Here is a 96828-nt window from a genome sequence, read left to right as displayed (position 1 = left end):
CATCGCTGAATCCCGCTGACCCGGCGGGCTGTAAGCCGTTGTTCCGTGTCAGTGGGAGCGCATTATAGGGAGTAATTCCGAAGTGACAAGGGGAAATTTCAAAAAACTTTTCGTTCGCTCAACTTTCCATCACCAGGGTGATTTAACGCGCTATTTGCTGGTCATTTGCGCAATTTCCCGCGCAAATCTGCCCACCTGCTGCCAGTCGGTATACACCACTTCTTTAGTGACATCCGTTTCGCCGCCGGTCATCTTCATAATAAGGCGAATCATAAACCGATCGTACCAACGATAGCGTGGATAGCGGAGCGCGCCGGCAAACACCGCGCAGTGCTGCGGCTGCCACGGCGAGTTAAGCAGAAACTTGCGGGTGTAGCTGTTGGTCTGCGGCGTTCGTTTTTCTGGCTTACGCGCGACGAGGTTGACCGAGAAAAAGGCGCCCGGTAGCGCCTGCAGCGACTGAAGATGCGTTTTTACAAACCGTTCTAAGGCGGGATGAAAATGACCATAGCGGATTGATGCGCCGATGACGACACGATCGTATAAGGGCCACTCCACTTCATTGGTGCGGTTGAGATCGATCGTGTCCGCATCAATCCCCTGCTCTTTTAATTCAGATGCCAGATAGGAGGCGATTTCACGCGTCTGTCCGTCGCGGGTAGAAAAGAGAATCAAAGTTTTCACAGGCACTCCTGTTATTCGCGCCAGAAAGTCGGAGTAAATAGCACCAGCAAGGTGAACACTTCCAGACGACCAAACAGCATATTAGCAATCAAGATCCATTTTGCGACAGGGTTCATCGTCGCAAAGTTATCCGCCACCACGCCCAGCCCAGGGCCAAGGTTATTCAGCGTCGCAACGACCGAAGCAAAGGCCGAGAAATCATCCACGCCGGTGGCGATAATCGCCAGCATACTAATGATAAACACCAGCGCATAGGCGGAGAAGAATCCCCAGACGGCTTCCAGGATACGTTCCGGCAGCGCGCGGTTCCCCAGTTTAATACTATATACCGCGTTAGGATGTACCAGCCGTTTAAGCTCACGGTTACCCTGCTTGAAAAGCAGAAGAATACGGATAACCTTCAAACCACCGCCAGTCGACCCGGCACAGCCGCCGATAAAAGCCGAACAGAGGAGGAGGACCGGTAAAAATAGCGGCCAGCGCGCAATGCTGTCGGTCGTGAAGCCCGCCGTTGTCGCCATCGATACAACCTGAAAGAACGCCTGATTCACCGTCATGAGCGCCGAACTGTAGACGTCATGCAGCCACAGCACCAGGGTACATACCACCACCAGCGTGAGCTGCACGCCGATGAACATGCGGAATTCGGGATCGCGCCAGTACACTTTCAGGCTGCGCCCGCTGAGTAATGAAAAGTGCAGGCCGTAGTTACAGCCCGATATCAGCAAGAAAATCGCAATAATGGAGTTAATCGTTGGGCTATTAAAGTAGCCCACGCTGGCGTCATGGGTGGAGAATCCGCCAATCGCAATCGTCGAGAAGCTGTGCCCGATGGCGTCGAACGCCGGCATGCCGGCAAACCACAGCGCCAGCGCACAGGCCACCGTCAGTAAGACATAGATAAGCCACAGCGTTTTCGCCGTCTCAGCAATGCGCGGCCGCATCTTGTTATCTTTCAGCGGCCCGGGCATTTCCGCCCGATACAGCTGCATCCCCCCGACGCCCAGTATCGGCAGTATCGCTACCGCCAGCACGATGATCCCCATCCCGCCAAACCATTGCAGCATCTGACGATAGAAAAGAATGGCGTGGGGTAACGAATCTAACCCAACCAGCGTGGTTGCCCCGGTCGTTGTCAGACCCGAGAAGGATTCAAAGAAGGCATCCGTAATGCTCAGGTTGGGCTGTTCAGAGAAGATAAAGGGCAGCGAACCGACGCTTCCGAGCACCGTCCAGAACAGCACGACGATGAGAAACCCTTCGCGGGATTTCAGTTCACCCTTCTCACGACGGTTGGGCCACCACAGCAGCGAACCGATCGCCAGGGCAACAAAAAAGGTCTGGGTAAACGCCCGCCCCGCACCATCGCGATATATCAGGGCTATTAATCCCGGGAGGATCATTGTCCCCGAAAACAAAATGACCAGCAGTCCAACGATTCGGGTTATCGCGCGAAAATGCATCTCTGGCGCTTCCTTTGATATGCAAAAAAATCAGGTGGGGATTATTCGTCAATCTTCAGTAATTGCAACGAACCGCGACTAAAATCAGCCAGTTTTGCTGAAAATAGCGCCACTTCAGCCTGAGGAAGCGCCACGCGCAGCTGAACAGACGCTTGATATTCGCTTTCGACAATTTTCCCTGAGAACTGAGCCAACAGCGTTTCAATCCCGGCCAACTGCCCGTATTCACACTGCAAAGTATACGCGGTCAGCGGCGTCTTGCGCTGTGTTGTCAGCAGCGCAAGCGCCTGGTGCACACCGCCGCCGTACGCTTTGACCAGGCCGCCGGTGCCCAGCAGAATACCACCGTAGTAGCGCACGACGACAGCGGTTATCTCGCCGACGCCGCTACCCATCAGCTGCGCCAGCATCGGTTTACCCGCCGTCCCCGCCGGTTCGCCATCGTCGGAAAACCCCAGCTGCTGCGAGTCATTCGGAGGCCCGGCGACCCACGCCACGCAGTGGTGACGGGCATCCGGGTGATCCGCCCTGACTGACTCGACAAACGCCTTTGCCGCCGCTACGCCGTCGGTGTGCGCCAACAGCGTGATAAAGCGGCTCTTTTTGATCTCTTCCACAAAGGTGGCCGGCGCGGCCGGTATCAACCAGCTTTCCATTACGCCAGTTTCAGATCGCGCGTCATGTTTTCAATACTGTTTTCGTGGATCACGACGTTGTCTTCAATACGAATACCGCCAAACGGTTTCAGCGCTTCAATTTTCTGCCAGTTGAAGTGTTTGCTGAACTGCCCTTCGCGCCACGGCGCCAGCAGCGATTCAATAAAGTAGATTCCCGGTTCAATCGTCAATACCATCCGCGGCTGCAGTACGCGCGTGCAGCGCAGGTAAGGATATTTTGCCGGCGCGGCCAGATGGGTACCCGAATCATCCTGCATAAAACCCGCGACATCATGAACCTGCAGACCTAAAGGATGACCAATGCCGTGCGGCATAAACGGTCCGGTCAGGTCGTTTTCCACCATTGCTTCTTCGCTCATATCTTTGACTATCTGATGTTTGCGCAGCAGTTTGGCAATACGCTGATGGAACTGGACATGATAATCCACGTAGCTCACGCCCGCCTTCATGGTGCTAATCAGCGCCAGCTGTTCCTCATTAACGTCTTTAATCAGTTGAGCATAGTCACTATCGCCATGCGCCGCCCAGGTACGCGTCAGATCCGCCGCATAGCCGTTATATTCCGCGCCCGCATCAAGCAGGAAGCTGCGCAATTCCGCCGGCGCGCGATGATCCAGCTTCGTGTAATGCAGCACGGAGGCATGTTCGTTCAGCGCCACAATGTTGCTGTACGGTACATCGGTGTCGCGATGGCCGGTCGCGGTCAGATAGGCCTGGTTGATATCAAACTCGCTCATCCCGGAGAGGAACGCTTCATGAGCGGCCTGATGACCGTTAACCGCTGACTTCTGCGCTTCGCGCATGCAGGCCAGCTCATAGTCAGTTTTATAAGAGCGATAGTAGTGCAGATAATCGATCGCCCCTTTCGGGTTGATTTTATCCGCCGCGATATCTAACCCCAACGCACGTTCCGGCACCGGCCCGATATAGGCAATATTGCCGCGCGCGGCGGGCAGTTGGCTGCCGATACCATCCGCTTTCGGCAGGGCAATCACATCCACCTCTTCGGTCCAGAATGAGGTCGGCAGCGGTTCCACGTTATGCCAGTAGTCGACCGGCAGATAGAACCACAGTTTGGGTTTATTGACGCCGTCCACCAGCAGCCAGCAGTTAGGGACCTGCGTAACCGGCACCCAGGCTTTGAACTGGGGATTGACCTTGAACGGATACGGATGATCGTCAAGGAAGACGTTGACCAGTTCACCGGAGTGGATCAGCAGGGCATCCAGCTTAAAGCGGGCCAGAACATCGCGGGTGCGTTCTTGTAAGGTAACGATATGATTTTTATAGAGACCGGCAAGGGATTCCATCATTTATCCTTTGATTTTATGAGATCGTGATGCTTCGCATCTTAGCACAATGACCTCAAACGGGGTGATCTCTACCGGGTGTGATCCGACCAGCATTTATTTAAAGTCTTATTTGCAATTTCTTAACATAAAATCCACACTCCGTCTCATCTGGTATGACCAGATCATATTGCTGGATTCAGGAGACTGACATGCTCTACAAAGGCGACACCCTGTACCTCGACTGGCGGGAAGACGGCATTGCCGAACTGGTATTTGATGCCCCCGGCTCGGTCAACAAGCTCGATACCGCAACCGTAGCCAGCCTCGGTGAAGCGCTGGACGTACTCGAAAAACAAAAAGATCTGCAAGGGCTGCTGCTACGCTCCGAGAAAGCCGCTTTTATTGTCGGCGCGGATATCACCGAATTTCTTTCTCTGTTCCAGGTTCCCGAAGAACAGCTCAGCCAGTGGCTGCATTTCGCTAATAGCGTATTTAATCGCCTGGAAGATTTGCCGGTTCCGACCATCTCCGCCGTCAACGGCTATGCGTTGGGCGGCGGCTGCGAATGCGTGCTGGCGACCGATTATCGCCTGGCGACGCCGGATCTGCGCATTGGTCTGCCGGAAACGAAGCTGGGCATCATGCCGGGCTTTGGCGGCTCGGTGCGGATGCCGCGGATGCTTGGCGCGGACAGCGCGCTGGAAATCATTGCCGCCGGCAAAGACGTTGGCGCCGAACAGGCCTTAAAAATCGGCCTCGTCGATGGCGTGGTTAAGCATGAAAAACTGATCGATGGCGCGGTCGCGATTCTGCGTCAGGCTATTAAAGGCGACCTGGACTGGAAGGCGAAGCGCCAGCCGAAGCTGGAGCCGCTGCATCTGAGTAAAATTGAAGCCGCGATGAGTTTTACCATCGCCAAAGGCATGGTGGCGCAAACCGCCGGGAAGCACTACCCGGCCCCGATTACCGCCGTTAAAACCATCGAAGCCGCCGCCCGCTTTGGCCGCGAAGAAGCGCTGGATCTGGAAAATAAAAGTTTCGTTCCGCTGGCGCATACCAACGAGGCGCGTGCGCTGGTAGGTATCTTCCTTAACGATCAGTACGTCAAAACAAAAGCGAAGAAGCTGACGAAAGATATCGACACGCCAAAACACGCGGCCGTGCTGGGCGCGGGAATTATGGGCGGCGGCATTGCATACCAGTCAGCCTGGAAAGGCGTGCCGGTCGTCATGAAAGATATCAACGACAAATCGCTGACGCTGGGCATGACCGAAGCGGCCAAGCTGCTGAATAAACAGCTTGAGCGCGGCAAAATCGACGGTCTTAAGATGGCTGGCGTCATTTCTACTATTCAGCCAACCCTGGATTACGCCGGCTTTGAACGCGTGGACGTCGTGGTCGAAGCCGTTGTTGAGAATCCGAAAGTGAAAAAAGCGGTGCTGGCGGAAACGGAAGACAAAGTCCGCCCGGATACCGTGCTGGCTTCGAATACCTCCACCATTCCCATCAGCGAGTTGGCCAGCGTACTGAAGCGCCCGGAAAACTTCTGCGGTATGCACTTCTTTAACCCGGTGCACCGGATGCCGCTGGTCGAGATCGTTCGCGGCGAGAAAAGCTCGGACGAAACCATTGCGAAAGTGGTCGCCTGGGCCAGCAAAATGGGCAAAACGCCGATTGTGGTCAACGACTGCCCCGGTTTCTTTGTTAACCGCGTGCTGTTCCCCTACTTCGCCGGTTTCAGCCAGCTGCTGCGCGACGGCGCGGACTTCCGCAAAGTCGATAAAGTGATGGAGAAGCAGTTTGGCTGGCCGATGGGCCCGGCCTATCTGCTGGACGTCGTTGGCATTGATACCGCGCATCACGCGCAGGCGGTCATGGCGGCGGGCTTCCCGCAGCGGATGCAGAAAGATTATCGCGATGCGATCGATGCGCTGTTCGACGCTAACCGTTTCGGCCAGAAAAATGGCCTCGGCTTCTGGCGCTACAAAGAAGACAGTAAAGGTAAGCCGAAGAAGGAAGAGGATACCGCAGTCGATAGCCTGCTGGCGGAAGTCAGCCAGCCGAAGCGTGATTTCAGCGATGAAGAGATTATCGCCCGCATGATGATCCCCATGGTCAACGAAGTGGTGCGCTGTCTCGAAGAGGGCATTATCGCCACCCCGGCAGAAGCCGATATGGCGCTGGTTTATGGCCTGGGCTTCCCTCCGTTCCACGGCGGCGCGTTCCGCTGGCTGGATACGCTCGGTAGCGCAAAATATCTCGATATGGCCCAGCAGTATCAGCATCTCGGCCCGCTATACGACGTGCCGGAAGGATTGCGCAGCAAAGCGCGTCATAACGAACCGTACTATCCACCGGTTGAGCCTGCCCGTGCGCCAGGCGACCTGAAAAAGGCTTAAGGAGTCACAATGGAACAGGTTGTCATTGTCGATGCAGTTCGTACCCCGATGGGCCGTTCAAAGGGCGGCGCCTTTCGCCACGTGCGCGCAGAAGATCTCTCCGCGCACCTGATGCGTAGCCTGCTTTCACGCAACCCATCCCTTGAAGCCAGCACGATTGACGATATTTACTGGGGCTGCGTTCAGCAGACTCTGGAACAGGGCTTCAATATTGCCCGCAACGCGGCGCTGCTGGCGGAAATCCCGCATTCGGTACCCGCCACCACGGTCAATCGGCTGTGCGGTTCTTCCATGCAGGCGCTTCACGACGCGGCACGCATGATCATGACCGGCGACGCCAGCGTATGCCTGATTGGCGGCGTAGAGCATATGGGCCACGTCCCGATGAGCCACGGCGTAGATTTCCATCCGGGCCTGAGCCGTAACGTCGCCAAAGCCGCCGGAATGATGGGGCTGACGGCAGAAATGCTGGCGCGCCTGCACGGCATCAGCCGCGAGATGCAGGACCAGTTTGCGGCTCGCTCCCACGCCCGCGCCTGGGCCGCGACGCAATCCGGCGCATTCAAAGCGGAAATTGTCCCGACCGGCGGTCACGACGCCGACGGCGTGCTGAAGTCTTACAGCTACGACGAAGTGATTCGCCCGGAGACAACGGTTGAAGCGCTGGCCGCGCTTAGACCCGCTTTCGATCCGGTAACCGGAACCGTGACGGCGGGAACCTCATCCGCCCTCTCCGATGGCGCCGCAGCCATGCTGTTAATGAGCGAAAGCCGCGCCCGCGAACTGGGCCTGAAGCCCCGCGCTCGCGTGCGTTCGATGGCTGTCGTCGGCTGCGACCCGTCAATAATGGGCTATGGTCCGGTTCCCGCGTCAAAACTGGCGCTGAAAAAAGCCGGGCTCTCCACCAGCGATATCGATGTGTTCGAAATGAACGAAGCTTTTGCCGCGCAGATCCTGCCGTGCATTAAAGATCTGGGACTGATGGAACAGATCGACGAGAAGATCAACCTCAACGGCGGCGCGATCGCCCTGGGTCATCCGCTCGGCTGTTCCGGCGCGCGCATTAGCACCACATTGATCAATCAGATGGAGCGCAAAGACGCGCAGTTCGGCCTGGCGACGATGTGTATTGGTTTAGGTCAGGGTATCGCGACGGTATTCGAGCGGGTTTAATCAAAGAGTCATCTCAAAGCCATTGGTGCCAGAACAAGGCGGCAAGTGAATGAATCCCGATGAGCTTACATATAGTAAGTGATTCGGGTGAATGAATGCAGCCAACGCAGTTATGGTGACAATGGCGAAGAGAGAGGGTTTAGTTGCCGTTCTTCCCGCCTGTCAGGGGCGGGTTTTTTATTTCCGCTATTCGGTTATTATCACCGGATACGTCACGCTCATTAAGGATAATGAAGAGTCATGAAAATAATCCCCATCATTTTTTTGCTAACGACGTTCCCTGCCGCAGCGCTCGCCAGCGAACAGGATAACGCTCAGGCCTGCCTCTCATGGGGGATCGGTAAAATGGCGCAGGATCCGCAAAGCGAGCGGTTCAAGGATCTGACCGTCACCGATATCACTACCGAACGCTATGATGAGAAGATAGGCAGCCAGCATATCGCGACGCAGCTAGCCGCCACGCTGGAAAAAGAAGGGAACCCGGTAGGGAAAATGCTCTGTTTGCTGGAAAACGAGCGACCGCTGTACGTTTACTTCAGCGATGCCCGGTAACAACAGCATCCGGGCCAAAAGCCCGGATGCCGGCAGAGCGGCTATCAGATAAACGCAAAGGCATCGCCAAACAGGCGATCTTCGCGCGCGCCGCGCTCGTTGCAGAACAGGTCGCGGGCAATTTTCGCCATCTCGAAGCGGCCAGCGATATAGATATCATGCTCGCCCAGCGTACCGTAATCCTGCAGAACCGCCGTGAGTACGGTTCCGGTACGGCCACGCCACTCGGCGTCAGGCTGCTCAACAACGGGTTCGACGCGCAGGCCCGGATGCTGCAGGCTTAACGCTTCGAGCTCGGCCAGGTCATAGAGATGTTTCGCTTCGCGCCCGCCCCAGTAGATGGCGATATCGCGATTCGGATTGCGCGCCAGCGCGGTGAGCAGAATCGAACGCACGTAAGAGAAGCCCGTTCCCCCGGCGATTAAAATCAGAGGACGTTCTTCATCATCGCGCAGCCAGGCTTCGCCATGCGGCATATCGACCTCGATTTGACGCTCTTTCAGGATTCGATCCATCACCGCCATCGCATACAGGTTCAGTTCAGATGCACCGATATGCAGCTCGATAAACTCCTGTTCCGACGGCGTGGAGGCCATCGAGAATGGGCGCTTATCGCGTTCGTCCATCACGACCATCAGATACTGACCGGCACGGAAGGAAAACGCCGCTTCCGGCACTAATCGAACGCGATACACAGTATCGGTAATCGCCTCCACTGAGGTCACTTTACAGCTTAAGGTTGTCATGCGTCCCCTCTGTCGGGTCTATTGTGCAAAACAGCGGCGTAGCCCCGCTTACTGTTATTTGAAGATAGCCAGTTCATCCCAGATGGCGTCGACGCGCGCCGTCACCTCAGGATCTTTCTTGATCGGACGACCCCACTCGCGCTGGGTCTCTCCAGGCCATTTATTTGTGGCATCCAGCCCCATTTTTGAACCCAAACCGGAAACCGGTGAGGCAAAATCCAGATAATCAATTGGCGTATTTTCTACCAGTACCGTATCACGCGCCGGGTCCATACGGGTAGTAATCGCCCAAATCACATCATTCCAGTCGCGCGCGTTGACATCGTCATCGCAGACAATAACGAACTTGGTATACATGAACTGGCGGAGGAACGACCAGACGCCCATCATGACGCGTTTCGCGTGACCGGCGTACTGCTTCTTCATCGTGACGACCGCCAGGCGATAGGAACAGCCTTCAGGCGGCAAATAGAAATCCACGATTTCAGGAAACTGCTTTTGCAGAATGGGGACGAACACTTCGTTCAGCGCAACGCCCAGTACCGCCGGCTCATCCGGCGGGCGCCCGGTATAGGTCGAGTGATAGATGGCATCTTCACGCTGAGTAATGTGGGTAACGGTAAAGACCGGGAAGTTATCCACTTCATTGTAGTAGCCAGTATGGTCGCCATAGGGGCCTTCCGGCGCCATTTCTCCGGCTTCAATATACCCTTCCAGCACGATCTCCGCGCTGGCGGGCACCTCAAGATCGTTAGAGATGCACTTCACGACTTCGGTTTTGGTGCCGCGCAGTAGCCCGGCAAAAGCGTATTCGGAAAGAGTATCCGGAACCGGAGTCACCGCCCCGAGAATGGTTGCCGGATCGGCGCCCAGCGCGACGGAGACCGGGAAACGCTCGCCAGGACGCGCCGCGCACCACTCCTGGAAGTCCAGCGCGCCGCCGCGATGCGATAGCCAGCGCATAATCAGCTTGTTCTTGCCAATCAGCTGCTGGCGATAAATGCCCAGATTCTGCCGCTCTTTATGCGGGCCGCGGGTCACCGTCAGACCCCAGGTGATCAGCGGCGCGGCATCTTCCGGCCAGCAGGTCATGATCGGGATACGAGTCAAATCAACTTCATCACCCTGAATGATTTTTTGCTGGCACGGCGCTCCGCGCAGACGCTTAGTCGGCATATTCAGCACCTGTTTGAACTGCGGCAGCTTATCAAACAGATCGCGGAAGCCTTTTGGGGGTTCCGGCTCTTTCAGGAATGCCAGAAGCTTACCCACTTCCCGCAGAGAACTGACATCCTCCTGCCCCATCCCCAGCGCGACTCGCCGCGGCGTGCCGAAAAGATTACACAGCACCGGCATGGCGTAGCCCTTGGGATTTTCGAATAGCAGCGCCGGACCGCCAGCTCGCAAAGTGCGGTCGGCAATTTCGGTGATTTCCAGGTGAGGATCGACCGGCAGGGAGATCCGTTTCAATTCCCCCTGCTGCTCCAGTAATGTCAGAAATTCGCGTAGATCGTGGTATTTCATGGAGTTGTTATTGACCTCTATACAGGCGGGTGATTATACGGCGTTCGCCGGAGCTATGCTGTATTTTTGTTAAATTAGCGTGAAAGAACGCTGAAATTTAGTTTTCACCCGCAATGATTTCGCGATCGTACCGGGCTTTTGTTATGCTTGCAGCTAGTAGCATTGGAAAGAGTCATTATGCAAGCCTGGTACTTACTTTATTGCAAACGTGGGCAGCTTGAACGAGCCCAGGAACACCTTGAACGGCAGGCCGTCAATTGCCTGATGCCAACGATCGAGCTGGAAAAAATCGTCCGCGGTAAACGCACGACGGTCAGCGAGCCCCTGTTCCCAAATTATCTGTTTATCGAGTTCGACCCGGAAGTGATTCATACCACTACCATCAGCGCCACGCGCGGTGTGAACAGTTTTGTGCGTTTCGGCGCGCTGCCCGCTATCGTGCCATCTGCCGTCATTCATCAGCTTTCCATCTACAAACCGGAAGGTATCACCGATCCTGAAACGCCGCACGAAGGCGACAGCGTGCTGATTACCGATGGCGCTTTTGAGGGTCTGCAGGCTATTTTTACCGAACCGGACGGCGAAGCCCGCTCGATGCTGCTGCTGAATCTGCTTAACAAGCAGGTGCTCCAGAGCGTTAAAAATACTGACTTTTATAAAATCTGACGGCGCTTAAAAACCCACGCCAAAAAGTCTTCTGACGTTAGCATCAGTCACGTCTTCCAGCCATTGCGCCTCCTCCCCACGCCATTGCGCGATGCGGGTCAGAATATGCGGCAGGTAGGCGGGCTCATTGCGGCGAGAAGCGGGTTTTGGCAGCATATCTCGCGGCAACAGGTACGGCGCATCGGTCTCAATCAGCAGGCGCTCTGCCGGAATATCGACCAGCAGCTCTCGCAGCTCCAGCCCCCGACGCTCATCGCATACCCAGCCGGTGATACCAATAAATAAACCGTGCTCCACGCATTCGCGCATCTCTTCGCGGCTACCGGTAAAACAATGCACAACGGCCCCCGGGAGCTTATCAAGCCAGGGCACCAGCAGGGCCAGGAAGCGCTCGTGCGCATCGCGGCAGTGCAGAAATACCGGCATCGACAGCTCCGCGGCCAGCGCCAGCTGAGCGCTAAACGCCGCTTCTTGCTCCTGAGGCGTCGAAAAATTGCGGTTGAAATCCAGCCCGCACTCACCCACCGCAACGACTTCCGGCTCGCGAGCCAGCGCATAGACCGCTGCCGCCGCCGAGTCCGTCCAGCTGCGACTGTCGTGGGGATGAACGCCGGCCGTTGACCAGCACCCGGAATAACGGCGCGCCAGCTGCTGCGCCTGCGCGCTTTCATGCAGGTTGGTTCCCGTCAATAGCATCCCGCTGACGCCCGCCGCCCGGGCCCGGGAAACCACCTCGTCGCGATCGCGGGAAAACTGCGAACTGGTCAGATTTACGCCGATATCAAACATTATCGCTCCCATACGGCAACCGCCCTGACGGGCGGTTGAGCGTTATTCTTCTTTGCCCTGCGCCTCTTCGGCAGCGGCATCCTCATCACGCGTCAGGCGTTTACCGGTGTAGAACCGCGCGAAGAAGACCCCGACCTCAAACAGACAGTACATCGGAATCGCCAGCAGGGTTTGCGAGAACACGTCCGGCGGGGTCAGCAGCATCCCGACAACGAATGCGCCAACCAGTACGTAGGGGCGTTTCTTACGCAGGTCGTCCGGCGTGGTGACGCCCATCCAGCACAGCAGGACTATGGCCACCGGAACCTCGAATGAGACGCCAAAGGCGATAAACAGCGCCATCACAAAGTCGAGGTAGCTGCGAATATCGGTAGAGACCTGTACGCCTTCCGGCGCCGCGTGGGTCAGAAAACCAAACGCCAGCGGGAAAACGACGAAGTAGGCAAAGGCCATGCCGATATAGAACAGCAGCGTACTGGAGACCAGCAGCGGCATAACCAGCCGACGTTCATGCTTATACAGCGCTGGCGCCACAAAGGCCCAGACCTGATACAAAATGACCGGGACCGACAAAATTATCGATACCATAAAGGTCAGCTTGATCGGCGTGAAGAAAGGCGAGGCCACATCCGTGGCGATCATGGTCGCACCGACCGGCATCTGCCGAATCAGCGGCGCGGAAACCAGCTGATAGATATCGTTGGCGAAATAGACTAACGCCAGGAAAATCACCAGAATCGCAAGAATGCTGTTGATCAAGCGCTTGCGCAGCTCAATCAGATGCGTAATTAGCGGTTGAGTATCGTCTACGCCCATTTTTACTGTTTATCACTCGGTACAGGGGAGGAGGAATCGGAAGCCGACACGGCAGCTTTCACTTTCGCTGCCGGGATTTCACTCTGCGAAGCGGGGAGTTCTTCAGACACGGAGTCAGGCGCATGCTCTGGCGCACTGGCCTGATGTTCAGCCGTCGCTGGCGTCACGTCCTTGCGCTGCTCTTCACTCCCTTTTACGACCGGGTTGTGAATGGTATTGGCTTCATCGCTGGCTTTTTCAGGATCGTGGGCGGAGTAGGATCGCTTCATAGATTCAGCCGCTTCACGCAGTTCATCCATTGAAGCTTTTAGCTCGGGCGTCAGGTTGTCCAGGCTGGCCTTTTCCACCTTTTTAAGGCTTTCCTGAAACTCCTGCAGTTTTAATTCCTGGGTAATTTCATTTTGTACGGTAGCCGCAAGCGACCGCAGCGTGCGGATCCAGCTCACCACCGTCTTTACCGCTACCGGTAGTCGCTGTGGCCCCAGAACGATGAGGCCAATCACGAATACCAGCAGCAGCTCACTAAAACCGATATCGAACACGAATTACACCTGCTCTTTGTCGTGGCGTTTAGTCTCGTCTTTCTTTGCATCATCCGGCTTATCAGCAAGGGTCTTCGCCGCGAAATCTGCATCCGGCGCGGAGGATTTTTCCGGTTTCTCTTCGTCGCTCATGGCCTTTTTAAAGCCTTTGATCGACGCCCCTAAATCTGAACCGAGCGAGCTCAGCTTTTTTGTCCCAAAAAGCAGAACCACGATGACGACAACAATGAGTAACTGCCAAATACTGATACCACCCATACACATTCCCCTATGACAGATGATGAATTATTAGGACGCATTATACACATTATGCGCAGTGATAAAGGCGGCCGCCGTCAGTTCGTCTTTCGCCAGCCGATAAGCCAGGTTACGACCCCAGCGGCCATCAGCCAGCCTGGCATCATGCCCCACTCGGGACGATGAATGAATAGCAGCGTACCACTCAGTAATAAAACCGCGCCTATACCGAACAAATAGCGGGACTGACCCTGGCGCACGTGCCGCACCTGGATGTCGCGCACGATGGTATCGACGCTATTCTGCAACTGCTTGCTTTGCTGCAGGCTCTGGTAAACCAGCTCCGGTATTTCCGGCATTCTTTCGATCCAGAACGGCGCTTTTTCTTTAAACGCCCGCACCAGAGCCGGAATGCCCACCTGATCTTTGATCCACGACTCAAGGAACGGTTTCGCCGTTTTCCACAAGTCTAACTGAGGATAGAGCTGGCGACCTACACCTTCTACGTAAAGTAATGTCTTCTGCAGCAGAACCAGCTGCGGCTGCACTTCCATATTGAAACGTCGCGCCGTATTAAACAGGTTCAACAACACGTGGCCAAACGAGATTTCCGCCAGCGGTTTTTCAAAGATAGGCTCGCAGACGGTACGAATAGCAAACTCGAACTCTTCGACGTTGGTATCCGCGGGAACCCAGCCGGAATCAACGTGCAGCTCCGCAACTTTGCGATAATCGCGGTTGAAGAAGGCAATGAAGTTCTCCGCCAGATAGCGCTTATCTTCTTTGTTCAGCGAACCGACAATACCGCAGTCAATACCAATGTACTGCGGATCTTCCGGATGATGACGGCTGACAAAAATATTGCCCGGATGCATGTCGGCATGGAAGAAGCTGTCGCGGAAAACCTGCGTAAAGAAGACCTGCACGCCACGCTCGGCCAGCAGCTTCATGTTAGTCCCTTGCGCTTCCAGCGCGGCGACGTCGGACACCGGGATCCCGTAAATCCGCTCCATCACCATCATGCCTTCGCTACAGTAGTCCGAATAAACTTCCGGGACATAAAGCATTGGGCTCTCGTCGAAGTTGCGGCGAAGCTGGATAGCGTTAGCCGATTCACGCAGCAGGTTGAGCTCATCCAGCAGCGTTTTTTCATATTCGCGAACCACTTCCTGCGGGCGAAGGCGACGGCCGTCCGGTAACAGACGCGGCACCCAGCGGGCAAGACGGTAGATAAGCTTCATATCCGCTTTGATAACCGGCACGATATCCGGGCGGATCACCTTAATGACCACCTCTTTACCGTTCTCTTTCAGACGCGCGGTATGCACCTGGGCAATAGAAGCGGAAGCGAGCGGTTCAACAGAGAAGTCATCAAACCAGGCTTCTACCGGCAGGCCGCCCATGGCTTGCTCAATCTGCTTTTTGGCCTGCAGACCGTCAAAGGGCGCGACGCGATCCTGCAGCATGGCCAGCTGATCGGCAATGTGCGGCGGAAACAGGTCGCGACGGGTCGAGAGCATCTGACCAAACTTGATCCACACCGGCCCCAGTTCTTGTAATGCGAGGCGCAGTCGCTCGCCAAGAGGACGATCTTTATGGCGGTTGGGCATCCAGAACAGCATCCGCCGCCAGATTCGCAGCGGCAGCGTGATACGCATTTTGGGAATGAGCTCATCAAGCCCGTAGCTCAAAAAGGTGTGGACGATAAAATACAGGCGCCGTAATTCTCCTGGCGTCATTTGCCCTCCAGCGTGTCCAGCCGTTTTTCCAGCGCGGCCAGGGTTCGTTCTACCGCAGCGGTTTCCTCTGCAAACCAGGCCAGCTCCAGCGGCCCCGGCGCCAGGCGCCACTCTTCGGTAATCGCTTCCGCGACATAGCGCTGCTGGCGTTGAGCGCCATGCAGAAGAAAGCGAGCGCCGCCGCGGAATACTTTACTAAAGCCTTCCGCAACCACATCACCGGTATACGGGGCAAGCAGTTCAGCCGGATCGAACTCTGCCAGATCGCACAGCGTGACGGTATTTTGCACCACCTGCAGGTCGCCCTGCACTTCAAGATCGCCGCTACGAATCAGCGCGGTAAGCTGCTGGCGATTGCGCAATTGCGGAAGCACGCTAAGGCGGGTACGTACGGTGCAATCAGCCTCACCTTCCCACGCGCCCAGCACGTCCAGCTGACGTTCGCTAAAAACCAGCACCACAGGATCGGAAAGCTCTTGCAGCTCGATGCGCAGCACTTTCCCCAGCAGGCGCTGGCGCGCGGGTTTCAGCGCCCGATCGCGCCAGAGGAAGGTGTTAAGGACCGTCTCAAGACCGGCGGTGACCAGTGGTTTGAAAGGCATAGCGTCCCTCCTGTCAGAACTTATATCCGCGGTGTAGCGCAACGATACCTGCCGTCAGGTTGTAGTAGTCGACGCTTTCAAACCCTGCGTCCTGCATCATGCCTTTCAGCGTGTCCTGATCGGGATGCATTCGAATAGATTCAGCAAGATAACGATAGCTTTCGGCATCTTTAGCAACCAGCTCACCCACGCGCGGCAGGATATGGAAGGAATAGGCATCGTAGGCTTTACTGAGCGGCTCAATAATCGGTTTTGAGAATTCCAGCACCAGCAGGCGGCCGCCCGGCTTTAATACGCGATACATTGAGCGCAGCGCTTTTTCTTTGTCGGTCACGTTACGCAGACCGAAAGAAATCGTAATGCAATCAAAGGTGTTGTCTGCAAAAGGCAGCGCTTCAGCGTTTGCCTGGACGTATTCCACGTTGCCGACAATACCAATGTTACGCAGCTTTTCGCGGCCCATTTTCAGCATAGAGTCGTTGATGTCCGCCAGCATCACGCGGCCGGTTTCACCCACCAGGCGAGAGAATTTCGCCGTCAGATCGCCGGTACCACCAGCCAGATCCAATACGGTTTGCCCGCGGCGGACGCCGCTGCAGTCGATGGTGAAACGCTTCCACAAACGATGAATACCGAACGACATCAGGTCGTTCATTACGTCATATTTTGCGGCCACAGAATGAAATACATGCGCCACCATGTTAGCTTTCTGCTCTTTGGCGACAGTCTGAAAGCCAAAATGCGTCGTTTCTTGTGAATCCTCAACCATCTCAATGCCTGCTTGCTTATCAAGAAAATGTTCGTTGAGTGTAACAGGTTTAGCGCACTTCCCATACGCTTCAACGTGGCCGGGAGCCGCCCCCAAACATGGCAGTAGCCGTAGGATCGGATGAAATATCGTTATCTTCCGGCGGGTTACCCCCCTGCGCAAGGCGGTATTCTTCATCCTGGGCCGTCGCCTGTTCAACTAACTCAGGATTAATCTCACGCTTAACCTCCACGCCCAGCTCACGGAATGATTCCGCCTGTACCAGCAGGTTACCTCGTCCGGAGGCGAGCTTTTTCATCGCCTGGCGGTAGTTATCCTGAGCTTTATCCAGGCCCTGTCCGATGGCGGACATATCATCGACAAACAGGCGCATCTTGTCATACAGCCGCCCCGCTCTTTCGGCAATTTTCTGCGCGTTACGGCTCTGATGCTCATAGCGCCAGAGATTGGCGATAGTCCGCAGCGCCACCAGCAGCGTGGTTGGGCTCACCAGCATGATGTTGTTCTTCAGCGCTTCGCTAATGAGTTCTGGCTGACGATCGATAGCCAGCAGGAAGGCGGGCTCCACCGGGATAAACATCAGAACGTAGTCGAGCGAACGCAGCCCCGGCAGCTGCTGGTAGTCTTTACGCCCCAGCAGGCGCATATGGTTGCGTACCGAAGCGATATGCTCCTGCAGCGCCGCTTCACGGGTGTAATCATCTTCGGCGTTGAAATAGCGCTCATAGGCCACCAGGGTCATCTTGGCATCGATCACCACGTCTTTCCCCTGCGGTAAACGGACAATCACATCGGGCTGCATCCGCGCGCGGTTGTCCGTTTCGATGCTGACCTGGGTCTGATATTCATATCCTTCCCGCAGTCCGGACGCTTCCAGCACGCGGGTCAACACCACCTCGCCCCAGTTGCCCTGGGTTTTGTTATCGCCTTTGAGCGCGCGCGTCAGGTTTAGCGCCTCCTGGGCCATTTGCGCATTCAGCTGCTGAAGATTGCGGATTTCATGGGCCAGAGTATGGCGCTCCCGCGCTTCCTGACCAAAGCTATCCTGCACCTGCCGACGAAAGCCATCCAGCTGTTCGCGAAGCGGCGTCAGCAGGCCGTGCAGGCTCTGGCGATTCTGCTCATCCACCCGCCGGTTGCTGTGCTCAAAAATGCGATTTGCCAGATTCTCAAACTGTTCGCTAAGACGCTGCTCGCTGTTCACCATCTGGCGAATTTTGTCTTCCGCATGCAGCTGAGTGGATTCAAGTCGGGTGGTCACTTCGCGAAGATCGGCTTCCAGCGAGGCGTTGATATCGCGCAGGCTGCGCAGTTCGTTATTGAGCAGTTCACACTCTTCTCGCCAGTGTGACTCCTGCACCAGACGTTGGCGGGCCGCGCTCAGCTCAATATCCAGCTCGCGCCGCTCATCGATAAGATCGGCGCGAATTTGATCGGCGTGCGCTTTGGTCGCCAGCCAGCCGACAATCAGCCCGACGGCCAGCGCCACAACGGCACTAATAATAATTGAGATATCCACAACGCCCCCTGCGGCAACGACTTACGGCACAAAATAGAATTGTGCTGTACAAACGTCCAGTTTGAAAGGGTTTTCCTGCGAGGCGCTACGCAAAAAAGAAGGGCCGGAGAGTCCGACCCCTGGCAGAAGAAAGGGTAACTACAGCAGGCGGCGCGCCGCTTCCACGACAATTTTCACCGCGTGGCTTTCGGTTTGCTTCATGGTTTCCGCGTTCGGAATTTCCTGCTGGGTACGGTTGACGATAACTCCGGCAACCATCCCGGCGCGCAGGCCCTGGCTGGCGCACATCGTCAGCAGCGTGGCGGATTCCATTTCATAGTTCATCACGCCCATCGCCTGCCACTCTTCCATCGAGCCTTTAAAACGGCTAACAACGCGGCCGGAGAAGGTATCGTAACGTTCCTGGCCCGGATAGAAGGTGTCGGAAGAGGCGGTGACACCGATATGGGTGGTCGCGCCGATAGACTTCGCCGCTTCAACCAGCGCGGTAGTACATTCAAAGTCAGCCACCGCCGGGAACTCCATTGGCGCAAAGTGCAGGCTTGCGCCGTCCAGACGGACGGACGCGGTCGTCACCAGAACGTCGCCGACATTAATATGCGGCTGAATGGCGCCGGTGGTGCCGATGCGCAGGAAGGTACGGATGCCCAGCTGGGCCAGCTCTTCCACGGCGATAGAGGTCGATGGGCCGCCGATACCGGTAGAGCAGACAATCACTGCTTTACCATCCAGCTCAGCGCGCCAGGTGGTGAATTCACGGTGAGATGCCAGCTTAACCGGCTTATCCATCAGCGCGGCGATCTTTTCCACACGCTCCGGATCGCCAGGGACGATAGCCAGCGTAGCCCCTTGTAAATCGTTTTTGGTGAGGCCGAGATGAAAAACATCAGACTTGGACATAAAAAACTCCTCTGTGGGTCGAATTATCAGCAGAAGCAAAACGGTACTTTACAGAAGCTGTCGGCTCAATTTTGTGACCACAATCACCATGAATGAAATTCATTGCAATAACTTTCCATAAAATAGTGATATACATCACATTAACAAGCTAAATCGCAGAAGCCTGAACAAAAGATAGCCTGTTTCGGGCACTGTGTTTGATTAACGTCCTGTCCAGAGCAGCTATAGTTATTGATGCGCTAATAAATTGAGGGTACGGAGAATACCATGACGACAATTAAGCAAACCGGCTTTGCACCTGCAGCCACGCCGCACGCCTCAACTGCCGTTCACACATCAGATGAGAACATCGTCTCCGGGGAGACATCCATCCCTTCACAGGGAGACAACATGCCGGCGTTCCATGCTCGCCCGCGCGGCGTCGACGGTCCGCTGCCGGTCGTTATCGTGGTCCAGGAAATTTTCGGCGTGCATGAACATATCCGCGATATCTGCCGCCGTCTGGCAAAGGAGGGGTATCTGGCTATCGCACCGGAGCTCTACTTCCGCCAGGGCGATCCTAATGATTACAGCGACATCCCTTCTCTGTTCCAGGGACTGGTCAAAAAGGTGCCGGATTCTCAGGTGCTGGCCGACCTCGATCACGTGGCCAGTTGGGCCTACCGCCACGGCGGCGATGCCCATCGCTTGCTGATTACCGGCTTCTGCTGGGGCGGGCGTATTACCTGGCTGTACGCTGCACATAATCCGCAGTTAAAAGCCGCCGTCGCCTGGTACGGCAAGCTGGTCGGCGAGAAAACGCTGAATTCGCCGAAGCATCCGGTCGATATTGCCGTCGATCTTAACGCGCCGGTGTTAGGGCTTTATGGCGCGAAAGATGACAGCATCCCGCAGGACACGGTGGAAACGATGCGTCAGGCGCTGCGGGCGGCCAACGCCACGGCGGAAATCGTGGTTTACCCGCACGCCGACCACGCTTTTAATGCCGACTATCGCGCCAGCTATCATGAAGAGTCGGCAAAAGACGGCTGGCAGCGGATGCTGGCCTGGTTTGCGCAGTATGGCGGTAAGCGCGGTTAACGATCAGCTATTGCCGATATGGCGGCTCACCATCCCGGCAATAGTACCGTCCGCTATCCAGGAAGAGAGGCGGCGGCAAATAAATTCATAGTGCTGCGTCGCATTGCGCGGTACGCATATCGCCTGGTGTATCTGGCTAAAGCTGTCGGGCAGAACGCGAAACTGCGGATTCTCCTGCGCGGCTTTCTCCAGAGGCTGGCGAATACCGGCCACCCAATCGCCTTCGCCGTTGATAAACGCCTGAATAGCCTCCTGTGAGGTGGCGTACTGGCGCATCGTCGCATGCTGCAGCGTGCGAATCAGATACAGCTCGTAGGCCGCGCCTTTGCCCACGTTAATTACCACGCCTGCGCGGTCCATCTCCTGAACCGATTGAATCTGGCTCTCTTTTTTCACCATCAGCGAGCTTTCGATAGTGACGTAGGATGGCGTAAAGCGAAGCTTATCTTCCCGCGCCGGGTCGATAGCCAGAAAGGCGATATCCCATTGATCCTGCAGCGCCGCGTCCACTACCTGCCCGGCCGTCGGCCAGGTCACAAACCGCGCTTCGCGCTGGCTCTCTGCAGCCAGTTTCTTTGCCAGCTCGACGGTAATCCCCCCCGGAGACCCATCCGGCAGCAGTGTCGTAAGCACCGGATTACCCAGATTAATGGCAAAACACAAATACCCTTTTTGATCGTGGTGTTCAATCATCTTTCACCTCAGGAGAGTTATCACAGCTTCGGTTCAGGGAACGCTTAACTGTAGTCAAAGACATCCGTCCTGAGCAACAGCCGGGAGCGGGTGGACGTTATCCAGACGCTGCCGCTTCACGCCGAACAGTTCTTCACATTCGGTTTTGCCAGCGAAGAGAAGAAACCAAAAAAGGAGGCCGGGGCCTCCCACAAGTGTGATTTATATTACGCCTGGCGCAGGTTTTGCGCGGCCTTGACCATGTTGGCCAGCGCGGCGCGCGTTTCCGTCCAGCCGCGGGTTTTCAGGCCGCAGTCCGGGTTCACCCACAGGCGCTCTGCCGGGATACGCTGCGCGGCTTTTTCCAGCAGCCCTTCAATCCACTCCACGCTCGGCACGTTCGGGGAGTGAATGTCGTACACGCCCGGCCCGATTTCATTCGGGTAGTCGAACGCTTCGAACGACTCCAGCAGCTCCATATCAGAACGCGAGGTTTCGATGGTAATCACGTCCGCATCCAGCGCGGCGATGGAATCCATGATGTCGTTGAACTCGCAATAGCACATATGGGTGTGGATCTGCGTGTCGTCTTTCGCCACCGCGGCATTGATACGGAAAGCTTCCACCCCCCATGCCAGATACGCATCCCAGTCGCTACGCTTCAGCGGCAGGCCTTCCCGCAGGGCCGGTTCGTCGATCTGGATGATACCGATACCGGCGGCTTCCAGATCCGCCACTTCATCGCGCAGCGCGAGGGCTATCTGTTTCGCAATCGTTTCACGGCTGACGTCCTCACGCGGGAAGGACCAGCAAAGAATGGTCACCGGGCCGGTCAGCATGCCTTTTACCGGTTTGTCGGTCAGGGACTGAGCGTATTTTGCCCACTCGACGGTGATCGCCTCCGGGCGGCTGATATCGCCGATGACCACCGGCGGTTTGACGCAGCGGGAGCCGTAGCTCTGTACCCAGCCGTTCTGCGTGAAAATAAAGCCGTCCAGGTGTTCGCCGAAGTATTCCACCATATCGTTACGCTCGGCTTCACCGTGTACCAGCACGTCCAGCCCCAGTCGCTCCTGCTCAACGATCGCCTGCTTAATGTGTTCGGCGATGCCGGTGCGGTAGCGGTTAGCATCGAGATTGCCCTTTTTGAAGTCCAGGCGCAGGCCGCGGATCTCGGTGGTCTGGGGGAAGGAGCCGATGGTGGTGGTTGGCCAGGCCGGCAGCTTAAAGCGGGCGCGCTGCGCTTCGGCGCGAACTTCGTAGACGCTTTGACGCTGGCTGTCCTGAGCGGTAATGGCCGCCAGACGCTTCTCTACCGCAGCGTTGTGCACGCGGGTTGACTGGCGACGTGCCTGGATCGGCGCGCTCCAGTCAGCAATCGCCGCGGTGTCGCCGCTGTTCAGCGCATCGCGCAGCAGCGCCAGCTCCCGGCATTTTTGCAGGGCGAAGGCAAACCAGCTCTTCACTTCGGCATCGAGCCGCGTTTCCACGTTCAGATCGATCGGGCTGTGCAGCAGGGAGCAGGAAGAGGCTACCCACAGTTCACGTTTGCCGACGATATCTTTAACCTGCGCGTATTTCTCGCTCAGATCGGCGCGCCAGACGTTGCGGCCGTTGATCAGCCCCGCGGAGAGCAGCCAGTCGGCAGGCAGGCGCTTATGCAGTTCGGCGACATCGTCCTGGCCGTGGACCAGATCCACATGCAGGCCCTGTACCGGCAGTGCGGTAATGGTGTCGAGGTTATCGGTAATGCCTTCAAAGTAGGTAGTCAGCAGCAGCTTAAGCTGACCGCTAAGGGCCGCGTAAGCCGGTTTGAAGGCATCCAGCCACGCCTGCGGCAGCTCGAGCACCAGCGCCGGTTCATCAATCTGCACCCACTCAACGCCGCGTTTTGCCAGTTCAGTCAGCACCTGCTGGTAAACAGGCAGAATATCGTGCAGCAGGTTCAGGCGGTCGAACGGCTCGCCTTTCACCTTACCGAGCCACAGATAGGTGACTGGCCCAAGCAGGACGGGCTTCACTTTGTGGCCCAGCGCCAGCGCTTCGTCCACCTCATCCAACAGCTGGTTCCAGCTCAGTTTGAACTGCTGGCCCTTCACAAATTCCGGCACTATGTAGTGGTAGTTAGTGTTAAACCATTTGGTCATTTCCGCCGCCGCGGCCGGTTCGCCGGTCGGCGCGCGGCCGCGGCCTATGCGAAAAAGGGTATCGATATCAACGGAGCCGTCTTTGTTCTGATGACGAGCCGGCACGTTGCCAAGCCACAGGCTGGTGGTCAGAACATGGTCGTACCAGGCGAAATCGCCCACCGGTAGCAGGTCAATGCCCGCCTGCTTCTGCTGTTCCCAGTGGCGAGCGCGCAGTTCGCGGCCAACGGCCAGCAGTTCTTCGCGGCTGGTATTGCCCGCCCAGTAGCTTTCTTGCGCTTTCTTCAGCTCGCGGCGCAGGCCAATGCGAGGGAAACCGAGGGTGTGGTTAATAATTGTCATTTTTTGAGCCTCATAATTGCAATCCGAAAGATTTCGGATTTAGGGAAGGCGGCAAACTTGCTCATCCCCAGGAGCTTACTGAAGTAAGTGACGGGGGTGAGGAAGTGCAGCCAACGCTGCCATAAATTCGAAAGATAAAGGATTTAGACGTCCAGATGTTTACACATCCATAATTGGCAGTTACTGTATATTCCTCAAGCGCAAATTATTCATGCCGAAGTGAAGGACTTTCATGATCGAAATTAAACACCTGAAAACGCTCCAGGCGTTGCGGAATAGCGGCTCTCTGGCAGGCGCGGCGGCGGCCCTGCACCAGACCCAATCCGCCTTGTCCCACCAGTTCAGCGATCTGGAACAGCGCCTCGGCTTCCGTCTGTTTGTACGTAAAAGTCAGCCGCTGCGCTTTACGCCGCAGGGAGAGATCCTGCTGCAGCTGGCCAATCAGGTCCTGCCGCAAATCAGCCGCGCCCTGCAGGATTGCAATGAGCCGCAGCAAACCCGGCTGCGTATCGCCATCGAATGCCATAGCTGTATTCAGTGGCTCACGCCGGCGCTGGAGAGTTTCCGCGCCCGCTGGCCGCATGTGGAGGTGGACTTTCAGTCCGGGGTGATCTTCGACCCGCAGCCGGGCCTGCAGCAGGGCGAGCTGGATCTAGTGATGACCTCCGATATCCTGCCGCGCAGCGGACTGCACTATTCGCCAATGTTTGATTTCGAAGTACGCCTGGTGATGGCGCCGGATCATCCGCTGGCGACAAAGGCGCGCATCGCGCCCGAGGATTTAGCGACTGAAATGCTGCTGATTTATCCGGTCCAGCGCGCACGTCTGGATATCTGGCGTCACTTCCTGCAGCCTGCCGGGATTAGCCCGCAGCTGAAGAGCGTCGACAATACGCTGCTGTTAATTCAGATGGTGGCGGCGCGAATGGGCATCGCCGCCCTGCCGCACTGGGTCGTGGAAAGCTTTGAGCGCCAGGGCCTGGTGGTGACCAAAACCCTGGGCGAGGGACTGTGGAGCCGACTGTACGCCGCGGTGCGCGACGGCGAGCAGCGCCAGCCGGTTACCGAGGCGTTTATTCGCTCAGCGCGGAACCACGCTTGCGATCATTTACCGTTTGTGCGGAGTGCGGAGCGACCCAGCGTCGATGGACCCATAGCGAGGCCAGGATCACCAGAGCGCCAATAATAAAGCTCGGCCAGCGGGGCTGCGTCTGCCAGATGGCCAGGTTTACCAGCAGCCCGGCAGGCACGTGCATATTGTTCATGATGCCGAGCGTACCGGCATCCACCTGGGTGGCGCCGTAGTTCCACATAAAGTAACCAATCCCGGATGCCGCCACGCCAAGAAAGGCCAGGATGCCCCACTGTAGCGAAGTTTCCGGCATTTTCTGCGCGTTACCCAGCATCGACCAGGCAACCGCCGCCACCAGAAACGCCCCGATGTAGAACCAGGCGAAGGCGTTATGCTGCGGCATCGGACGCGTTTCCATCAGGCGCTTGTATCCCACCATGCCAATCGCGAAGCTGATGTTGGAGAGTTGAACCAGGGTCAAACCGGTCCAGAAATGGTTGGTCACCTGGTCATAACGGATGATGCCCGCGCCGATTACCGCCAGCAGCGCGCTGCAGGCGTAGCCCCAGCGCAGGCGACGGCGGCTCATCATATCGTAAATCAGCGTGATATAGAGCGGCGTCAGGACGGTAAACAGCAGAAGCTCCGATACCGTCAGGTACAGATAGGCCTGGAAACTCAGCATATACATAATACCGAGCTGCATCGCCCCCACCAGCATATACAGGCCGATGGTTGACAGGCTCTGCCCGCGGGTGCGCAGGAAGGGCAAAAACACCAGCGCCGCCAGGCCAACGCGCGCCAGCACCGCAAAATAGCTGTCGACGTGGCCTGCCAGGTATTCGCCATACAGGCTAAAGGAAAAGGCCCACAGAATGGTGGTGATAATCAGTAGCGCCACAATGAATGTCTCATAGAGTAAAGAACACGCATTGTAGCGGAGTGATAGGTTGACGACTGCTCATTAATTAAACAATCGTCAATCTTTTTTAGTCAAGATAGAGTTTACGCAGGTAGTGGGGAACGGCGTCATCGACGTTGCTGCCGATCACTTCCAGCTCAGGATGCAGGTCTTTCAGCCGCTGGTGCGCGTTGGCCATAATGCAGCCCTTGCCCGCCATTGACAGCATTTCCGCATCGTTCATACCGTCGCCGAAGGCGATACACTCTTTCAGGCTATAGCCGAGCATTTTCGCCACGGCCTCCAGCGCATGCCCTTTCGACACGCCGCCCGCCATTACTTCGAGGCAGGTAACGGTAGAGAAGCTCACGTTCACCCGATCGCCCCAGCGGGCGTTGATCGCCTGCTCCAGCGGCAGCAGATGCTCATGCTTATCGCAGGTGAAAAAGACTTTGCTGATCCCTTCAGGATCCAGCTCACCCGGCTCGTACAGCTTGTAGTTAAACACCGCCTCTTTGAAGAAGCGCATCTCTTCCGGACGATGGCGATTCATATACCACTCATCTTCGCGATAGACGTTGGTCACAATCGCCGGATCGTTACGCATCATTTCGAACAGGTCGGCGGCGATATCGCGGTCAAGGTTGTGGGCGAAGATCTGCTTCCCTTCGCTATCGTGTACGCGAGCGCCGTTCGAGGTGATCATATAGGATTTAATGCCGAGATTATCGCGAATTTGCCCAACATCGATGTAGTGGCGGCCGGTCGCGAACACGAAGTTGATACCGCGTGCGGTAAGCAGCTTCAGCGTCTCTTTGGCGTAGGGAGTTAAGCAGTGATCGGGAGAAAGCAGCGTGCCATCTAAATCAGACGCAACAACCTGGTACATAAAAATTTTAACCTCTAAGCAGGGCGACGAGCGTTTCGCCGGATTAAGTGTGTCGACCAAAAAAATCGACGATAGCGTTTAGCGCGACCGAGCGCATTGCGTCCTTTTCAAAAAGGATCTCATGGTATGCCCCTTCTATGACAAACGGCTTATCCCCTTCACAGGGATGACCGCCAGCGGCGCGAAGTTCACAGTAGCGATCGTGCATACGGTTATCGACCACCCGCTCTTCTTCCGCCTGGAGCAATAATGTTGGCGTGACGTCTTTCTCCGCACCGGCCAGCACCTCTTCGCCGGCGAGGATCCCCTCGCGCACCCAGTGGAACGTCGGCCCGCCGACCCGCAGCTGCGGCTCATCGGCGTAAAAGCGCAGGTTGCGGCGATAGCGTTGACGGCTGTGCGTCAGTACGTTAACCGCAAAGGGCAGCGCCCGCCAGCGGCCGGTACCGAGGGCATACTCTTCACGAATGCGCTGATGGCCCTCAGCCCAATCGAGAATATGGCGCACCATCCAGTCAGGCAGGCGCATAACGATGCCGAACATCGGCGCACAGAGCGCCATCGCGTCGCAATGCTGGTGGTAGCGCTGCAAAAATAGCGTCGCAATGGCGCCGCCCATGGAGTGGGCCAGTATAAACCGTTTCCGCCAGCGTCCGGGCGCCACCTGCTGCTGCCAGAACGCGGCGAGATCGTCGACGTAATCGCTGAAATTAACGACGTGCCCGCGGTGGGTATCTGAAAGCATGCGTCCGGAGCGCCCCTGGCCGCGATGATCGATAATCATCACGTCAAAACCGCTGCGGAAAAGATCGTAAGCCAGTTCGGCGTACTTAACGTAGCTTTCAATGCGACCCGGACAAATAACCACGACCCGGTCATGACTTTTGGCGCAGAAGCGAACAAAGCGCACCGGAACGTTATCCACGCCCGTAAATTCAGCCTCTTCCCGCTGACGCCAGAAATCGGTCAGTGGCCCCATGGTAAAGGCCGCAAACGCGTTTTCTCGTGTTTCCCAGTCCTTTTGCTGCAAAAACATCGGGCTTACACCCCTGATAACCGCTGAAAATCGTTTTTTTATCGTGCATCACACAATGCTTACACAATAGCGTATTGTGGCATAAAAACAGACAATCAGGGAGTTTCTCATGACGTTCGAGTGGTGGTTTGCCTATCTGCTGACATCTCTTATTCTCAGCCTGTCGCCGGGATCCGGGGCGATAAATACCATGACCACCTCAATCAACCACGGTTATCGCGGCGCGGCGGCTTCTATTGCCGGGCTACAGACCGGGCTCGGCATTCATATCGTGCTGGTGGGCGTTGGCCTGGGTACGCTTTTTTCCCGTTCGCTGTTGGCCTTTGAAATCCTGAAATGGGCGGGCGCCGCTTATCTTATCTGGCTCGGCATTCAGCAGTGGCGAGCCGCGGGTTCTCTCGAGCTGAATACCCTTGCGCAAGCGCAGAGCCGCGGCAAACTCTTTAAGCGCGCGGTGTTCGTCAACCTGACCAACCCAAAAAGCATCGTGTTCCTCGCCGCGCTCTTCCCGCAGTTTATCGTACCGCACCAGCCCCAGGTGATGCAGTACCTCGTGCTCGGCGTCACCACCATCGTGGTCGATATTATCGTGATGATTGGCTACGCCACGCTGGCGCAGCGCATCGCCGCGTGGATCAAAGGGCCCAAACAGATGAAGGCGCTAAACAAGGTTTTTGGATCGCTGTTTATGCTGGTCGGCGCCCTGCTGGCCTCCGCGCGCCACGCCTGATGGATGGAAGCACGCTCGCAAATTATCGTTAGCTTTGCGGGTATAGCGACATCCTCAGCCGAGCAGGCGGGCAAAGAACAAAGATAATTTTTTTGCCCGCTGTTGAACTCGCAGCGCCAGTGCCAGAATGCCGCCAGATTCTCTTCTTCATGGACGAAAACGATGGCGGAAGCGGCAACCCCTCACGATGCGGTATTCAGAACTTTTCTCTCCCGTGTGGAAACCGCACGGGATTTTATCGAGATCCATCTGCCCCCCTCACTCATGCAAATTTGCAAACTGGATACCCTACGCCTTGAGTCAGGAAGCTTTATTGAAGATGATCTGCGCCCCTTCTACAGCGATATCCTCTATTCTCTGGAAACGACCAGTGGTTGCGGCTATGTTCACGTTCTGATTGAACATCAAAGTTCGCCAGATAAATTAATGGCGTTTCGTTTAATGCGCTATGCCATCGCTGCTATGCAGCGGCACATAGAAGAAGGGCATAAAACGCTACCTCTGGTGATCCCGATTCTTTTTTATCAGGGACGGCGAAGCCCCTATCCCTGGTCGCTGGACTGGCTGGAGAACTTTGCCGATCCGGATACTGCGCGCCAGATTTACTCCACCGCCTTTCCGCTGGTGGACATCACCGTTATTCCCGATGACGAAATCATGGAGCACCGGAGTATGGCGGCCCTGACGCTGGTACAAAAGCATATATGGCAGCGCGATATGGCCGAGCTCGTCGACAAGCTCACCAGCCTGCTGTTGCTGGAACAGATGAGCAGACAACAAATTACCGTACTGATAAAATATATGGCCCAGGCGGGAGAAGAGCAGGATGTTCGGCCGCTATTATATGAGCTGGCACAGCGGGTGCCGCAACATGGAGGTGTACTGATGACTCTGGCAGAAAAGTGGCTTGAGGAAGGTATGCAGAAGGGCATTAAGGAAGGCATAAAAGAGGGCAAACGCGCTGCGCTTCTTAACGTCGCAAAGGCCATGCTCGAGCGGGGCATTGATGCTACTGCGGTTATGGAAATGACCGGTCTGACGTCCGACGATTTGCAGCAGCTGCGTCATTAATATCCGGCCCGCCCATAACCCTTGGGCGGGCCGCAGAACGCTTAGCGCGAAATAATCAGGTGAATACCAAACCCGGCAAACAGAGTACCGGCAATGCCGTCGATCCACTTCGCCATCCGCTGATAGCCGCGGCGCATGCCCGGTAGGGCGAACAGGCTGGCGACCACCGTAAACCAGGCCAGCGTCTCCAGAACAATCAGCAGGAAAATCCCCCAGCGCGCGCCGGAACTGACGCTGTCGCCGACAAACAGCGAGAACACGGAGCCAAAATAGATAATCGCTTTTGGGTTAGCCAGATTGGTCAGCAGCCCTTTCAGGAAGCTCCGGCCGCTGCGCGCCAGTTCGACCTGAGGCTCTACCGCCGCTGCCGCTTCGCTTTTTTTCAGCGCGCCGCGCAGCATCTGGAAACCCATCCAGCACAGATACAGGCCGCCGCCGACCATAATAATGGTATGCAGCCAGGCCATCTTCTCGATAATCAGGTTCAGGCCGAGCAGCGCTACGCCCGCCCATACCATTACTCCGCAGGTGATCCCCAGCACGCCCATCATCGCCTCTTTGCGGGAGCGGCTAACGGCGGTTTGTGAAACAAAGAAGAAGTCCGGGCCAGGACTCATCAGCGCAATGATATGCACCAGCGCCACGGTGAAAAAAAGCGTCAACATAATTAACTCGCAGGGAAATAGTCAGGACGAAAACTATATTTACACTTTTTCGTCTGGCTGACTACTCATCATCGCCATCCACGTGCGCGCGAATCAGGGCCATAAACTCTTTACCAAAACGCTCGAGCTTACGCGTGCCAACGCCGTTGACGCTGAGCATCTCCCCGGCCGTCAGCGGCGTTTGCTCGGCCATTTCAATTAGCGTCGCATCGTTAAACACCACGTAGGGCGGGATATTCTCTTCGTCGGCAATCGCCTTACGCAGTTTGCGCAGCTTGGCGAACAGCTTGCGATCGTAATTACCGCCAAAGGATTTCTGCATCGCTTTCGGCTTCAGCGCCACAATACGCGGCACGGCAAGCTGTAGCGTCACGTCGCCGCGCAGGACCGGACGCGCGGCCTCGGTAAGCTGTAGTGCAGAGTGCTGGGCTATATTCTGCGTAACCAGGCCTAAATGAATAAGTTGACGGATCACGCTGACCCAATGCTCGTGGCTCTGTTCGCGCCCAATGCCGTAGACCGGCAGCTTGTCGTGCCCCATATCGCGAATACGCTGGTTATTGGCGCCGCGCAGCACTTCCACCACGTAGCCCATACCAAAGCGCTGATTGACGCGGTAAATCGTCGACAGCGCCTTACGCGCGTCCATTAAACCGTCGTACTGTTTCGGCGGATCGAGGCAGATATCGCAGTTGCCGCAGGGCTCCTGGCGCCCCTCGCCAAAGTAGTTGAGCAGCACCAGACGACGGCAGGTTTGCGCTTCGGCAAAGGCCCCCATCGCGTTGAGCTTATGGCGTTCAATGTCCTGCAGCGGCCCGGCGGGTTTCTCCTCAAGGCAGCGTCGGAGCCACGCCATATCCGCCGGATCGTAAAACAGCATCGCCTCGGCAGGCAGCCCATCGCGCCCGGCGCGGCCGGTCTCCTGGTAATAGGATTCAATATTGCGGGGGATATCGAAATGCACCACAAAACGGACGTTCGGTTTGTTGATACCCATACCGAAGGCTACCGTCGCCACCACGATTTGCAGGTCGTCGCGCTGGAATTTCTCCTGCACGTCGGCGCGGATATGGTTTTCCAGCCCGGCGTGATAGGCCGCGGCGCTGATGCCGCGGCTTTGCAGGCGAGCGGCGGTGTCTTCCACTTTTGAGCGGCTATTGCAGTAGATAATGCCCGACTTACCGCGCTGATCCTGCACGTAGCGCATCAGCTGATCCAGCGGCTTAAACTTCTCCATCAGCATATAGCGGATGTTGGGTCGGTCGAAGCTGCTGACCTGAATGAGCGGGTCGTTTAGATCCAGCAGGCGAACAATGTCGCGACGCGTCGTGTCATCGGCGGTAGCGGTCAGCGCCATAAACGGGATTTGCGGTATCCGCTGGCGCAGCTGCCCTAACGCGGCGTATTCCGGACGGAAATCGTGCCCCCACTGGGAAATACAGTGCGCCTCGTCTACCGCCACCATCGACAGATTCCAGTGCGTAAGATGCTCAAGGAAGTTATCCAGCATCAGGCGCTCCGGGGCGATATACAGCAGGCGAATCTGCCCGCTGCGGCAGCCGGCCATCACCTCCTGCTGCTGCTCCCGGCTCTGGGTTGAGTTCAGGCATGCCGCCGCCACGCCGTTAGCCAGCAGCTGATCGACCTGGTCCTTCATCAAGGAAATAAGCGGCGACACCACGACGGTGAGACCGCCCAGTACCAGCGCCGGAACCTGATAACACAGCGACTTGCCGCCGCCGGTTGGCATCACCACCAGGCAATCGCGCCCGGCCAACGCCGTATCAATGATAGTTTCCTGGCCCGGGCGAAACTGCTGGTAGCCGAAGGTCTCTTGTAAAACCTGCTTAGCCAGCGATTCCTGATTCAATACTTCCGCCTGCGCCACGTTGACCCCATATGCCTGAAAAGAAAACAGGCGCTATTTTCAGCGCCTGGGAGCCAGAGTGCAACGATTAAAACAGATCGTTGAGCATCAGCCCGACGCCGACGCGGGTCTGATTGAAGTTATAATCGATGAGCGACTCGCCATAACCGCTATAGACCTGAGTATAGACGCGCACGTGTTTGGTGATCGGATAGCTCACCCCAAGCTCGGCGCCGCCGTAGCCGGTATTCCAGTTATATTGCCCCTGGGCGCTGAGGATGGCGTCGCCCAGCTGATAGCCCACTTTCAGCCGGTAATACCCCATATATTTGGTGATATCCGGATTATCGTCGGTGCTGCCAATCACGTACCAGGGCTTCACCTCAACCAGCCAGTTGCCGTTTTGCGCCATCAGCCGGGTATAGAGGCGGTTCCAGCTGCGGGAGGTGGGATCGGAACGGCCGTTAGAGTCGTGGTTATAACCCATCTCAACGTCGCGCAGCGTCCAGCCGGCGAACGAGTAATCGGTCGCAAACCCGAGGAACAGCTGCGGCTCATAGTTGGTTTCGCGAAACGGCGCGGACTCTTTGCTGTTGGAGAGCTGCCACCAGGATTTTTGCGTATAAGAAGCGCCCAGCAGCGAATTCTCGCCGAGGATCCCTCGCCACAGCGGAAACGCCAGGCTGAGCTGGAACTTCACTTCATCTTTACGCGCATTTTCGGCCCAGTCGTAGCTACGAATCGCTTCTTTATTGAGATCGCTGGTCCACGTATAGAGCAGATAGTTGCTCTCGTAGGGATAGAGCAGGAACGGATTATCATGGTCCTGTAACAGGTTGGCGATAATGCTCCCGCGAACGACCGGAGCGTCGTGGACCTGTTTATTCACCGGCGCGTCCTGCGCCAGAACGCCGGCCGGAAGCGCAACAAGCGCCAGCAGGCAGGCCAAAGAGATACGCATCGCTGTTCTCCTGGATGGATATTTATTATTTCTGTTTAACCCAGGCAGCATTCTACCTATTTATGCGGCATCTGACCTGTTATCCGTTCTTAAAGTAGAAATCAATATTTTAGAAGCATAAAATCAACATTTCATTAACTTATGGAAGTGTTGTTATGTCTGAACTGACCGCCGCCGCCGCCCTGAAGCTGGTGGGAGAGATCTTCGTCTACCATATGCCGTTTAATCGTGCCTTAGGGCTGGAGCTGGAGCGCTACGAAAAGGAGTTTGCCCAGCTGAGTTTCAACAATCAGCCGATGATGGTGGGCAACTGGGCGCAGAGCATTTTACATGGCGGCGTGATCGCCTCAGCGCTGGACGTCGCTGCGGGGCTGGTATGCGTCGGCAGCACGCTGACTCGCCACGACACCATCAATGAAGAAGAGCTGCGCCAGCGCCTGTCGCGGATGGGCACTATCGATCTGCGCGTCGACTACCTGCGTCCGGGCCGCGGGGAACGCTTTACCGCCACCAGCAGCCTGCTGCGAGCCGGTAATAAAGTGGCGGTGGCCCGCGTCGAGCTGCATAACGAAGAGCAGGTGTATATCGCCAGCGCCACGGCGACGTATATGGTGGGTTGATCGGCCTAAATCGAGTAACATCTCTCTCTTTGGCAATGGATTTGTACCGATGGACGCTAAACAAACGCGGGTGGGGATTCTTCTGGCCCTGGCCGCCTATTTTATCTGGGGTATCGCGCCGGCGTACTTCAAGCTTATCTACTATGTTCCCGCCGATGAAATTCTGACTCACCGCGTGATCTGGTCCTTCTTCTTCATGGTCGCGCTGATCAGCATCAGCCGTCAGTGGCCGCAGGTCAAAAGGCTGCTGAAAACGCCGAAAAAGGTGTTCCTGCTGGCGCTCTCTGCGGTGCTGGTGGGCGGCAACTGGCTGCTGTTTATCTGGGCGGTGAATAACCATCATATGCTGGAAGCCAGCCTGGGCTATTTTATCAATCCGCTGGTGAATATTCTGCTGGGGATGATCTTCCTCGGGGAGCGCTTTCGCCGGATGCAGTGGCTGGCGGTGCTGCTGGCCGCCTGCGGCGTGCTGGTACAGCTCTGGACCTTCGGCTCGCTGCCGATTATCGCGCTGGGCCTGGCGTTCAGCTTCGCTTTTTACGGCCTGCTGCGTAAAAAGATCGCCGTGGATGCGCAAACCGGGATGCTGTTTGAGACGCTCTGGCTGCTGCCGGTCGCCGCGATTTATCTGTTTGGTATTGCCGATAGCCCGACCAGCCACATGGGGCAGAATCCGTGGTCGCTGAACCTGCTGCTGATGGCGGCGGGCGTGGTCACCACCATCCCGCTGCTGTGCTTTACCGGCGCGGCAACCCGCCTGCGCCTCTCCACGCTGGGATTTTTCCAGTATATCGGCCCGACGCTGATGTTCCTGCTGGCGGTAACCTTCTACGGCGAAGTGCCGGGCGCGGATAAAATGGTAACCTTCGCCTTTATCTGGGTGGCGCTGGCGATTTTCGTGATGGATGCGGTTTACACAATACGCCGTACGCGTAGGGCATAAAGCCAAGCTGGTACGCAAAAAAGGAGCCGAAGCTCCTTTTTTTACAGCCAGTTTTTACGCTTAAAGTACAGATACGGCGCCAGGCCGGCGAGCATCATAAAGACAATCGCGCCGGGATAGCCAAAGCTCCAGTGCAGCTCGGGCATAAACTCAAAGTTCATCCCATAGCTGGAAGCCACCAGCGTCGGCGGCAGGAACACCACGGAGACCACCGAGAAGATCTTGATGATGCGGTTCTGCTCAATGTTGATAAAACCCATCGCCGCCTGCATCAGGAAGTTAACCTTCTGGAACAGCGACTCGTTGTGCGGCAGCAGGGATTCGATGTCGCGCAGGATCTCACGCGCCTGCTCCAGCTGACCGGCCGGAAGGCGGGCTTTGCGCACGAGGAAGTTCAGCGCGCGCTGGGTATCCATCAGACACAGGCGGACTTTCCATCCGATATCTTCCTGCTCCGCCAGCGTCGAGAGCGCCTCATCGTAATCATCGCCCTGACGACCTTCCATGATCACCCGGCTGAGCTTTTCCAGGTCGCTATAGATGTTTTCAATTTCATCCGCCAGCTGCTCGATTTTGGTTTCGAACAGGTCCAGCAGCAGCTCGTAAGCGTTGCCGTCCACCATCGACTGGCTGCGGGCGCGCATGCGATACAGGCGGAAAGCGGGCAGCTCCCGTTCGCGCAGGGTGAACAGACGCCCTTCGCGGATAGTAAACGCGACGGTAGAGTTACCGGCGTGATCCTCTGCATCTTCAAAAAAGAAAAATGAGTGGATATGCAGGCCGTCTTCATCCTCAAAGAAACGCGCTGACGCTTCGATGTCTTCCAGCTCCGGGCGCGTCGCCAGGTTCTGACCCAATTCCGTTTGCACGCGGCTTCGTTCATCGTCGTCAGGCTCGACCAGATCGACCCACACCGAACTGGCGAGGTGCTTGATCTCGTCGGCTTCCAGACGTGTTAAACGATTGTTTTCCAGTTGAAATGCGCTCAGCATGACCGGGACTCCCAATGCAAAAAATTATCGGACAGTTCGGTGGGCACACAGAAACAATTTGGGTTTCAGACCATTAAGCCTGACTCAGAGCGACGGGAATAGAACGGGTCGCCGACAACCGCTAAGGCTATCAGCATAAGAGGATAGCCTTAGGAGTTGTTCCTGATGGGCAGGAAATTGAGCCAGCATCTACTGGGTGTGTCCAAGGCGAATGTCCTCTTAGCGTAATCGTGCGCGCATGTTACGCCAGCGCAAAAACGGCGTCAACACGCAACGGAACGCTAAAGAGCAAATCAAGCTCCTTAACGTATAAAGGTAGCAGAATATTACAAAATAATGATACTTTTCTTACTGTTACACTGTTTCAAGCCGGGCATACGCCGCGACCAGCCATTTAATCCCCTGCCCCTGAAACGCAACCTGCAGGCGGCTGTGTTCGCCGCTGCCTTCGAGGTTCACGATCGTGCCTTCGCCAAACTTGGCATGGCGCACGCGCTGGCCCAGCTTATAGCCGGTGTCGTTTTCCGCCATCGGCGTCCCCATCCGCTGATGGCTGACCGGACGGCTCACCGTGGCGCGCAGCCGCACCTCTTCCACGCACGACTCCGGCAGCTCGCCGATAAAACGCGACGGACGGTGATAAACCTCTTTGCCATACAGGCGACGGGTTTCCGCATAGGTCAGCGTGAGCTTCTGCATCGCACGGGTGACGCCGACGTAGGCCAGACGGCGTTCTTCTTCCAGGCGGCCGCCCTCATCAAGCGCCATCTGGCTCGGGAACATCCCCTCTTCCACGCCGACGATAAAGACCTGCGGGAACTCCAGCCCTTTCGCCGAGTGCAGGGTCATCAGCTGTACCGCATCCTGCCAGGTATCCGCCTGCCCTTCTCCCGCTTCCAGCGCCGCATGCGAGAGGAACGCCTGCAGCGGCATCAAATCTTCATCTTCTTCGTTGTAGCTGAACTGGCGCGTTGCCGTCACCAGCTCCTCTAAGTTTTCAATGCGCGTCTGGCCTTTCTCGCCTTTCTCCTGCTCGTACATCATGCGCAGGCCGGAGTCTTTAATCACCCGATCGGTCTGCACGTGCAGCGGCATATCGGCGGTTTCCTGCGCCAGGGCGTCAATGAGCTCCATAAAACGCTGCAGGGCGCTGGCGGCGCGTCCGGCAAGCACTTTATCTTTTAACAGCTCGCGACAGGCCTGCCACAGCGTCAGCTGACGGTCGCGCGAGGTCTGGCGCACCACGTCCAGCGTGCGATCGCCGATACCGCGCGTCGGGGTATTCACCACGCGCTCAAAGGCCGCGTCGTCATTACGATTGGCGATCAGGCGCAGATAGGAGAGCGCATCTTTGATCTCCTGGCGTTCGAAGAAGCGCATGCCGCCATAAATACGATACGGCATGCTGGCCTGCAGCAGCGCCTCTTCCAGCACGCGCGACTGGGCGTTGCTGCGATACAGAATCGCGCACTGCTCCAGCGCCCCGCCGTTTTCCTGCCAGGTTTTGATGCGGTTGACGACAAAGCGCGCCTCATCAAGATCGTTAAACGCGCAGTAGAGCGAAATCGGCTCGCCGTCGGCGCCGTCGGTCCACAGCTTTTTCCCCAGGCGCCCGCTGTTGTTTTCAATCAGGGCGTTGGCCGCGCTGAGGATATTGCTGGTCGAGCGATAGTTTTGCTCGAGGCGGATAGTTTCCGCGCCGGGGAAATCGTTGAGGAAGCGCTGGATGTTCTCCACCTGCGCGCCGCGCCAGCCGTAAATGGACTGATCGTCATCGCCGACGATCATCACCTTGCCGGTATCACCCGCCAGCAGGCGGATCCACGCGTACTGAATGTTGTTGGTATCCTGAAATTCGTCCACCAGGATATTGGTAAAGCGCTCGCGGTAGTGCTGAAGAATGTGCGGCTTGTTGAGCCACAGTTCGTGGGCGCGCAGCAGCAGTTCGGCGAAATCCACCAGCCCCGCCCGATCGCAGGCCTCCTGGTAGGCCTGATAAACCTTCTGCCAGGTCTGCTCAACCGGGTTACCGTAGCTCTGTATATGGTGCGGGCGCAGCCCTTCATCTTTCTGGCCGTTGATGTACCACATCGCCTGACGCGGCGGCCACTGCTTCTCATCGAGATTCATCGCCTTAATCAGACGCTTGAGCAGGCGCAGCTGGTCTTCGCTGTCGAGGATCTGGAAGTCCTGCGGCAGGTTGGCGTCAAGGTGATGAGCGCGCAGCAGCCGGTGCGCCAATCCGTGGAAAGTGCCAACCCACATACCGCCCTGGGTGGTACCCATCAGTTGGCCAATACGATGGCGCATTTCCGCCGCCGCTTTATTGGTAAAGGTCACCGCCATAATGGAGTAAGGGGAACAGTGCTCAACGCTCAGCAGCCAGGCGATGCGGTGTACCAGTACGCGCGTCTTACCGCTGCCCGCGCCTGCCAGAACCAGCATGTTAGTACGTGATGCCGCAACGGCTTCACGCTGTTTGTCATTAAGGCTGTCGAGCAGATAAGAAACGTCCATTGGCACCGCCGGAAATGAGACGCCCGGCAACGTTCAGTCCACCGGGCTACTGTTAATTTATACAGAACTACTGACGATTATATCAGCGAGGTCAGAGATGCCAACCGTGAAATTTCGATGTGCGGTAACAGGCGGCTGTCGGCGGTGCGCATCAGGTCTGCGCCCTTCGGTTTGATCCAACAGGCCTGCATGCCGCAGCGAATGGAGCCCGCCACGTCGGTCGTCAGATCGTCCCCGACGTGCAGAATCTGCCCCAGCGGCAGCGCCAGCCGCTCGGCTGCGAGATGATACATATCGGCAAAAGGCTTAGAGCGCCCGTCCGGACCGGCGCGCAGCACGAAGCGGAAGTAGTCGCTCAGGCCAAAAAGCTCCGGCTGGGCATTACCGTTGGTAATGGCCACCAGCGGCCACTTTTCCGCCAGCTGCGCCAGCGTATCGTGCGTTTCCTGCGGGACATCGATCAGGCTGCGCCAGTGGGCGAAGTTCGCCATCGCTTCCTCGGCCCCCGTTTTCGCCAGCGCCGCAGAAAGCCCGGCGTTGATCATCCCCAGCTCCAGCGCGCGGCGGCGCCACTCGGTGACATCGTGGTAAATTTCCGGCTCTGACTCCAGCAGCGTCTGGCGCAGCCGGTTGAGTTCGCTGGCGTCAAATTGACTCAGCGACGGGTGGTAGCTGCGCACAAAGCTCAGCGACTCATGCAGCGTTCGGTCAATCACCGGACGGTTGTCATAAAGGGTATCGTCCAGGTCAAATGTCAGTGCTGAAATCTGGCCCAGAGGTCGGTAAAAACGCATTATTTCCCCCGTTTGGCGCGCGGATGCGCCGCATCGTACACCGACGCAAGGTGTTGAAAATCAAGATGGGTATAAATTTGAGTGGTGGACAGATTCGCATGACCCAGCAGCTCCTGCACCCCGCGCAGATCGCCGCTCGACTCCAGCATATGGGTCGCGAAAGAGTGGCGCAGCTTATGCGGATGCACGTGGCTGTTGAGGCCCTGCTTAATGCCCCATTCGGCAAAGCGCTTTTGCACGTTACGCGCGGAAATTCGCTTACCCAGCTTTGATAAGAACAGGGCGTCTTCATCAGCGCCGAACAGGCCGCGCAGGTCGAGCCAGTGCTCAATCCACACCACCGCGTTGCGGCCAATCGGCAGGCGGCGCTCTTTGCTGCCTTTGCCCATCACCCACACCTCGCCGGATTCCAGATCGAGGTGCTTAATGTCGAGATTCACCAGCTCCGAGAGACGCAGTCCCGCGCCGTACATCACTTCCAGCATCGCCCTGTCGCGTACCGCCAGCGGATCGTTAAGATCGATATCCAGCAGTCGGTTAACGTCGTCGACGTCGATATTTTTTGGTAAATGGCGCGGTGTTTTCGGCGCCGAAATCCCCTTCGCCGGATTCGCGGCCAGTTCGCCCTGGCTCACCAGCCAGTCAAAGAAGCTACGTAAGGCGGAGAGACGTAAAGCCAGGCTGGCTGGCCCCAGCCCCTGGCGACGGCTGCGCACCGCCAGGCTACGGACCTGGGCAGCATCGCACTGCTGCCAGCTTTTCAGCCCGGCGCTATCCGCCAGCGCGATAAGCGTCTCAAGCTGGCGGCGGTAGTTCAGCAGCGTTATCGGGCTCAGCTGACGCTCCACGCCGAGATAGCGTAAAAAGCGTTCTACGGGCGTAAACAGCGGCGAGTCGGTCATGCGCGCTCGATCCAGCGCTCCAGCAACCCCGGGAGCATCGACGCAATTTCCTGCAAAAGCTGCGTTCCCTGACCTTGCTGATAGTGCTGAGGGTCGCGACTGCTGAACAGCATCACGCCGGGCGCTTCATCTCCCCCCAGCAGCGACATCGCCACCGAACCCACGGCTTTTGCTTCCGGCAGCACCACCAGCAGTTCCGGGCCGTTTAATGGGCCAAGATAATGGCGCTGTTGCCCAAGACGCTGAATGCGAATCGGCTCAAACGCCTGACGGCTTATCGCCAGATGAGTGAATTTGGAGGGCGCGCCGAGCCGCCAGCTGTCGGGAAACAGGCGCACCGTGGCGCCCGCCAGGCCCAGCTCGCGCGCCCAGCGATGAAAGCGGTTCAGCATTTCATCAAGGCTATCGGCCGCCGCCAGCCGCGTCTGGAGATCAAACAGGCGCTGAAACAGGCTTTCGTTAGCCGTCGCCTGGGCCATCAGCAGCGTCATATTCTCTTCCAGCACGTTGATATGGTTCCGCGCCCGCGCCATGTGCCATTCCACCAGCGAGACCGAACCACGTACCGGATGCGGCACCGACATATGCTCCACCAGCGCCGCATTACGAATAAAGAATTCAGGATGTTGCAACAGATAGTCCACCACTGCGCGATCGTTCAGCTCGCTGGCGAGTTCCTGCTGTTCTTCCCCGACTTGTTTCATAAATGAATAAATCCGTCATAGACATGTGCCGCCGGGCCAGTCATATACAGCGGTTGGCCCGGACCTTTCCAGGCGATATCAAGACGCCCACCGGGTAATTCCACGCGGACCTCCTCGCCCAGTAACCCCTGCTGGATACCGACTGCCGCCGCCGCGCAGGCGCCGCTGCCGCAGGCCTGCGTTTCACCCGCGCCGCGTTCATACACGCGCAGGCGAATATGGGAGCGGCTGACCACCTGCATAAAGCCGATGTTCGCCCGCTCCGGGAAGCGCTCGTGGTTTTCCATCACCGGGCCGAGCGTTTCCACCGTCGCGGTTTCCACATCATCGACCTGGATAACGCAGTGCGGGTTGCCCATCGACACCACGCCGCACAATACTGTCTGTTCAGCGGCGCGCATGATATAGGTCTTTTCCGCTTTGTTGGCGCGGAACGGCACCTGCGACGGTTCGAAGTTTGGCTCACCCATATTCACGCGCACCAGATCGTCTTCCGTTACGCTTAATACCATACGGCCGTTCGAGGTACTGACGCGGATGTCACGTTTATTGGTCAGGCCTTTCAGCCGCACAAAGCGGGCGAAACAGCGCGCGCCGTTGCCGCATTGCGCCACCTCGCTACCGTCGGCATTGAAGATGCGATAGTGGAAGTCGAGCTCCGGATCGTAGGGCGGCTCAACCACCAGCAGCTGATCGAAGCCCACGCCAAGATGCCGATCCGCCAGACGACGAATCAGTTCCGGTGAGAAAAAAACATTCTGAGTTACCGCGTCAACAACCATAAAGTCATTGCCAAGGCCATGCATTTTAGAGAACTGCATCATCTACTCCAGCAGCGCGGAACTGTCAGTAATTCACCTGGGTCGGACCACCGCTATCACCGCGATCGTTACGATCCGGCGTAGAGCTCTGGATACCGCTATCAACCGGTTTAGTCGGCGGAGGCGCCGTTTTATCCGCTGGCGGGAAATAGAGCGGCCCTTTCAGACCACAGCCGGTGAGGCTGAGGACCGCAAATAAAACGGCAAGCGCTGGGAAAACGTTTTTCATGGATAGTAGCCCGTAATTCATTCTTTCTGTTTTCTATCATCGCAGGAGAAGACGTAAAAGCAAGCGTTTAGGGCAGCTTTATGACATCTGAAAAGCGGCTTTCCACCAGGGTTACAGCGCAAACGCGTTGGTAGATATACGCTGAGTATTCATTTTAGCAGGGTCACTGCCAGCATTTTTTTAGCACCTGTATCGACTGCACAATATCCGCTTCCATCACGCCGGCAAATCCCAGCACCACGCCGTAATGATGGCGGCTTTCAGGCGTACCGGGGATCCACAATGCGCTCAGCGGCGTAATTTCCACGCCTGCCGCCTGGGCCTGGCTAACGAGACGGGTTTCTGTTTCAGCATCATCCAGCGTAATCGCCGCATGTAGCCCCGAGGCCACTTCCGGCATCACGCCAATATGGCTCAGATGCTGATTCCACTCGGCCAGCAGCAGATCGCGACGGCTTTTACTAATTCTGCGCATTCGCCGGATATGAGGCTGGAAATGCCCCTCCGAAATAAAGCTCGCCATCACCTGCTGGTCGTTCATTGGCGGCTGGCGGGTGGATAGCGTACGCAGCAGGTTCAGCGGTTCCACCAGCTGTTGCGGAACCACCATGTAGCCCAGGCGTAGCGCGGGATACATCACTTTGGAAAACGAACCGATATAAATCACCCGATGGCGGTTATCCAGCGCGGCGAGCGGCATCAGCGGCGTGCCGTTATAGCGATACTCGCCGTCGTAATCATCCTCCATAATCCACGCCTGATGCTTTCTGGCCCACTCCAGCAGCGTCATCCGCCGCGATAGCGAGAGCGTCGCGCCCGTCGGGTACTGGCATGACGGGCTCACGTAGACCATCCGGGCGTCGGGATAATCCGTCAACTGCGCCGTCTGAAGCCCCTCATCATCAACGTTAATCGCTTTAATATTCAAACCAAGGCAGGAGAATACGCCCGCCGCCGCCCAGTGACAGGGGTTTTCCATAATGACGTCCTGCCCGACGCGCAGCAGCAGCGCGGAACAGAGCATTATCGCCTGTTGTGCGCCAAGGGTAATAATCACCTGAGCCGGATCGCACTTCAGGCCGCGCGAGGTATGCAGATAGCTGGCGATAAGCTCGCGCAGCTGTAAATCGCCCGCCGGAACGCCGTAACCCATTTGCGCAATGGGTCGCCGCCGCCAGAAGCGGTTTTGCAGGCGCGACCAGGTATCAAACGGGAAATGGTCAATCGCGGGCATGCCGATGCGAAAAGCCTTCGGCGGGCCATCGTGCACAAAATGGCGATTAAACCGCGCCGTCAGCGGCAGGCGCGAGTCGACGCGTAAGGCAGGAATTTCAGGGACGTCGGGGCCTTCGTCAACCTCCTGCCCGCGATAACGTATATAGGTGCCGTCGCCCTGTCGGGTTTCAATTAAATCATCGGCATATAAACGCTCGTAGACCGAGACCACCGTATTGCGAGAAACCCCCAGCAGCCGCGCCAGCTCACGCGTCGCGGGTAGTTTAGCCCCGTGAAGACCGGGCGTATTCACCATCTTCTCTCTCAGGGCGCGATAAAGCTGCTCGCTACGCTTTCTGCCAGCATCCAGCTTTATACCCGTTAAATCAAAAGGCAGAGCAACCGACAAATTGGCACCTTAATATCGTGGGTTTTTGGTCCTGTTATACATCCAATATGACAATTAGCATAGGCGCATTAATACTCATGATGAAAGCGACGCCTTTCATCGCTCTCTGAACCCTGAATGATTGAGCCTACTATGTCAGCATCAGAAATCACGATTTTTGCCGCTAAAAAAATCATTACGATGTGCCCGAACCGCCCGGAGACCACCCATGTCGCGGTGCGCGGCGACCGTATTTTAGGCACCGGCACGCTTGAAGAACTCACCGGCTTTGGCGAATACCAGCTGGACGAGACCTTTGCCGATAAAGTGTTAATGCCCGGCCTGATTGAAGCCCACTCGCACGTCACCGGCGGCGGTATGTGGCAATTCCCCTATGTGGGTTACTACGATCGCCCGGACCATACCGGTAAAGTCTGGAAAGGCTGCCGCTCTTTTGACGACGTCGTCAGCGCGCTGCAGGCGGTGGAACGTGAGATGACCGATCCGCACGCGCCGCTGATCGCATGGGGCGTTGATCCCATTTATTTCGGCAGCGAAAAGCTGGGCCGCGAACATCTGGACCGCGTCTCAACCACCCGTCCGGTCGCGGTTATCCATATGAGCATCCACCTGATGGGCGCCAATACCGCCGCGCTGCACGACTGCGGAATATTTGACGACTGCCAGATCGAAGGCGTGGTGAAAAATCAGGACGGTACGCTGCACGGCGAGCTGGTGGAGTTCGCCGCCATGGGGCCAATCCTGAATAAATATGGTTTCTGGGACGAACTCACCACCGAAATCGCCATCGCCAATTTCGGCCAGGAAGCGTTTCGCGCAGGCTGCACCAGCGCAGCCGATATGGGTCTGACCGATTTCAGCAATCCCGAGCTGATGACCAACTACATCCGCATGACCCGTGAAGAGGACTTCCCGATTCGTCTGCTGGTGGCCTACGGTCCTCCTTTCGTCAAAAAACCCTTCCAGGAAGCGCTGGATTTCGCCCCGGACGTCATGCGTCACGGGCACGAAAAAATGCACTTCGGCCCGATGAAAATCTTCCTCGACGGCTCTATCCAGGGTGGGTCAGGACGGATGCTGGAGCCCTTCTATTATCTGGATGGCCACAACGGCGCGTGGAACGCCACGCCGGAAGAGGTGGAGCAGCAGGTCTACGACATCATGTCCCGCGGCTACCAGGTTCACTGCCACTGTAACGGCGACGAGGCCTCGGAAGCGTTCATTAAAGCCGTCGAGAAAACCCTGAATCGTATTCCTGCAGTGAACCACCGCGCGGTGATGCAGCACGCGCAGATGCTGCGTGAAGATCAGTTCAAACGCATCAAAGAGATGGGTATGGGCGTGAACTTTTTCAGCAACCACATCTATTACTGGGGCGATCAGCACTACAGCAAAACCATGGGCCCGGAGCGCGCAATGCGTATGGACGCCTGCGGCAGCGCGGTGCGCCACGGTATTCCTTTCGCCTTCCACAGCGATTGCGGCATCACCCCCATCAACCCACTGTTCACCGGCTGGTGCGCGGTGAACCGCCTGACGGCATCCGGGCGCGTACTGGGCGAAGCGGAAAAAATCTCCGTCGATCAAGCGCTGCACGCGATGACCCTCGGCGCGGCATGGACCATGAAAATGGACCATCTGATCGGCAGCATCGAATGCGGTAAATATGCCGACTTCACCGTGCTGGAAGAGGATCCGCAGGCCATCGAGCCGGTTCAGCTTAAAGATGTGAAGGTCTGGGGCACCGTGCTGGGCGGTAAGAAACAGCAAATCCAGTAATCCTGTTGCGAACATTATCCACCCGGCGGCGACGTCGGGCGGATAGCTATTGCACAAAATCATTCACATTGCATCAAGGCGGCACCTGAGAGAATCCTCGGTCACTTATTACAGTAAGCGACCGGGGTGAACGCAGGCAGCCAGCACAGAGGCAGCTTGAAGGATGATGTGTAGATTGCCTGAAATTAACCACAGAACACGATCATGACGACAAATTCAGTAATTAACTCTCCCGGCATGTCGCGCAACGCGGCCGCCGATACGGCGATGAAATGGTTGCCGCTGCTGGTGCTGTGCCTCGCTCAGCTTTCGACATCCGGCGATAATGCCACGCTGAGCATCGCTACCGGCGCGCTGGTCAAAGACCTGCACGCGTCAATGGATCTCATCAGCATCGCCAACGCGATGTATTCGCTGGCCGCGGGCTCTCTGATGGTCGCCGCCGGGATGGCCGGACTTATCGTCGGCTGGAAGAAAACCTTCCGCATCGGCTGCGCGCTGCTGTTTCTTGCCGAGCTGACCGCTTATTTCTCACCGAACATGCTGGTCTTCACCTACGGCGCCCGTCTGCTTTCCGGTATTGGCGGAAGCTTTATGATCCCTTCGGTGCTGGGGCTTATCGCCAGTAACTATAAAGGCCGCCAGCAGGCGATCGCCTTTGGCGCTATCGGCGCAGCTAGCGGCGTCTCCTTCGCCGCCGGCCCGCTGATTTGCGGCCTGCTGGTTGACCACCTCGGCTGGCGCGCCGCGTTTGCCGCTATCGCCGGCCTGTGCATCGTGATCTTCAGCGGCTCTTTCCTCGTCCCTACGCCGGCAAAACCTGAACGCAAAGTGGTGTTCGATCTGCCGGGCGTCGTCCTGACGGTTATCGGCCTGTTCAGCGTGATCCTCGGCTTCCTGAAAGTCTCGAGCTGGGGTCTGTTTACGCCGTTTAACGCGCCGTTCACCGTCATGGGTCTTAGCCCGGCGCCGTTCCTCGTCCTGTTTGGCCTGATCGTGCTGGCGATTATGCTGAAGTGGGAGCGCCATCGCGAAGCCACCACCGGCAGCGCGCTGATCCCGCTGTCGTTCCTCGCAACGCCGCAGGTGCGTAACGGTCTCTATCTGACGGCGTTTATCTTCCTTGCCTACGGTTCCGGTATTTTTGTGACCGTGAGCTTTGTACAGGTGGTTGCCGGGCTGAACGGTATTGAAACCGGCTTGCTCATTCTGCCGTTTGCGCTGGGCGTCGTGGTCTTTTCGCTGGGGCTGCCGATCGTCTGGAAAAACGCGAATCCGAAACGGATGTGCCAGAGCGCGCTGCTCATCGGCACGCTGGGCTCCGTGTTGTGCATCTTCGGCTTCGGCCCGTCCGATTTCAGCATGATCGTGCCGATAGGGATGTGTCTGATTGGCATCAGTATGGGCATCGTTTCCGCCTATTCCAGCTATATTGTTACCAGCGCTCTGCCGGCGCGCGATGCGCAGCAGTCCGGCGGCGTGCAGGCGACTTCGCGTAACGTCGGCCAGGCAATCGGCGTGGCAGTTTGCGGTATGGTGATGCTGACGGCGGTCACCATGACGGTACAGGATATGGCCAGCCACGACGCTTCGCTAAGCCAGGATACACAGCAGAAGGTGGCAAATCTTTCCGTTATTCCTTATCTCAGCGATACGGGTTTCTCAACGCTGATGCTGGACCAGGGCGTGAATCAGAAGGATGTAACGGAACTCAACCAGGTCTATAAAACCGCCCGCCTGAAAGCCACGCGAGCGGGGATGGTCGCCACCGCGGTCATGACGCTGCTGTTTTTATTCGGGACGCGCAATCTTCCCGTCCGCGCCAGGGGTTCTGATGACGCAGCAGGAGAAGAGCCGCGTGCGAAGAAGTCGAAAATCTGAGTTAAGCTCGAAAGATAACTAACAATAACGCGCCCCTCCCGCGAGGAAGGGCGCGTTTTGTCGTTTCTATCAAAAAGGAACACGCTGTGACCACCAACCCTACACCGACAAACTGGTTACCTTTGGTTGTCTTATGCTGCGCACAGTTTCTGGCTTCCGCCGATAACGTGACGTTAAGTATCGCCACGCAGGCGCTAATGAACGATCTGCACGCCACGCTTGGGCAGGTCAGTACAGCGAATACCATGTATCCGTTGGTTGCGGGCACGTTTATGGTGGCAGGCGGAATGCTGGGGTGTATCTGGGGTTGGCGGATGCTGTTTCGCATCGGCTGCCTGATTTTTATCCTCGCCGAAGCCTGCGCCTTTTTTTCGCCATCGATCGCGCTCTTTACCTGGGGCGCGCGTCTGACCGCCGGGATAGGCGGTAGCCTGATGATCCCCGCCGTTTTTGCCCTGATCTCTGCCCTGTATCAGCAGCGACGACGGGTTGCCGCCTTTGGCGCGCTGGGTGCCTCCAGCGGCATTTCATTCGCCTGTGGTCCAATTGTATGCGGATATTTGCTGGACCACGTCGGCTGGCGCATCGCGTTTGCCTCACTTGGCCTGCTGGCGCTGCTTATCCTGCTCTGCTCCGTCATCATCCCGGCATCAGAAAACAAACGCGCCGCTATCGCCTTCGATACCCTGGGCTTTCTGTTAGGCACCCTGGGGCTGTTCCTGACGATTTTCGGTATTCTGCGCATCCCGGTCTGGGGGCTGGTTATGCCCTTCGACCCGGCAGTGAGCGTTCTCGGCCTGAGCCCCGCCCCTTTCGTTATTCTCTGCGGCCTGATGGTGCTGATGATGATGCTGCGCTGGGAACGTCATTTTGAAGCCACCACCGGCCACGCTCTGCTCCCCGCGGTTTTCCTGAAAACCCGCCTGGTGCGCCACGGGCTCTATCTCACCGGTTGGATATTTTTTGCCTACAGTTCGGCTATTTTTACCGTGGTGAGTTTTGCGCAGATTGTTAAAAGCGTATCGGCGATGGAAACAGGGCTGCTGATACTCCCTTTTGCGATATGTCTCGCCGCCTGTTCGCTGGGCCTGCCGCTGTTTATTCAGCAGCGAAACCCTCGCCGCCAGTGCCAGATGGGGCTGACGGCGGGAATCGCCGGCGCTCTGGTCGCCGCCGCGGCGCTGCACGTAACGGGGTTTACCCCTGTACTGATGGCGTCAGGGCTTTGTTTAATCGGCGCGGGGATGGGCACCATCGCGGCCAATGCCCCGATACTGGTTACCACTGGCGCAGGGAATCGGCACGCCGAACAGTCCGGCGGCGTTCAGGCCGCCTCGCGCGATATCGGGCAGGCATTAGGAATGGCGTTAATCAGTACCGTCATGCTCACGGTGTTGACCTTCCTGATGAAATATCAGGTACAGCACGACCCGGCAATGGGCCTGGCCGCCCGACAGGCCATCGGCCATCTCACGTTTATCCCCTGGACGAGCGATCGGACTTTCCATCAGCTTATCCAGACACAAAACCTGGCGCCCGGCGATCTCTCTGGCCTTCTTCAGCATTATCAACAGAGCCGGATGCTGAGCGCGCGTTACGGGCTGCTGGCGATGGCGATCGTGACGTCTCTACTGCTGATCCGCCTTCGCCATCTGCCGAAGTCATCGTAGATTGCGCTATACTGCCGCCACGATCAAAAAAGCGGGAAAGAACCATGAACGACAGTGAATTCCATCGCCTGGCCGATACCCTGTGGATGACCATCGAAGAGCGTCTCGACGACTGGGATGGCGACAGCGATATCGACTGCGAAATCAACGGCGGCGTGCTGACTATCAGCTTTGAAAACGGCAGCAAAATTATTATCAACCGCCAGGAGCCGCTGCACCAGGTGTGGCTGGCGACAAAACAAGGCGGCTACCATTTCGACCTGAAAGGCGACGAGTGGGTATGCGACCGCAGCGGCGAAACCTTCTGGGATCTGCTGGAACAGGCGGCGACCGCGCAGGCCGGTGAAGCGGTGAGTTTTCGCTAAACGCGCGTGATTCGAGTTCCCCGGATTGCGGCTAACGCCGTATCCGGGCGACAAAACCCATATCACCCCGAAGCCCGGGCAAGCGAAGCGCCCCCGGGAAATTTACCTGCGCCGAATGACAGGTCTACGCGGCGGGTCATGAGTAGTGCTGCAACATCGATGATGTCGCGGAATCCTCACCTGCAGCAAGGGTCGCCGCGGCAATCACCTGGCTGCGGAACGGGATCACCTGTTCGCGGCCGTCGACGTCGACGATTTGATAAAACTGCGGCAGGTTAAAGTTGATAAAGCTGGAGCCGTAGGTAAAGCGGTCATGCGACGAAGAGTAGAAGCGGCTGACGTCGCGTACCAGCTCTTCTTTGCTACCTTCGCAGTGGTGATACACCTCGGCGCGGTTGCTCTCATCAAGGATATAGATGTTAAATCCGTTATCGTTATCCGCATCTTCAAAGAAGAACTGAATAATCCCTTCGCTGGCAAAACCATCCACCACCTGCGGCAGCCTGACGTGGTTGGTTTCCACCTGCACCGACAGGCCGTGCAGTTTGTTATGCGAAATCGCGCCGTAGAATTCGATGGCGTTTTCCAGCTTCTGTACCGAGACGTTAAGACGCTCGAAGAAGAGTCCCCAGGTCTGCCCGGAAACGCGTAGCGCTTTAAAACGGCCGGTATCCTGGCGGGTGCTGGAAAGACGCAGCTCAACGCATTCAGACACCAGCTGCTGCACGCGAGTGCGGATCAGGCCGCGCAGATGCTGGCTATAGCAGAAAACTTCCACGCTATCCGGCGGCGCGGCGTCCTGGTGCATCTTGCCAAGAATGGTTTTCAGCGCTTCGATCATCGCCTGCTCGCCGTTAAAGTGCAGCGTGCGCACCTCGTTCCACGAGTTGCGATACAGCAGATCGATGCTGCCAATCAGGCACTTTTGCTCTTCGCCGAAGCTGAAAACATCCAGCTTGCGGAAGTCGAAATGCACCACCTGATTGCGGAAGGCCGCCGTCGGGTCATATTCGAGGTTGACGATAATCGCCAGGTGGCGAATTTCGCAGGGGCTATACAGCGCTTTCGGCGTCGGAGACGGCAGGCGCAGCGGGAAGTGATGCGCCACATCGGCCACCATCTCCTGCAGTTTCGCCAGGTCGACAATCCCGTTGCCCTTAATAAACAGGCGTGTGCGTGACGTCAGCAGGCCGTTAAACCAGGCCCAGGCCACCAGCTTATTAAGATAACGGTTATATTCCAGCGGCTGATGGCTGATGATCGATTCCATGTCCGGCGCGCGGTTATAGACATACCAGCCGGTACGGTTGGCACGGCCCGGCGGCACGTGGATGAAAGTCAGATTCGGCTCAGACAGATCCGGCGAAATTTGCGGGTTTACCAGGGTCACTTTCCCCGGCAGCGCTTCAAAGGCGGCGTACAGCTTACGCGTCAGCACGCCAATATCCTGCGGGCTGGCGGAAACGCTCAGGTTATTACGGCGCGCAAAGCGAATCAGGTTGCGATAGCTCTGCATCATCGCATCAAGCAGTTCGTTGTGCGCTTTACGGACTTCGTCAATCTTCCAGTTGGCCCGGTTATCGAGCATCATCAGACGCTTTTCATCCCAGCCCCACTCTTTCACCAGGTGGCTGACGACTTCACGGCGCCAGCCGACGCAGGCGCGCTCGCGGCTCAGCTTCTCACACACTTTTAAATAGAAACATCGACGCACCAGATCGAGGCGCGTTTCATCTTCGATGGCCTGCAGATAGAGCGTGACGCGCTCCAGCATCATGCAGTAAGGGTCAAGGCCAAACGAGACGATTTCACCATCATGCAGGCGCTGCTTGATATCTTTCGCCAGCAGACGGTTGTTGGGGTACTCCCAGGAGTACGCTTCCAGCAGCAGCGTCTTCAGCACGGCCTTATAGGGCGAGTCGATACTTTTATACAGCTGCCACAGGCTGGCGCCAAAGTACTCTTCTGCCGAGAGGGAGCTCAGGCCGCCGAGATCCAGCCATTCGTTCGGCGTCAGCACGCCCTGCGCGTAGAGGCTCATCACGTAATCGTCGTAATGCTCTTCTTCATCGCACGGCACCATATTCCACAGAATACGTTTCCCGGCAAGGCGCACCGCGGTACGGTAAAACTCATCCAGCAGCAGGATGTGTTGAGTTGAGCCGCAGTCTTCACCGCCCAGGCTGCCGCTTTCGTTATGGCGGAAGCGGTTTTCGTCGATCAGGAAGAAGCTGACCTCAACGCCCAGCGACGCGGCCCAGCTCTCGAGCAGGCTACATTTGCGCTGCAGCAGCTGGCGCTCTTCGCTATCCAGCCATGATTGGTGGCAAACCCAGATATCCAGGTCGGAAGAGCAGCTTTGGCCGACGGAAGAGGTACTGCCCATAGAGTAAAGGCCGGTGATCGGCAGCTCGCCTTTCGGCGGCTCTTTGGCCAGCATTCCACGGTTGAGTTCGAGTTCATCAAGATAGTGACGTTGGGTTTCATCAGGCGTGTAGAGGCAAATGCCACGGGGAACGTTACCGTCAAGGTAACCCGGCATCAGCGGATGATGATAATGTAGTAATGTCGGCAGTAGACTGTAAACCTGCTGGAAAGCGGGTCCCATGGCAGCAAGGGCGCGATCCACGCGCAATTGGTTGATGGCATCCAGTCTCTGTTTCAGTGTCTCAATATAGAGGTACAAGACATATCGCCTGATGTTCAAAAACCCGACGTACAATAGTACGGAGAGTTTCAGTATTTCAACAAAAACCGTCACCATTCGTCGTCGGTGTGGTTGTGATGAACTGCTGACTGACAAATGGTTTAAAACGTGATCAATCTAACACCTTGCTGATTGACCGTAAAGAAAGATGAGCTACATACAAGTGTAGCACCCTTTACTACGTGTAAATTCTTCACTACGTTTGCGGCAACCCGCAAACGCATGAAAGGCTAAAAAAATGGCCGCGACCCTTAACCCCACAAAACTAACATCCCTAAGACAACAATGTTAGGATGGTTAGTGGTCGACTATGACGGTAACAAGCATGTTAGACAAAGTTTTGAGAATTGCCACACGGCAAAGCCCGCTTGCGCTATGGCAGGCACATTATGTGAAAGAGCGCCTGGAGACCTGTCATCCTGGGCTTTCCGTTGAGCTGGTGCCTATGGTCACCCGCGGCGACGTGATCCTTGATACGCCCCTTGCAAAAGTGGGCGGTAAGGGCCTCTTTGTGAAAGAGTTAGAGCTGGCCATGCTGGAAGGTCGCGCCGACATTGCCGTTCATTCTATGAAGGACGTGCCGGTGGAGTTTCCCGAAGGGCTGGGGCTGGTGACCATCTGTGAACGCGAAGATCCGCGCGATGCCTTTGTCTCGAATCACTACGCTTCCATTGATGAACTCCCCCACGGCAGCATCGTTGGCACCTCAAGTTTACGCCGTCAGTGTCAGCTGGCCGCCGCGCGGCCGGATCTCACGATCCGCTCCCTGCGCGGCAACGTTGGCACGCGTCTGGGCAAGCTTGATAGCGGCGAGTACGACGCCATTATTCTGGCCGCCGCAGGGCTTAAGCGCCTGAACCTTGAGGCGCGTATTCGTCAACCGCTGTCCCCGGAGCAATCTCTGCCCGCCGTCGGCCAGGGCGCGGTCGGCATTGAGTGTCGCCTTGACGACGAATGGACCAAAACGCTGCTGGCCCCGCTGAATCATACGGAAACGGCCATCCGCGTCCGCGCTGAACGGGCGATGAACACCCGGCTTGAAGGCGGCTGTCAGGTACCTATCGGCAGCTATGCCGAACTGATCGACGGTGAGCTATGGCTGCGCGCGCTGGTTGGCGCGCCGGATGGCTCACACACGGTACGCGGCGAGCGGCGCGGTCGCCCGGAAGATGCCGAAACGCTGGGCGTCGCCCTTGCCGAAGAACTTCTGGATAACGGCGCTCGCGACATTCTCGCCGTCGTCTACGCAGGAGAAGCGCCTCAATGAGCATTCTGGTTACCCGTCCGCTGCCGCAAGGCGAAGAGTTAGTCAGCCGCCTGCGCGCGCTGGGACGCGTGGCCTGGAGCTTTCCGCTCATTGAGTTTACCCCGGGCCGTCAGCTCCCTGAGCTGGGCGGCCAGCTGGCAAGCCTCGCCGCAGGCGATTTGCTCTTCGCGCTATCTCAGCATGCCGTCGAGTTTGCCCACGCTCGCCTCCAGCAGCAGGGGCTGCGCTGGCCCACGGCGCCCGACTATTTTGCCATTGGCCGCACCACCGCGCTGGCCCTGCATAAGGTCAGTAATCGACAAGTTCGCTACCCGTTAGATCGGGAAATCAGCGAAGTCTTGCTACAATTACCTGAATTACAAAACATTGCGGGGAAAAAAGCGCTCATCCTGCGCGGCAACGGCGGGCGGGAATTACTCGGCGACACGCTTCGCGAACGCGGTGCTGATGTCACTTTTTGTGAATGTTATCAACGTAGTGCAAGGCACTACGATGGCGCAGAAGAAGCAATGCGCTGGCAGTCTCGCGGGGTTTCGACGCTGGTCATCACCAGCGGCGAGATGCTGCAGCAGCTCTGGACGCTAATACCACAGTGGTATCGCGAACGTTGGCTCCTGAGCTGTCGCATTTTCGTTGTCAGTGAACGTCTGGCCGAGCAGGCCAGGGAATTGGGCTGGCAGGATATCCAGGTTGCCGATAGCGCCGACAACGATGCGCTGCTACGCGCATTACAATAACTCTCAACATTGGAAGCCATAATGACGGAACAACAGAATCAATCCGCCGTGGTTGAAGAGACCAGGGAGGCCGTGGAAACGACGCCACAGCCAGAGAAGAATGTCGAAAAGAAAAACGGCGGCAGTAAAACCAGCCTCGCCCTGAGCGCAATAGCTATCGCTATCGCCCTCGCCGCTGGCGTAGGCCTTTATGGTCTGACGAAGACTCAGGCAACCCGCCAGAGCGAAGCCAGCGCCGGGCTATCCAGCCAGATCGCCGCGCTGCAAAAAGCGCAGGAGAGCCAAAAAAGCGAGCTTGAAGGCATCATCAAGCAGCAGGCCGATCAGCTGACGGAAGCGCAGCGTCAGCAGGATTCTCTGGCGAAGAAGCTGGAAGAAGTGCAGGAGAAGGTCGCGGTCATTTCCGGCAGCGATGCAAAAACCTGGCTGCTCGCGCAGGCTGATTTCCTCGTAAAACTGGCCGGACGTAAGCTGTGGAGCGATCAGGACGTGACGACCGCCGCCGCGCTGCTGAAAAGCGCTGATGCCAGCCTCGCCAATATGAACGATCCGAGCCTGATTTCCGCCCGTCGCGCCATTACCGACGATATTGCTTCGCTTTCCGCCGTGAGTCAGGTCGACTACGACGGCATCATTCTGAAAGTGAACCAGCTCGCCAACCAGATCGATAATTTACGCCTGGCGGACAACAACGACGATGACACCCCGATGGATTCCGATAGCGATGAGCTATCCAGCTCCATTAGCGAGTGGCGGGTAAACCTGCAAAAAAGCTGGCAGAACTTTATGGACAGCTTTATTACCGTTCGCCGCCGCGATGAGACCGCCGTGCCGCTGCTGGCGCCAAACCAGGACGTTTATCTGCGCGAAAACATCCGCTCCCGTCTGCTGGTCGCGGCGCAGGCGGTTCCGCGTCATCAGGAAGAAACCTACAAACAGGCTCTGGATAACGTCTCGACGTGGGTTCGTGCTTACTACGACACTGAAGATGCCACCACCAAAGCCTTCCTTGAGGACGTGGATAAGCTCAGCCAGCAAAGCATCACCATGAACGTACCGGAGAGCCTGCAGAGCCAGGCGCTGCTTGAGAAACTGATGCAAACGCGGGTACGTAATCTGATGGCGCAGCCGGCTGAAACCCAGGCCAGCGCCCCGGCTCCCGCGCCGGCACCTGCTGCCCACGCGCCAACGCCTGCGCCACAAGGAGAGTAACGCATGTTGAAAATTCTCTTACTCTTCGCGCTGCTGCTTGCCGGGATCGTGGTCGGTCCGATGATCGCGGGTCATCAGGGCTACGTCCTGATCCAGACCGATAATTACAACATTGAAACCAGCGTCACCGGGTTAGCGATCATCATGATCCTCACCATGGTGGTGCTGTTTGCCATTGAGTGGCTGCTGCGGCGCATTTTCCGCACCGGCGCGCATACCCGCGGCTGGTTCGTGGGCCGCAAGCGTCGCCGCGCGCGTAAGCAAACCGAGCAGGCGCTGCTGAAGCTGGCGGAGGGCGATTATCAGCAGGTTGAGAAGCTGATGGCGAAAAATGCCGATCACGCTGAGCAGCCCGTTGTGAACTACCTGCTGGCGGCAGAAGCCGCCCAGCAGCGTGGCGATGAAGCCCGCGCCAACCAGCATCTGGAGCGCGCGACAGAGCTCGCCGGCGACGACCTGATACCTGTCGAAATCACCCGCGTACGCCTGCAGCTGGCGCGTAATGAAAACCACGCCGCCCGCCACGGCATCGACAAGCTGCTGGAGATCACGCCGCGTCATCCGGAGGTCCTGCGCCTCGCCGAGCAGGCCTACATTCGTACCGGCGCCTGGAATTCGCTGCTGGATATTCTTCCATCAATGGCGAAAGCCAACGTCAGCGATGAGGAGCACCGTGCCGAACTGGAACAGCTGGCGTGGATTGGCCTGATGGATAAAACGCTGGCCGATGGCGGCAGCGAAGGTCTGCGCGACTGGTGGAAAAGCCAGAACCGAAAAACCCGCAGCCAGGTGGCGCTACAGGTGGCAATGGCTAATCGCCTTATCGAAAGCGACGACCATGATACCGCGCAGCAGATTATTATCGAAGGTCTGAAAAAGCACTACGACGATCGTCTGGTGATGCCGATCCCGCGGCTGAAAACGAATAATCCGGAACAGCTGGAAAAGGTGCTGCGCCAGCAGATCAAAACGGTCGGCGACCGTCCGCTGCTGTGGAGTACGCTGGGGCAATCGCTCATGCGTCACGGCGAGTGGCAGGAAGCCAGCATCGCGTTCCGCGCAGCGCTCAAGCAGCGCCCGGATGCGTTTGACTACGCGTGGCTGGCCGATACACTTGATCGCCTGCATCAGCCGGAAGAAGCGGCGACGATGCGTCGCGACGGCCTGCTGTTAACCCTGCAAAACAACCCGCAGCAGTAATGCCCTTCTCGCCTCCATCGGGGGCGAGAATCTCTTCTCTTCCCGCCTGAGCGTTTCTCTATCCCTGAAAAGAAAAAAACGCCTGCTCTGAAACCAGGGCAGGCGTTAAAACAGGTCTGTTTGACAACAAATTGGGTGCTTCACTCAACGTAGTGTCCATGGTGTTTGATGAGGCTATATGCTTCATCCTTCACGCTGTCTCTTCGTTGGCTGCACACGCTCACCCCAGTCACTTACCTTTGTAAGCTCCGGGGGATTCCCGTGCTGGCCGTCTCGACACATCATGAATGATTTAGCATATAAAATGCGACATCTGTCAGTGGACGATAAGCACCGTAAAACGGCTCTGCATCATTCCTGAGTTTATGAGGCACTAAGGCGAACATAAGAGATGGAATGAGCATCTACCCGTTTATTATCGCACAGGATCGGTAGAAAATGCATCTATCCGCACAAGGAATTGGGACTATTCTGGACAATAAATCGCATGATGATTAGCGAGATATTTTTTGCGATATCAGGGAGATAGGAACGTTTTTGCAAAAGCGGAAAACAAAAAACCCCGCCGAAGCGGGGTTCAAAATTGGTCGGCGAGAGAGGATTCGAACCTCCGACCCACTGGTCCCAAACCAGTTGCGCTACCAAGCTGCGCTACTCGCCGATGTACTGCTTTTTTGAATTTTTAGTTCAATTCTTTATAAAGTCGTGGTGCGAGGGGGGGGACTTGAACCCCCACGTCCGTAAGAACACTAACACCTGAAGCTAGCGCGTCTACCAATTCCGCCACCTTCGCAATATCACAACTTTCTAAATAATGGGGTGGCTAATGGGATTCGAACCCACGACAACTGGAATCACAATCCAGGGCTCTACCAACTGAGCTATAGCCACCACTGCAAATCTTTTACGCGGTATTGAAACCACCGCAGCTCCAGCACCGGGTAAATGGTGCGCCCGACAGGATTCGAACCTGAGACCTCTGCCTCCGGAGGGCAGCGCTCTATCCAGCTGAGCTACGGGCGCTTAGCGCCGTTGCGGGGTCGGATAATACGGACTTCCTACCCCGCTGTCTAGTGCCTTTTTAAAGAAAATTATTGTTTGCTCATGCTTTGTGCGTTTTGTTGCTTATTGCGCCACATTATCAACATTTCCGCGTCGGCCAAGGCCAAATACCTTATAAATAAGCGTCACGGCGGCGAGGAAAATCATTCCGACAAAGAGCGACATACGCGTATCGTCGTTAAATCCCATCCCTATCAGCACGCAAATCAGGAACGCCATGGTCAAATAGTTCGCCCACGGGAACAGCAGCGAGCGAAACGGATGGCTGGCCATCGCTTCTTTATGCACGAGACGAAAACGCAGCTGGCTAATCAGAATCACAAACCACGGCACCATCCCCGGCAGCACGCTGGCGCTGTAAACGTAGACGAAAACTCGCTGTGGATTAGGGATAATGTAGTTCAGGCACGAGCCGACCAGCAGAATCAGGATCGACAGCGCCACGCCCGCTGACGGCACGCCGTTGCGCGAGACTTTGGCGATGGCCGCGGGCAGCTGACGGTTTTTTGCCAGCGCGTAGAGCATGCGGCCGCAGCTGTACATACCGCTGTTACAGCCGGAAAGCGCCGCCGTGAGCACCACAAAGTTAATAATGCCCGCCGCCGCGGTGATGCCGATTTTGGCAAAGGTCAGTACGAACGGACTGCCGTTGGAGCCAATTTGATCCCACGGGAAAATAGTGACGATCACAAAAATCGCCCCTACATAGAAAATCAGGATTCGCCACAGTACCTTGCCAACCGCGCTACGCAGCGTAACCTGCGGGTTCTTCGCTTCACCGGCGGTAATCCCGATAAGCTCGACGCCCTGATAAGACGCGACCACGATGCACAGCGCCGTCAGGAAGCCCTTCCAGCCGCCGGCGAAGAAGCCACCGTGCTCGGTCAGATTGCCAAAGCCAATGGCGTGCCCGCCGTTGCCAAAGCCAAAGAAAATAACGCCCAGCCCCACCACGATCATCACAATAATGGTGGTGACCTTAATCATGGCAAACCAGAATTCAATTTCGCCGTACAGCCGTACCGCCGCGAGGTTCGCCAGCGCCACCAGCCCGACGGCAATCAGCGCCGGTATCCACTGCGCCATATCCGGGAACCAGAACTGCACATAAACCCCGATAGCCGTAATCTCCGATATCCCGACCGCCATCCACATAAACCAGTAGGACCAGGCGGTGAGATAGCCGAAAAATGGGCTCATATAGCGGTGTGCGTAAACGGCGAACGATCCGGTTACCGGTTCGAGGAACAGCATTTCGCCCATCGAACGCATGATGAAGAAGACAAAGAGCCCGGCGATAATATACGCCAGCAGAACTGAAGGTCCGGCCCACTTCAGCGTACTGGCCGCGCCCATAAATAACCCGACGCCAATTGTCCCACCAAGAGCGATTAGCTCAATGTGCCGCGCCTCCAGTCCCCGCTGAAGTTCCGCTTTTTTCTCAGTCATATAGCCTCTTGTGTTTGCCCTGCTCCGGGTTTAAGCGCATCCCAACAGGGATGTGTCTATGCCGGTTATTTTTATTGAATGAATAGCCCTGCCTGCGCGACGGTAAACTGACCGTCGCGTTTTAAGCATGCGAATGGTTAATGAATTTGAGGGAAATGGCAAATAAAGTATCAGGCGAGTGAAGACATTACACAGAATACCCAGGTAAACCCGCCCGCTTGCAGTGGAATGTCACAGCTTATTGGTGTAATGCCAGCGTAAATAGCGCAGCAGGCGCGCCTGCCTTTTTATGCGGCTCGGCTGCGAAACCAGGCGATAGAACCACTCCAGACCCAGGTCCTGCCAGAACTTCGGCGCCCGCTGAACGTGGCCGGTAAAAACATCGTAGGTGCCGCCCACGCCCATATACAGCGCCTGCGGATAAACGTCCCGACAGTCGCGCATCAGGATCTCCTGACGCGGCGAGCCCATCGCCACCGTGACGATCTTCGCCCCGCTATCGCGGATACGCTCAAATAGCGCCTGACGCTGGTCAGCGGCAAAATAGCCATCCTGGCTTCCAACGATATTCACGTTCCAGCGCTGGCGAAGCTGCTGCTCCGTCTGCGCCAGCACCTCGGGCTTGCCGCCGATCAGAAATACCGGCGTTCCCTGAGCGCCTGCGCGCGCCATCAGGGCTTCCCATAAATCGGCTCCGGCGACGCGCGAGACCTGAGCCTGAGGGTATTTTTTACGTAATGAACGTACTACGCTGATGCCATCAGCGTATTTGAATTCTGCCGCTTCAATCAGCGCCCGGACCTCGGGGCTGTCTTCTACCGCCAGCATCTTCTCTGCATTAATCGCCACCAGCGTTCCCGTGCGGATCTCACCATCGGCGTACAGATAATCCAGAGCGTGTTGCATATCGCGCCAACCAATGAGTTGTAGCCCTCTCAGCAGGTACAACGGCGCGGATGTGGTCTCAGTCATGTACACCCTTATCAGACTTGAGGTTGCGTCAGCGGTTTGGCCCGCCGGTGAATCAGCCCCACGCTATCCAGGAACCAGTACAGCAGTTTTGCCGCCAGCAGGCAGATCCCAAAGATAACGAGGAAAAAAACCACGCGAGAGCCAAATGAATCCAGCCCTTCACGCGCCAGCACGATCATGTTGAAGATAGCGCCAAAACAGAAACTGTGCAGAATCGCCGCTTTATAGCGGTTCGTTTCCCGGTTGCCAAGCTCGTACAGCCAGTCAAACCATTTAATAATCAGCCCAACCGCCACCGCGCCCAGCGGGACGAACCAGACGCCGCCCATCACCACCAGCGAGCCAATCAGGGTCGGCGAAATCGCCAGACCAGAATGATTATTCAATACTTCCCAGGTGAAATAGTTCGCGGTATTGAGCACCATTGTCGGACGACCGTGCCACAACCAGCTGGGGATAAAGACGTAAAAATCCCGGATGATTGGCGCCAGCCCCTGGAACTCAATCTTGTCGTAATTTTGCAGCAGCAGGGCCAGATTCTCCCACGGCGAGAAGGTGTCGCGGGTCAGATAGAGGAAAGTATAAAACGCCTCATCGCCGCTGACGTTCATGCCATAGCGCTTCAGGGCCAGCCAGAACATACCGACGATGCCCAGCACGCCCGCCGCCGCCAGCATCCACAGGCTAATCCAGCCGCGAATGATGCCGATAAACAGGAAGATGGCAAACGCGATAATGATATTCGCCCGGGTGCCGCCAACGATGGCGTAGGTCAGCAGGCCAAAGGCGACGGTGCTGACAAGGAAGAATATCCACGCTTTATAATCCTGACGCAGAAAATAGACCACCAGCATTGCCGGGATGAAAAAGTAGAAGAAGCGCTTTAGCGCCACGCCGGAGACTTCGCTGGAGAAGATCTGGCTATAGGAGTTGAGCTTGAATAACAGGAAGCCGTTATGCGCAAAGAAGATGCCGACGCAAAGCAGCGCCAGCCCCAGCAAAATGCCCCAGGTGAGGTGGGTCTCTACGCGATTCATCGTAAACAGCGGACGATGCGGATGACCGTGCGTCGCCGACCGTAGCCGCGTTTTATAAGTCACGTAATAAACCGCATAAAAGCAGACGGAAACCAGCAGGGTTTGCAGCAGAATTTCCGGCGGGGCGACCGCGACGTCAAAGCGGAACACCAGAATACTGGTCAGCGGGAAGCCAAAGAAAAACGTCAGCAGATACAGCAGCGAGAAAAAGACGTTGAAGTTGAAGCGTACGCGACGAAATTCAAAGTACGTGGCGGTGGCGATAAATAGCGTCGACAGCAGCCAGACCAGCAGCAGCCCGCTAAATTGCATTAATGTCATGCGTCCACCCCCGCAGCAATTCGCAACGCTCGTCGCCAGCCCGTCAGGTAATTCGGCCGGAAGAAGGCGATTTGATTTTTATCCACGCCGGCCAGCTGGCGCTGCGCTTCACGCACAACGCTCACGTCCAGCGCATCGCTGGTAAAGAGTACCGGAATATGCTGCTCCGACATATCCTGCCAGAAGGGGTTCTCCCGGTTCAGCACGCAGGGGATCCCCGCCTGAATCAGCAGGCACAGCGTGCCGATACCCTGCTGGCGGGCAAACAGGAAGTAGCCAAGATCGCAGCGGCGGAGCAGGGCAAGGTAGTCATCAAACGCCAGCTTGTCGCTCAATACCTGGAAATGCTGCGGGCTGAACAGCGCCGCGCCGGCCGCGCGGACTTCGTTGATGTAGTCGCCATTATTTGCCGGATAACCCATCGGCACGACAACGTTAACCGTATCGCCAAACTGCTGGCGAATCGCACGCAGCGCCGCGATATGCTCGTTGCTACGGTCGCCGGAATTACCCACCAGGATAGTCAGCGTGTCGCCGCGCGGCGCGCTATCGGCGAGCGAATTCAGCGCCGGATCCATGCGGGTCGGAAAGTAAAGCAGCTCTCCCGCTACGCCAGAATGGCGAGCGGCGAACCAACTCAGATCGCCCCGGGTCGCAAACACACGACCTACCCGGCCCTGCGCCAGGCGCCGCAGGGGATAAAACAGGCGAAACTTCAGGCTGGAGGAGTTCTCGTACAGATCCGCTCCCCAGATATGCCAGTTAAACTGCGCCGGGCGGATCCCGCCGCTGAGCAACGCCAGCCACAGGCCGGTATTAAACTGGCCGTGAAAGAAAAAGCGCTGCTGCCGGTTCGCCTTTGCCAGCGCGATAACCGCCTTTGCCAGCGACTTTTTCCCCGGATAGCAGCGAATGGAGAGTGCGGGATAAGCGGCGCAAATTTCTGTCGCATCACCGACAACCATAAACAGGCGAGCCTGTTCGTCATCCACGGCCAGCTCATCATTAAAGAACCGCAGCACGGTCTGGTTGTGGTGCGGGATATCCGATCCCAGTACATGTATCAGTGCTGTCATGCCCGTTTACGCCAAAGTAAAAACACGCCGCTGCAGAGGGCGAAATAAACAATATAGGTAGCCATATACGCCTGCGCCGCGCCGATTGCGCCGTGCGCCGGGATAAGCCAGTGCGAGAATGCGGTCAACAGCGTGAACTGGCTGATTTCCGTCAGAATATAAAAACGCAGCGAGGCTTTGGCGATCACCAGATAGCCATAAACATAAGCCCCGACCTTTAACACATCGCCCACCAGCTGCCAGGCAAACAGATCGCGCATCGCCGTAAAGCGGTCGGAAAAAAGTAGCCAGATAGCGAAATCACGCAGCAGCCACACCGTTAAGCTCGCTGCCGCCACCGCCGGGAGGACAAATTTTAACGATTTGCCAATCTCGCGGGTGATATCCGCTTTCGCCGTCAGACGGGACAGCGTTGGTAAAAGATAAACGCTAAATGACGCGGTAATAAACTGCAAATAGGCGTCGGAGATGCTGCTCACCCCTTGCCAGATCCCCACCGCGTCCCAGCCATAGTGGGCCGCCAGCAGGTTACGCATCATCACGTAGGCGACCGGCAGCGTCACCGAGGTAATCAGCGCCATCAGGGTAAATTTCGACAGCTGCCCCGCCAGGCCGTTGTCCCAGCGCGGGCGCAGCGCGCTTAGCGGAATATTGCCGCGACGCCACAGTACGATAGCAGCCGGCACCACCACCAGCGCCGGCACCAGCGCCAGCCCCAGCAATGCGCCCTGATAGCCGCCAAAACGGTAGCAGGCATAGTACGCCGCCACGCCAATCAGGCTTCCGGCGATAAGCGACAGCGCATTACCCGCCGCATCGCGAAAGCCTTTCATCAGCGCTAACAGGAAATTCGCCCAGGCAATCCCCATCTGCACCAGCGCCACCAGCCGTACCAGATTCTGGTAATGTTGATGACCGAATAGCCCCTGGCTTATTGGCGCGGCCGCCAGCAGGAAGATCAGCGCCAGCAGGGTGGAGAAACCGAGTACCATCGCTGAAGCGGTGCCAACGACGTTGTTCAACTGCCGGCGATCGTCATGATGCTGCGCCACCAGCTTCGTGACGCCGTTGAATATCCCGGCCCCCGCCAGCACGCCAAGCACGGTCACCAGCTGGCGGAAGTTACCCGCCTGCCCCACGCCAGCCGGGCCGAACGACACGGCCAGCAGTTTTACCACCAGCAGACCGGCGCCGATTTTGACCAGCGTGGACGCCGCGGTCCACAGAGACGCTTTTGCCAGCGACATATCAGGAGAAATAGCTCAGCAGCGAGTTAATCACCGTGCGCTGGTTAACGTTCGACAAATTGTAGAATAACGGCAGGCGCAGCAGGCGTTCGCTCTCCTGGGTCGTGTAGCGATCCGTCCCGTGGAACTCGCCGAAGTTCTCCCCGGCCGGGCAGCTGTGCAGCGGGATATAGTGGAATACCGCCAGAATTTCCGCCTCTTTCAGCCAGGCGATCAGCTTGCTGCGATCGTCAATATCGCGCAGCTTGATATAGAACATATGCGCATTTTGCCCGCAGTCGGCAGGCACGATGGGCAGATCGATACGCCCGGCGCGCGCCAGCGGCAGCAGGGCGTCGTAGTAGTTCTGCCACAGCGCCAGACGCTGCTGGTTAATCCGCTCCGCCGCTTCCAGCTGCGCCCACAGATAGGCCGCCTGTAAATCGGACATCAGGTAGCTGGAGCCGATATCGCGCCAGGTATATTTATCCACCAGGCCACGGAAAAATTGGCTGCGGTTGGTGCCTTTTTCACGAATGATCTCCGCGCGCTCTATCAGCGTGCGATCGTTAATCAGCGTTGCGCCGCCTTCACCGCCCGCGGTGTAGTTTTTGGTTTCATGGAAGCTGAAGCAGCCAATATGGCCGATAGTGCCGAGCGCCCGGCCTTTATAGGTCGACATCACGCCCTGAGCAGCATCCTCCACCACAAACAGATTATGCTTGCTGGCGATAGCCATAATGGTGTCCATCTCGCAGGCCACGCCGGCGTAGTGGACCGGTACAATCGCGCGGGTTTTCTCGGTGATGGCCGCTTCAATCAGCGTTTCATCGATATTCATGGTATCGCGACGAATATCAACGAAGACGATTTTCGCGCCGCGCAGCACAAAGGCGTTGGCGGTGGAGACGAAGGTATAGCTCGGCATAATCACTTCATCGCCCGGCTGAATATCCAGCAGCAGCGCGGCCATTTCCAGCGAAGCGGTGCAGGATGGCGTCAGCAGCGCTTTCGCGGTGCCGAAACGCTGCTCCATCCACTGCTGGCAGCGGCGGGTAAAACCGCCATCGCCGCACAGCTTGCCGCTCCCCATCGCGGACTGCATATAATCAAGCTCGGTACCCACCACCGGCGGCGCGTTAAATGGAATCATCATGTCACCTGTATAACCAGTACGCGGTGCTTTCGACATTGGCACCGCTAAGAATGTAACGTTTAAGCGCGGCGGTGTTGCCCATCTGGGTCGCCACCCGCAGCGTCGTCAGCTCGCGCAGCGCGGCCCAGCGCTGCGCCGCCTGCATTAATTCCGCTCCGGCGCCGCGTCCGGCCAGCAGGCCAATCCTCGCCTCGCGCTCGCTGAGCTGGCGCAGGGAGACAAACGCGCGGATATCGCCGTCAGGGGCGCGAAGCACCAGACACTGGTGATCGAAGGTTCCGCGCACCGCATTTTCAATCCACTGGGCATAGAAACGACCGCTGGCATCGTCGGCGTACCAGGGGGCGCGAAAACGGCTCTGCGCAAAGGCCAGCGCCGCCAGTTCGCGCAGCCGGGGGATATCCACCTCGGTCGCCGGCTCGGCGCCGATATCATCAGAAGCCGCGGGCGAAAGCGCAAGATCGACCTCGCCCTCCACCAGCCGGAAGCCTAATGCCTGCAGCGCATCCAGGCGCGCGGCATCATCCGCCGCGACTTTCGCCTGCACCCGCGACCATCCCGCCAGCGCTTGCACCGTCAGCGGCGGCGCATCGTCGCCAAAGCGGAGAATGGCGCTACTGACGCCGAAGAAGCGGTTTTCCCACTCAAGGGGCTCAATACTGGCGCGGGCGGGCATAAAATAGATCTGTTAAGTTTTGGTCACGATGAAAGCGCGCGAAGCTGCGAACACTTTCATCTTTTACCAGACGCCCTCTCACCGCCACACCCCTTTGGTATCGACGATAAACTGCTGGCTAACGCTATCCCCGCCAACCGCTTTAAATTCTTTATGATCGACCAGCATCACCAGCACATCGGCGCTCGCCAGCGCCTCGTCCAGCGACGCCAGAGCGCACAGTCCGTCGAGCTTTTTCGGCAGCTGATGAATATTTGGCTCAACGACCAGGGTTTCGCCGCCGTGCCAGCGGGCGATCTGCGCGGCAATGGCCATGGCCGGGCTTTCGCGCAGGTCATCAATATTCGGCTTAAACGCGAGGCCAAAACAGGCGATTTTTAGCTCGCTGGCGCGTTTGTTGCTGGCGGCGAGGCAGTCGGCGACCCGCGCTTTGACCTGATCAATCACCCATTCTGGTTTGTGGTCGTTGACTTCACGCGCGGTCCGGATAAGCCGCGCCTGCTGCGGGTTTTGCGCCACGATAAACCACGGGTCGACCGCGATGCAGTGGCCGCCAACGCCCGGCCCCGGCTGGAGGATATTGACGCGCGGATGACGATTCGCCAGACGAATCAGTTCCCAGACGTTGATCCCCTGATCGGCGCAAATTAGCGAAAGTTCATTGGCAAAAGCGATATTAACGTCGCGGAAGCTGTTTTCAGTCAGCTTGCACATTTCGGCGGTGCGCGAGTTGGTCACCACGCATTCGCCTTCGAGGAAAATTTTATACAGCTCGCTGGCGCGGGCTGAGCAAACCGGCGACATGCCGCCAATCACGCGATCGTTTTTAATCAGCTCAACCATCACCTGCCCCGGCAACACGCGCTCCGGACAGTAGGCGATATTGACGTCCGCCGCTTCGCCAACCTGCTGCGGGAAGCTCAGATCGGGGCGCATTTCCGCCAGCCAGCCCGCCATCTGCTCGGTTGACCCCACCGGCGAGGTGGACTCAAGGATAACCAACGACCCTTTCTTCAGCGTCGGTGCGATAGATTTCGCCGCCGACTCGACGAAAACCATATCCGGTTCATGCAGGTCTTTAAACGGCGTCGGCACCGCAATCAGGTAAGCGTCGGCTTCTACCGGCGCGGTAGTGGCGCTCAGGTAGCCCTGCTCGACCGCTGTTTTGACGACGCTCGCCAGATCCGGCTCCACGATATGAATTTCACCACGGTTAATGGTCTCCACGGCGTGTTGATTGATATCAACGCCGACCACCCGCTTTTGCCGGGAGGCGAACGCGGCAGCGGTTGGCAGGCCAATATATCCAAGGCCAATCACTGAAATGGTAGAAAAATTCATAGCGTTACCTGATTATTTTTAAGTGCAGACAAAATACGATGACACGCATGTCCATCGCCATACGGGTTATGCGCCCGGCTCATGGCCTGATACGCGGACTCATCTTGCAGCAGGCGCGTGACCTCATTGACGATGCGCTGGCTATCGGTACCCACCAGGCACACGGTGCCCGCGCTGACCGCCTCCGGGCGCTCGGTCATTTCACGCATCACCAGCACCGGTTTCCCGAGCGAGGGCGCCTCTTCCTGGATACCGCCGGAATCGGTCAGGATCAACCACGCGCGGTTCATCAGCCAGACAAACGGCAAATAATCCTGCGGCTCAATAAGTATGACGTTCTCAACGTGGCCGAGAATGCGCTTCACCGGTTCGCTGACGTTCGGATTCAAATGCACCGGATAGACGATCTGTACGTCCGGATTGTTCGCGGCGATCTCCGCCAGCGCATGGCAGATTTGCTCGAAACCGCGGCCAAAGCTTTCCCGACGGTGTCCGGTGACCAGAATCATCTTCTTGCCGTTGGCGAGGAAGGGATAACGCTGAGTCAGCTCGTTGTGCAGGGCTTCATCGCTCAACACCCGGTCGCGCACCCAGAATAGCGCGTCAATAACCGTATTACCGGTTACCGTGATCCGATTGTCGGCGATGTTTTCCCGCAGCAGGTTCTGCCTTGAGGTTTCCGTCGGCGCAAAGTGGTACGTCGCCAGATGCCCGGTCAACGTACGGTTCCCCTCCTCCGGCCACGGCGAGCTCAGATCGCCCGTGCGCAGCCCGGCTTCCACGTGTCCTACCGGGATCCGCTGATAGAAAGCGGCCAGACTTGCCGCCATCGTCGTGGTGGTATCGCCATGCACCAGCACCACGTCTGGTTTAAACGACTCCAGCACCGGCTTTAAACCTTCAAGGATGCGACAGGTAATCTCCGTCAATCCCTGACCCGGCTGCATAATGTTAAGGTCGTATTCCGGAACAATAGAAAAAAGTTTCAACACCTGATCGAGCATCTCCCGATGCTGCGCGGTCACGCAAACTTTCGCCTCAAAATGAGGATCCTTTGCCAGCGCATGAACCAGAGGCGCCATCTTGATAGCTTCTGGTCTCGTGCCAAATACCGTTAGTACTTTCACATCGATTCTCTTCGATTAGGTGATAAAGGCTGAATGTCCTTCACCACAGGCCGCATTCACTTGACACGGCGACGCGATAACGCAACGCCTGCGCCGATGAGCGCGCCCACAATCCCCCACATCACCATCAGAAACACGCGGCGCGGGCTATCGCGTTTTACCGGTTCTTCAGGCGTTCGCAAATACCTGTAAGTCTGAAAACGCGGGTCCAGGGTCGGCCCCACGTTCAACGTCGTTAACATGGCGCGGCTTTGGTCATAATCAAGATCGTACTGCGGCCCCACCGCCTGCAGATTTTCCAGCCGGGCCTGCAGCATTGGACGCCCCAGTAAAAACAGCTCGGAATCCGGCAGCTGGTCTGGTGGAATATCGGTTTCGCTGCGGGAGATGTTGTGCTGCTGCGCGACTTTCAGCGCCTGTTCCACGCTGTGCATGCGGCGATTGAAAATCTCTCGCGCCACCTCTTCCTGGCGCTTCACCTGCGCTTTCATCTGTACGGTACGCGCGGCCCAGGCGCCTTTGAGCTCATCATTCAGATGCCCTGCCGCACGCTGGCTGGCGAAAGCCACATACTGGCGCAGCAGATTGTTGGCATCAGGCGCGGTTTCTGCCGTCAGCTTCACGCTATCGTTGATGCTTTTTAGCGCATCGCCGGGCATGAACTGGATATCGTTAATCAGGTCATCCAACAGCGCGGCATCGGCGCGAGCGTTACCCGACTGGCGCTGCTTGTAGTAGTCCGTTTGCAACCAGAAGTCGCGGCGGGTATCCCACGACGCCTGCTGCATGATGAACTCTTTATATGCTTCGTCCATGACCGAAGGCTGATCGACAGAGACGAGATTGGCCTTGATATCGAGATTGCGTAAGAACTGCTGTTGTGAATAGTATCCCCCCAGCATGTTCACCGTCGGTCGGTCGGTAATCGCCGTCGCGCTCCACTCCTGACGAGCAAAAAAGGTATAAACCAGAACAATCAGTGCAAAGAGCACTGCGATACCTGCTATCCAGCTTTTTCCGGCCCATAAGGCGCGAAACAGCCCGCGAATATCCAGCTCGTTCTCAACGTTCACTGTTTGTGCTCCCGGTAATGGTTGAGTCATCACGTCCCCAGATTGACTTGGTTAATTTGGATTATTGCCGCTGTGTCGCCGTATTCTGCGTCTAATGCGCTTAACCATGCGCGCCACTTTCCAGGCGCGTTTAATGCAGTAGCCATAAAGAAAGAAGGCTAACAAAAAGAGTATTAACATCACCCATTCAGGAACAATGCGGGTGTATTCCGCCACCACGCCAACCAGGGCCAGCAGCGCGGCGGCCAGGGTGATCAGCACAAACGCCTGACGGGAAGTAAACCCGGCGCGCATGATTAAATGATGAATATGCTGACGGTCCGGGGAGAATGGGCTCATCCCTTTGCGCAGGCGACGGTACATAATCGCCACCATATCCATCAACGGAATAGCGATAATCCACAGCGCCGTGACCGGGCTGATAGGATGCGTTTTTCCCTGCGTGGTCTCCAGCAGGATCCAGATGATAGTGAAGCCAATCATGGTGCTGCCGGCATCACCCATAAAGACCTTATAGCGACGACCAAGCGCACCGAGGTTAAGTAAAATATAGGGCAAAATGGCGGCGATCATCGCAAAACACCACATCGCCAGGCTGTACTGGCCATCAAACCACAGGATAATGCCCGTTGCCGCGAAAGAGACTGACGACAGACCGCCAAGCAGCCCATCGATACCATCAACCATATTGAAGGCATTGATCGCCGCCCAGACGGCGAACAGCGTGAGGAAGAAGCCAAAAGGGCCGAGCACCAGCTCCCATGAGCCGAATATAAAACCGAGGCTACTAAGATGAAGATTACCCACCATCATCATAATGACGGCGATAGCGGCTTGAATAACCGCGCGAATTTTTACGCTGATATCAAAGCGGTCGTCCAGCGCACCGACCAGCACGAGCACCCCGGCACATCCCAGGTATAACCGAGCGTGGGGAATGTAATAATCGGCGATAGCAAACGTAAAACAAATACCTGCGAAAACTGAAATACCACCGACTAACGGAATCAAACCCTGATGCCGTTTGCGATAGTTAGGTTTATCCACCAGCCCAACTCTTTTTGCCGCCTTGCGAGCGATAAATATAAACAGGGTGGTGAATAAGAAAATACTGATTAATTCAGTAATAGCAGTGAGTAAATTCACAACGCATGTGCTCTCAGCATAGTTAATCCGGGAAGTATAACGATGATGCCTCAACTCCAGAAGGGGCAAAGCAGAACATTACAAATTTATTGTAGAAATTTTAGACTGTTAAAGCCGTCTCTGCCTGCCATCATCCTGCGCATATCATACGTTAAGACCCATTTTGTTTTCCCTTCCTGGATCATACAAACCCGGAAAACAAAACGCCACGCAATAGCGTGGCGTTCTCTGGCGTTTTTAGCTTACGAGCGCTTCATCATGTCGAAGAAGTCATCGTTAGTTTTAGTCATCGCCAGTTTATTGATGAGGAATTCCATCGCGTCGATCTCACCCATCGGGTGAATGATTTTACGCAGGATCCACATCTTCTGCAGCTCTTCCTGAGTGGTGAGCAGCTCTTCTTTACGGGTACCGGAACGGTTGTAGTCGATAGCCGGGAAGACGCGTTTTTCTGCGATCTTACGAGAGAGGTGAAGCTCCATGTTACCGGTGCCTTTAAACTCTTCGTAGATAACTTCGTCCATTTTAGAACCAGTATCGATCAGCGCCGTAGCGATAATCGTCAGGCTGCCGCCCTCTTCCACGTTACGCGCGGCACCGAAGAAACGCTTCGGACGATGCAGGGCGTTGGCGTCCACACCACCGGTCAACACTTTACCGGAAGCCGGGACGACGGTGTTGTAGGCACGCGCCAGACGGGTAATGGAGTCGAGCAGGATGATAACGTCTTTCTTATGCTCAACCAGACGCTTCGCTTTCTCGATAACCATCTCGGCAACCTGAACGTGGCGAGATGCCGGCTCGTCAAAGGTAGAAGCGACAACTTCACCTTTAACCAGACGCTGCATCTCGGTCACTTCTTCCGGACGTTCGTCGATCAGCAGTACCATCAGAACGCAATCAGGATGGTTGTACGCAATGCTCTGCGCGATGTTCTGCAGCAGCATGGTTTTACCGGCCTTCGGCGGCGCAACAATCAGACCACGCTGGCCGCGGCCGATCGGCGATGCCAGATCCAGGACGCGAGCGGTTAAGTCTTCCGTTGAGCCGTTACCACGCTCCATACGCAGACGTGAATTTGCGTGCAGAGGGGTTAAGTTCTCGAACAGAATCTTGTTACGCGCGTTTTCCGGCTTATCGTAGTTAACTTCGTTAACTTTCAACAACGCAAAGTAACGCTCACCCTCTTTAGGAGGACGAATCTTACCGGAAATGGTGTCACCAGTGCGGAGGTTGAAGCGGCGGATTTGGCTGGGGGATACGTAGATGTCGTCGGGACCGGCGAGGTAGGAGCTGTCTGCTGAACGGAGGAAACCAAATCCATCCTGCAGTATCTCCAGTACGCCATCGCCAAAGATATCCTCGCCACTCTTCGAATGCTGCTTGAGGATGGCAAAAATAATATCCTGCTTACGCATACGGGCCAGGTTTTCCAGCCCCATATTTTCGCCGAGAGTAATCAGCTCAGAAACCGGCGTATTCTTTAATTCGGTAAGATTCATAATGGTGTGGGTTCTTAAACTCGGGGTAATTCTCGAACTTAATGTTGTGAATGGTATGGCAGGAACATCCATGCCTGTTAACGGCCTTCATCTCGTGTCTGTACGTTGCCTGGTCACAGGAAAGAACGCAGAACTGAAACGACTAAACGGAATGAGTGATAAGCCCGGATTATAAGCCTCACGCGCATTTTTGCGGGACGCTTTGGGTAAAACAAGATTCAAACAAAGGTATGTTTAAAACGAAGTCTGAGATTAACTTAGCACGACTCTCGCCGGGCGTCCAGAGATCCGCAAAAAATTGGACGCTGGACGCCGGGAGAACAAGCCGCTTACGCCAGGTTGGCGTCGAGGAACTCTTTCAGCTGTCCTTTGGACAGCGCGCCAACTTTGGTCGCTGCCACTTCGCCATTTTTGAACAGCAGCAGGGTCGGGATGCCGCGAATGCCGTATTTCGGCGCAGTACCCGGGTTCTGATCGATGTTCAGTTTCGCAATGGTCAGTTTGCCCTGATACTCTTCAGCGATCTCATCCAGAATCGGGGCGATCATTTTGCACGGACCACACCACTCTGCCCAGAAATCGACGAGGGTTAGCCCGTCAGCCTTGAGTACGTCCGTGTCAAAACTGTCGTCAGTCAGGTGAATAATTTTATCGCTCATATTTAACTCCACAGGAATAAGCCTGGTGTGTTGGTGTCGCGGCCATCAACGACGTGTCGATGCTACGTTATGCACGCTGTTCTTCAGAATGCCTCTTTTATCTCTCTGCATCACAATGCCCATCATGAACTTTGCCCCGCAAAAGATAAAGCAACCAGCGTTCAAACCGGCTTATCGCAGATTTGTCACCCTCGCCTCGCTTAGTAGTCTAAGCTTTCGAAGATTCGTTCAGTTGCCGCAGACGCACCTTGAATAATTTCATACATAGCCAACGAAAGGTTGACGTTATTTCACCGGATACGCTTTCTTAATGCAATAGTTAGCTGATATTCTACCACACTATGAGCAAAACACATTTAACAGAACAGAAGTTTTCCGACTTCGCCCTGCACCCGGCAGTGATTGAAGCCCTTGAAAAGAAAGGGTTTCATAATTGTACACCCATTCAGGCACTCGCCCTCCCGCTTACGCTGGAAGGTCGCGATGTCGCCGGGCAGGCGCAAACCGGTACCGGTAAAACGATGGCGTTTCTGACGTCAACGTTTCATTATCTTCTCACTCACCCGGCGATCGCTGACCGCCAGGTCAACCAGCCGCGCGCGCTGATCATGGCGCCGACGCGTGAACTGGCGGTTCAGATCCACGCTGACGCCGAACCGCTGGCGCAGGCTACCGGTCTGAAACTCGGCCTGGCTTACGGCGGCGACGGCTACGATAAGCAGCTGAAAGTGCTGGAAAGCGGCGTGGATATTCTGATCGGTACCACCGGTCGCCTTATCGACTACGCCAAACAGAACCATATTAACCTCGGCGCCATTCAGGTTGTCGTGCTTGACGAAGCCGATCGCATGTACGATCTCGGCTTTATTAAAGATATCCGTTGGCTGTTCCGCCGTATGCCGCCAGCGAATCAGCGCCTGAACATGCTGTTCTCTGCCACCCTTTCTTATCGCGTCCGTGAACTGGCGTTCGAACAAATGAACAACGCCGAGTACGTCGAAGTTGAGCCTGAGCAGAAAACGGGCCACCGTATTAAAGAAGAGCTGTTCTATCCTTCCAACGAAGAAAAAATGCGCCTGCTGCAGACGCTGCTGGAAGAAGAGTGGCCGGATCGCGCGATTATTTTCGCCAACACCAAACATCGATGTGAAGATATCTGGGGTCACCTGGCGGCGGACGGCCATCGCGTTGGTCTGTTAACCGGCGACGTTGCGCAGAAAAAACGCCTGCGCATTCTCGATGAATTTACCCGCGGCGATATCGACATTCTGGTCGCAACCGACGTTGCCGCCCGCGGTCTGCATATTCCGGCCGTTACGCACGTCTTTAACTACGACCTGCCGGACGATTGCGAAGACTACGTTCACCGTATTGGCCGTACCGGCCGCGCTGGCGCCAGCGGTCACTCCATCAGCCTGGCCTGTGAAGAGTACGCGCTGAATCTGCCGGCAATTGAAACCTATATCGGTCATTCAATTCCGGTCAGCAAATACAATTCGGACGCGCTGATGACTGAACTGCCCAGACCTCTACGTCTTACGCGCCCGCGCCCAGGCAACGGCCCGCGTCGTAACGGTCCGCCACGTAATCGTCGTCGTTCAGGTTAAAGCACTATGCCATACACAAAATCATTCAAGTTGCATCAAGGCCGCAGGAAAGCGAATCGCGGCAAGCTGACGCTGGTAAGTGATTCGGGTAAGAGAACGCAGCCAACACAGAGGCAACTTGAAGGATGAAGTGTATGAGCTCCACCTCGCTCTATGCCGCTATCGATCTTGGCTCCAATAGTTTTCATATGTTGGTTGTACGCGAGGTTGCCGGAAGCATCCAGACCCTGAGTCGTATCAAACGCAAAGTCCGTCTGGCCGCTGGACTCAGCGGCGACAATACGCTCTCGGCGGAAGCCATGGAGCGCGGCTGGCAATGTTTACGCCTGTTTGCCGAGCGTTTGCAGGATATCCCCCCGACGCAAATCCGCGTGGTCGCCACAGCGACGCTGCGCCTGGCGGTTAACGCCGGTGAGTTTCTGGAGAAAGCGCGGGAAATTCTCGGCTGCGCGGTTCAGGTTATCAGCGGTGAAGAGGAAGCGCGCCTGATTTATCAGGGCGTTGCGCATACAACAGGCGGCGCAGATCAGCGTCTGGTCGTGGATATTGGCGGCGCCAGCACCGAACTGGTTACCGGTACCGGTGCGCAAACCACCTCGCTTTTCAGCCTGTCCATGGGCTGCGTGACCTGGCTGGAACGCTACTTTGCCGATCGCAGCCTGACCAAAGAGAACTTTGACCAGGCCGAAACCGCCGCGCGTGAAGTTTTGCGTCCCGTCGCCGATGTGCTGCGCTATCACGGCTGGAAAGTGTGCGTCGGGGCGTCCGGTACGGTTCAGGCGTTACAGGAAATCATGATGGCGCAGGGGATGGATGAACGCATCACCTTAGCCAAGCTACAGCAGCTCAAACAGCGCGCCATTCAGTGCGGTCGTCTGGAAGAGCTGGAGATCGAAGGCCTGACGCTTGAACGGGCGCTCGTCTTTCCCAGCGGGCTGGCGATTCTTATGGCCATCTTCAGCGAGCTGAATATTCAGTGTATGACGCTCGCCGGCGGCGCGCTGCGTGAAGGTCTGGTCTACGGCATGCTGCACCTGTCGATCGATCAGGATATTCGCAGTCGTACCTTACGCAATATTCAGCGCCGGTTTCTGGTTGATACTGAACAGGCACAGCGCGTTGCCCAACTGGCCGCCCATTTCGTTCATCAGGTGGAAAACAGCTGGGAAATTGAGCCGCTATGCTTCGATTTGCTGCAAAGTGCCTGCCAGCTGCATGAAATTGGTCTGAGCGTGGAGTACAAGCAGGCCCCCCTGCACGCCGCCTGGCTGGTGCGCAATCTTGACCTGCCCGGCTTTACCCCCGCACAAAAGAAGCTGCTGGCGACGCTGCTGTTAAACCAAACCAACGCCGTCGACCTTTCATCCATTCATCAACAAAACGCGGTGCCTCCGAGAGTCGCGGAGCATATGTGCCGTCTGCTGCGTCTGGCGATTCTGTTTGCCAGCCGCCGACGCGACGATCTGCTGCCGATGCTTACGCTGGCTGCCGAAGATGAAAATTTGACGTTAACGCTGCCGCAGGGCTGGCTGGAGAATCATCCGCTGGGCCGGGAAATGGTCGAACAGGAGTGCCAGTGGCAGAGCTACGTTCACTGGCCGCTGCGGCTTAACGAGCAGTAGTCGGCTACGATCCGCTCTCGCATAAAGCGATGGCGGGTTTTATACACCGGCCATGCCAAAGCGCTTATTGCAGCTTCACTCTGAAATCAAAATTAAAGTAATTGCTCAGGCAGAATGCGGTTCCGTACTCAAGCACCTCTCCCTGAGCATTGCGGCTTTTCAGCGTAATTTTCATCAATGGCACGCCTTGCGGCAGGTCGAGCAAATTCAACTCTTCCGCCGAAGGAATATGCACCGTCAGTGAGTAATCCTGAAGATCGGGATAAATATCATTTTCCGCCCAGTGCGCGTACAGCGAACCTTCAAGTAGATCCGGGCGGGGTAAGAAACGCTCGGGGATAAACATGGTTTCGAGAGACACCGGGAGGGCATCGACCAGACGGACGCGTTTGATTTTCGCCACCCGATCGCCGACCGCGATCTCCAGCTCACGGGCCAGAAAATCATCCGCCGCCAGCTTTTCCCTCACCAGCCATCGGTTGGACACCGTGCCTGAATTTTGTAGCTGGGCAGAAAATCCGCCGCTGGCAAGGTTATAGCTTACCGGCAGATTCACCTCGGTCCCTTTTCCGTGGCGTTTAATAACCAGCCCGGCCTCCAGCAGCGCATCAAGCGCCTTCACGACCGTCACGCGCGATAGCTCAAGCGTCTGCGACATTTTGCGTTCGGAAGGCAGGATGCTGCCGTGCGTCAGCAACCGCTCGGTCATTGCCGCTTCAATAGCTTGTTTAAGTTGAATATAAAGCGGCGCGGGAGCCTCTGTATTCAGACGCCCTTTTATATACTCAAGCAGCGATTGCGGCATAATGTCGTAGTCTTCCGGAATTCAGTGGCAGTGGATTTATCATAGTGGATCCATACTGGAATCAATAGCCCCCTCATAACGTCTCCCCACCCTTTTTTAGCTTCTCACTTTTCTTTCAGAATGCGTCTTCGATCACAGCGTGGCCACAAAGGACTTTAACTGGACTTAATCTGGATCTACTTTTAGTATAACTTTTATTCATTTCTTCCAGGGAGCCGATGATGTTTGCTATTCACCCTACCTATACCACCGAAAACCGCATCCTCGGCTGCCTTTATGGGCAAGCCATCGGTGATGCGATGGGTATGCCTTCCGAACTGTGGCCTAAGCGCCGAATTATCAACCATTTTGGCTGGATTGAGCGCTTCCTCCCCGGACCGAAAGAGAATATTGCGGCCTGCGAATTTCGCGCCGCTGAGTTCACCGATGATACCCATCAGTGCATCGCACTCATGGATGCCCTGAATGAAACCAACGGCGTGACCGATCCACTGGTCATCGCCAGGCATATTCTGCTGTGGGCCAGACGCTGTCAGGCCTTTGAAAAAAATATTCTTGGCCCGACCTCGAAGGCTTCCCTGATCGCGCTTGAACAGGGGCAGCCGCTGGAGGAGATCGCGGCCAACGGCGTAACCAACGGCGCGGCAATGCGCGTGGCGCCGATGGGCTGTCTACTGCCCACCGGGGATAGAACGTTTTTCATTGAGCAAGTGCGGCTATCCTGCCTGCCGACGCATAAATCAGACATCGCTATCGCCGGCGCGGTGGTCATTGCATGGGCGATCGGCCGCGCCATTGAAGGGGCCGAATGGCCGTTAATCAAAACGGAGCTGGCGTCGCTCGCCAATGAGACGCAGCGCCATTATGAGTCCACTTTTAGTCCACTGCTGGGAAACCGTATCCACCTGGCGCTGGAAACGATCGCCGGGGAGACTGACCATCTGACGGGTATTGAACGGATTTATGAGGACATCGGCGCCGGTATGGATATTATCGAGTCCGTCCCCGCAGCGATTGCTCTGGTTGAGCTGGCAAAAACGCAGCCTATGAAATGCGCTATGCTGGCAGCCAATTTAGGCGGCGACACCGACACCATTGGCGCGATGGCCACCGCCATCTGCGGCGCGCTTCATGGCATAGAGGCTTTTCCTGAAGAACATATACAACGGATTAAGCAGGCCAACAGCATCGACTTCGCGCCTTACGCACAGCGGCTTGCAGGCTACCGCTTCGCATAATTCACAGAGGGTATCACTATGGACAGCAAAGCTTCATACGATGGAAATATCCAGGCGGCAGATCCCGGAATGGCAGAATTAGGGATCGGTCTGGTCCCCCCGGTCCACCAGACCCAGAAACCGGTCCAGCTGTTTTTCGTCTGGTGCGCCGCGAATATTGGCATTCTTGGCGTCGTTTACGGCGCGGTGATAGTGTCGTTCGGCCTCTCATTCTGGCAGGCGATTCTTGCCGCCGTGGCGGGCGTCGCCTCCTTTGCGCTGGTCGGCATCACCAGTATCGCCGGGAAAATTGGTCGTACGACGACGCTAACCCTCTCCCGCGTCATTTTTGGCAAACGCGGTAATATCGCCCCCACCAGCTTCTGTTGGGTGAATCTGATGGGCTGGGAAGCAGTCAATATCATTACCGGCACGCTCACCCTCGTCGCGCTGTTTGCCGCCATGGGTTTTGAAGAGAGTCTGACCACCACCGCGCTGTCGCTTTTCTTGTTTGGCGGGCTGACCGTACTGGTCAGCGTGCTCGGGCAAAACGCCGTGCTGATGATGCAAAAATGGATCACCCGGATCTTTGGCGCCATGACGCTGCTGGTGGTGATCTATTTACTCTTCACCGCGGACTGGCAGGCCATCCTCGCGCTGCCTTCAGGCAGCTGGCTGACCGGCTTTCTGCCTGCCGTGTCTATTATTGCCGCAGGCACCGGCATCAGCTGGGCTATCGCCGGCGCCGACTATAGTCGCGATCAGCGCCCTGACTCCGGGGAAAAGCCTATTTTTCTCGCCGTGGTCAGCGGCGCCGCCCTCCCGCTGCTGTTGCTGATGCTCACCGGAATACTGCTTACCGCGCAGATCCCCGATCTGGCCTCCAGCGAGAACCCCATTTCAGCGATCGGTAAACTGCTGCCTTCGTGGATGGCAATCCCCTATCTGGCCGCGGCTACCGCCGGGGTCGTGACCATCGCCGTGTTGAGCCTCTATTCCGCCAGCCTTAACCTGTTAAGCATGGGGATTAAGCTACAGCAGCGTTCCGCCGTGGCCCTCGACGCCGTGCTGGTGCTGGGGATTGCCCTCTACGTGCTGTTTGTCTCGAAAGATTTTCTCGGGCCGTTCATCGCGTTTTTGATTTTCTGCGGCGTATTTCTGGCCGCCTGGGCCGCCATCTTTATGGTCGATTTTTATCGGCTGCGCCGCCGTGCCGGATATCCTGAAGCTGATTTATTCAGGGAGAGCGGCGCAAACCGTACCGCGCTGGGCTGCTGGATTGTCGGTGCGCTGGCAGGATTGATGGTCTCTAAAACCGGTTTTATCGACGGACCTTTCGCGGTCGGTATTTTCGCGGACTCCAGCCTCGGGTTATTCGTCTCTTTTATTCTGAGCCTGGCGCTGTATCTCGCCTTCGGAACGAGAAAGGGGGCCTGCCGTGACAATCAGCGCTGACCTGCTATCGCCTCAGCGGCCGATCGTGGTTATCGGCGCCGCTTTTGGCGACATTATTCTCCATCTCGATGCGCTGCCGCCAAGCGGTAGCGATGTCTCCGCCCGCGACGGCGGACGGCAGATTGGCGGCTGTGCGTTCAACGTCGCCCGCGCGCTCTCGCGCCTCGAACTGTTTCCCATTAACGCCATACCGGTAGGCAATGGCGATTGGGGGCAGGCCGTTGCGCAAAAAATGGCGCTGGAAAACTTGCCCGTCCTCTTGCGCCATCCCACCCACGATAACGGCTGGTGTCTGGCTCTTGTCGAAGCCAGCAAAGAGCGGACGTTTATCACCATTGAGGGCTGCGAACAGCACTGGACTGATGAACTATTAGCGCAAATACCGCTGCCGAAGGAGGCGATTATTTACGTCTCGGGATACGAACTGGCCAGCGAAGCGCTGCGCCAGTGGATCCTTGCCCAGACGGAAGATAAAACGCTGTTCGTCGATTTTGGCCCGCGTCTGTGCGACCTGGATATTCACTTTATCCAGGCGCTGCTGCGCAAACGCCCCCTGCTCACCCTGAATCGCGATGAACTCAGCGTGCTGTGCGCGCGTTTATACGATTTGGATAGCGCGACCCTTGATGCCGCCTCACGGCTCGCCAGCGACTGGCATATTCGGGCGATCTGTCGGTTTGATAAGGATGGCGCATGGGTGGTTGAACCTGACGCAGCACCGCAGCATATTCCGGCCTGCCGCGTGAAGGTCCACGACACGATTGCCGCAGGAGACAGCCACTGTGCCGGTACGATCGCCGGGCTGGCCTGCGGGATGGATCTGCAGCCGGCAACGCGGCTGGGCAATGAAGTGGCGGCCATTGTCGTCAGTCAACCCGGTTCAGACGGCGCGCCCGGTCGCAAAGCGCTACGTCAGTTCCAGATTCAACAGCAAAACAGCCGCTAGCCGCTATTTACGCGCTTTCGCCAGCATCGCCCGGATGTTGGCGACGTTCGCCTGGCCTTTATGCATGCGCTCTTCCGGCGAAATCACTTTGCGCTCCTGCTCCCAAATCAGGTCGTCCTGCGGCAGTTCCAGCAGGAAACGGCTCGGCTCCGGCCGCACCAGCTCGCCGTACTGACGGCGCTCTTTGCACAGGGTAAAAGTCAGCTCTTTCTGCGCACGGGTGATACCCACGTAGGCAAGACGGCGCTCTTCATCGACGTTGTCTTCATCAATGCTGCTCTGGTGCGGCAGCAGCCCCTCTTCCATACCAACCAGGTAGACGTAGGGGAACTCCAGCCCCTTTGACGCGTGAAGCGTCATCAGCTGCACCTGATCCGTCTCCTCATCCGACTCGCCGCGCTCCATCATATCGCGCAGGGTAAAGCGGGTAACGACCTGAGTGAGCGTCATCGGTTCATCGATCTCGCTGCCTTCGAGCATTTCGGTCATCCACGTGAACAGCGTATTGACGTTTTTCATCCGCATTTCGGCGGCTTTCGGGCTGGGCGAGGTCTCATAGAGCCAGGATTCATAATCCACGCCGCGGATCAGATCGCGGACGGCGGCAATCGGTTCACGCTCTGAAAGCTGCTGGATCTCCCGCAGCCAGTGGGTAAAGCGGGTCAAAGACTCATAGCCGCGTCCGTTCAGGGTCTGGGTCAGGCCCATATCGAAGCTGGCGGTAAACATGCTTTTATTGCGCCCCATCGCCCATTCACCCAGCTTTTTCAGCGTCGCCGAACCAATTTCACGCTTTGGCGTATTGACGATGCGCATGAAAGCGCTGTCATCATCGGGATTAGTCAGCACGCGCAGATAGGCCAGCAGGTCTTTAATTTCCGGGCGGGAAAAGAACGACGTGCCGCCGGAAATTTTGTACGGGATGCGGTTCTGCATCAGCATCTTTTCAAAAACCCGCGACTGATGGTTGCCGCGATACAGAATCGCGTAGTCCTTATAGGCAGTTTTATTAATAAAGTGATGCGCGATCAGTTCACCGGCAACGCGCTCCGCCTCATGGTCTTCGTTATTGGCAGAGAGCACCTTCAGCTCTACGCCATAGCCCAGTTCGGAAAACAGACGCTTCTCGAAAACGTGTGGGTTATTGGCAATCAGGATGTTAGCCGCCTTCAGGATGCGCCCGGAAGAACGGTAGTTTTGCTCCAGCTTGATCACCTGCAGCGCCGGGAAATCCTGGCTTAGCAGGACCAGGTTCTGCGGCCGCGCGCCGCGCCAGGAGTAGATCGACTGATCGTCATCGCCGACCACGGTAAAGCGCGCCCGCTGTCCCACCAGCAGTTTCACCAGCTCGTACTGGCTGGTGTTGGTGTCCTGGTATTCATCCACCAGCAGATAGCGAATCTTATTCTGCCAGCGCTCCCGCACCTCTTCGTTGCGCTGCAGCAGCAGCGTTGGCAGCAGGATCAGATCGTCAAAGTCGAGTACGTTGCAGGCTTTCATGTGCGCGTCGTACAGCCCGTAGCAGTGAGCAAAGATCCGATCCCGCTCCCCTTTCGCCCCAGCGGCGGCCTGAGCAGGGGTTTGCAGATCGTTTTTCCAGTTGGAGATCGTCGAGATCAGCTGCTGAAGCACCACTTTATCGTCTTCGATCAGCCCTTCGGTGAGCTCTTTTAACAGCGCCACCTGGTCGGTATCGTCGAACAGCGAGAAGTTTGATTTCATCCCTAACGCGGCGTATTCGCGTTTGATGATATCCAGCCCCAGCGTGTGGAAAGTGGAAATCATCAGGCCGCGCGCCTCTTTGCGTCCCAGCGTTTGCCCGACGCGCTCTTTCATTTCGCGCGCCGCCTTGTTGGTAAAGGTGACCGCCGCGATATGACGCGCCTGATAGCCGCAGCCGCGGATCAGGTGGGCGATTTTATTGGTAATCACGCGGGTCTTACCGGAACCGGCACCCGCCAGCACCAGGCACGGTCCGGTAACGAATTCGACGGCTTGTTGTTGGCCAGGATTTAAACGCATGGGAGTCTTTTGCTCAATCTTCGAACGGGGTGGGGATTGTAGCAGAAAGAGGGGCACAGAGAGCAACAGGCTGCCCATTCAGGCAGCCTGGAAATCGGTCAATCAGGATGCGGCCGCGGCAAGCGGCGTATAGCCGTTACGCTGTGCGCTTTTGATCCAGCTGTATGAACCCATTACCGCGATCGCCGTCAGCAGGACATACTCAAGCGACATGGCGTAAACGCCCTGTACCGCGTAGATAACCACGCTAATCACGTCGATAACCACCCACAGCAGCCAGTTTTCGACGAATTTACGCGTCATCAGCATCATAGCCGCAATCGACAACACCAGCATGGTGGAATCCCAGAACGGGAAGGCGTCGGGCTGGAGGTCGGGCATCGCGACCTGCATACCGAACGTTTGCAGCAGAGCAATCATGATACGAGTGAGCGTCGCGAACACCGGATCGATAAACAGCGTCATCAGCACAATCGCCACCGCGCAGACGCCGCCCAGCGCCAGCGTTTGCTGACGGGAAAGCCAGCGTACCTTGAGCGCGGCCTCCTGCGCCTCGTTTTGCCGGCTCCACGCGTACCAGCCGTAAATATTGGCAGCGAAGAAAAAGACCTGCAGCAGCAGGCTGGCATAGAGCTGGATCTGGAAAAAGATCGCCGCAAACAGCGTGACGTTAATCAGGCCAAACAGATAGTTGATGATTTTTTCCCGGCTGGCGCACCAGATGCACAGCAGGCCGAATACGGTACCGATAGCCTCAATCCACGATAGCGCATAGCCGCCTTCGCCGAGAGGAATGTTGACCATCACATTGTTAATGCTAAAAAAGTCCATCACAAACCTCCTTGCTGGCTAGCGGAATAAATGGCGCGCAGCGCCAGGGTAATTTGCCGTTCTTCGCCCTGCTGGCACAGCGCCTCCTGCTGGACATAATCATTGATGCTGCTATCCAGGCAACCGTTGTGGGCAACAACCACGTTGAGTAATGATGCCGTACGTAGGCCGCGCAGCGCGCCGATAGTCATCAGAGCGGCGCTCTCCATATCCGCGCCCAGAACGCCTCGCGCCGACCACTGCGCATCCAGTTCCGCCTCACGATCGGTATAGAAACTGTCGTGGCTGCGCACCAGCCCGCACGCGGCGGGGATGTTCATTTGCCGCGCCTGCGCCACCAGTTCCCAGGTCAGCAGCGGGTCGGCGCAGGCCGGATAGCCCGCCGGCGCATAGGTTCGGCTGGTACCATCATCCATCACCGCAGCGTGAGCGATAATCACATCGCCGAGCGCAAGATTATCCTGCAATGCGCCGCAGCTGCCGATACGAATCAGGGTTGTTACGCCAATCTGGCGCAGCTCTTCAATGGCGATCGCCGTGGAGGGTCCGCCGATTCCGGTGGAGAGCACCAAAATCTCGATGCCCTGATACCAGCCGCGCGCGGCGCGAAACTCCCGGTTCTGACCGAGCAGCTGTGGATTATCAAGAAACTTGACGATGCGGTCGACCCGCTGCGGGTCGCCCGGCAGCAGCGCGTACCGCGCGCCGGTCATCTCTTTGCTTAACTGGATATGGGGTTGCAGCGACATTCTCCCGCCTCCTTACTCTTGCGGTTATCCGATATCAGCCTCCTGCTTCAGTTTTTCAGGAGCTAACAACACAATGCGTTCACCATCGGTATCAATAATCTGTAGCGCTTTCAGGTCATGCAAAATACGGTTAATGCTGCGGGTCGTCGCCGCGAACTCCTGACTGAGATTCTGCTTATCCAGCAAGATTTCATTCGCGCCATCCTGTTGATAACGCAGCCATAGCGCCTGACACACCCGCTGATGCAGCGAGTAGAGATTGTCGCTGCTGGCCTTTTTCGACAGCTGATAATATTGCTGGCTAAAGAAGCGCAGCATCCGCTGGTTAAAGTGGTTATCCAGCGCCAGCCAGCGGCAGAAATGTTCCTGCGACAGGCTCAGGAGCTGCACATGGTCCACCGCCACCACCGAGCAGATGTAATGACGCGACTCAAAGATCTCGAGTTCGCCCACCATGTCGCCTTTACGGTAGCGGGCCTGACGGTAGCGGCGCCCGTCTTCAGCCTCATAGAAAACGTCCACCTCACCGGCGATAATCAGCGAAAAACGCTGGCACACTTCCCCCTGTCGGCAGATAAAATCACCGCGCGGAATGTCTTCGAAGCGCCAGCGCCGCATGATCTCCAGAGGACAATATTTCAGTAATTCATAGAGCAGCGGATCGCGCACAATCTCGCTCAGCCCGGAAAGCCAGCCGACTGAAAATTCAGGTTTTTTCATTGTATCCATGTTATCTCGCTCCACGACGATAAGGACAGGACGGCTGTCCCCGGCCAGAAGGAAAACGCCGAAGAAAAGTGTTGCCCATCTCCCGCTTCCGTCTATCAGGCGAGACACCTGTCCCGCGATGGCGAAGAGTATAGGTCCGCGACCAAAGCGGGTGGTAAAGTAACGGGATATCTTTGAGACGTGAGAACAAAATAATGGCAAAGAGCGCAGCGGCCCTGCACATCCTGGTTAAAGAAGAGAAGCTGGCGCAAGAGATCCTCGCCAAACTGGAACGTGGCGTGAGCTTCGATCATCTGGCAAAACGCTATTCAAAGTGCCCCTCCGGGCGCAACGGCGGCGATCTCGGGGAGTTTAATCAAGGAGTCATGGTCGGGCCGTTCGATAAGGCAGTCTTTAGCTGCCCGCTGCTCAAACCTTACGGGCCGGTCAAAACCAAGTTTGGCTACCACATCATTAAGGTGCTGTATCGCCGCTAGCCCATGCTACTATTGCGCCCTGATTCATCCCCTATTCAATCAAGGTACGATCATGGCAAAAACGGCAGCAGCACTGCATATCCTGGTTAAAGAAGAGCAGCTGGCACTGGATCTTCTGGAGCAAATTAAAAACGGCGCCGATTTCGGTAAACTGGCGAAGAAGCACTCGATCTGCCCGTCAGGCAAACGCGGCGGCGACTTAGGTGAATTCCGCCAGGGCCAGATGGTGCCGGCGTTTGATAAAGTCGTCTTCTCCTGCCCGGTGCTGGAGCCGACCGGCCCGCTGCACACCCAGTTTGGTTATCACATCATCAAGGTGCTGTACCGCAATTAAAAAAACCGGTGTCTTTGAATTGCACCGGTTTTTTATCTCACAGCTTTCCCCTAAGGATTTCAGCTTGCAGGAAGGCGGCAAGTGAGTACAGCCCCAGGAGCATAGATAACTATGTGACTGGGGTGTACGAACGCAACCAACGCATCTGCAAGTTGAAAGACGACGGGGAATTAGCCCGCTACCGCAATGCGTTTCATGTCGGTCATATAGCCGCGCAGTTTCTTACCAACCTGCTCGATAGCGTGGCTGCGAATGGCTTCGTTCACGTCGCGCAGCTGAGCGTTGTCTACCGCGCCTTCGGCAATCGCTTTGCCCAGGTCGCCGGTCTGCAGGGTGGTCATGAACTCTTTCAGCAGCGGTACGCAGGCGTAAGAGAACAGGTAGTTACCGTATTCAGCGGTATCGGAGATAACCACGTTCATTTCGTACAGACGCTTACGAGCGATGGTGTTGGCGATCAGCGGCAGCTCGTGCAGTGATTCGTAGTAAGCGGACTCTTCGATGATGCCGGAATCCACCATGGTTTCAAACGCCAGCTCAACGCCCGCTTTCACCATTGCGATCATCAGAACGCCTTTATCGAAGTACTCCTGCTCGCCAATTTTACCTTCAAACTGCGGTGCGGTTTCGAACGCGGTTTTGCCGGTCTCTTCACGCCAGGTCAGCAGTTTTTTATCGTCGTTGGCCCAGTCAGCCATCATGCCGGAGGAGAATTCACCGGAGATGATGTCATCCATATGCTTCTGGAACAGCGGCGCCATAATCTCTTTCAGCTGTTCGGACAGCGCGTAAGCACGCAGCTTAGCCGGGTTAGACAGACGATCCATCATCAGGGTGATACCGCCCTGCTTCAGCGCTTCGGTGATGGTTTCCCAGCCGAACTGAATCAGTTTTTCGGCGTATGCCGGGTCGGTACCCTCTTCCACCAGCTTATCGAAGCACAGCAGAGAACCGGCCTGCAGCATACCGCAGAGGATGGTCTGCTCGCCCATCAGGTCGGATTTCACTTCGGCAACGAAGGACGATTCCAGCACGCCCGCACGGTGACCGCCGGTCGCCGCAGCCCAGGCTTTAGCAATGGCCATACCTTCGCCTTTCGGATCGTTTTCCGGGTGAACCGCGATCAGGGTCGGAACGCCGAAACCGCGTTTGTACTCTTCACGTACTTCGGTACCCGGGCACTTCGGCGCCACCATCACGACGGTGATATCTTTACGGATCTGCTCGCCAACTTCCACGATGTTGAAGCCGTGAGAGTAGCCCAGCGCCGCGCCGTCTTTCATCAGCGGCTGAACGGAACGTACAACGTCAGAGTGCTGTTTGTCCGGCGTCAGGTTAACCACCAGATCGGCCTGCGGGATCAGCTCTTCGTAGGTACCCACCTTGAAGCCGTTTTCGGTTGCTTTGCGCCATGATGCGCGCTTTTCGGCAATCGCTTCTTTACGCAGCGCGTAGGAGATATCCAGACCGGAGTCGCGCATGTTCAGACCCTGGTTCAGGCCCTGAGCGCCACAGCCGACGATGACCACTTTTTTACCCTGAAGGTAGCTTGCGCCATCGGCGAATTCGTCGCGACCCATAAAGCGACATTTGCCCAGCTGCGCCAGCTGCTGGCGCAGGTTCAGTGTATTAAAGTAGTTAGCCATGGTGATACCTCGTGATGTTGTGTGTCTTATTTTGTTCGGTTCGCCTTTCAGCGAGAATGTACCCACATTACAACAGGAAATTTATTGCGGAAATTGATATATTCACAACATCACGTTGCAATTTCTGCAATGTAAAATCGTGGAGTGTCGCCGGTGGATTTACGCGATCTGAAAACCTTCCTGCATCTGGCTGAAAGCCGCCATTTTGGCCGCAGCGCGCGGGCGATGCACGTCAGCCCCTCCACGCTTTCCCGACAAATTCAGCGCCTGGAAGAAGACCTCGGGCAGCCGCTGTTTGTCCGCGATAACCGCACGGTAACGCTTACCGAAGCGGGAGAAGAGCTACGAACGTTTGCCCAGCAGACGCTGTTGCAGTATCAGCAGCTGCGCCACACTATCGATCAGCAAGGTCCGTCGCTGTCGGGCGAACTGCATATCTTCTGTTCGGTGACGGCCGCTTATAGCCATCTGCCGCCGATTCTCGATCGGTTCCGCGCCGAGCATCCCTCGGTGGAAATAAAGCTCACCACCGGCGATGCCGCTGATGCGATGGAAAAAGTGGTGACGGGTGAGGCCGATCTGGCGATTGCCGGGAAACCGGAAACGCTGCCCGGCGCGGTGGCTTTTTCCATGCTGGAGAATCTGGCGGTGGTGCTGATCGCCCCGGCGCTGCCTTGTCCGGTTCGTAACCAGGTCTCAGTGGAGAAGCCTGACTGGGCAACGGTACCCTTTATTATGGCCGACCAGGGCCCCGTGCGTCGCCGCATTGAGCTATGGTTTCGCCGCCATAAAATCAGTAATCCGTCAATTTACGCCACGGTGGGCGGGCATGAAGCCATGGTCTCCATGGTGGCGCTCGGCTGCGGCGTCGCGCTGCTGCCGGAGGTGGTGCTGGAAAACAGCCCTGAGCCAGTGCGCAATCGCGTGATGATTCTGGAGCGTAGCGACGAGAAAACCCCGTTTGAGCTTGGCGTCTGCGCGCCAAAAAAGCGGCTGCATGAGCCGCTGATTAATGCGTTCTGGAATTTGCTGCCTGGCCACTAATGCCGGGCCTGCTCAGGCCTACAGCCCGACCGCAGGCCTGACAAGCACAGCGCTTCTTAACCGGCGAGGAAGAACCTGAACGCTGGATTATTGCTTTCATCGTGGCAATCGTAGCCCAGCTCATGCAAGCGGGTTTCGAAGTCAGGCTCGTGATCGCCCAGTTCGAATGCCGCCAGCACGCGGCCGTAATCGGTACCGTGACTGCGATAGTGGAACAGAGAGATGTTCCAGTGGGTGCCCAGCGTATGCAGGAACTTCAGCAGCGCGCCGGGTGATTCCGGAAACTCGAAGCTGAATAAACGCTCCTGCAGCGGCTGCGACGGACGCCCGCCCACCATATAGCGCACGTGAAGCTTGGCCATTTCATCGTCGGAGAGATCCACTACGCTGTAGCCACCGTCGTGCAGCAGGTTGAGGATCTCTTTCCGCTCTTCCAGCCCCCGGCTCAGGCGCACGCCGACAAAAATGCAGGCATTTTTCGCATCCGCGAAGCGGTAGTTGAACTCGGTCACCGAACGGCCGCCCAGCAGCTGGCAGAACTTGAGGAAGCTGCCCTTCTCTTCCGGAATGGTGACCGCCAGCAGCGCTTCGCGCTGTTCTCCCAGTTCGCAGCGTTCGGAAACGTAGCGCAGGCCGTGGAAGTTGACGTTCGCGCCGGAAAGCACGTGCGCCAGGCGTTCGCCGCGAATATTATGCTGAGCGATATATTTTTTCATCCCCGCCAGCGCCAGCGCCCCGGAAGGTTCTGCTACCGCACGCACATCTTCAAACAGGTCTTTCATCGCCGCGCAGATGGCATCGCTATCGACGGTAACGATGTCGTCGAGATACTCCTGGCACAGACGGAAAGTCTCATCGCCGATGCGTTTCACCGCCACGCCTTCGGCAAAAAGCCCAACGCGGGGTAAATCGACCGGATGACCCGCATCCAGAGCGGCTCTCAGACAGGCAGAATCCTCGGCCTCAACCGCAATGACTTTGATCTGCGGCATCAGCTGTTTGATCAGCACCGCCACGCCGGCCGCGAGACCGCCGCCGCCGACCGGGACAAATACGCGATCGATATGGGCATCCTGCTGCAGCAGCTCCAGCGCCAGCGTCCCCTGCCCGGCAATCACCATCGGATGGTCGAAGGGCGGAACCCAGGTGAACCCCTGCTGCTGCGCCAGCTCGATGGCTTTGGCCTTGGCTTCATCGAAGTTCGCGCCGTGCAGCAGCACTTCGCCGCCGAAGCCGCGCACCGCATCAACTTTGATATCCGCGGTGGCGGTTGGCATGACGATGAGCGCCTTCACGCCCAGGCGAGATGCCGAGAAAGCCACGCCCTGCGCATGATTACCCGCCGAAGCGGTAATCACGCCATGCGATTTTTGCTCTTCCGTCAGGCCCGCCATCATCGCGTAGGCTCCGCGCAGCTTAAAGCTGTGCACCGGCTGACGATCTTCACGCTTCACCAGCACAACGTTATCGAGGCGCGACGAGAGCTTTTCCATTTTTTGCAGCGGCGTGATCTGCGCGGCTTCGTATACCGGCGCGCGCAGTACCGCTCTGAGGTATTCCGCCCCCTCGGGGGCGGCGGAGAGGGGTTGAGACTCGGCCATCATTAACCCCCAAGTTTCGATTTATCGCGCACCGCGCCTTTGTCGGCGCTGGTTGCCAGGCTGGCATAGGCGCGAAGGGCAAAGGAAACCTGACGCTCGCGATCTTTCGGCGTCCATGCTTTATCACCGCGCGCTTCCTGAGCTTCGCGGCGCGCCGCAATCTCGGCATCGCTTAGCTGCAGCTGAATGCCGCGGTTCGGGATATCGATAGCAATCATGTCGCCATCTTCAATGATCGCGATATTGCCACCGCTGGCCGCTTCCGGAGAAACGTGACCAATAGAGAGACCCGAGGTACCGCCGGAGAAGCGTCCGTCGGTAATCAGCGCACAGGCTTTACCCAGGCCCATTGATTTCAGGAAGGTCGTCGGGTAGAGCATCTCCTGCATCCCCGGCCCGCCTTTCGGCCCTTCATAGCGGATGACGACTACGTCACCGGCGACCACCTTGCCGCCGAGGATCGCATCCACAGCCGCGTCCTGGCTTTCGTATACCTTCGCCGGGCCGGTAAACTTGAGGATACTGTCGTCAACGCCGGCGGTTTTCACGATACAGCCGTTCTCGGCAAAGTTGCCGTACAGAACCGCCAGACCGCCGTCCTTGCTGTAAGCATGTTCCAGCGAGCGGATACAGCCTTCTGCGCGATCGTCATCCAGGGTGTCCCAACGGCAGTTCTGAGAGAAAGCCTGCGTTGTGCGGATACCCGCAGGGCCAGCGCGGAACATCTTCTTAACCGCTTCATCCCGCGTGACGGTGATATCGTACTGCTCCAGCGTCTGCGGCAGGGACAAACCAAGCACGTTTTTCACATCGCGGTTCAGCAGCCCGGCACGATCCAGTTCACCTAAAATACCCAATACGCCGCCCGCGCGATGCACGTCTTCCATATGATATTTCTGCGTACTTGGCGCGACCTTACACAGCTGCGGCACTTTGCGGGAAAGTTTATCGATATCGCTCATGGTGAAGTCGATTTCCGCTTCCTGCGCCGCCGCCAGCAGATGCAGTACGGTATTGGTGGAACCGCCCATGGCGATATCCAGCGTCATGGCGTTTTCAAACGCCGCCTTATTGGCGATATTACGCGGCAGCGCAGAGGCATCGTCCTGCTCGTAATAGCGTTTAGTCAGCTCAACGATACGTGAGCCCGCATTGAGGAACAGCTGTTTACGATCGGCGTGAGTCGCCAGCAGCGAGCCGTTGCCCGGCTGCGACAGGCCCAGCGCCTCGGTCAGGCAGTTCATCGAGTTCGCGGTGAACATTCCCGAACAAGAGCCACACGTCGGGCAGGCGGAACGCTCAACCTGATTACTCTGATCGTCGGAGACTTTCGGGTCAGCGCCCTGAATCATCGCGTCAACGAGGTCGAGTTTAATGATTTGATCGGACAGTTTGGTTTTCCCGGCTTCCATCGGGCCACCGGAAACAAAAATGACCGGAATATTCAGGCGCAGAGACGCCATTAACATCCCCGGGGTGATTTTGTCGCAGTTGGAGATACAGACCATCGCATCAGCACAGTGGGCGTTAACCATATACTCAACCGAGTCGGCGATCAGTTCGCGGGATGGCAGTGAATAAAGCATACCCCCGTGGCCCATCGCGATCCCATCATCCACCGCAATGGTGTTGAATTCTTTGGCGACGCCGCCAGCGGCCTCGATTTGCTCAGCAACCAGTTTGCCGAGATCGCGCAGGTGAACGTGGCCCGGCACGAACTGGGTGAAAGAGTTCACCACGGCGATAATCGGCTTACCGAAATCATCGTCGGTCATTCCAGTGGCGCGCCACAGCGCGCGGGCACCCGCCATATTACGGCCGTGAGTGGTTGTGGCGGAACGGTACTTAGGCATGCTTTAGTTACTCCCAGTTTCGGTGAAATGGGGCGTTGCGTGTCGCCCCATTTTTTTATGCTTATTGATTAACCTGATCCAACCAGCCCCATTTATCCTCGGTTTCACCGGTGAAGAGGCCAAAGAATGCTTGCTGAATGCGCTTGGTGATCGGGCCGCAGCGGCCTTCACCCACCTGAATACCATCAACGCTGCGTACCGGCGTGATCTCTGCGGCAGTACCGGACATAAACACTTCGTCGGCCAGGTACAGGGACTCGCGGGACAATACCTGCTCGCGGACTTCCAGGCCGAGATCTTTCGCCAGCTTGATGATAGCGTCGCGGGTGATGCCAGGCAGCGCGGAAGAGGTGAACGGCGGGGTAAACAGCACGCCATCCTTCACTTCAAACAGGTTTTCACCGGCGCCTTCAGAGATGTAGCCGTTCACGTCCAGCGCGATACCTTCCTGATAGCCATGGCGACGCGCTTCGCTGCCGACCAGCAGCGAAGAGAGATAGTTACCGCCGGCTTTAGCCGCGGTCGGAATAGTGTTTGGCGCCGCGCGATTCCAGGAAGAAACCATCGCATCGATCCCCTGATCCAGCGCTTCGGCGCCCAGGTAGGCGCCCCACGGGAACGCCGCGATGATCACGTCAGTGTTATAGCCCGGAGGCGGGTTGACGCCCATGCCCACGTCGCCGACGAAGACTAACGGGCGGATATAGGCGCTGGTCAGACTGTTTTTACGAATGACTTCACGGCAGGCTTCCATCAGCTCATCAACGCTCTGAGAAACCGGGAAACGATAGATTTTTGCTGAGTCATGCAAACGCTGCATATGTTCACGGTGACGGAACACCACCGGTCCCTTGTGAGAGTCGTAGCAACGGATGCCTTCAAATACGGAAGTCCCGTAGTGCAGCGCATGGGACATCACGTGAACCTTCGCCTCGCCCCACGGAACCATCTCACCATTGAACCAAATGTAATCAGCTTTTTTCGTCGTCATTGTTCTTCCTTTGCGCTCAGGCGCGAATTTGTTGTGATGTAGGTTGCTGGATCTCGACGCAGGCGACGTCCACCAGTTTGCTTAATTGACTAAACAGTAATTCGACGGGCCGCTGGCTGGCAACGGTCAGTTCAATATTAATATTCCGGGCATCGGCGGCGGTTGCCATATTCATCGCGCAAATCTGGAACCCGCGATGGCGCACGACGCGCAGCACGCGTTCTAACGTTTCAGGATTAGAGCGAGCCAGCAAGGCGACCTGATGTTGCATCATGATAATTTCTCCAGCATTTCTGCATTACTGGCACCGGGCGGCACCAACGGCCAGACGTTCTCAAGTTCGTCGATTGAGACATGAAGCAGGTAAGGCCCCTGGCTCGAAAGCATGGTGTCGAGTGCCGCTTCAACCTGGTCTTTACGGGTGATGTGTTGACCAGGGATGCCGAAGGCGCTGGCCAGAGTAAGGAAATCGGGGTTATCGGTAAGGGTGGTTTCGCTATAACGTTCCTGAAAAAACAGCTGTTGCCATTGTCGAACCATTCCTAAACGCTGGTTGTCCAGTAAGACTATCTTCAGCGGCAGCTGCTTGCGTTTTACGGTGCCCAGCTCCTGCACGTTCATCATGAAGGAGCCGTCACCGGAGATACAGATAACCGTATCGTCTGGACGGGCCACCTGCGCGCCTACCGCTGCGGGCAAGCCGAAACCCATAGTGCCTAATCCGCTGGAAGTGATGAAATTCTCCGGGCGCGTATAGTTCATATGCTGCGCTGACCACATCTGATGCTGGCCCACATCGGTTGTCACGACGCAGTCTGCGGGTTTGCGATCGGAAAGCTGCTTCAGCAGCAGCGGGGCATAGATAGCGTCTCCCGGATGATCGTAGCGCCAGGCATGCTCGGCGCGCAGCTGCGCATTACGTTGGCGCCAGGCGTCGATAGACAGCGGCTGCTGGAGCGCGGGCAGCATCACATTCAAATCGCCGGTCAGGCCGATATGTGCCTGACGGAGCTTGTTCAGTTCAGCCGGATCGATATCCATATGGATAACTTTGGCGTGCGGGGCAAACGTATTCAGCTTGCCGGTGACGCGATCGTCAAAACGGGCGCCTACCGCGATCAGCAGGTCACATTCCTGTACTGCAAGGTTGGCCGCTTTAGTACCGTGCATCCCCAGCATGCCCAGATAGTAGGGATAATCCGCCGCTACCGCACCCAGCCCTTTCAGGGTGGACGTCACGGGCATTTGCGTAACGGCAAGAAATTCGCGCAGCGCCGGTACCGCCTGCGCCATCCCCACGCCGCCGCCAACGTATAACATCGGCTTCTGCGACTGGGTCAACATCTGCAAAGCGTATTCGATATCCGCATATGGAAAATCAACGTCGTCGGCTACCATGGAAAAATGCGGATCGAGATCGCCCTGAGCCAGCTGGATATCCTTTGGGATATCGACCAGCACGGGACCGGGACGCCCGGAGTTTGCTACGTGGAAAGCTTCGGCAATGATGCGCGGCAGTTCTTCCAGCGACTGCACCAGGAAACTGTGCTTGGTGCATGCCAGCGATAAACCGAGGACATCAACTTCCTGGAATGCGTCGGTGCCAATGAACGGGGCAGCAACCTGGCCGGTGATAGCAACAACGGGAACGGAATCAAGCAGCGCGTCGGCGAGGCCGGTGATCAGGTTGGTTGCGCCAGGCCCCGAAGTGGCGATACACACGCCGGTTTTGCCGGTAGCCCTGGCATAGCCGATAGCCGCCATAGCCGCGCCCTGTTCATGCCGACACAGTAGGTGTTCCACGCCGCCGTCATACAATGCATCGTAAACCGGCATAATTGCTCCACCCGGATAGCCAAAAACGGTATCGACTCCCTGTGCTCGCAAAGCATGTACCACCCACCGCGCCCCATTCATAGTTACTTCCCCGTCGTAGATCGAGAGAAACAGAATTTTATGCTACCAGCCATCGTCTGCTCCTCTTTTCTGTTTTTAAGTTATAAAAAAACCCCCGGACCTTTCGGTGCGGGGGTCTTAGTTCGTTAAGGCTTGTTTTTTAAGCCTTTCCTCGTCCAAGTGCAGCCCCGCACGGTGGGATAATAATCACCACCACGCTAATCACGACCAGGCTAATCACTCGTAGAAGGGCTGTCATTTTATGTTCTTTCTGGCTTCATGTTCGAAGGAATACCTAAAGAGGTACCACAGACTTCGCGTTAAACACAAGATTTTTTTATGACCTCATTTCTTACCTTGCTAACCATTTAAGAAAAAACAATTGTTTTTAATGGGAAAAATATGAAATGAAAATATTTCAATTTGTGGCGTACTCTACAGCTCTTTCTCATCTTGTTGCCTGATGACAGCATTTTACGAGCCGGCATCCATCACCAGTGCAAAGCGGAAATTGCCGGAAAATTGGCTGGGAACAAGCATGCAGAATTTAATATTGCCGAATTACTCAACAGCAAATCCCCGACATAATCCCGGTACTCAGGAGGTGTTATGTCACTCGCCATTGTTTACACCCGCGCCGCTCTCGGGATCGGTGCCCCGCTTATCACGGTTGAAGTTCATATCAGCAACGGGCTCCCAGGTCTGACAATGGTAGGACTGCCTGAAACAACGGTTAGAGAAGCGCGTGACCGGGTACGTAGTGCGATTATCAACAGCGGCTACGCTTATCCGGCGAAAAAAATCACCATCAATCTGGCCCCGGCCGATCTACCAAAAGAAGGGGGAAGATATGATTTACCTATCGCTCTCGCGCTTCTGGTGGCCTCAGAGCAGCTAAAGGCCACCAGGCTAAATCAATATGAGTTTGTCGGCGAGCTGGCGCTTACAGGCGCTCTGCGTGGCGTTCCTGGGGCCATATCCAGCGCCATGGAGGCCATAAAAGCGGGGCGGAAGATTGTTATCTCTAATGAGAATTCTCCAGAGGTGGGGTTAATCGGCGGCAGTGACTGCCTTATCGCCACCGATCTCCAGGAAGTCTGCGCTTTTCTCGAAGGTCGACATACCCTGGCTAACCCCCTTCCAGAAGGGGAATATTCGGATGAAACATCGGTTGATCTGCGTGATGTTATTGGCCAGCGGCAGGGGAAACGAGCGCTGGAAATCATCGCTGCAGGTGGTCACAACCTGCTGATGATAGGCCCGCCCGGCACAGGAAAAACGATGCTCGCCAGTCGATTACCGGGACTACTGCCGCCGCTGAGTAATCAGGAAGCACTGGAAAGCGCGGCAATACTTAGCCTGGTCGATTCCAGGCATGCCATGAAAAATTGGCGCCGCAGGCCCTTTCGTGCCCCGCATCATAGCGCCTCCCTGGCAGCCATGGTGGGCGGAGGCTCAATTCCGGCACCGGGAGAGATCTCCCTTGCCCATAACGGAGTCCTGTTCCTGGATGAGCTGCCTGAATTCGAACGCAGGGTGCTGGATGCGTTACGCGAACCCATTGAGTCAGGGGTTATCCATATCTCACGCACGCGCGCCAAAATCGATTATCCAGCCCGTTTCCAGCTTATTGCAGCGATGAATCCCAGCCCGACAGGACACTATCAGGGCCAGCATAATCGCGCTTCACCGGAACAGACGCTACGCTACCTGGGTCGTTTATCCGGCCCGTTTCTTGACCGATTCGATCTCTCCCTGGAGATCCCACTTCCGCCGCCGGGGGTGCTCAGCCAGGGAACAAACGAAGAGGAAAGTAGCGCCTGCGTACGCCAACGTGTTCTGGCCGCACGCGAAAGGCAGCTATCGCGGCAGAAAAAACTTAACGCGCATCTGGGAAATGATGAGATGAAAATCTGCTGCCGGCTTCATAAAGATGACGCTGTCTGGCTGGAGCAGACGCTAATACAGCTCGGTCTTTCAATCCGCGCCTGGCAGCGCCTGATTAAAGTTTCCCGAACTATTGCCGATATTGAGGCAGTCGAACGCATCGAACGTCATCATTTGCAGGAGGCTCTCGGCTATCGGGCAATAGACAGAATGTTGAGCCATCTACAAAAAATGATGGCGTAAAAAAAGGGCTTACGCCCTTTTTCTTAATCATCGCTTTCTGTGTAATCTTCCGTACCTTCCACCTGCGGCTTGCCGCCGGACAGGGTATGGAAACGCTTCGGACGCTTAATGCGCGCCATGTACTTAATCCAGACGCGTTCTGCTTCCGTTGCGGGCTCACGTTCACCACGGCATACCGAAACAAACTGTTTTTCATCGTCGGTGACAGGCTCGCGTTTACCTAGTTCGAGTTCATTAAAGGCATAACCATGACGTTCCAGCAGTTGCGCCTCTTTGATGGTGAAATCTCCATGACGGGAAAACCCGCGCGGATAATTTTTATTGTCGAAAAAACGATTAGTTGTCGTAAAGCTTTCCGCCATCCTACACGCTCCTGATTCTTTGGCCGAGCTAATTATGGCGCGGAGTATTAGTTACGCTTGACAGAGCGTCAAACAAAACATTTAAATCATCACGACAAATAATTTTGCGGAGAAGAGTGTGGATACGGAATTGCTCAAGACTTTCCTTGAGGTGAGCAGAACTCGCCACTTTGGCCGAGCCGCAGAGGCGCTTTATCTGACGCAGTCAGCAGTTAGCTTTCGTATTCGTCAGCTGGAGAACCAGCTGGGGGTAAATCTTTTTACCCGTCATCGTAATAATATCCGTCTGACCTCAGCCGGAGAGAAACTGCTACCCTACGCCGAAACCCTGATGAATACCTGGCAAGCTGCGCGCAAGGAGGTCGCGAATGCTTCCCGCCATAATGAATTTTCGATCGGTGCCAGCGCTTCTCTGTGGGAATGCCTGCTTAATGGATGGCTGGGAAAGCTCTATACAGAGCCCTATAACCTACAGTTTGAGGCGCGGATTGCGCAGCGGCAATCGCTGGTCAAACAGCTGCACGAACGTCAGCTTGATCTCCTGATCACGACAGAATCGCCGAAGATGGATGAACTAAGCAGCCAGTTGCTGGGTAATTTTACCCTGGCGCTTTATTGTGCCTCTCCGGCTAAATACACAAATGAATTGAATTATTTACGCCTTGAATGGGGGCCCGATTTCCAACAAAACGAAGCGGGATTGATAGGAAATGATGATATTCCTCTGCTGACCACCAGTTCTGCCGAGTTAGCTTACCAACAGCTCAGCGCGCTTAAGGGCTGTACATGGCTGCCCGTGCTCTGGGCACAGGGGAAAAATAATCTACATACGGTGACCGACAGTGCGACGCTTTCAAGGCCTCTCTATGCGATTTGGCTACAGAACAGCGATAAACAAGCGCAGATTCGGGAGATCCTGAAGCACAATATATTGGGATAAACGCACTCCTCCAGGGATGGAGGACGATCGGCGGGAAATTGAAAGCAAAAAAAATCCTTTGCCTGAGCAAAGGATTATATATGGCAGGGGCGGAGAGACTCGAACTCGCGACACCCGGTTTTGGAGACCGGTGCTCTACCAACTGAGCTACGCCCCTAAAGTTTCTTATCATTAAGCCTGCTTAATCAGCAGGCTTAATTTTTTAATAAGTGGCGGAACGGACGGGACTCGAACCCGCGACCCCCTGCGTGACAGGCAGGTAT

86 protein-coding genes and 5 tRNA genes are annotated in these 96828 nt (G+C 56.6%); 28 read left to right on the top strand and 63 right to left on the bottom strand.

Annotated features, from left to right (window positions below):
* Positions 1-150 precede the first annotated feature (150 nt).
* The 4 genes from hemG to pepQ are packed head-to-tail and all read right to left on the bottom strand — an operon-like array spanning position 151 to position 4134.
* On the bottom strand, positions 151-684 hold the full coding sequence (hemG, locus tag ABLU96_RS18425) for a menaquinone-dependent protoporphyrinogen IX dehydrogenase (protein ID WP_025108385.1): 534 nt from the start codon (positions 682-684) through the stop codon (positions 151-153).
* Positions 685-695: 11 nt separating this feature from the next.
* Positions 696-2147: a Trk system potassium transporter TrkH gene (gene trkH / locus ABLU96_RS18420; RefSeq protein ID WP_004097624.1), complete on the bottom strand. Its 1452-nt coding sequence runs from the start codon at positions 2145-2147 to the stop codon at positions 696-698.
* Between the two features lie 41 nt (positions 2148-2188).
* Entirely contained in the window at positions 2189-2803 is a 615-nt protein-coding gene (locus ABLU96_RS18415) for an IMPACT family protein (RefSeq protein ID WP_014227487.1), read from the bottom strand.
* Positions 2803-4134, bottom strand: a complete 1332-nt coding sequence (pepQ, locus tag ABLU96_RS18410) for a Xaa-Pro dipeptidase (RefSeq protein WP_009652560.1) — start codon at positions 4132-4134, stop codon at positions 2803-2805. Before pepQ ends, ABLU96_RS18415 begins: the two co-directional genes overlap by 1 nt.
* A 191-nt stretch (positions 4135-4325) precedes the next feature.
* On the opposite strand from pepQ, the gene fadB reads away from it, so the two are divergent.
* The 3 genes from fadB to ABLU96_RS18395 all read left to right on the top strand — a co-directional run bounded on the left by fadB (position 4326) and on the right by ABLU96_RS18395 (position 8240).
* Entirely contained in the window at positions 4326-6515 is a 2190-nt protein-coding gene (gene fadB, locus ABLU96_RS18405; protein ID WP_064406499.1) for a fatty acid oxidation complex subunit alpha FadB, read from the top strand.
* Between the two features lie 9 nt (positions 6516-6524).
* Positions 6525-7688: an acetyl-CoA C-acyltransferase FadA gene (gene fadA / locus ABLU96_RS18400; RefSeq protein WP_004097616.1), complete on the top strand. Its 1164-nt coding sequence runs from the start codon at positions 6525-6527 to the stop codon at positions 7686-7688.
* 240 nt (positions 7689-7928) lie between these two features.
* Positions 7929-8240: a hypothetical protein gene (locus ABLU96_RS18395; protein ID WP_025108389.1), complete on the top strand. Its 312-nt coding sequence runs from the start codon at positions 7929-7931 to the stop codon at positions 8238-8240.
* A gap of 44 nt (positions 8241-8284) precedes the next feature.
* On the opposite strand, the gene fre is transcribed toward ABLU96_RS18395, so the two are convergent.
* A complete protein-coding gene (gene fre / locus ABLU96_RS18390) occupies positions 8285-8986 on the bottom strand; it encodes an NAD(P)H-flavin reductase (RefSeq protein WP_014227484.1) in 702 nt (233 codons plus the stop codon).
* Positions 8987-9040: 54 nt separating this feature from the next.
* On the bottom strand, positions 9041-10510 hold the full coding sequence (ubiD, locus tag ABLU96_RS18385) for a 4-hydroxy-3-polyprenylbenzoate decarboxylase (RefSeq protein WP_014227483.1): 1470 nt from the start codon (positions 10508-10510) through the stop codon (positions 9041-9043).
* 177 nt (positions 10511-10687) lie between these two features.
* Between ubiD and rfaH the strand changes: the two genes are divergently transcribed.
* Positions 10688-11176 (top strand): transcription/translation regulatory transformer protein RfaH, encoded by a 489-nt coding sequence (rfaH, locus tag ABLU96_RS18380; RefSeq protein WP_004097595.1) that lies wholly within the window; start codon positions 10688-10690, stop codon positions 11174-11176.
* Positions 11177-11182: 6 nt separating this feature from the next.
* Here rfaH and tatD read toward each other — a convergent pair whose 3' ends face one another.
* The 9 genes from tatD to udp all read right to left on the bottom strand — a co-directional run bounded on the left by tatD (position 11183) and on the right by udp (position 19089).
* A complete protein-coding gene (gene tatD / locus ABLU96_RS18375) occupies positions 11183-11977 on the bottom strand; it encodes a 3'-5' ssDNA/RNA exonuclease TatD (RefSeq protein WP_162557327.1) in 795 nt (264 codons plus the stop codon).
* A gap of 30 nt (positions 11978-12007) precedes the next feature.
* Positions 12008-12781 (bottom strand): Sec-independent protein translocase subunit TatC, encoded by a 774-nt coding sequence (gene tatC / locus ABLU96_RS18370; protein ID WP_004097593.1) that lies wholly within the window; start codon positions 12779-12781, stop codon positions 12008-12010.
* Positions 12782-12783: 2 nt separating this feature from the next.
* Positions 12784-13323, bottom strand: a complete 540-nt coding sequence (gene tatB / locus ABLU96_RS18365) for a Sec-independent protein translocase protein TatB (RefSeq protein ID WP_014227481.1) — start codon at positions 13321-13323, stop codon at positions 12784-12786.
* 3 nt (positions 13324-13326) lie between these two features.
* On the bottom strand, positions 13327-13581 hold the full coding sequence (gene tatA, locus ABLU96_RS18360; RefSeq protein WP_025108391.1) for a Sec-independent protein translocase subunit TatA: 255 nt from the start codon (positions 13579-13581) through the stop codon (positions 13327-13329).
* Between the two features lie 77 nt (positions 13582-13658).
* A complete protein-coding gene (gene ubiB, locus ABLU96_RS18355; RefSeq protein ID WP_025108392.1) occupies positions 13659-15299 on the bottom strand; it encodes a ubiquinone biosynthesis regulatory protein kinase UbiB in 1641 nt (546 codons plus the stop codon).
* On the bottom strand, positions 15296-15901 hold the full coding sequence (locus ABLU96_RS18350) for an SCP2 domain-containing protein (RefSeq protein WP_014227479.1): 606 nt from the start codon (positions 15899-15901) through the stop codon (positions 15296-15298). The genes ubiB and ABLU96_RS18350 overlap by 4 nt, the downstream gene beginning before the upstream one ends.
* Before the next feature lie 13 nt (positions 15902-15914).
* Positions 15915-16670, bottom strand: a complete 756-nt coding sequence (ubiE, locus tag ABLU96_RS18345; protein WP_348862697.1) for a bifunctional demethylmenaquinone methyltransferase/2-methoxy-6-polyprenyl-1,4-benzoquinol methylase UbiE — start codon at positions 16668-16670, stop codon at positions 15915-15917.
* A 70-nt stretch (positions 16671-16740) separates the two neighbouring features.
* The gene (rmuC, locus tag ABLU96_RS18340; protein WP_046878124.1) at positions 16741-18189 is read right to left on the bottom strand and encodes a DNA recombination protein RmuC; all 1449 of its coding nucleotides are present in this window, start codon (positions 18187-18189) and stop codon (positions 16741-16743) included.
* Between the two features lie 138 nt (positions 18190-18327).
* The gene (gene udp, locus ABLU96_RS18335; protein WP_004097583.1) at positions 18328-19089 is read right to left on the bottom strand and encodes a uridine phosphorylase; all 762 of its coding nucleotides are present in this window, start codon (positions 19087-19089) and stop codon (positions 18328-18330) included.
* 267 nt (positions 19090-19356) lie between these two features.
* Here udp and ABLU96_RS18330 point away from each other — a divergent pair, with 267 nt between their 5' ends.
* On the top strand, positions 19357-20169 hold the full coding sequence (locus ABLU96_RS18330) for a dienelactone hydrolase family protein (RefSeq protein WP_004097582.1): 813 nt from the start codon (positions 19357-19359) through the stop codon (positions 20167-20169).
* Positions 20170-20172: 3 nt separating this feature from the next.
* Here the strand turns inward: ABLU96_RS18330 and ABLU96_RS18325 are convergent, their stop codons facing one another.
* Positions 20173-20862: a transporter substrate-binding domain-containing protein gene (locus ABLU96_RS18325; RefSeq protein WP_064406501.1), complete on the bottom strand. Its 690-nt coding sequence runs from the start codon at positions 20860-20862 to the stop codon at positions 20173-20175.
* A 206-nt stretch (positions 20863-21068) separates the two neighbouring features.
* Complete coding sequence (gene metE / locus ABLU96_RS18320) at positions 21069-23330, bottom strand: 5-methyltetrahydropteroyltriglutamate--homocysteine S-methyltransferase (protein WP_025108395.1); 2262 nt, start codon at positions 23328-23330, stop codon at positions 21069-21071.
* Positions 23331-23562: 232 nt separating this feature from the next.
* Here metE and metR point away from each other — a divergent pair, with 232 nt between their 5' ends.
* On the top strand, positions 23563-24516 hold the full coding sequence (gene metR / locus ABLU96_RS18315; RefSeq protein WP_004097578.1) for an HTH-type transcriptional regulator MetR: 954 nt from the start codon (positions 23563-23565) through the stop codon (positions 24514-24516).
* Here metR and ABLU96_RS18310 read toward each other — a convergent pair.
* From ABLU96_RS18310 to pldB, 3 genes are all read right to left on the bottom strand, one after another.
* Positions 24404-25303, bottom strand: coding sequence for a carboxylate/amino acid/amine transporter (locus ABLU96_RS18310; RefSeq protein ID WP_064406503.1), 900 nt, complete (start codon positions 25301-25303; stop codon positions 24404-24406). The genes metR and ABLU96_RS18310 overlap by 113 nt on opposite strands.
* An 88-nt stretch (positions 25304-25391) precedes the next feature.
* Complete coding sequence (yigL, locus tag ABLU96_RS18305) at positions 25392-26192, bottom strand: sugar/pyridoxal phosphate phosphatase YigL (protein WP_025108397.1); 801 nt, start codon at positions 26190-26192, stop codon at positions 25392-25394.
* Positions 26193-26235: 43 nt separating this feature from the next.
* A complete protein-coding gene (gene pldB / locus ABLU96_RS18300) occupies positions 26236-27228 on the bottom strand; it encodes a lysophospholipase L2 (RefSeq protein WP_004097574.1) in 993 nt (330 codons plus the stop codon).
* A gap of 109 nt (positions 27229-27337) precedes the next feature.
* Here pldB and rhtB point away from each other — a divergent pair, with 109 nt between their 5' ends.
* Positions 27338-27958, top strand: a complete 621-nt coding sequence (rhtB, locus tag ABLU96_RS18295; RefSeq protein WP_049084468.1) for a homoserine/homoserine lactone efflux protein — start codon at positions 27338-27340, stop codon at positions 27956-27958.
* Between the two features lie 162 nt (positions 27959-28120).
* Complete coding sequence (locus ABLU96_RS18290; RefSeq protein WP_064358784.1) at positions 28121-29029, top strand: Rpn family recombination-promoting nuclease/putative transposase; 909 nt, start codon at positions 28121-28123, stop codon at positions 29027-29029.
* A 41-nt stretch (positions 29030-29070) separates the two neighbouring features.
* Here the strand turns inward: ABLU96_RS18290 and rhtC are convergent, their stop codons facing one another.
* From rhtC to pldA, 3 genes are all read right to left on the bottom strand, one after another.
* The gene (gene rhtC / locus ABLU96_RS18285; RefSeq protein ID WP_004097571.1) at positions 29071-29694 is read right to left on the bottom strand and encodes a threonine export protein RhtC; all 624 of its coding nucleotides are present in this window, start codon (positions 29692-29694) and stop codon (positions 29071-29073) included.
* Positions 29695-29755: 61 nt separating this feature from the next.
* The gene (recQ, locus tag ABLU96_RS18280) at positions 29756-31582 is read right to left on the bottom strand and encodes an ATP-dependent DNA helicase RecQ (protein ID WP_004097570.1); all 1827 of its coding nucleotides are present in this window, start codon (positions 31580-31582) and stop codon (positions 29756-29758) included.
* A gap of 67 nt (positions 31583-31649) precedes the next feature.
* The gene (gene pldA, locus ABLU96_RS18275) at positions 31650-32522 is read right to left on the bottom strand and encodes a phospholipase A (RefSeq protein ID WP_004097569.1); all 873 of its coding nucleotides are present in this window, start codon (positions 32520-32522) and stop codon (positions 31650-31652) included.
* Between the two features lie 155 nt (positions 32523-32677).
* On the opposite strand from pldA, the gene yigI reads away from it, so the two are divergent.
* Together yigI and rarD are read left to right on the top strand one after the other, a co-directional pair.
* On the top strand, positions 32678-33142 hold the full coding sequence (yigI, locus tag ABLU96_RS18270; RefSeq protein ID WP_004097567.1) for an acyl-CoA thioesterase YigI: 465 nt from the start codon (positions 32678-32680) through the stop codon (positions 33140-33142).
* 49 nt (positions 33143-33191) lie between these two features.
* The gene (gene rarD / locus ABLU96_RS18265; protein ID WP_014227470.1) at positions 33192-34085 is read left to right on the top strand and encodes an EamA family transporter RarD; all 894 of its coding nucleotides are present in this window, start codon (positions 33192-33194) and stop codon (positions 34083-34085) included.
* 41 nt (positions 34086-34126) lie between these two features.
* Here rarD and corA read toward each other — a convergent pair whose 3' ends face one another.
* The 8 genes from corA to ABLU96_RS18225 form a co-directional block, all read right to left on the bottom strand.
* On the bottom strand, positions 34127-35077 hold the full coding sequence (gene corA, locus ABLU96_RS18260; RefSeq protein ID WP_004097564.1) for a magnesium/cobalt transporter CorA: 951 nt from the start codon (positions 35075-35077) through the stop codon (positions 34127-34129).
* A gap of 354 nt (positions 35078-35431) precedes the next feature.
* Positions 35432-37594, bottom strand: coding sequence for a DNA helicase II (gene uvrD, locus ABLU96_RS18255; RefSeq protein WP_014227469.1), 2163 nt, complete (start codon positions 37592-37594; stop codon positions 35432-35434).
* Positions 37595-37671: 77 nt separating this feature from the next.
* Positions 37672-38388 (bottom strand): 5-amino-6-(5-phospho-D-ribitylamino)uracil phosphatase YigB, encoded by a 717-nt coding sequence (gene yigB, locus ABLU96_RS18250; protein ID WP_064406505.1) that lies wholly within the window; start codon positions 38386-38388, stop codon positions 37672-37674.
* On the bottom strand, positions 38388-39290 hold the full coding sequence (xerC, locus tag ABLU96_RS18245) for a tyrosine recombinase XerC (protein ID WP_009651718.1): 903 nt from the start codon (positions 39288-39290) through the stop codon (positions 38388-38390). Before xerC ends, yigB begins: the two co-directional genes overlap by 1 nt.
* Positions 39287-39994 carry a DUF484 domain-containing protein gene (locus ABLU96_RS18240; RefSeq protein WP_025108404.1) on the bottom strand — a complete coding sequence of 236 codons (708 nt, stop codon included), beginning with the start codon at positions 39992-39994 and terminating at the stop codon, positions 39287-39289. Before ABLU96_RS18240 ends, xerC begins: the two co-directional genes overlap by 4 nt.
* The gene (gene dapF / locus ABLU96_RS18235; RefSeq protein WP_004127458.1) at positions 39991-40815 is read right to left on the bottom strand and encodes a diaminopimelate epimerase; all 825 of its coding nucleotides are present in this window, start codon (positions 40813-40815) and stop codon (positions 39991-39993) included. Before dapF ends, ABLU96_RS18240 begins: the two co-directional genes overlap by 4 nt.
* A 25-nt stretch (positions 40816-40840) precedes the next feature.
* On the bottom strand, positions 40841-41044 hold the full coding sequence (locus ABLU96_RS18230; RefSeq protein WP_009651708.1) for a lipoprotein: 204 nt from the start codon (positions 41042-41044) through the stop codon (positions 40841-40843).
* 163 nt (positions 41045-41207) lie between these two features.
* Positions 41208-42668 carry a PLP-dependent aminotransferase family protein gene (locus ABLU96_RS18225; RefSeq protein WP_025108405.1) on the bottom strand — a complete coding sequence of 487 codons (1461 nt, stop codon included), beginning with the start codon at positions 42666-42668 and terminating at the stop codon, positions 41208-41210.
* Positions 42669-42800: 132 nt separating this feature from the next.
* Between ABLU96_RS18225 and ABLU96_RS18220 the strand changes: the two genes are divergently transcribed.
* The 4 genes from ABLU96_RS18220 to cyaY all read left to right on the top strand — a co-directional run bounded on the left by ABLU96_RS18220 (position 42801) and on the right by cyaY (position 48363).
* Positions 42801-44447 (top strand): amidohydrolase, encoded by a 1647-nt coding sequence (locus tag ABLU96_RS18220; protein ID WP_025108406.1) that lies wholly within the window; start codon positions 42801-42803, stop codon positions 44445-44447.
* A gap of 204 nt (positions 44448-44651) precedes the next feature.
* On the top strand, positions 44652-46328 hold the full coding sequence (locus ABLU96_RS18215; protein ID WP_064406508.1) for an MFS transporter: 1677 nt from the start codon (positions 44652-44654) through the stop codon (positions 46326-46328).
* Between the two features lie 86 nt (positions 46329-46414).
* Entirely contained in the window at positions 46415-47998 is a 1584-nt protein-coding gene (locus ABLU96_RS18210) for an MFS transporter (RefSeq protein WP_064406511.1), read from the top strand.
* 44 nt (positions 47999-48042) lie between these two features.
* Positions 48043-48363 carry an iron donor protein CyaY gene (cyaY, locus tag ABLU96_RS18205; RefSeq protein ID WP_004097546.1) on the top strand — a complete coding sequence of 107 codons (321 nt, stop codon included), beginning with the start codon at positions 48043-48045 and terminating at the stop codon, positions 48361-48363.
* A 136-nt stretch (positions 48364-48499) separates the two neighbouring features.
* Here cyaY and cyaA read toward each other — a convergent pair whose 3' ends face one another.
* On the bottom strand, positions 48500-51049 hold the full coding sequence (cyaA, locus tag ABLU96_RS18200) for a class I adenylate cyclase (protein ID WP_009651720.1): 2550 nt from the start codon (positions 51047-51049) through the stop codon (positions 48500-48502).
* A 346-nt stretch (positions 51050-51395) separates the two neighbouring features.
* On the opposite strand from cyaA, the gene hemC reads away from it, so the two are divergent.
* Genes hemC through hemY form a run of 4 tightly spaced genes read left to right on the top strand, consistent with a single transcriptional unit; the run spans position 51396 to position 55486 of the window.
* Positions 51396-52337 carry a hydroxymethylbilane synthase gene (gene hemC / locus ABLU96_RS18195; protein WP_048263611.1) on the top strand — a complete coding sequence of 314 codons (942 nt, stop codon included), beginning with the start codon at positions 51396-51398 and terminating at the stop codon, positions 52335-52337.
* A complete protein-coding gene (gene hemD, locus ABLU96_RS18190) occupies positions 52334-53074 on the top strand; it encodes a uroporphyrinogen-III synthase (RefSeq protein ID WP_004097542.1) in 741 nt (246 codons plus the stop codon). Before hemC ends, hemD begins: the two co-directional genes overlap by 4 nt.
* Before the next feature lie 21 nt (positions 53075-53095).
* A complete protein-coding gene (gene hemX / locus ABLU96_RS18185) occupies positions 53096-54286 on the top strand; it encodes a uroporphyrinogen-III C-methyltransferase (RefSeq protein WP_233933192.1) in 1191 nt (396 codons plus the stop codon).
* Positions 54287-54289: 3 nt separating this feature from the next.
* Entirely contained in the window at positions 54290-55486 is a 1197-nt protein-coding gene (gene hemY / locus ABLU96_RS18180; RefSeq protein ID WP_048263613.1) for a protoheme IX biogenesis protein HemY, read from the top strand.
* A gap of 584 nt (positions 55487-56070) precedes the next feature.
* On the opposite strand, the gene ABLU96_RS18175 is transcribed toward hemY, so the two are convergent.
* The 17 genes from ABLU96_RS18175 to trxA form a co-directional block, all read right to left on the bottom strand.
* Positions 56071-56147, bottom strand: a tRNA-Pro gene (locus ABLU96_RS18175).
* A 45-nt stretch (positions 56148-56192) separates the two neighbouring features.
* Positions 56193-56279 (bottom strand) — tRNA-Leu (locus tag ABLU96_RS18170).
* A 22-nt stretch (positions 56280-56301) separates the two neighbouring features.
* Positions 56302-56377: transfer RNA gene (locus ABLU96_RS18165), tRNA-His, on the bottom strand.
* A gap of 55 nt (positions 56378-56432) precedes the next feature.
* Positions 56433-56509, bottom strand: a tRNA-Arg gene (locus ABLU96_RS18160).
* A 102-nt stretch (positions 56510-56611) separates the two neighbouring features.
* Entirely contained in the window at positions 56612-57997 is a 1386-nt protein-coding gene (locus ABLU96_RS18155) for an amino acid permease (protein WP_014227461.1), read from the bottom strand.
* Positions 57998-58228: 231 nt separating this feature from the next.
* Complete coding sequence (gene wecG, locus ABLU96_RS18150; protein ID WP_049102520.1) at positions 58229-58969, bottom strand: lipopolysaccharide N-acetylmannosaminouronosyltransferase; 741 nt, start codon at positions 58967-58969, stop codon at positions 58229-58231.
* A gap of 11 nt (positions 58970-58980) precedes the next feature.
* The gene (gene wzyE / locus ABLU96_RS18145; RefSeq protein WP_014227459.1) at positions 58981-60327 is read right to left on the bottom strand and encodes an ECA oligosaccharide polymerase; all 1347 of its coding nucleotides are present in this window, start codon (positions 60325-60327) and stop codon (positions 58981-58983) included.
* Positions 60324-61403, bottom strand: a complete 1080-nt coding sequence (locus ABLU96_RS18140; RefSeq protein ID WP_064406513.1) for a TDP-N-acetylfucosamine:lipid II N-acetylfucosaminyltransferase — start codon at positions 61401-61403, stop codon at positions 60324-60326. Before ABLU96_RS18140 ends, wzyE begins: the two co-directional genes overlap by 4 nt.
* Complete coding sequence (wzxE, locus tag ABLU96_RS18135) at positions 61400-62650, bottom strand: lipid III flippase WzxE (RefSeq protein ID WP_014227457.1); 1251 nt, start codon at positions 62648-62650, stop codon at positions 61400-61402. Before wzxE ends, ABLU96_RS18140 begins: the two co-directional genes overlap by 4 nt.
* Position 62651: 1 nt before the next feature.
* Positions 62652-63782: a dTDP-4-amino-4,6-dideoxygalactose transaminase gene (rffA, locus tag ABLU96_RS18130; RefSeq protein WP_004097526.1), complete on the bottom strand. Its 1131-nt coding sequence runs from the start codon at positions 63780-63782 to the stop codon at positions 62652-62654.
* Positions 63783-63786: 4 nt separating this feature from the next.
* Positions 63787-64461, bottom strand: coding sequence for a dTDP-4-amino-4,6-dideoxy-D-galactose acyltransferase (gene rffC / locus ABLU96_RS18125; protein ID WP_064406515.1), 675 nt, complete (start codon positions 64459-64461; stop codon positions 63787-63789).
* Between the two features lie 78 nt (positions 64462-64539).
* A complete protein-coding gene (gene wecC, locus ABLU96_RS18120) occupies positions 64540-65802 on the bottom strand; it encodes a UDP-N-acetyl-D-mannosamine dehydrogenase (protein WP_014227455.1) in 1263 nt (420 codons plus the stop codon).
* The gene (gene wecB / locus ABLU96_RS18115) at positions 65799-66929 is read right to left on the bottom strand and encodes a UDP-N-acetylglucosamine 2-epimerase (non-hydrolyzing) (RefSeq protein ID WP_004097518.1); all 1131 of its coding nucleotides are present in this window, start codon (positions 66927-66929) and stop codon (positions 65799-65801) included. The genes wecC and wecB overlap by 4 nt, the downstream gene beginning before the upstream one ends.
* Before the next feature lie 56 nt (positions 66930-66985).
* Complete coding sequence (gene wzzE / locus ABLU96_RS18110; RefSeq protein ID WP_348862690.1) at positions 66986-68032, bottom strand: ECA polysaccharide chain length modulation protein; 1047 nt, start codon at positions 68030-68032, stop codon at positions 66986-66988.
* Between the two features lie 21 nt (positions 68033-68053).
* The gene (wecA, locus tag ABLU96_RS18105; RefSeq protein WP_004097511.1) at positions 68054-69148 is read right to left on the bottom strand and encodes a UDP-N-acetylglucosamine--undecaprenyl-phosphate N-acetylglucosaminephosphotransferase; all 1095 of its coding nucleotides are present in this window, start codon (positions 69146-69148) and stop codon (positions 68054-68056) included.
* 242 nt (positions 69149-69390) lie between these two features.
* Positions 69391-70650, bottom strand: a complete 1260-nt coding sequence (rho, locus tag ABLU96_RS18100) for a transcription termination factor Rho (protein WP_002883293.1) — start codon at positions 70648-70650, stop codon at positions 69391-69393.
* Between the two features lie 329 nt (positions 70651-70979).
* Positions 70980-71309: a thioredoxin TrxA gene (gene trxA / locus ABLU96_RS18095; protein WP_004097507.1), complete on the bottom strand. Its 330-nt coding sequence runs from the start codon at positions 71307-71309 to the stop codon at positions 70980-70982.
* 341 nt (positions 71310-71650) lie between these two features.
* Here trxA and rhlB point away from each other — a divergent pair, with 341 nt between their 5' ends.
* Together rhlB and gppA are read left to right on the top strand one after the other, a co-directional pair.
* Positions 71651-72916 carry an ATP-dependent RNA helicase RhlB gene (rhlB, locus tag ABLU96_RS18090; protein WP_004127388.1) on the top strand — a complete coding sequence of 422 codons (1266 nt, stop codon included), beginning with the start codon at positions 71651-71653 and terminating at the stop codon, positions 72914-72916.
* 125 nt (positions 72917-73041) lie between these two features.
* Positions 73042-74538, top strand: coding sequence for a guanosine-5'-triphosphate,3'-diphosphate diphosphatase (gene gppA, locus ABLU96_RS18085; RefSeq protein WP_160743202.1), 1497 nt, complete (start codon positions 73042-73044; stop codon positions 74536-74538).
* A 64-nt stretch (positions 74539-74602) separates the two neighbouring features.
* Here the strand turns inward: gppA and ABLU96_RS18080 are convergent, their stop codons facing one another.
* Positions 74603-75343 carry a GntR family transcriptional regulator gene (locus ABLU96_RS18080; protein WP_064406517.1) on the bottom strand — a complete coding sequence of 247 codons (741 nt, stop codon included), beginning with the start codon at positions 75341-75343 and terminating at the stop codon, positions 74603-74605.
* Between the two features lie 221 nt (positions 75344-75564).
* Between ABLU96_RS18080 and ABLU96_RS18075 the strand changes: the two genes are divergently transcribed.
* From ABLU96_RS18075 to ABLU96_RS18065, 3 genes are read left to right on the top strand one after another with little or no spacing between them, the layout of a single operon-like run.
* Entirely contained in the window at positions 75565-76581 is a 1017-nt protein-coding gene (locus ABLU96_RS18075; protein ID WP_046878135.1) for an ADP-ribosylglycohydrolase family protein, read from the top strand.
* An 18-nt stretch (positions 76582-76599) separates the two neighbouring features.
* Entirely contained in the window at positions 76600-78015 is a 1416-nt protein-coding gene (locus ABLU96_RS18070; protein WP_014837065.1) for a cytosine permease, read from the top strand.
* The gene (locus ABLU96_RS18065) at positions 77999-78961 is read left to right on the top strand and encodes a PfkB family carbohydrate kinase (protein ID WP_064407393.1); all 963 of its coding nucleotides are present in this window, start codon (positions 77999-78001) and stop codon (positions 78959-78961) included. Before ABLU96_RS18070 ends, ABLU96_RS18065 begins: the two co-directional genes overlap by 17 nt.
* A 3-nt stretch (positions 78962-78964) precedes the next feature.
* On the opposite strand, the gene rep is transcribed toward ABLU96_RS18065, so the two are convergent.
* From rep to ABLU96_RS18045, 4 genes are all read right to left on the bottom strand, one after another.
* Positions 78965-80983 carry a DNA helicase Rep gene (gene rep, locus ABLU96_RS18060; RefSeq protein WP_014227450.1) on the bottom strand — a complete coding sequence of 673 codons (2019 nt, stop codon included), beginning with the start codon at positions 80981-80983 and terminating at the stop codon, positions 78965-78967.
* A gap of 102 nt (positions 80984-81085) precedes the next feature.
* Positions 81086-81814 carry a nicotinamide riboside transporter PnuC gene (pnuC, locus tag ABLU96_RS18055; protein ID WP_048263616.1) on the bottom strand — a complete coding sequence of 243 codons (729 nt, stop codon included), beginning with the start codon at positions 81812-81814 and terminating at the stop codon, positions 81086-81088.
* On the bottom strand, positions 81814-82563 hold the full coding sequence (locus ABLU96_RS18050) for a nucleoside phosphorylase (protein WP_032747332.1): 750 nt from the start codon (positions 82561-82563) through the stop codon (positions 81814-81816). The genes pnuC and ABLU96_RS18050 overlap by 1 nt, the downstream gene beginning before the upstream one ends.
* Before the next feature lie 24 nt (positions 82564-82587).
* Complete coding sequence (locus tag ABLU96_RS18045; protein ID WP_004097483.1) at positions 82588-83292, bottom strand: Crp/Fnr family transcriptional regulator; 705 nt, start codon at positions 83290-83292, stop codon at positions 82588-82590.
* Between the two features lie 194 nt (positions 83293-83486).
* Between ABLU96_RS18045 and ppiC (ABLU96_RS18040) the strand changes: the two genes are divergently transcribed.
* Together ppiC (ABLU96_RS18040) and ppiC (ABLU96_RS18035) are read left to right on the top strand one after the other, a co-directional pair.
* Positions 83487-83768 (top strand): peptidylprolyl isomerase PpiC, encoded by a 282-nt coding sequence (ppiC, locus tag ABLU96_RS18040; RefSeq protein ID WP_004127352.1) that lies wholly within the window; start codon positions 83487-83489, stop codon positions 83766-83768.
* A gap of 52 nt (positions 83769-83820) precedes the next feature.
* On the top strand, positions 83821-84102 hold the full coding sequence (gene ppiC, locus ABLU96_RS18035) for a peptidylprolyl isomerase PpiC (RefSeq protein WP_004097481.1): 282 nt from the start codon (positions 83821-83823) through the stop codon (positions 84100-84102).
* 170 nt (positions 84103-84272) lie between these two features.
* Here the strand turns inward: ppiC (ABLU96_RS18035) and ilvC are convergent, their stop codons facing one another.
* Positions 84273-85748 (bottom strand): ketol-acid reductoisomerase, encoded by a 1476-nt coding sequence (ilvC, locus tag ABLU96_RS18030; RefSeq protein WP_003018001.1) that lies wholly within the window; start codon positions 85746-85748, stop codon positions 84273-84275.
* A 153-nt stretch (positions 85749-85901) separates the two neighbouring features.
* On the opposite strand from ilvC, the gene ilvY reads away from it, so the two are divergent.
* Positions 85902-86792, top strand: a complete 891-nt coding sequence (ilvY, locus tag ABLU96_RS18025; protein ID WP_004097479.1) for an HTH-type transcriptional activator IlvY — start codon at positions 85902-85904, stop codon at positions 86790-86792.
* Positions 86793-86848: 56 nt separating this feature from the next.
* Here the strand turns inward: ilvY and ilvA are convergent, their stop codons facing one another.
* The 6 genes from ilvA to ilvL form a co-directional block, all read right to left on the bottom strand.
* On the bottom strand, positions 86849-88393 hold the full coding sequence (gene ilvA, locus ABLU96_RS18020) for a threonine ammonia-lyase, biosynthetic (protein ID WP_086074245.1): 1545 nt from the start codon (positions 88391-88393) through the stop codon (positions 86849-86851).
* 2 nt (positions 88394-88395) lie between these two features.
* On the bottom strand, positions 88396-90246 hold the full coding sequence (gene ilvD, locus ABLU96_RS18015) for a dihydroxy-acid dehydratase (RefSeq protein WP_064406523.1): 1851 nt from the start codon (positions 90244-90246) through the stop codon (positions 88396-88398).
* A 61-nt stretch (positions 90247-90307) separates the two neighbouring features.
* Positions 90308-91237 carry a branched-chain amino acid transaminase gene (locus ABLU96_RS18010; protein WP_004097473.1) on the bottom strand — a complete coding sequence of 310 codons (930 nt, stop codon included), beginning with the start codon at positions 91235-91237 and terminating at the stop codon, positions 90308-90310.
* A 16-nt stretch (positions 91238-91253) separates the two neighbouring features.
* On the bottom strand, positions 91254-91511 hold the full coding sequence (gene ilvM / locus ABLU96_RS18005; RefSeq protein ID WP_064406526.1) for an acetolactate synthase 2 small subunit: 258 nt from the start codon (positions 91509-91511) through the stop codon (positions 91254-91256).
* Positions 91508-93154: an acetolactate synthase 2 catalytic subunit gene (gene ilvG / locus ABLU96_RS18000; protein ID WP_032747330.1), complete on the bottom strand. Its 1647-nt coding sequence runs from the start codon at positions 93152-93154 to the stop codon at positions 91508-91510. The genes ilvM and ilvG overlap by 4 nt, the downstream gene beginning before the upstream one ends.
* Positions 93155-93293: 139 nt before the next feature.
* Positions 93294-93392, bottom strand: coding sequence for an ilv operon leader peptide (gene ilvL / locus ABLU96_RS17995; RefSeq protein ID WP_001311244.1), 99 nt, complete (start codon positions 93390-93392; stop codon positions 93294-93296).
* 350 nt (positions 93393-93742) lie between these two features.
* Between ilvL and ABLU96_RS17990 the strand changes: the two genes are divergently transcribed.
* Positions 93743-95263 (top strand): YifB family Mg chelatase-like AAA ATPase, encoded by a 1521-nt coding sequence (locus tag ABLU96_RS17990; RefSeq protein ID WP_064406528.1) that lies wholly within the window; start codon positions 93743-93745, stop codon positions 95261-95263.
* A gap of 23 nt (positions 95264-95286) precedes the next feature.
* Here ABLU96_RS17990 and ABLU96_RS17985 read toward each other — a convergent pair whose 3' ends face one another.
* Positions 95287-95625: a DUF413 domain-containing protein gene (locus tag ABLU96_RS17985; RefSeq protein WP_004097464.1), complete on the bottom strand. Its 339-nt coding sequence runs from the start codon at positions 95623-95625 to the stop codon at positions 95287-95289.
* Between the two features lie 118 nt (positions 95626-95743).
* On the opposite strand from ABLU96_RS17985, the gene hdfR reads away from it, so the two are divergent.
* Positions 95744-96565 (top strand): HTH-type transcriptional regulator HdfR, encoded by an 822-nt coding sequence (gene hdfR / locus ABLU96_RS17980; protein ID WP_004097454.1) that lies wholly within the window; start codon positions 95744-95746, stop codon positions 96563-96565.
* Between the two features lie 81 nt (positions 96566-96646).
* On the opposite strand, the gene ABLU96_RS17975 is transcribed toward hdfR, so the two are convergent.
* Positions 96647-96722 (bottom strand) — tRNA-Trp (locus tag ABLU96_RS17975).
* Positions 96723-96828 lie beyond the last annotated feature (106 nt).

Origin of the sequence: Klebsiella sp. CN_Kp106 (assembly GCF_040064575.1) — a bacterium.
GTDB classification, from domain to species: Bacteria; Pseudomonadota; Gammaproteobacteria; order Enterobacterales; family Enterobacteriaceae; genus Klebsiella; species Klebsiella michiganensis.
The sequence above is the reverse complement of the archived record's forward strand: the minus strand, read 5'-3'. Positions and strand labels throughout refer to the sequence as shown.

What these genes read in the sequence shown, in the direction of transcription:
- trkH (WP_004097624.1), bottom strand. Translation starts at nt 2,147, where the DNA reads ATGCATTTTCGCGCGATAACCCGAATCGTTGGACTGCTGGTCATTTTG.
- ABLU96_RS18415 (WP_014227487.1), bottom strand. Translation starts at nt 2,803, where the DNA reads ATGGAAAGCTGGTTGATACCGGCCGCGCCGGCCACCTTTGTGGAAGAG.
- pepQ (WP_009652560.1), bottom strand. Translation starts at nt 4,134, where the DNA reads ATGGAATCCCTTGCCGGTCTCTATAAAAATCATATCGTTACCTTACAA.
- fadB (WP_064406499.1), top strand. Translation starts at nt 4,326, where the DNA reads ATGCTCTACAAAGGCGACACCCTGTACCTCGACTGGCGGGAAGACGGC.
- fadA (WP_004097616.1), top strand. Translation starts at nt 6,525, where the DNA reads ATGGAACAGGTTGTCATTGTCGATGCAGTTCGTACCCCGATGGGCCGT.
- ABLU96_RS18395 (WP_025108389.1), top strand. Translation starts at nt 7,929, where the DNA reads ATGAAAATAATCCCCATCATTTTTTTGCTAACGACGTTCCCTGCCGCA.
- fre (WP_014227484.1), bottom strand. Translation starts at nt 8,986, where the DNA reads ATGACAACCTTAAGCTGTAAAGTGACCTCAGTGGAGGCGATTACCGAT.
- ubiD (WP_014227483.1), bottom strand. Translation starts at nt 10,510, where the DNA reads ATGAAATACCACGATCTACGCGAATTTCTGACATTACTGGAGCAGCAG.
- rfaH (WP_004097595.1), top strand. Translation starts at nt 10,688, where the DNA reads ATGCAAGCCTGGTACTTACTTTATTGCAAACGTGGGCAGCTTGAACGA.
- tatD (WP_162557327.1), bottom strand. Translation starts at nt 11,977, where the DNA reads ATGGGAGCGATAATGTTTGATATCGGCGTAAATCTGACCAGTTCGCAG.
- tatC (WP_004097593.1), bottom strand. Translation starts at nt 12,781, where the DNA reads ATGGGCGTAGACGATACTCAACCGCTAATTACGCATCTGATTGAGCTG.
- tatA (WP_025108391.1), bottom strand. Translation starts at nt 13,581, where the DNA reads ATGGGTGGTATCAGTATTTGGCAGTTACTCATTGTTGTCGTCATCGTG.
- ubiB (WP_025108392.1), bottom strand. Translation starts at nt 15,299, where the DNA reads ATGACGCCAGGAGAATTACGGCGCCTGTATTTTATCGTCCACACCTTT.
- ABLU96_RS18350 (WP_014227479.1), bottom strand. Translation starts at nt 15,901, where the DNA reads ATGCCTTTCAAACCACTGGTCACCGCCGGTCTTGAGACGGTCCTTAAC.
- ubiE (WP_348862697.1), bottom strand. Translation starts at nt 16,670, where the DNA reads ATGGTTGAGGATTCACAAGAAACGACGCATTTTGGCTTTCAGACTGTC.
- udp (WP_004097583.1), bottom strand. Translation starts at nt 19,089, where the DNA reads ATGTCCAAGTCTGATGTTTTTCATCTCGGCCTCACCAAAAACGATTTA.
- ABLU96_RS18330 (WP_004097582.1), top strand. Translation starts at nt 19,357, where the DNA reads ATGACGACAATTAAGCAAACCGGCTTTGCACCTGCAGCCACGCCGCAC.
- ABLU96_RS18325 (WP_064406501.1), bottom strand. Translation starts at nt 20,862, where the DNA reads ATGATTGAACACCACGATCAAAAAGGGTATTTGTGTTTTGCCATTAAT.
- metE (WP_025108395.1), bottom strand. Translation starts at nt 23,330, where the DNA reads ATGACAATTATTAACCACACCCTCGGTTTCCCTCGCATTGGCCTGCGC.
- metR (WP_004097578.1), top strand. Translation starts at nt 23,563, where the DNA reads ATGATCGAAATTAAACACCTGAAAACGCTCCAGGCGTTGCGGAATAGC.
- yigL (WP_025108397.1), bottom strand. Translation starts at nt 26,192, where the DNA reads ATGTACCAGGTTGTTGCGTCTGATTTAGATGGCACGCTGCTTTCTCCC.
- pldB (WP_004097574.1), bottom strand. Translation starts at nt 27,228, where the DNA reads ATGTTTTTGCAGCAAAAGGACTGGGAAACACGAGAAAACGCGTTTGCG.
- rhtB (WP_049084468.1), top strand. Translation starts at nt 27,338, where the DNA reads ATGACGTTCGAGTGGTGGTTTGCCTATCTGCTGACATCTCTTATTCTC.
- ABLU96_RS18290 (WP_064358784.1), top strand. Translation starts at nt 28,121, where the DNA reads ATGGCGGAAGCGGCAACCCCTCACGATGCGGTATTCAGAACTTTTCTC.
- rhtC (WP_004097571.1), bottom strand. Translation starts at nt 29,694, where the DNA reads ATGTTGACGCTTTTTTTCACCGTGGCGCTGGTGCATATCATTGCGCTG.
- pldA (WP_004097569.1), bottom strand. Translation starts at nt 32,522, where the DNA reads ATGCGTATCTCTTTGGCCTGCCTGCTGGCGCTTGTTGCGCTTCCGGCC.
- yigI (WP_004097567.1), top strand. Translation starts at nt 32,678, where the DNA reads ATGTCTGAACTGACCGCCGCCGCCGCCCTGAAGCTGGTGGGAGAGATC.
- rarD (WP_014227470.1), top strand. Translation starts at nt 33,192, where the DNA reads ATGGACGCTAAACAAACGCGGGTGGGGATTCTTCTGGCCCTGGCCGCC.
- corA (WP_004097564.1), bottom strand. Translation starts at nt 35,077, where the DNA reads ATGCTGAGCGCATTTCAACTGGAAAACAATCGTTTAACACGTCTGGAA.
- uvrD (WP_014227469.1), bottom strand. Translation starts at nt 37,594, where the DNA reads ATGGACGTTTCTTATCTGCTCGACAGCCTTAATGACAAACAGCGTGAA.
- yigB (WP_064406505.1), bottom strand. Translation starts at nt 38,388, where the DNA reads ATGCGTTTTTACCGACCTCTGGGCCAGATTTCAGCACTGACATTTGAC.
- xerC (WP_009651718.1), bottom strand. Translation starts at nt 39,290, where the DNA reads ATGACCGACTCGCCGCTGTTTACGCCCGTAGAACGCTTTTTACGCTAT.
- ABLU96_RS18240 (WP_025108404.1), bottom strand. Translation starts at nt 39,994, where the DNA reads ATGAAACAAGTCGGGGAAGAACAGCAGGAACTCGCCAGCGAGCTGAAC.
- dapF (WP_004127458.1), bottom strand. Translation starts at nt 40,815, where the DNA reads ATGCAGTTCTCTAAAATGCATGGCCTTGGCAATGACTTTATGGTTGTT.
- ABLU96_RS18230 (WP_009651708.1), bottom strand. Translation starts at nt 41,044, where the DNA reads ATGAAAAACGTTTTCCCAGCGCTTGCCGTTTTATTTGCGGTCCTCAGC.
- ABLU96_RS18220 (WP_025108406.1), top strand. Translation starts at nt 42,801, where the DNA reads ATGTCAGCATCAGAAATCACGATTTTTGCCGCTAAAAAAATCATTACG.
- ABLU96_RS18215 (WP_064406508.1), top strand. Translation starts at nt 44,652, where the DNA reads ATGACGACAAATTCAGTAATTAACTCTCCCGGCATGTCGCGCAACGCG.
- cyaY (WP_004097546.1), top strand. Translation starts at nt 48,043, where the DNA reads ATGAACGACAGTGAATTCCATCGCCTGGCCGATACCCTGTGGATGACC.
- hemC (WP_048263611.1), top strand. Translation starts at nt 51,396, where the DNA reads ATGTTAGACAAAGTTTTGAGAATTGCCACACGGCAAAGCCCGCTTGCG.
- hemD (WP_004097542.1), top strand. Translation starts at nt 52,334, where the DNA reads ATGAGCATTCTGGTTACCCGTCCGCTGCCGCAAGGCGAAGAGTTAGTC.
- hemX (WP_233933192.1), top strand. Translation starts at nt 53,096, where the DNA reads ATGACGGAACAACAGAATCAATCCGCCGTGGTTGAAGAGACCAGGGAG.
- hemY (WP_048263613.1), top strand. Translation starts at nt 54,290, where the DNA reads ATGTTGAAAATTCTCTTACTCTTCGCGCTGCTGCTTGCCGGGATCGTG.
- ABLU96_RS18155 (WP_014227461.1), bottom strand. Translation starts at nt 57,997, where the DNA reads ATGACTGAGAAAAAAGCGGAACTTCAGCGGGGACTGGAGGCGCGGCAC.
- wecG (WP_049102520.1), bottom strand. Translation starts at nt 58,969, where the DNA reads ATGACTGAGACCACATCCGCGCCGTTGTACCTGCTGAGAGGGCTACAA.
- wzyE (WP_014227459.1), bottom strand. Translation starts at nt 60,327, where the DNA reads ATGACATTAATGCAATTTAGCGGGCTGCTGCTGGTCTGGCTGCTGTCG.
- ABLU96_RS18140 (WP_064406513.1), bottom strand. Translation starts at nt 61,403, where the DNA reads ATGACAGCACTGATACATGTACTGGGATCGGATATCCCGCACCACAAC.
- wzxE (WP_014227457.1), bottom strand. Translation starts at nt 62,650, where the DNA reads ATGTCGCTGGCAAAAGCGTCTCTGTGGACCGCGGCGTCCACGCTGGTC.
- rffA (WP_004097526.1), bottom strand. Translation starts at nt 63,782, where the DNA reads ATGATTCCATTTAACGCGCCGCCGGTGGTGGGTACCGAGCTTGATTAT.
- rffC (WP_064406515.1), bottom strand. Translation starts at nt 64,461, where the DNA reads ATGCCCGCCCGCGCCAGTATTGAGCCCCTTGAGTGGGAAAACCGCTTC.
- wecC (WP_014227455.1), bottom strand. Translation starts at nt 65,802, where the DNA reads ATGAATTTTTCTACCATTTCAGTGATTGGCCTTGGATATATTGGCCTG.
- wzzE (WP_348862690.1), bottom strand. Translation starts at nt 68,032, where the DNA reads ATGACTCAACCATTACCGGGAGCACAAACAGTGAACGTTGAGAACGAG.
- rho (WP_002883293.1), bottom strand. Translation starts at nt 70,650, where the DNA reads ATGAATCTTACCGAATTAAAGAATACGCCGGTTTCTGAGCTGATTACT.
- trxA (WP_004097507.1), bottom strand. Translation starts at nt 71,309, where the DNA reads ATGAGCGATAAAATTATTCACCTGACTGACGACAGTTTTGACACGGAC.
- rhlB (WP_004127388.1), top strand. Translation starts at nt 71,651, where the DNA reads ATGAGCAAAACACATTTAACAGAACAGAAGTTTTCCGACTTCGCCCTG.
- gppA (WP_160743202.1), top strand. Translation starts at nt 73,042, where the DNA reads ATGAAGTGTATGAGCTCCACCTCGCTCTATGCCGCTATCGATCTTGGC.
- ABLU96_RS18080 (WP_064406517.1), bottom strand. Translation starts at nt 75,343, where the DNA reads ATGCCGCAATCGCTGCTTGAGTATATAAAAGGGCGTCTGAATACAGAG.
- ABLU96_RS18075 (WP_046878135.1), top strand. Translation starts at nt 75,565, where the DNA reads ATGTTTGCTATTCACCCTACCTATACCACCGAAAACCGCATCCTCGGC.
- ABLU96_RS18070 (WP_014837065.1), top strand. Translation starts at nt 76,600, where the DNA reads ATGGACAGCAAAGCTTCATACGATGGAAATATCCAGGCGGCAGATCCC.
- rep (WP_014227450.1), bottom strand. Translation starts at nt 80,983, where the DNA reads ATGCGTTTAAATCCTGGCCAACAACAAGCCGTCGAATTCGTTACCGGA.
- pnuC (WP_048263616.1), bottom strand. Translation starts at nt 81,814, where the DNA reads ATGGACTTTTTTAGCATTAACAATGTGATGGTCAACATTCCTCTCGGC.
- ABLU96_RS18050 (WP_032747332.1), bottom strand. Translation starts at nt 82,563, where the DNA reads ATGTCGCTGCAACCCCATATCCAGTTAAGCAAAGAGATGACCGGCGCG.
- ABLU96_RS18045 (WP_004097483.1), bottom strand. Translation starts at nt 83,292, where the DNA reads ATGGATACAATGAAAAAACCTGAATTTTCAGTCGGCTGGCTTTCCGGG.
- ppiC (WP_004127352.1), top strand. Translation starts at nt 83,487, where the DNA reads ATGGCAAAGAGCGCAGCGGCCCTGCACATCCTGGTTAAAGAAGAGAAG.
- ppiC (WP_004097481.1), top strand. Translation starts at nt 83,821, where the DNA reads ATGGCAAAAACGGCAGCAGCACTGCATATCCTGGTTAAAGAAGAGCAG.
- ilvC (WP_003018001.1), bottom strand. Translation starts at nt 85,748, where the DNA reads ATGGCTAACTACTTTAATACACTGAACCTGCGCCAGCAGCTGGCGCAG.
- ilvA (WP_086074245.1), bottom strand. Translation starts at nt 88,393, where the DNA reads ATGGCCGAGTCTCAACCCCTCTCCGCCGCCCCCGAGGGGGCGGAATAC.
- ilvD (WP_064406523.1), bottom strand. Translation starts at nt 90,246, where the DNA reads ATGCCTAAGTACCGTTCCGCCACAACCACTCACGGCCGTAATATGGCG.
- ABLU96_RS18010 (WP_004097473.1), bottom strand. Translation starts at nt 91,237, where the DNA reads ATGACGACGAAAAAAGCTGATTACATTTGGTTCAATGGTGAGATGGTT.
- ilvM (WP_064406526.1), bottom strand. Translation starts at nt 91,511, where the DNA reads ATGATGCAACATCAGGTCGCCTTGCTGGCTCGCTCTAATCCTGAAACG.
- ilvG (WP_032747330.1), bottom strand. Translation starts at nt 93,154, where the DNA reads ATGAATGGGGCGCGGTGGGTGGTACATGCTTTGCGAGCACAGGGAGTC.
- ilvL (WP_001311244.1), bottom strand. Translation starts at nt 93,392, where the DNA reads ATGACAGCCCTTCTACGAGTGATTAGCCTGGTCGTGATTAGCGTGGTG.
- ABLU96_RS17990 (WP_064406528.1), top strand. Translation starts at nt 93,743, where the DNA reads ATGTCACTCGCCATTGTTTACACCCGCGCCGCTCTCGGGATCGGTGCC.
- ABLU96_RS17985 (WP_004097464.1), bottom strand. Translation starts at nt 95,625, where the DNA reads ATGGCGGAAAGCTTTACGACAACTAATCGTTTTTTCGACAATAAAAAT.